The organism is Sunxiuqinia sp. A32 (assembly GCF_052690465.1).
Genome location: NZ_JBQYLI010000009.1, coordinates 57,672 through 173,014, shown reverse-complemented (window position 1 = coordinate 173,014; position 115,343 = coordinate 57,672). Strand labels below are relative to the sequence as shown.

The following is a 115,343-nucleotide window of genomic DNA, read 5'->3' as shown; positions in this document are numbered from 1 at the left end:
AACAAGAACAATGGCTAAAAATTACGATTTCCTAAATCGTAACGACGAGCTAACAGAAGAGTTTATTAACGGACTAACTCCAGAGCAACAGGAAGCTGCAATGGCCATTAATCGTCGAACGGAATTCAGGGTGCTTTCAACTGATTTTCATGAAACATTTGCACCTGAAGCTGAACAATAAAAAAGCGCTAATCTCACAAGTTGATTAACGCCAATTATATTATTCAAGGCCCTTAGCAAATAAGGACTGGATTTTGTTTTAGAATATGTTAATTCTTCTTTTTACGAGTAAAGAAATAAACACCAGCAGCAACTACAACAACACCAGCAATAACCAATATCGTAGTAGTCGATCCACTTCCTTCACTTTGCTCAGCTTCGTAAAAAACCGGGTCCATATCGTCAATAGACAGGGTGTCGTCCATTGCTAAAACATCTTCATCCTGGGCAGCAACAGGAGAAATGCTTCCCATTGCAATAAAACCAAGAACAGCAAAAATCATCAATAACTTTTTCATCTTCTTTATTTTTAATTAGTATCTAATAGTATTCAAATATTCCCTGTATTTATCTACAATTTCAGGGTGCGTTTCCTGGTACGTCTCTGCCAAAGCTTCAATGGCTGGTCTGTACCTCGGATTTATTTTTAAGGCTGATTTTAACAAATCCCTGGCCTTATTCGGGTTCTCCGGGAAATATATTTTTGCAAGCTCAACATATGCGCTAAAGTATTTTTTATTGACTACAATAAGCTTTTCAAAGTAGTCTTTGGCAAATTGAACATTTCCATTCTCAAATTCAATTGTTCCAGCTAATTTAAGGGCTGGTTCATATGTCGGATTTACTTGTAACGCTTGCACAACAACTCGAAGCGCCTCTTCTTTTTCTCTTTGCAAATATAAACATTTTGCCAGTCGATAATACAAATGCCCATCGTTGTGGTAAAAAGTTAAAGCGTCTTTATAATGCTCACTGGCAGAAAGATATTCTTCGTTGATGAAGTCTCTAAAACCAAGATATCCTTCTTTTGATTTTCTTTTAACTACAGCACAAACCGGCACACCATCTACATCAATTTGCTGAATAGTTCCCTCAGGAGGGAATGTTTTATCTTTTAAAAGTTGAGGATTGATATAGCTGTTGGCAAATATGGCATAGTCCCAATTTTTGTCTTGACGCGTTAAATAGGGAACATAGCTATACTGAATATTGGGTTTGTTTTTAAAATAGGCTGATGCTGGAAAGTTTCCGGCAACCTTGATTGGTTTGCGAATTTTATTTTCATCCAGATAATTAACAAGCCATTCTGCTCCACTTCTCATCGTGTGGTAATAATAATCCGTTTCATAGTGTGTGTACGCACCTTTTAAGCCACCCACCAGTTGGTTGTAATACAAGTAATAATAAGGGTGAGATTTTACCATAAAGCTGACTGGATTAATCATCATTAAGGCTAGTAGAATCGAAAAGGCGATCCCTAAAGTTCGCCTTTTTGTTCGTTTAAAAACTTCATTTAATCCGATTGCTGAAAGAATAATTATTCCTGGGTAAATAAACAAAAGGTGCCTCCATCCTCCATACAGATTCGCCTTTAGAGTTATTACATATATTGGAGGAAATAGAACGGAAAATAGCAACAGAGTATATGTAACCCGATGCTCTTTTTTAACGATTTTTTTGATAAATAATATGAAAAAGAGAATACCTAGAAACACGATAAGAGGGATGGTGATTAGCATATACTTTGGTAAGTAATGCCAAGGGTGAAAATCTGACCAAATAAATTCACCTTCAAAAATTTGTCTTAAGGTTGTTGGGAAATGGGTCATTACCTGGTACGAACGCCAGGGATTAATGATGGGATTTTGTAATGCATAAGGCCACAACAGAAGGCCTAACAAATAACCCATGAATGAGATGACCAAAAGACGGGTCAGCAATTTTTGTGCATACCTCCATTCAAAATTTCGTTTTTCGTAGTAATTGAAAAACATGAACAGTAGTCCGGCTAATAAGAGATAAAACACTAATAAGATTCCTCCTGCCCTGATACTAACAGAAAAGGCAATACTCGCAATCAAAATTGAAATCGAAAGAGATGATTGTGGCTTAAACTTGGCATAGGTTAGCTTAAGTGTATAAAACACTCCGGCAATGTAAGCCAGGGCAAAAGGAATATCTTTTAAATTATTTTGCAAATGTCCTAAGAATCGGGGGGAGATCGCAAACAGAACTAAGACCAGTATACCTGCACGAAATCCTTTTAGCCAGCTTGCAAAAAGGGCTGTAACAAAAATAGCAAGCCAGCCGAGGAAACTGCTAAATAGATGACGAAAACCGTAAATGTCTTCAATGCCAAACCAATGTATAAGGATGGTGGCGATGTTATCAGGGGACTGCCCATAATACTGTAAATGTGTTTTGGGCGTGTGGAGTGCATCCTGATCTTTTCCGAGGGTAGCAAAATAATCGAATACTTTTTCAGAATGAATGTAGTGAACTTCTTCATCACCTGAAATACCAGCATCACGACTGATAAACAATAAGCCTATCAGCATGGCAACTGCCAATCCGTAAAACAATATTTTCAGGTTTTTATCACTCATCCAGTTTATTCTTTTTCGTATATTTTTTTGATGAAATAAAGTGGTCTGTTTTGTGATTCTTTATAAATGCGATAAACGTATTCGCCAACTACTCCAAGGAAAATCAATTGGATTGACCCCAGAAAGTAAATGCTCAATACGGTAGATGACCATCCAATAATGGCGAATCCGAATGCTTTTGCTACTAAGACATAGATCCCAGCGATCATAAATACAATTGTACCTATTAGTCCAAGTGTCATACAAATTCGGATGGGTAGTTTTGAAAAGGAAAAGATGGCATCTGTTGCCAAAATAAAAAGTTTTCCAAAACTCATTTTGGGCTCACCCTGCAAACGATCTTCTCTTACATATTCAACATATCCATGATTGAATCCTATAAAGCTTCGCAAGCCTGGCAAATATCGTATTCGTTCTTTTAACGAAATCAGCGCATTCACCGCTTCACGATTCATCATTGAGAAATTTCCGGCATCTTCCAGATCTTTAACATTTGCCATTTTTTTGAAAATAGCATGGAAAATGTTGGTGTATAAATTGCGGGTGGCATTTCCTTTTCTGGCTGTTCTTTTACCGCTGATAATATCGTAACCTTCCTCTGTAAGCTTTTGGTACATGGATGCTAATAGTTCAGGAGGATCTTGTAGGTCACCATCCATCATGGCAACATAATCTCCTTTTGCATATTCAAGTCCGGCAGTAAATGCAGCCTGGTGTCCAAAGTTTTTTGAAAGTGCCAATATTTTTATGCGATTATCCGTTTCCTGATAGCTAATTAGTTTTTGCAAACTTTTATCTGTGCTGCCATCATCAACAAGAATAATTTCAAAACTGCTGGCAAATTTTTCAAGAGCCTTAGTTGCACGAGGAACCAGCTCATCTAGAAGCTGTTCTTCATTGAAAATAGGAATTACCAGTGACACCATTTTATTTCATTTTAGCATATTGAAGCACTTCTAAAAGTGATAAGGAGGGAGGGTTAGACTCCACTCCTTAATCACTTGTAATTAAAAGGCTTAGTTGGTTTAGGTTATGCTTTATGTGCTGTTCCTGGTATTGGAACAGGGAATTCCATATCTACTGGTCCAAATTTGATTTCTTTTGGTCCAAGGTCCATGTCTGATTTAAAAATTTCATCCCAGGTAATTTTTTTACCTGTATAAGCAGCTGTTCTTCCCATTATTGCAGTAAGGGTTGAAATAGCTGTTTGCTCAGCTTGGTTTACATATCCACCTGTCCTAATTGCGTGAACAAGGTGCATGTGCTCTTGCACATATGGCGGGATCTTTATCTTATTCATCGGTTGGCCGTTTTCATCTTTTGGATATTCAAACTTCCATTTGATGGAGCCATCATGATTGAAAATTGTATTTTGACAGTTCGTGTAACCTTCGGTTCCTACAATTAATTCGCCAGTACCGTTTGCACAGTTGTCTATTTGGCGACACATACTATGTGAGCACAAGCCATTGCCAAAGTCAAAATCAATACTGAAAAAGTCGTATTGGTCACCAGTCAGTCTTCGATGGCGACCGCCATAACCAACTGCACTTTCAGGGTGTTTGCCAACAAACCAGTTGACAACATCGATGTTGTGAACATGGGTATCCAGAATATGGTCGCCACAAAGCCAGCTGAAGTTATTCCAGTTACGAATCATGTAGGTCATATCATCCCAACCTTCTTCACGGGTACGAAACCAAACATGGTTTTGATTCCAGAACGCTTTTGCAGAAACAATTTCACCAATAGCTCCATTGGCTACTTGTTTATATGTTTCAATGTAATCTTCCTGGTGACGGCGTTGAGTGCCCGTAACTACATTCAAACCAATTGCTTCTGCTTTTTTTGCAGTCGCAATGACCGACCGAATTCCAACTGGGTCAACTGCCATTGGTTTTTCAAGGAATACATGTTTTTGTTGTTTAACGGCTTCTTTAAAGTGTTCCGGACGGAATTGAGGAGGTGTTGCCAATAAAACCACATCAACATCTTTAAGAGCCATTAGTTTTTTATAGCCATCGAAACCCACAAAGCAGTTTTCTTCTGGAATAGGTCTTTTATAACTTTCAAAACGTTTGCGACAAGCATCAATTTTATCCTGGAAAACGTCAGCTAATGCTACGATCTCAAGATCAGGGCCAGCACTTATAAAATTGATAGCGGCACCGGTTCCTCTGTTTCCAACACCGACTAAACCAGCACGAAGCTTTTTACCAGCAGGTGCTGCATTTAATACCGGAGGTAAACCTAAAGCTGAATTATCTAATTTCTTTTTACATGAAGATAAAACTGCTCCTGCTCCCAAAACTCCTATACCTGCCAATGCTGTAGATTCAAGGAATCTTCTTCTGTTGATATTTTTATCGTTATTAGCCATTTTTAACTTCTCCTATTATTGAGCTATTAAATCATCTGTTTCACAAACAACCCTAAATCCAATTTCTATCACGTCTGAATACCACCAGATTGATTTTGGCATTTGAGGGTCAGTCATTAACCAAGCTTTCTTTTTTGTATAATCGCGAGCGGCACTTCGTACGTCTTTTGCATCACTTTTAAGTGATCCGCCACGCACAACATGCTCGCGACCTTTTGCAGGACCTCCGGGGTTATCTGCAACTTTCCCCTGGTATTCCTGGTATGCATTCGGTGAATAGAAATCAAGACAAAATTCTGCCACATTTCCATGCATGTTTTTTAAACCAAATGGGTTTGCCTTAACTTCAATAGGCTCTTTTGTTTTTCCATCACTATTGAGTTCATAATTCACATATGAATTTATGTTGATGGTATCTGGTCCAAAAATCTTATTCATAAATCCTCTGGAAGAGTAATCTTTTGGACTTCCTTCAAAAGGATATGGAGTATTGGTGCCTCCGCGAGCTGCATATTCCCATTCTGCTTCTGTGGGTAAACGGTATTTTTTGCCAGTTACGCTTGAAAGCCATCTGCAGTATGTATTTGCAGCATGCCAACTCATGGTAATGGCTGGCCTTTCTCCTTTTCCCCATCCCTGGTCAGGTGCTCCCCATGGTGGGGTTGGCCCGGAAATACCATCAACTTCATCGTCTACAGTCGCTTCTTTTCTACCTTGCGAAGAGGTCGCTTTAAAGAATGCCAAGTATGCTTCCCAGGTAACTTCAACCTCTGCCATCCAGAAGTCCGATACTTTTACCTGGTGAACTGGTCCTTCATCTTTGTCGCGAAGTGGCTCGTTCTTTGGACTTCCCATTGCAAATTCACCACCAGGAATTGCAACCATCTTAAACGATACGCTGGTTCCTGGCAATTTCTCAGTGAAATTATTAAAAGAAGTAACTGGGGTGGCTGCTTCATAAATCTCCTCATTGGCAGCTGCCAATTTCCCAAAGTTCATATTGTGTTCATGCTTCGCATCCGGATCATAATGGCCAACATTCAAGTGGCAGTTGATACAGCGTAAATCTTGTTTGCTGGTTAGGTAATATAAATGAGCGTCGTCTCCTTCGGTTGAAAGGGTTGTGGGAAATAAGTTTTGATGACATTTTAAACAGGACTCTTTATATACAAAACCTTTTGCTTGTTCAAGTTTGCTTTTATCTTCCCAGTTAAAATCAGCACTGTCTTTAAATAGTTTTCCGTAAACGTCTTTAAAGCCGTGTTTGGCTTTTGCAGCAATGTGACCATGGCCTTTTGGAGGCAGGTGACATTCAACACAGTTTACAATGACCCCAGCGCTATTATTATAGTGAGTGGATAATTTCCAGCTTTGCTCTGCGTGTGGATGAATATGACATGACATGCAATATTCATTTGAGGAAGTATATTCAATTGCATGATTGCTTAAATTGATAAAAACAAAGCACCCAACGACTCCGACTCCGATAAGCCACAAATAAGCTTTTTTCCCTTTAAAAGGATTTTTAAGTTTAAGTTTCATCTCCGCCTACAACAAATATTAATTGGCAAATTAAGTTCCGTCAAATGTATGTAAAGGCAGTTAGCCAAGCTTTAATTGGCGCTTATGGGCAGGTTAATGAAGGGTTAATATGAGGGTTAATTTGATGAATTTGAAGAAAAATAAATATTTGCAAATTGCTTATATTTAGCAATATGCAAGGTTAAAAAATAATTAATTCAAAGAATGGAGTTTTTTTACGACTTGACTAAGTCATCAAAGGTTAATGCAAGCTTTTCATTGTATAATTCTTCGTATAAAGTGGCAAATTTTTCATAAGTAAACTTTGCGGTATTGATATTGTTTTGCGAAATCAGTACTTTAATCTTGTAAGATATTGCCTGATCATTGACAGGATCAGTAATCAAAATTCGATCGGACAATTTTAAAATAAGTTCGTGGTCTTCTTCGATATCAAGGTTATTGATAAACTTCATAATTACGTCCACAATGTTGTTTCCAATAAAACCTTTATAATCATCTAGCCAGTCGTGAGATTCTCCTTTAAAAACCTCTCCAGCTCTGATTATTTTATAGAAGTCAAGGTAGAAATCCGGATGAGCGTCTTTGTTCTCATTCAGTAACTTTAAACACTCAACATAGTCGCAATAAACATTTTTTGAGAATTGAATAGTCCAGCAATCAACATTGAAGATAATCTCAATGTTTTCAAATGATTCCAAAATAATTCTCAGTTTTCGAATGGTTACACCACGACTGTTTTTTGCATTTTGATATGACAAGTCCGGCCACAGAATATCAGATAATTCCCTGGTTGAAATACCTTTTTTGTTTCTTTGAGAATATACCAGAATTAGTAGAAAAAGTTGTTTCAGTTTCGGGGTGAATTGGTTGGTGATATCTTCACCGTTTTTATCAACGGCCTTAAAATCGCCAAACAACTGGATAAAATTCTTGTTAGGATAATCCGATGCAACGCTATTTTCCAGTTCCTTTAATTTTTCTTGAGAAATGATGCGCTTTTTGGTTCCTAAATTGAGGGGCAGTTTCCAATAAAGAAATAACAGGAAAGCCACGGATAGCGCAATGATTCCTATTCGACTAAATAGTGGATACTTTACAAAGATGTTTTTAGGTGGAATCAACTCAATAACATCACGACTAAGATTCCATATTTCTTCATCACTTAGTGTGCGAGACCAAATGGTGAGATTATCAATCGAACCAATCATTGCTGTTGATGGATTGTAGGCCAGCCCGATAAAAATATTCTCTCTTCCTTTGTAAGTTGGATGTCCCAATGAACGACTATCCAGTTTTCCATCCACAAAAATGGCCTGTTCTCCATTGAGTTTATTATATCTCCAAACAATGTAGTGCCAGCGATTTTCGTCAAGTTTTATTTTTCCTTGCAGATCGTTTGCAAAGAATCCAAAGTAGGGTTTCTGATCCCGTATGTTCAGGTGGATACCTTGTTGGTAACTACTGGAAGAAGTTCCAATAATACAATAGTCAGCTTTATCTTTAATGTACTTGTCGATTTTAACCCAAGCAGAGATGGTAAAGTCGTGGTCGCGAATTTTCAGATCTTCAGCTTTTGGAAGCATGATGTACCCTTTTCCATCAAAAGAAGCAACCATGTTTCTTTCCGGATCTGTATGGTATTGCATGCCAACTTCTTTGCCATTGAAATTATTTATGCTGTTGTCTTTCGCACCATTTTCGAAGTTGTAATAGGCTTCCAGATTTTCAGTTATCTCAAAAGGAGTAGCAATAAAATGCTGTGACTTATTTTGCTCTGGTTCCTCAAATGTAACGGACTCAGGTTTAAATCGGTATCCCGGACTTTGAGGAGCAAGCGTTATACTTTCTCCTGGGCCAACTGGAAAACAAAACTTTCCGCTGGTTAAGCTATTTGTTCCTTCCCAGCTTACATAGTTGAGGGTTTGAGAATTGAATGTCACCGTTCCTTTAATCGTAATAAAACTTCTAAGGGTATACAAAACATTCATTATCCAGTTTTGGTAGGAGTCAAGCATGATGAAATTGGGAGTTTTGCCTGTTTCCATCCAAACATTTTTTACATGCTCTATTAAGTAAGGATTTCTGGTGATGTCAAAAAACGTTTGATCTGGTCGATCTTGCTTGCGGGGAAAGTTATAGTCGTTATAGATTAGTAAACTGTTTTTTGGATCACCCTTTAGGAATTCTCCAATAAAATCAGGGGCTTCCATGATGGAGTAGTAGGGTTCCACCGCATGATCCCAAATATAGTGAAGCCAGTCAGGTGTGTTGCGATGTTCCTGCATGCCAAATATAACCAGCCTTTTGCCGGTGTCTACCATTTCTTTTAAACTTGGCCATCCCACCTTCGGATTGTGTTCGTATAGGTATGGGCTAATTCCGGATTCATCAATAAGTTGCCACAATTCGTTGACATTAACATTGAAATCAAGAAAGAGAGTTAGAATTTTATCTGGTTTATTTTCAAGATTACGCTTGATTTTGTTGAGTTCATCAATAAACGGGGTTGATCCACCATAAGCATTACGCAACATTAGTTTGTTCTGCTGTTTTTCCCATTCCAGGTAAAAACGAAAACCACCAATGTTTAAATCCAGAAGCTGTTGAACTGAGCGTCTCTCTTTTGTTGAAGCATCCGTTCCTGAATAGTTTGATATCACAAAAATACTTTCATCGTAGTGCTTTAACACCACATTTTCTGCAGTTTGAGCATATGATGAAAGGCTTATTAAAAAGCATAATCCCAGAATAATATATGTGTGTAACCGAATTTTCATATAAGGTATAACGGAAATTTTGCAAAAATCTTCCAACAAAGATAAAAAAAGCACGGATTAAGGCTCCTGACATTAATGTTAGAATTTAAAAAGCTGTTGGAGGAACTAAAATTCGCCAAGGGTATTGGACGGAAACAATTTTTTGTATTTTTGCGGCACAGGAATATTCCTTCCCAAATTTATGAGGCATTAGCTCAGTTGGTTTAGTCCGTCAGCTGACGGATGACAGGGTAGAAGTCACTTGATTGATAGTTTGGATCTAGTTGTTTTTTGAAATGAATTAAAATGAGAGGCATTAGCTCAGTTGGTTTAGAGCGCTACCTTGACAGGGTAGAAGTCACTGGTTCGAATCCAGTATGCCTCACGAGCATTTAACCCCTGTCATGTATACAACCTATGTCTTACATTCTAGAAAGCACAACAAGATATATGTTGGGTTTTCATCTGATGTAGAAAATCGGTTGAATTCTCATAATGATTCTCGAAATTCAGGTTGGACAAAGAGATATCAGCCTTGGGAGTTGATTTACCAAGAAAATTTTGAATCAAAAGGAGATGCAATTAAGCGAGAAAGAGAATTGAAAAGTTCTCGTGGTAGAGCTTTCATAAAAGAGAAATTGTTAAAAATATGAGTCATTATTTCTAGTTGGTATAGTCCGTCAGCTGACGGATGACAGGGTAGAAGTCACTGGTTCGAATCCAGTATGCCTCACTTCTTAGCTTCAAGCTTTTAGTTCCTAGCCGCAAGTTTAAAATCCAAAATTCAAATTGTTAAAATATAAGTCATTCTGAACTTGTTTCAGAATCTATGTAAATTCGATAAGGTGTTTAAAATTGTAGGGTATTCAGTTTACTTTTCTTTCACCAACGCCTTAGTTGAAAGCAAACCACATGCAGCATAAATATCTTGTCCGCGCGAAGCCCGAATGGTGGTGGTGATTCCTTTTCTCTCTAATCCTTCTTTAAATTGCACTAAGGTTTCTTCATCAGTACCTTTGAGTGGTGTGTTAGGGATCGGATGAAAACGGATCAGATTGATTCGGCATCTGATGCCATCGAGTAGGCGAGCCATTTCTTTTACATGCGCTGGAGTGTCGTTCAGCCCATGAAATACAATGTATTCAAATGAAACCCTTCGTTGGCGACCAAAATCCCAATTGCGAATCTCTTCCAATACTTCTTCCAGCGGGTAGGCAATTTCAACAGGCATTAGTTGTTGTCGTTCTTCGTGAAATGGAGTGTGGAGACTAATTGCCAGGTGAGCTTCGCTTTCATTTAAAAAGCGCACCAGCCCGGGAACAATTCCAATGGATGAAACGGTAATCCGGCGAGGACTCATTGCAAATCCCCATTCTGAAGTAAGAATTTCGGTGCTTTTCAGCACTTCATCCAGGTTGTCAAAGGGTTCTCCCATTCCCATGTAAACAATGTTGCTGACTTCCTGCCATTCAGGAATGTTGCGAATTTGGTTAACAATTTCACCTGCAGTTAGCTGGCCTTGAAAACCTTGTTTCCCAGTCATGCAAAAAAGGCAACCCATTTTACATCCTACCTGTGACGAAACGCAAACTGTTTTGCGTTCTTTGTCCGGAATCATGGCTGTTTCAATGAATTTATTTTCAGTGGTGGGGAATAAATATTTTTTTGTCCCGTCTTTACTCTCCTGCACATTGGTATGATTTATTAATCCAAAGCTGAACTTTTCAGAAAGGAGTTCACGGGCTTTCTTGGAGAGATTGGTCATTTCTTCAATAGAAGACACTTCTTTTTTATAGAGCCAATCCGTGAGTTGTTTGGCCGTAAATTTTGGTAACCCCATCTCCAAAACCAACTCCTGCAATTCGTTTAAAGTTTTTCCAAAAAGTGCTTCTTTCATGACCTTGTTTCTTTCCCGCAAAATTAGAAATAAATTTCGGCAATAATATTTTCGTATGGAATTCCCTTTTCGATCAACAAGTCGCGGACTTCAACAACCATTAGTGCCTTTCCGCATAAAAAATAATGATGGTTTTGTGAAAGGTCGCTAATTGACTTTAGATAATCGGTAACCCGTCCCGGGAATATATCACAGGATTGTTCTGTAGAACAACATCGTACATAGTTTTCACCCATCGCCCAGTCCAGCTCATCCTCAAAATAGAATTGATTGAGATGTCTTGCTCCATGAATTAGAATTTTATTCTCGGATAGACCGGATTGAAACATACTGTAGAATGGAGCAATACCAGTGCCTGTTGCAATCCAGTATGTTGGCTGATCAGTTCCAATAAAACCACCATAAGGTTTTGAAGCCAGGATTTCATCGCCTGGAATCATTGCAGCTAACAGAGGTGTGAGATAACCATCTTCCTTAATATTGAACAGAATGCGAATGTTTTCTTCATGATTTCCGCTACAGATACTATAAATACGTGGAGGTTGAGTATTATCAATAGCAATTTTCACAACTTGTCCCGGGATAAAATCATAATTTCTCTTAAATGATATGATGAAAACTCCCGGCGAAATTTCTTCATTATCAGTAATTGTTTGCTGGTAAAGTTGAATGTCTTTCTTTTGATATTCTTCAGCCTTGGGCATCTTTTTTGTTCTTTTGTTCACCCAATTAACGCAACCAATCACATTTAGTTTTCATCTGGAAAAGAAAAATCATGAAACAACTGCTTTTTCTAATAGTCGTATTGAGTTTGCTTTTAAATGCCTGTAATTGATAAAGATGAAACATTAGTTGTATTTCCAGATTCACTGGAATTGAAAATAAAAGAATTAAAACAGCAGGGAGATGATTTCTGTGATATTTGCCGTGTTGAAGTCATACAATTTGAAGGAGAAGAATATTACAGTTTATATTGTGACTTGTGGTCTTGTATTTATTGTCATGTGTACGACGAAGAAGGGAACGAAATAAGTTGGGAGCAGGAAACATGGGAAAGTTTTGTTGAGAATCACGAAGTGATTCAAACAGTTCCGATTTGCCAGGATTAATGCGCATTTCTGATTTCTAACAAATTAGATTCCAAGCATTCTTTTCGTTAATTTTGTTCACGATATTAATTGAAAGGCATAATCATGCGGTCTGTGGCAAAAATGATATTGAAAGTTTTAGGATGGATATTACTTCTTCCGGTGTATTTCTATAAATATGCAATTTCTCCGCTCACTCCTGCTTCTTGCCGTCATGTTCCAACATGTTCTCAATATGCAGTTGAAGCTGTAAAAACCCATGGTCCCTTTAAGGGGTTTTGGCTGGCAACCAAACGAATTTCAAAATGTCATCCCTGGGGAACACACGGATATGATCCTGTTCCACCCAAAAATCAAATCAAGGTTAAGAAGCTTAAACTTAAATAAACTTAAAAAGTTAACATTTGAAAATCTTTTTGGGAATGTTATTTGTATAAGTATTTATACTTATTAATCCCAAAAGTAATTTTGATATGGAATGGATAATCAGTGCAGTGGTCGTTTTAATGGCGGCTTTATTAAAAGGAATGACAGGTTTTGGTTTTGCGTTACTTGCTGTTCCGTTGTTATCACTAATTTTTCCGATACAGTCGCTAATTCCGGCAATGACAATCTTTAACCTTATAACGTCAGTTTACATTTTAACCAAGATCAAATTGAAGATCAAAGCGAAATATTTTCTTCCAATGCTGTTGGCAAGCTTAATTGGGATTCCTATTGGTGTTTATGTACTGACATATTTTCCTGAAAAAATGCTGGAACTGGCTGCCGGAATTTCCATTTTTTCTATTTCAATGGTATTCTTGTTGGGAGGAAACCATTTAGCTCCAGAAAAACGAAGAGAAAAACCGATTGTTTTCGCTGGATTTTTAAGTGGATTGTTGACTTCCAGCATGTCAATTGGTGGACCACCAATAGCTTTGGCGATGAACCGGAAAGGCTATTCCAAGGAATCATTTCGTAAAATATTTGCTTTAATAAGTGTAATCAATGCTGCAATAAGTTCAATTTTGTATGTGGTTAAAGGAATTTTTGTAGCCTTTTCTGTGAAATTTGCCATTGTATTACTTCCTGTAATTATAGTTGGCTCGAAAATTGGTAATGTGATGGCCACCAGGATTGATCAGTTATTATTTCGAAAAGTAATCCTATATTTAAATATGAGTTTGGGGTTATTTATCATCATAAGAACGATCGTTGGTCATTGATTTATAACTGGCATTTCAACAAAAAGTCGCTTTGATGGTTACTTCTGAGGTTATATTGAAGTTTAACTATCTTTGAAAAAAGTATCAGAATCGTATATGAGAAAATTATTAGCTATTGTTTTAATCTTCACCTTGGCTTGTACATCTCAAAAAAATGGGAGTAAGCCAATCCTGATGGTGAGTATTCGTCCGCAAAAACACTTTGTAGAAAAAATTGCTGGTGATTCTTTCCATATCGAAGTTATTATTCCCCCTGGAACAAGTCCTGCAACCTATTCATTATTGCCTTCGCAAATGAAGCAGCTGGCTGAAGCTAAAGCCTGGCTTCGGATTGGGCGAATTGGATTTGAAGAAGCCTGGCATGAAAAAATTGAGGATGGGAATCCAAACTTAAAGGTTTTTAATACATCTGAATCTGCGGACTGGATTGCTGCCCTTCGTGAGGAACATGGTGATCATGTTCATTTAGGTGGGATTGATCCGCATTTATGGATGTCTCCGGCGGAGGTTAAAAAAATTGCAGAACACACCGCTGATGCGTTGATCGAATTGCAACCTGAAAACAAAAATGTATTTCTTCAAAATTTAACTCAATTTAAAAAGGATATTGAGCAATTAGATGCTGATTTGAAAAGCAAGTTTGCGGGAGTGGAGAATCGAACGTTTCTTACATTTCATCCTGCATTAACTTATCTTGCACGAGATTATGGATTGGAGCAGATGGCTTTGGAAATTCAGGGGAAGGAACCTTCGCCAAGATATTTGAGTGAATTGGTTAAGCAATCGAGGGAAAAAAATATTCATGTTGTTTTTATACAAAAGGAGTTTGATCGTGAAAATGCCATGCAATTAGCGAGAGACATTGATGGGGAAGTTGTTCAAATAGATCCTTTAAATGAAGAATGGGAAGAGCAATTGTTAACGATCGCAGATAAAATTGTGGAAGCTTCAAAATGATTGATAAACTGGTTGAAATACAAAACTTAACTGTCCGGTTCGACAAAGAACTGGTCCTTGATAAGGCCAATCTGGATATAAATCGTCATGATTTTATGGGAATTATTGGCCCTAATGGAGGAGGAAAAACAACGCTTATAAAGGCACTTCTTGGTTTGGTAGAACCTGAATCGGGAGATATCACTTTCCACATCCCATCGAATAAGATAGGGTACCTGCCTCAAATCAACCAAATAGACAAACGATTTCCTATTAAAGTAATTGATGTTGTTCGTTCGGGGAAATCACACAATTCAAAAGGATGGTGGTTTCAAAAGGATCAGGCAGATAGTAAATTTGCAGAACAGTTACTGGAAGAAATGGGAATCCTGCATATTAGGAATAAAGCGATTGGCGAATTATCTGGTGGACAGATGCAACGGGTTTTTCTTTGTCGATCCTTGATGAATCAGCCAGAGCTTTTAGTTTTAGATGAACCGGATACTTTTGTAGATAACCAGTTTGAAAGCGAGCTTTATGAGAAACTCAGAGAACTAAATAAGCGAATGGCGATTTTACTGGTTTCGCACGATGTTGGAACGATTTCCTATTATGTGAAAACGATAGCATGTGTCAATCAGCAAGTGCATTATCACCCCAGCAATGTGATTAGTACCGAGCAACTGGCTTCTTATAATTGTCCTTTGCAAATAATAACTCACGGAGATATTCCTCATACCGTTTTAAGTACGCACGATCATCATGGGCACAATCATTGAATTATTTACATACGATTTTTTTGTTCACGCACTTTGGGCGTCACTTTTTGCAGCTGTTAGCTGTGGAATTATTGGAACCTATGTGGTAACTCGCCGGATAGTTTTCGTGAGTGGTGGAATTACTCACGCTTCGTTTGGTGGAATTGGAATTGGTTATTTCTTAGGTTTGAATCCGTTGTTGGGAGCGGCTGTTTTTGCAGTTTTATCCGGATGGGGAATTCAGCTTTTCACCCAAAAAGGCAAAGTTCGTGAAGATTCAAGTATTGCCATCTGGTGGTCGTTAGGAATGGCTATTGGTATTATTTTTATTTACCTGGCACCAGGCTATGCTCCAAATTTAATGAGCTACTTGTTCGGAAGTATACTGACTGTTTCTATTACTGAGTTGTGGTTAATGACCTTGCTCTCAGTAATTTTAATGGTTGTATTCCTGTTGTTTTACCGAACGATACTGTATGTTGCTTTTGATGAGGAGTTTGCAAAAACAACCGGACTGCCGGTAAATCTCATAAATTACCTCTTAATAAGCCTTATTGCAGTCACTATTGTTTTGAATATTCGAGTTGTTGGAATAATTCTTATTCTTTCGTTGCTAACCTTACCGCAGGCTACAGCAAACTTGTTTACTAAAGATTTTAAAACGATGATGCTGCTGTCTGTGGCCTTCGCATTTGCGGGTTCTTTTTCAGGCCTTCTTTTCTCGTTTTACATTGATATTCCTTCTGGTGCTTCAATTATTTTTACGCTGGTGGCTTTATTTGGATTGATGAAGATTTTCAAACTTGTAAAAACAAAACTCAATTTACAAGGTGGACGGTGAAAATGAAATATTAGTTTGTAAACATTGTGGAGGGTCCTACGAAAAAGATTTATTGCAACGGGACTGTGGAAATTGCTTTGCATGCACTGGTTGTGAAATTTATATTTGTCCAAATTGCAGAAAAGAGATTGTTGTGAAGCCAATTAAAAAGGTGGAAATTAAGAAGTAGCCTGATTATGGATCTAACATATTTGTATTATTGACAAAAAATTATCAAGTTTGGAAACAATAATATTTTGAATTAACCTTTTAAATCAACCAGATATGATACTTGCTTTTATTGGTGTTTTTGAACTTATCTTTATTCTGCTTTTAGGACTTTTATTACCAGTTTTTGCATTGATTAGTATTCTTCGGAATGATTTTGACGGGAACGATAAAATCGTTTGGGTTTTGATTGTTCTTTTCCTTCCCTTATTAGGATCAATTTTATACTTCTTGATGGGACGTTCTAAGAGAAGACTAAAGAGTTAATCTGATTTTTATTCTTTGCAAACTTAGACTTTCAATACCCCTCGGAATCCCCTTGCGGCATAATATGAATCTGCTCCGTTGTGATAAACAAAGACTGTGTTGTATCGACGATCACAAAAGAGTGCTCCGCCAAGATTTCTAATATCAGGTGGAGTGATTATCCAACTCGATGTTTTTGTGTCGAAGTTTCCAACTTGCTGTAATGCCCGATATTGTTCTTCCGATAAAATCTTAATGCCCATGTCGGCAGCCATATCCAATGCGTTGTTTTCGGGTTTAAATTTCTTTCTTGATTCCAGCGCTTCCCGATCGTAACAGACACTTCTGCGATCTAATGGACTTTCGGCTGAACAGTCAACGAAAATGTATTCACCTGTTTTTTCGTCATAACCAACAACATCAGGTTCACCACCGGTTCTTTCCATTTCAAGTAGTGACCACAATTTTTTCGCTGCATATTCTGGATTCAGTTTTTCTTGAATGCTAGACCATTCAATGCTTTGATGACGATTCATGTTTTTCTCAAAACGATTTTTTAATATCCTAATGAGCTCTTCAATCTGTTCTGGGTTTAACTCTTTATTTTTTGCCATAGCCAAAATTTGTTGTTTGGATGTGAATACAACGTTTTTGAATGGCCACTTGTTTTTACATAGAATGAATTCCAAATGGTTAGAACGAATGCAAGTGTAGCTATCTTTTTTAGGTATTTATTATTCTGAAATTTTCCTAAAATACTGTTCCCCCGGAAATACTTCCATTTCATCGCTTCCGGGTTTCTGGCAATAGAGACGGACGAATTGTCCGTATTTGCTATTGAAATATTTCACAGTAATTGGATAAAACCCCGCTTGAAGTTCAATTTGGGCAGGTTTGTTTTTAGTGTAAAACAGCCCATCATTGTCAATTACCAATTCGTTACCAATGTACAATCCGGAGCCACAGCTACTGCTTAATTCGAACAAGTAAGTTCCATGTTCTTTTATCTGCATGTATCCCTCGAAAATCCATCCTTTCAGGTCTTTCATGGTGTTGTGAGGAACGACCAGCCAATTGGCTTTTTGAGTTAATAGAGGCTCACCTTTTATTTCTTTGAAAGTTTTAAATGGGCCGTCGTAATAAGTTAGATCCAAGCCGGGTTGAGGCCTTTTGAGTGACGTGGTTTTGTAGTTTCGATGTTTTAAGATGGTCGAAACGGTGGCACTTTTAACTCCGTTGGATAAAAAGGTTGCCGCTTTTAGGTTCACATCTGAGTCCAGGAAGACTTGAAATGGCAAATTATATCTCTCTGATTCCAAATTTGGTTCGGTTCCATCCAATGTGTAGCGAATATCTGCAGAAGGAACGGAGTTCTTTAATTTAATAATCGCATAGTTGTCGTTGTAAATTTGAATTGGGAATAATCCTTGAGGAGTTGGAACGCGATAGTTAAAATTGTTTTTAGAAAGCCGTAAATAATGAGCGTCCATTCGACTGAGGAAATCCTTGTAATTCTTGACTTCCGGATTGGTCCATTGAACCTCTGAGAGTGCACATAGTCGTGGGAAAAGCATGTATTCCACTTTGTCTTCAGTAGCAATATACTCCGTCCATAAATTTGCTTGTGTGCCTAAAATATATTTTTGTTTTTCCGGTACAAGATCTTTTGGAATTGGATTATACCCATAAACTTTTTCAAGATCGGTTAGTCCTGCAATTGCTAACGGTTCGGTGGTTTCAGACGATTGATAAAAGTCAAAATAGCACCATCCTGTTGGTGTCATAACGACTTCGTGTCTCATATTGGCTGCTTCGATTCCGCCTTTTTCGCCTCTCCAAGACATGACTGCAGCTCCTTCAGCCAATCCTCCTTCCAAAATTTCGTCCCATCCAATCAGCTTTTTATCTTTCGAACTAAGAAAATGTTCGATACGTTGAATAAAATAGCTTTGCAATTCATGCTCGTTTTTAAGCCCTTCATCTGCTATTCTTTTTTGGCAAACTTGACAAGATTCCCAACTTTTTTTTGGGCATTCATCACCTCCAATATGGATATATTTTCCTGGGAATAATTCAATTACCTCGGATAATACATCTTCCATAAACCCGAATGTTGATTCTTTTCCGGCACAAAAAACATTATTGGATACGCCCCAAACTTTCATTACATCCAGATTCTGGTTAAAACATCCCAATTCCGGGTAGGCAGCAATAGCGGCTTGTGCATGCCCCGGCATTTCAATCTCAGGAACGATGGTTATATGCCTGGATTGTGCATAGGCAACAACCTCTTTAATTTGTTCCTGCGTGTAAAAACCACCATGTTTAACACCATCAAACTGATCGGGGAAATCGGCCATGTGTCCAACTTTGGTTTCATTTCGCCATGCTCCAATTTCAGTCAGGCGCGGATATTTTTTGATTTCGATCCTCCAACCTTGATCGTCTGTTAAATGCCAGTGGAAAACATTTATTTTGTGCATCGCTGCCATGTCGATTACTTTTTTCACATAATCAACCGGATAAAAATGACGACAAACATCTAAATGCAGGCCTCTCCATGGAAATCGGGGCTCATCTTTTATTTCCACAATTGGAATGGGGATATCATCTTGAATATTGACCGGAATTAGCTGAAGGAATGATTGAATGGCATAAAAAAGACCATCTCGAGTAGCAGCTTCCAGTTCAAATTTGTCATTTGAAGAATGAATTTGATAGCCTTCCAGTAATTGAATCCCCGTGTTTAGCTTTAGTAATATTGTGTTTCCAGATTGCATTTGTTTGGAAACAGGTATTTCCAATCCGGTTTGTTGTTTGATGCTTTTTGCCAGGTAATTAGCTTCAGAAGCGACTTCGGGTCTGGTTGCGATAATGCTTACCTGGTTATTTAATTTGAACTTGCCGGACTTAACTACCAATGATTGTGGTTTTGGAACAATGCTAACAGTTTTTGGTTCTTGTTTTGCGGCACATGAAGTAAATAATCCGATTGAAAGTGCAAGTAAAAGTAGTCTGTATTTTTTCATGCTATGTGAGGTTTTCCAATATAGTTAGCGATGCTAAGGTAGGTTTTATTCACAATAAATTAAATTGATAATCATCAAATAATTCAAATAGAAGTATTTAATTTGTAGTACCGTAACCACAAACCACTATTCATGATTAAAAAATTACTTTCAGCTTTAATTCTTCTTTTTGTAGTTCAGTTGGGAGTATTTTCCCAAAACCGACAGGAAATTAGTATTCCGGATATTCCTGGTTTTTTCACGATGAAATGTGATTTTCATATGCATACTGTTTTTTCTGACGGTAATGTTTGGCCAACCTTTCGGGTGCAGGAAGCATGGCAACATGGCTTGGATGCAATTTCCATCACCGATCATATTGAATATCTTCCACACTCACAAGATATTGATGCCGATCATAATCGTTCATTTGAGATTGCAAAGCCGTTGGCGGATCAATTAGGAATAATTCTTATTCAAGGTTCTGAGATAACCAGAAAAATGCCACCTGGACATTTAAATGCCTTATTTATTAAAAATGCCAATTTATTGGAGCGGGAAGATTGGTGGGAAGCTTGCTTGGAAGCGAAAGAGCAGGGAGCATTTGTTTTTTGGAACCATCCTGGCTGGAAAGCCCAGCAACCAGATACCACTCTTTGGTGGAAAGAACACACCCGTTTGTTAGAAGCTGGAATTATGAATGGCATTGAAGTTTTTAATCACCATGATTTTTATCCTGAAGCTTTGACTTGGGCAAAGGAGAGAAATTTGACAGTGATGGCTAACTCCGATGTGCATGGGACAATAGATATGAATTTCGAAAGTTTCAGACCAGTAACCTTGGTATTTACAAATGAGCGATCGGCGAAGGGAATTCGTCAGGCATTGGAAGAAAGAAGGACTGTTGCCTATTTTGATGGTCAGTTAGCGGGAGATAGGAAGTTTTTGTCGCCAATATTCTTCAACTCTATTAAGATTGCGAATAAGGCTATAGGGTTGAAAAATCATGAGGTAAAAAGGATATGGGTGCATAATAATTCTGATATTTCCTATAAATTAAAGCAAAGGCAGCCATCAATTGGGTTCTCTTGTCCATCTGATATTACATTAGGTGCTCACCAAACTGTACTGCTCGAGCTTACGGGCACATCAGATCAGGTTATAAATATGGGGGTTCTGAAAATGTATTACGAAGTTGAGAATTTGCAATTGCTTTCAGGAGAAAATCTTCCAATTGTATTAGAGGTGGCAAATAAATAAAAAAAGAAGCGGTGGTCTCTCCACCGCTCCACTCTAAACAAACAACTAAAATTACCTTGAGAACTTTGCATCCATTCAACCAATCAACCCTACTAAGTCCTAAAACAAATTTGAATGCAAAGTGTATGTTAAATACGTTTGAGGGGCTTAAATTGTTTCAATATTTAATAAGTTTTAACAGTTTTTGTGCTAGATAAATTTAGTACAATGGGTTAGCATGTTGTTATTTGTGCATTCTTTTGGTCTTGTCTGCTGGCTGTTTTTTAGGCCTTATGCTGTATTTATTGTCAAGTTGATTGTGTAGTTGTATTTTTCTAATGATTGAATAATCATATAATCATGAGATCTTGTTAGTGTGTCCAAAACGGAATATTAATTGACTTTCATATGACAATAAGCTATCTTTTTTAGATAAATATAAATTCAGATCATATGGAAAACTATCAAAATCTAATTGACAAAGCTTATGAGCTTATACTGGTTTATGGGCCCAAAGTGGTACTGGCCATTCTTGTTCTAATTATTGGTCTTTGGATCATCAATCGATTTACCCGGGTGTTGCGAAAAATGATGCAAGGCCGGAATGTAACTGTTTCATTGATTGGTTTCGTAACCAGCTTAGCAAATATTGGTTTTAAAACTCTACTCCTTATTAGCGTGGCTGGAATGATTGGCATTCAAACAACCTCCTTTATTGCCATACTTGGTGCTGCTGGTTTGGCTATTGGTCTGGCGTTACAAGGAACATTGGCAAATTTTGCAGGGGGAGTTATGATTTTAGCCTTTAAGCCGTATAAAGTAGGAGATGTTATTCAGGCACAAGGCCATCTTGGTGTCGTGAAGGAGATTCATATTTTCGTAACCGTCCTTTTGTCGCCCGAAAGTAAAACGATTATTATTCCGAATGGCGCAATTTCCAATGGAGATATTACCAATTTTACAACTGAAGGAAAAATACGAGTTGATCTGACATTCGGTATTTCTTACGATTCAAGCATTAAAGAGGCAAAAAATGTTTTGATGAAAGTCTTGAAAGATCATCCTAAAGTTTTAGAAGAACCGGCCCCTTTTATCGGGGTAAGCGGACTGGGTGATAGTTCGGTAAATCTGGCTGTTCGCCCATATGCTGTTCCAACTGATTACTGGGCAGTTTACTTTGATATATACGAAAATGGAAAAATTGCTTTAGATGAAGCTGGCATTACCATTCCATTCCCACAAGTGGATGTTCACATGGATAAATAGAAGGTTAATAAAATAACTTTTTTCCAGTATTGGTAAATTTATATTTGGTCATTCAAATAAAATTTCATTTTTTTACAGTTCGAAGTTCAAACGATAATGAAATAAATACAATATGGCTTCCGTGGTGGGGTCTTCTTTTACGAGAAGTTAATAGCCATATTGGTATTTTTAAAATATTGACAGATGAATAGAATTATGAATACATCTTGGTGGTGGCGCAAAAACTTTTCACAATACCGTGGAGAGGCGTAGCTTTCATTGCATTTGTAATTCAAAAAAGCGGCTTATCGGACACGGTAAGCCGCTTTTTTTATAGAAACTTAAAATAAAAAAACATATATGGAACCTATTCACTTTAAAACAACGGTCAGGAAGCTTTTAGCCGACATGGTGACCCCGGTAAGCGTATACCTGCGCGTTCGGTCAATGTATCAAAAGTCAATCTTGCTGGAAAGCTCTGATTACAGAGGAGAGGAAAATGCCCTTTCCATTATTTGCTTTAATCCAATTGCACATTTTGAGGTGATGGATGATACAGTATCCATCAAAATGCCGGAAAGTAAGAAAGAGGAAATACCGGTTACGAAAGAAAATAATGTAGAGAACCAATTAAACTCTTTTCTTAATTCATTTAAAACAGATGAAAATAAAGAGCTTCCGGTTAATGGAATCTTTGGTTACATTAGTTATGATGCGGTAAAGTATTTCGAGAAAATCGAGATAACTGCTGAAAAGAAAGATGGGTACAAAATTCCTGAAATTCAATATGCTTTTTATAAATACACTATTGCTATTGATCATCATACGAACGAAATGTTTTTGATTGAGAATTTGTTGGATGGTGAAAGTTCTCAATTGGATCACATAGAGCATTTGTTGGTCAATCTAAATTTCATGACTTCGAAGTTTGAGCTGGAAGGCGATGAAACTTCGAATATTACCAATGAGCAGTACATGGAGATGGTGACTCGCGGCAAGGAGCATTGCTATCGAGGAGATGTCTTCCAGATTGTGTTGAGCCGTCAGTTTTCGCAATCATACAAAGGCGATGATTTTAATGTCTACAGAGCGTTGAGGCAGATAAATCCATCGCCTTACTTATTTTATTTTGACTATGGCGATTTCCGTATCATGGGTTCCAGTCCCGAAGCAGAGTTGCGTATAAAAGAAGGACGGGCAATTATTCACCCTATTGCCGGAACCTTTAAGCGCACTGGGAATGATGAAGAGGATCGTAAATTAGCCGAAAAACTTTGCGAAGATCCAAAGGAGAATGCGGAACACGTGATGCTGGTTGATCTGGCAAGAAATGACCTTAGCAGAAATGCGGATGATGTGAAAGTTGACATTTACCGTGAGGTGCAATATTATTCTCACGTAATTCACCTGGTGTCCGAAGTGTCTGGACGATTGCCGGAAAATACAAATGTGGTCAGTGTATTGGGGGATTCTTTTCCTGCCGGAACTTTATCCGGAGCTCCGAAACACCGAGCCATGCAGTTGATTGATCATTACGAGAACCAGCGTCGTGGTTATTATGGTGGTTGCATTGGTTATCTTGGATTTGATGGTACATTAAACCATGCCATTATGATTCGCTCTTTCCTCAGTAAAGCTGATTTTTTATATTACCAGGCTGGAGCAGGCGTTGTTGCGGACTCGAAAGAAGCAAGCGAGCTGCAGGAAGTCAATAATAAATTGGGTGCGTTAAAAAAGGCCATCGAAATGGCAAAAGATATTTAATTCAGAAAACATGAAGATAGTAGTTATAGACAATTACGATTCATTCACCTACAATCTGGTGCATGCAATCAAAAAGATTTCGGGCTTGCCGGTTGATGTGATCCGAAATGATGAACTGGAATTAAAGGATTTAGAGAAATACGATAAGATAGTGCTTTCACCTGGACCTGGAATTCCTGAAGAAGCCGGATTACTATTAGACATTATTAAAGAGTATTCTCCAAAGAAAAGCATGTTAGGTGTTTGCCTGGGACATCAGGCAATTGGAGAAGCTTTTGGCGGTACGTTGCACAATATGAACCGTGTGCTGCATGGTATTGCAACGCCAGTGACGCTTACTAAAAACAAATCGGTTTTGTTTGAAAATTTACCAGAAACTTTTGATGTTGGGCGCTACCATTCATGGATTGTTCAAGATGAAAAATTACCGAATTGCTTCGAAGTTACCAGCTATGATAACAATGGGATGATTATGTCGATGAGGCACAAGGAATTTGATGTTCAAGGGGTTCAGTTTCATCCGGAATCGGTGTTAACACCTCTTGGTGAGAAAATGATTGAGAACTGGCTGAAAAGCTAGAATACAGATAATGAAAAGTCTAAAATAAGACCAAATGAAAGAAACGTTAGATTATTTATTTGCTGGAAATAGCTTAACCAAAGAGGAAGCTTGTTCTGTATTAACTAAGATTGGCGAGGGACAATACTCTGAATTAGAGATTGCATCTTTTCTAACTGTCTTCCGAATGCGCCCAATTAAAGCCGAAGAGTTAGCCGGATTTAGACAAGCCTTGCTGGATTTGTGTATTTCCGTTGATTTTTCAGAATACAACGCCATTGATGTTGTAGGTACTGGTGGAGATGGAAAAAATACATTTAATATTTCAACCGCAAGTTGCTTTGTGATTGCCGGTGCTGGTTACAAAGTGACCAAGCATGGTAATTATGGATTGTCTTCTGTAAGTGGAGCTTCAAATATGTTTGAATATTTTGGCTATCAGTTTAGCAACAACATTGAAAAGCTTAGGAAAGAAGTTGAGGAAACTGGAATTTGCTTTTTCCATGCACCCCTTTTTCATCCGGCTATGAGGCATGTAGGGCCTGTTCGTCGGGCACTGAAAGTACGCACGTTATTTAATATGATGGGACCAATTATTAACCCATCTTCACCAAAAAATCAATTGGTTGGGGTGTCAGATCTGACGATTATGGATTTGTATTATCAGGTATTCAAGCAAGGTGACCAGAATTTTATGATTGTGCATAGCCTGGATGGTTATGATGAGGTTTCGCTAACAAACGATACGAAAATAGTCTCAAATTCGGGAGAGAAGCTGATTTCGTCAGCCGACTTTGGATTTAAGAATTTGAAACAAGAAGAACTTTCTGGTGGTAAGTCCGTGGAAGATGCAGCAAGAATCTTCAAAGGTACTTTAGAAGGTACCGGAACCGATGCGCAGAAAAATGTGGTTATTGCGAATGCTGCATTGGGAATCAAATGTATGTTCCCTGAAAGATCACTTAGCGATTGTGTTTCGGAAGCGACTGAGGCTTTGGAAAGTAAAAAAGCTTTTGGGGTTTTCAATAAGTTAATGAATTTGAAATAAGGTAGCGGTTTCAAGTTTTAAAAAAAAAGAAAATGTCTGTCAATGACAATTTACGACTAAAAGTGACAATTTTAAGATGACAATATTAGACGAAATAAATGCAAATAAACGCAGGGAGGTTGCGGATGCGAAAGAAAAGATCAGTATTGATGATTTAAAGAAATCTCCATTTTTCAATCGGGAGTGTAATTCATTAAAGACTGCATTAAAAGCAGATGGCGCAAGCGGGATTATTGCAGAATTTAAAACAAAGTCGCCATCGAAAGGCGTTATCAATGAATTGGCTGAAGTGACAGAAGTGACCTCTGCTTACGTTGCTGCCGGAGTCTGTGGACTTTCTGTTTTAACCGATCACAATTATTTTGGAGGTTCGTTTGAAAATCTGGCCAAAGCGAGACTTACAAATCCTCAAACACCGATTTTACGTAAAGACTTTATGTTGGATCCTTACCAGGTTTATGAGGCAAAAGCACATGGAGCTGACTTGATATTATTGATAGCAGCCAGTCTTAGTAAAGAGGAAATGCAAAAACTAACTGACGTTGCAAAGGAATTGGGCATGGAAGTGTTGGTGGAAGTTCATACTGAAGAAGAAATTGATAAATTGAACCCGCTGGTTGACTTGGTTGGTGTAAATAACCGCAATCTAAAAACGTTTGAAGTTGATGTGGAAACTTCGGTTCGTTTAGGCAAATTATTGTCTGAATCGATGGTGCGGATTTCAGAAAGTGGCTTGTCTTCCATCGAGAACATTCATTATTTGCGAACTGCTGGATTTGAAGGATTTTTGATGGGTGAGAATTTTATGAAGACGGAAAATCCGGGACAAGCATGTGCCGACTTTATAAAAGCTTTGTAAAAACAGAGATGAAAAAGGAACTTAAAATAAAGGTTTGTGGCATGAGAGACCCTGAGAATATTCAGGGGGTTTTAAAAGCTTTACCAGATTTTCTGGGGTATATTTTTTATCCAAAATCAAAGCGATTTATTGGAAATCAGCCAGACGCTGTCATATTTGATACTGTTCCGCGATCAACACAAAAAGTTGGTGTTTTCGTAAACGAAGATATCAAACAGGTTATTTCTCTGTGTCGGGAATATAATCTCCAGGTTGCACAGCTTCATGGTAATGAATCGCCTGAATATTGTCAGGATGTGAGCAATGAAAAAATCACGGTATTCAAGGCATTCTCATTAAATGAGGAATTTGACTTTTCTGTGCTTCCAAGTTATTCGAAATGTGTAGATTATTTTCTTTTTGACACAAAGGGAAAATTGCCCGGAGGTACTGGTTTGAAATTCAACTGGGAGATTTTGGATCAATATCAATTAGAAGTTCCATTTTTTCTAAGTGGCGGAATTGGTCCCGATGATGTTACGGCAATTAAAAAACTAAATCATTCTCAGCTTTTTGGGTTGGATATAAATAGTGGCTTTGAAGTTGAGCCAGCACTCAAAGATGTAGAGGCAGTGCGAAAATTTATTCAGGAAATAAGAAATTAAAAAAGATAATATGAGCTATCAGGTTAATAAAAAAGGCTATTATGGCGAATTTGGAGGAGCATTTATCCCCGAGATGATGCATCCCAATATCGAAGAATTACAACAGGAATATATGAAGATTATCAATTCATATAACTTCAGACAAGATTTTATTGATCTTCTGAAACACTATGTAGGGCGGCCTTCTCCATTGTATTTTGCCAAACGGCTTTCTGAAATTTATCAGACGAATATTTTTCTGAAAAGGGAAGATTTGAATCATACTGGTTCGCATAAAATAAATAATACCATCGGCCAGATCCTGTTGGCAAAGTCATTGGGCAAAAAGCGAATTATTGCAGAAACCGGTGCTGGTCAGCACGGAGTTGCAACGGCTACCGTTTGTGCACTGATGGGGATAAAGTGTATTGTTTATATGGGGGCATTGGATGTTCAGCGTCAGGCTCCAAATGTGAAAAAGATGCGAATGTTGGGTGCAGAGGTTATTCCTGCTGTGTCTGGAAACCAAACACTTAAAGACGCTACAAATGAGGCAATGAGGGATTGGATTAATAATCCGGTAGACACTCATTATATCATTGGGTCGGTTGTTGGTCCGCACCCATATCCGGATATGGTAGCACGGTTTCAGGCAGTGATTAGTGAAGAGATAAAATGGCAGTTGGATGAGCAGCGCGGGAGGGAATTGCCTGATCGGGTGATTGCCTGCGTTGGTGGTGGTAGTAATGCCGCAGGAGCCTTTTATCATTTTCTGGATTCGGAGGATGTGGAGCTGATTGGCGTAGAGGCTGCCGGAAAAGGAGTTGATACCAATGAAAGTGCTGCTACACTTACTCTTGGCAAACCCGGTGTTTTGCATAGTGCAAAGTCGGTGGTGATGCAAACAGAAGACGGTCAGATTATTGAACCGTATTCAATTTCGGCGGGGCTTGATTATCCGGGAATTGGACCGATGCATGCAAATTTGTTTGCAACAAAGCGAGCGAAATACCTGTGGGCAACGGATGATGAGGTATTGGAAGCTGCTCTTCAGCTAACTCAGTTGGAGGGGATTATTCCAGCACTTGAATCAGCACATGCTTTGGCTGCTCTCAAAAAAATAGATATGAAGCCAGAGGAAATTACAATTGTTAATCTTTCAGGTCGGGGAGATAAAGACATGGAAACTTATTTAAATCACTTTGGATATTAAATTCTTCAAATCATGCAAAACAGAATTAATCAGCTTTTCAAGGATAAAAAAGAAAATATACTTTCAGTTTATTTTACAGCCGGATACCCGCAGTTGGAAGACACGGTTTCAATTATTGAAGGATTAGTCGCTAAAGGTGTGGATTTAATTGAAATTGGCATGCCTTTTTCTGATCCGGTAGCAGATGGTCCGGTTATTCAAAATAGCAGCACTGTTGCTCTTGAAAATGGAATGAGCATTAAAAAGCTTTTTCAGCAACTGTCGGAAATCCGTAATAAAGTACGGATTCCACTTATATTGATGGGGTATCTGAACCCGGTCATCCAATTTGGAGTAGAAAACTTTTGTAAAAAATGTCAAGAAGTTGGAATTGATGGTTTGATCTTGCCTGATCTTCCATTGTCTGTCTATCAGGATGATTATCAGTCTATATTTGAACAATATGGACTTCATAATATATTGCTGATAACTCCACAAACTTCAGAAAAACGTGTAAAAGAAATTGATGATGCTTCTCGTGGATTTATCTACATGGTCTCAAGTTCATCGACCACCGGAGCTAAGAGCAGTGTGTCTGATTTTCATGAGGATTATTTTGAGCGAATTAAGCAAATGGAATTGAATAATCCAAGATTAATCGGGTTTGGTATTTCAAATTATGAAACCTTTCAAAATGCCTGTAAATACGCGCAAGGAGCAATTATTGGAAGTGCTTTTGTAAAGGCTCTTGATCAACCAATAACCTTGGACGAACGTATTTCAGGTTTTGTTAATACTGTTGTAAATCCTAGTTAAAATTCAGAGCGTAATATTGTGTGTCATATGGTGATTAACAAATGTTATAAAACAAGTATTTGAAGTGTGTAAATTACGTATTTGATGATCAGGGGGTTAGTGATATATTTGTTTAGACATGCTGTTAAATCATGTTAAGATGTATTTTTCAACATACCAAAAAAGAACACAATGTGTTACTTTAATAGTGTTAAAATAAAACGTTCAGAAATATGTTTGAGTACGCAAAAGTGATTTTACCCAAAGTCAGTTTCAGTCGTGATTTATTTCGCAAAGAACTGACAAAATGTATTAACTGGGTGGAGCCAACAGAGCTCAATGATCTTCGTGAATGGTGTGAAGAAAATTTTGGGGAGATGTACCCTGAAATTTTAACTGATGTTTTTTCAACTATTGCTGCATAATTAGAAAGAGGCCTACAGGGCCTCTTTTTTTTGCTGTTAAGTATTTCAAGTATTAAATTGAATCATCATCAATTGTGGATGAGGAATCAGTTGTTCTATCTTTTATTCCGAAAGAAAAGTTGATTCCAAACGCAGCTGAAATTCGTTGAGCTTTTTTATAATTGAATGCCTGAATCAGGTTGTCTGTCACGAAGTACAAATCCATCCCCGGGAAAAAACGTAATCGAAACCCAAGACCTAAATTATTGAATTTGTATCCGGCAGTGTAGCTGACTGATGTTGAAAGTGCTTTGCCGACTGCTCCATTTAAAGACAATGTACCGGAAGCCATTGATCCAGAATTGAAAAAAGTATTGTGAAAGAGTAATCCATAATTCCATTTTTGCGAAAATTGATTTTTAGCTCCCAAGTATATTTCAGCAGGAATTGAGAGACTGATTTTATCCAGTTCCTTAACCGTAATAACATCTTCATTCCCGTTTAACTGGTAGCCATTAACTTTCCAGCTCGAGGCTCCAATATTCAGGATGCTGGCAGAAAAGTTCCATTGGTTGTAATTATAAGTAGCACCAATGTCTAACGAGAGACTTTTGTTTTTAAATAAGTCTGAAAGCTTCATATCATCTTCCCATGAATTGGGTAACAAACCTTCATCCAAGTCGAGTTCATTTCCGGTAATAGCATCCGGGTTAATTTCGGTAGGTAATCCTAAAATGGCTTCACCATCAATTGTTTCATCAAAGGTAACGTTGGTAAATCCAAACTCATCCGTTTCTTCAGTTGCAGTAACGATATAACTGATATTGTTGGTTTTCACACCCATTAGATTGCAATTCAGTTTTGGGCTGATTCCCAGAGTCAAGTGTTCGTTAATTTTTCGGGAATAAGAAAAGCCAATAGACATGTAGCTGTTGGTGAGTAGATCAACATCGTCAACTACAAGCGGAAAATGATCTAGTGAAATGTCATTGTAGTCTGCGACCAAGTAAGCAATATCAGATGCAGCTTTCAAAGTCGTTGAATTGTGTACATCAATTAAAAACGAGAAGTATCCATTATCTTTTAGCTTGAAGCCAAGGTTGAATATGGAGGCTTTGATATCTGTTGTAAGTCGGTTAAAATCGCCTATCGAATTTACAAACTCGTCGGGATTGTAACCAGCAACATCAAGATTATCAATAAAATCATCTAGTTCACTGTAGTTAAACCCAGAATTGTATGCTTGTGCCGAAGCTCCTCCCATACCCGGTAATTCAAGATGGAATTTTACGTCGGGAACCGAAGCTGGGTTGTAGGCGATGTTTTGGGGTAAACGATCCATGAAATACATGGTGTTTTGAGCGAAAACTGAAAAAGGTAATAATGCAAGGATTAGGAGGGTAATTTTATTCATGTTGTAAACATTTGTTTGTTTTTATCAAATATACAACAATGATAAAAAATTAAATAGATGGTGGATTTGTTTATACTGATTCTATGTATCCGTCCTGCTTTTGAGCAATCATTTCGTTGTAATTGGTATGCTGAATCTTTGGTGGAGAGAGATGCAATCAAAAAAGGCCTTCATAAATATGAAAGCCTTTTCTTAATATTCGAATTGATTGATTATCCACATTTGGATGAACCGCAGTCGGGGCATGTCAAGCAGCCTTCCTGATAAATTACATTCTCAGAGCCACATTCTCCACATGTTGTTCCTTCTGCAAGGGTTCCATTCGGAATATATTTTTTCAACGCACGAGCAACACCAGCTTTCCAGCTATTAATCGTGTCGTTATCCAGTTGTAAACTTGTTACGGTGTCAACTACCTTATGGATTGGCATTCCGTGACGAAGAACTCCTGAAATTAATTTTGCGTAATTCCAGAATACAGGATTAAATTTGTATGAAAGACCTTCGATGGTTGTTTTATAACCACGTTTGTTTGTGTATTGGAAGTCGTAACGTGAAACGCCGTCTTCGTCTCGGTTCTTGATAATTTTACCTTTGGTTACTGAACGAGGAAGCAATATACCATCCTCATCATCCTGAAGACCAGTAAAAATTTCGTATGGTTGATCACCAACAACTCCAATGAAGGCAACCCATTTATCTTTGTTGTTTTGGAAACGAACCACATCTGCTTCCAATTCCTCAGGACGTTTTGTTGGGAACGAAGATGAAGATTTCTTTTTGTCTTCTTTTTTGTTTGAAATAAGCACACCAGAACGAGAGCCGTCGCGATAAACGGTCACTCCTTTACAGCCGCTTTTCCATGCTTCAAAATAAAGTTTTCCAACCAACTCTTCTTCAACGTCAGCTGGAAGGTTGATGGTGACGCTAATTGAGTGGTCTACCCATTTTTGGATGCGTCCTTGCATGCGAACCTTGTTCATCCAGTCCACATCATTTGAGGTAGCCTTATAATACGGTGACTTTTTAATTAATTCATCCACCTCTTCCTGACTGTAATTTTTAGTTGAGTCGATACCATTTGCTTTCATCCATGTTACAAATTTATGGTGGAAAACAATGTATTCTTCCCAGCTATCACCTAACTCATCAACAAAGTCAATTCGTACATTTTTGTCATTCGGATTTACTTTACGTCGACGTTTGTAAACAGGCATAAATACAGGTTCGATTCCTGAAGTAGTCTGAGTCATCAAGCTGGTTGTTCCGGTAGGAGCAATGGTCAATAGAGCAATGTTACGTCGACCATATTTCACCATTTCTTCGTACAACTTTTCATCTTCGTTTTTGATGCGGTTGATCAGCGGATTGTCTTTTTCTCTCTCTGCATCGTAAATTGTAAATGCGCCTCTTTCTTTAGCCATATTTACTGAAGATCGGTATGCTTCAACAGACAATGTTTTATGAATTTCTTCACTGAAATCAATGGCATCGTCACTTCCGTAACGTAATCCCAATGCAGCTAACATGTCTCCTTCTGCTGTGATACCTACACCTGTGCGTCGTCCATCACGAGCTTTGCCTTGTATTTTTTCCCAAAGTCTGCGCTCATTATATTTGATTTCTTCACTTTCAGGGTCTGCATCAATTTTTTCAATAATGGCATCGATCTTTTCCAATTCCAAGTCAATGATGTCATCCATGATGCGTTGTGCGTATCCGACGTGTTCCTTGAATTTGGCAAAATTGAATTTGGCTTTATCAGTAAATGGTTTTTCTACGTACGAGAACAAGTTTATCGCCAATAGACGGCAGCTGTCATATGGGCAAAGAGGAATTTCTCCACATGGATTGGTTGATACTGTTTTGTATCCAAGATCTGCATAACAATCAGGAACTGACTCTTTAATGATGGTATCCCAAAATAAAATACCTGGCTCGGCAGATTTCCATGCGTTGTGAACTATTTTTTTCCAAAGCTGGTCCGCATTGGTTTCCCGCACGAAAGTTGGCTTTTCTGCTTCTACCGGATACTGTTGAGAATATAATTCTCCACTCTCTACAGCTTGCATAAAATCATCGTGGATTTTTACCGAAACATTTGCTCCGGTAACTTTTCCTTGCTCAAGCTTTGCGTCGATGAATTTTTCTGAATCGGGGTGTTTAATCGAAACTGAGAGCATTAACGCTCCACGACGACCATCTTGTGCAACTTCTCTTGTTGAGTTGGAATATCGCTCCATAAATGGTACAATTCCAGTTGAAGTCAATGCTGAATTCTTTACCGGAGATCCTTTTGGACGGATGTGTGAAAGATCGTGTCCTACGCCTCCGCGACGTTTCATTAATTGTACCTGTTCCTGATCGATTTTCATAATACCCCCGTACGAATCAGAATCACCTTCGTTTCCAACTACAAAACAATTGGAAAGGGAGGCGATTTGAAAATAATTGCCAATACCAGTCATTGGTCCGCCTTGAGGTACGATGTATTTAAAATCTTTCAGTAGCTGGTAGATTTCATCCGCGGTTTTTGGATTCTCGTACTTTTCTTCAATTCGAGCGATCTCTTCAGCCAAACGTTTATGCATGTCGTCAGGTGTTAGCTCGAAGATGTTCCCGAAAGAATCCTTCAACGCATATTTATTCACCCAGACCCGTGCTGCCAGATCGTCTCCTTTGAAATATTCAAGAGAAGCGTTGTAAGCTTCATCTTGAGAAAAAATTTTCTTGCCCGTCTTGGGCTCAACTGCCACATTTTTGAAAGCCATATGCCAAAAATTAAAAAAGTGTTTGTGTTAACTGATTGTAAACTTGTGCCTAAATCGGTTCCTCTTTCTACGAATTTGCTCTATGCAATATAGCATCTGAATGAAAAAAAAGGAACACTATTTTTTGATTGACAGGTAAAAGTTATCAACTAAAAAGTGTTAGTTTGCAATGAGTCAGTGAAATAGGTTTTTGATAATTAAGAAAAGTTTACCAAAATTGAAAATTATTGTTATCGAAAAGTTGAAAAGTTTACAGAATATGAATTTGTCATGTGCTAAAAGTCAGCACAATACGAATTCATTCTAAAATGGTTTCAGATTTCATTTAATTGTTATAAACTTTTCGGAAAATAATATCAGTAGCACCAATATTTTCGTTCATAAATTGAATGCATTTCCTGGAAATCGCTTCGCGTTTCTCATCATTTTTTAACAACTCAGTAAGAATCGAATTTAGTTCGTTCTGTCTGGAGATTGAAAAACCAACTTCCCTTTCAACTAAACTTACTGCCTCTTGAAATTTTTGATAGTTTGGTCCAAAAATTACTGGGATGTTATAAATAGCAGCTTCGAGGGTATTATGTATGCCGACTCCAAATCCACCACCAATATATGCAACATCTGCATATCGATAGATGCTTGAAAGTAACCCAATGGAATCTATGATGAGTATTTGTGCTTCTTTTAGATTATTTGAATTCGCTGATGAATAACGAGTCGACTTGCCGCTTAAAAGTGATTCAATTCGTTTAAGGTTGGATTCCTTTATTTCGTGGGGTGCAAAAATGATTTTAACTGCTGGGTGATTATTGATGAAGTTGATTAATAGTCTTTCGTCCTGTTCCCATGTGCTACCTGCTACAATTAGTTTTTGCCCATTTCTAAATTGGTCAATTAGCGGAAGGTCTTTTCTGTTTTTTGCGATCTCAGCTACCCTGTCAAATCGGGTGTCGCCAGTAACGGTTGAACAATTGATTCCTATTTGTTTTAAAAGGTTCGCCGATTCCTGGTTTTGCACAAAGAAGTGAGAAACAAAATGAAGGGTTTTTTGATACCATTTACTTCTTAATCCGTGTTTGAAGAAGAGTTGATTGGGACGAAATATTGCAGAGACAAGGTAGATTGGTGTATTGTTATCTTTTAGTGTCGAGAAATAATTGTACCAGAATTCGTACTTGATGAAAAATGCAATTTGCGGTTGTGCCATCTGAATGAATTTGCGAGCATTTTTTTTAGAGTCTGCAGGCAGGTAACAAATATAGTCTGCACCAGTATAGTTCTTCCTGAATTCATAGCCTGAAGGTGAAAAGAATGTCAACAGCACCTTGTGTTCAGGATGATTTTGTTTGATTTGTTCAATTAGCGGCCGACCTTGCTCAAATTCACCCAGCGAAGCAGCATGAACCCAAATTACGTGATCGCCTTGTTTCAGATTTTGTTTCAGGTACGAGAATGTCTTATTCTGCCCGTTTCTTAAAAGCTTTGCTTTCTCGTTAAAGAGTGCCGCAAGTTGAATTGCAAGTTTGAAGAAAAAAATACCTACTTGATAGATGATGTTCATGAATGCACTGTTAATATGCCCGAGTAAAAGTAATGAATTGTTAGTTGCTTTATAGAAATATAAATAACAAATCAGGTCTGGCTTTGAAGGTAACCTTCATCTCTTTTTAGCATTGGTTCGTGAGAAGCTTCCACCGCCAATTGGTCGCATCGTTCATTCCCGGGAATATTTGCATGCCCTTTCACCCAAACAAACCGAACCTGATGCTTTTCATATACCTTCAGAAACCGTTTCCAAAGATCTGCATTTTTTTTTCCTTTAAAGCGTTTTTTCACCCAGTCCCAAACCCATTTCTTTTCAACGGCATCAACAACATATTTTGAGTCGGAGTATATTGTCACCCGGCTGCCTGGAACTTTTAATGCCTCCAGTCCAACAATGACCGCCAGAAGTTCCATGCGGTTGTTGGTTGTTAATTCAAAACCATCGGACAATTCTTTTTTATGTTGTCCTGATAGCAGAACTACGCCGTAACCTCCGGGCCCGGGGTTGCCACGGGCGGCTCCATCGGTGTAAATGGTTATTTGTGGGATACTGGTCATGTTTTTAATTTTCGCCAAAGATACAAAATCAAAGAGGGTGTCCCAGAATTTTGGAGCACCCTCTTGTAAAAAGTTTTGTTTGTATTACTTGACAATCGTCATTTCATCAATTAAGTGACTGGCGCCGGCAAACTTATCAATCGTCCACAGCACAAATCGAATATCAACATTAATACATTTTTGCAATTCTGTTTCAAAGGCCAAATCTCCGCTCATCGCCTCCCAGTTTCCGTCGAAGGCAATACCAACCAATTCACCTTTTCCATTAATAACAGGACTTCCCGAGTTTCCTCCGGTAATGTCGTTATCTGAGATAAAGCAGGTATGCAGCGTTCCATCTTCATCGGCATATTGGCCATAGTCGCCTGCATAATACAATTCTTTCAATTTTGCTGGAACATCAAATTCATCATCTCCAGGGATTTCTTTCTCGATATACCCTTTTAATGTTGTGAAGTAGTTGTAATGCACACCATCACGTGGATTGTAGTCACCTACCTTACCGTAAGTTAGTCGCATGGTTGAGTTAGCATCCGGATAGAAATTTTTGTCTTTGTACATCTCCATCAAGCCTTCAACAAATAGTCTGCGACCTTCCAGTAGGTCGTCAGTTGTTTCATTCATCTTCTTTCCTACAATCTCCATCATATTGAAAATACTTACAGCTGTAACCAGCGCAGGGTCTCTCTTTAATATTTTCGCTTTTGGATTTTCAAGGAACTTTTGCATCGACTCTTTGCTTGCAAAAATTGTATTCTTGAACATATCCTCTGTGTAGGCATCAAAGTCACCTTTGTAACGTTTTTTCACATCCGCAAAAAAGCTGGGGTGGTAAATTGGATGCACCTCTTTTTCGTAGATTTTCAATAGGGCTGCTGCTATTTTTTGATCTGTTTTGGCATCATAATCCTCAAAGAATTCATTCATTTCTTCTTTTAGATGCCTGATGTTACTTTCAACACGCTCTGGATTTTCTCCAATTTCAAGTGCTGCCAACAATCCTTTGGCTCCATATGAATAATAGAAAATCTCAGGTCCGCGTATCATTGATTCCAGAATGAATTCATAGGCTTTTTCATCTTCAACATTTTCGTAAGATGATGAAATTAATTCCAGCGCTTTCCCATATTTTTCCTGATGTTCTTCGTCCTGCGAAAGCCAATTGGTGAACTCATCTTCAATTTCTTTCTTCTTTTCTATTACTTCCAACGCTTTCAATCCTTTATTTTGACCGATACTGTATTTGTAATAGTTTGAACTTCTGGCATACTTCGATGCATATTGAATTCTTGAGCGTTGACTGGTGCTCATGTATTCCTTTAATATTTCAAGTTTTTTCGCACGAACATCTACACGTACTGGGTTAGTAACTTTCATTGTGTAGTCAACCCCGTAGGATGATTTGTAGCGATTGGTGCTTCCCGGATATCCCATCACCATTGTGAAGTCGCCTAATTCATAGCCTTTCAGTGAAATTGGCAAGTGGTATTTGGATTGATAAGGAATATTGTCTTCCGAGTAATCAGCAGGTTCCCCGTCAGGACTGCAGTATACCCTGAAAATACTAAAATCACCCGTGTGTCTTGGCCACATCCAGTTATCAGTATCCCCGCCGAATTTGCCAATAGACGCTGGTGGAGCGCCTACTAAGCGAACGTCTCTGAATGTTTCATACACAAACAAGTAATATCTGTTGCCTTTAAAAAGCGATTGCACTTTGGCATCATAATGAGTGTCTTCGGTTGCTTCTTTTTGAATCTCAAAGGAAGCTTTTTGAATTTTAGCTTTACGTTCATCAAAGCTTAGTTCGTCATTCACTCCATCAAGAACTTTCTCAGTAACATCTTCAACAAGAATTAAAAAAGAAACAGTTTTTCCTGGATTTGGCAACTCTTCTTCTTTTGACTGTGCCCAGAATCCATCTTTTAGATAGTCGTGTTCAACAGAACTATGGGCTTGGATTTCACCAAAACCACAATGATGATTGGTTAGCAATAGTCCTTCAGAGGAAATTAGCTCACCCGTACATGATCCATGGTCTAGTGCAACCACGGCATCTTTTAAACTTGAGTTGTTGATGTCGTAAATCTCATCGGCGCTTAACTCACAACCCATCTCCTTCATTTCGCTGATGTTTAGTTTGTAAACCAGCGACGGCAACCACATGCCTTCATCTGCCCTTGCCGAAAATATTACGCTAAGGGTAAAAATAACCACAAAAATCCTCTTCATTCCGATCTATATTATTTAAGATTAGTCGTATAAAAACCACAAAGATATGTATATCTTCCTTTCTTCAAATTGGTTTTATAACATTATGAACAAATTCATAATTTCCCCATAGGTTGCTAAAGTTCATCATTCATTACAAAAAGACCTAAAAATATTTTTGTCTGATCGATTTCATTAATATTCTCAATCATGTAAATTGCTTTAAGGTGAGCTTTTCCCAGGAGTAAATTTCCCTATCTTTGCTGAAAATTTTAAAATACTATCATGAATAACGGTAAGGTCAGAGTGAGATTTGCTCCAAGTCCAACAGGCCCTTTACATATGGGTGGTGTTAGAACAGCATTGTTTAATTACTTGTTTGCAAAGAAAAATGGTGGCGATTTTCTTTTAAGAATTGAGGATACTGATCAAACAAGATATGTTCCAGGTGCTGAAGATTATATTATTGAGTCTTTAAAGTGGTGTGGTTTGACTCCCGATGAAGGTGCTGGAATTGGTGGTGAATTTGGTCCCTACCGTCAAAGTGAACGTAAAGAGATATATAAACAATTTGCAGATCAGTTAATTGAATCTGGCAATGCTTATTATGCGTTTGATACACCTGAGGAACTTGATGCGTTGAGAGCTGCTGCTGAGGCAAATAAAGAGGTTTTTTCCTATGATATGCATACGCGTGGAGAGCTTAAAAATTCATTGGTATTGTCAGAGGAGGAGATTCAGAGGAGAATTGCCGCAGGTGAGCCATGTATCATTCGATTTAAAATGCCGGAGAATACCGATGTTGTGGAAGAAGATTTAATTCGTGGTGAAGTGAAATTTAATACCGCGCAACTAGATGATAAAGTGCTTTACAAAGCGGATGGCATGCCAACATACCACCTTGCTAATGTGGTGGACGATCATATGATGAAAATCACCCATGTTATTCGAGGTGAAGAATGGTTGCCTTCGATGCCATTGCATATATTATTATATAAGGCATTGGGGTGGGGCGATACAAAACCACGTTTTGCGCACTTGCCATTAATTTTAAAACCAACCGGGAAAGGAAAATTGAGCAAGCGTGATGGAGATAAAATGGGATTTCCTGTTTTCCCTTTGCAATGGACCGATCCAAAATCAGGAGATGTTTCAAGAGGCTATCGAGAAGATGGCTATTTTCCTCAGGCGTTTGTTAATCTATTGGCTTTGCTGGGATGGAATGCGGGTACTGAGCAGGAGTTTTTCAGCATGGACGAATTGATAGATCAATTTAGTTTGGAGCGAGTGGTTAAATCGGGAGCGCGTTTTGATCCTGAGAAAGCAAAGTGGTTTAACCGTCATTACATGCAGGAAAAAACGGATCTCGAACTGGCGGGTGAATTTAAGCCATTATTGGAAGCCAGAAATGTCAGTATCTCCGAAGAAAAACTTGTTCGTATCATTGCTATGATCAAAGAGCGATGTGAATTTATTCATGAGCTTTGGGACCAGGGTCAATACTTTTTTGAAGCGCCGGAAAGCTACGATGAGAAAACGGTGAAGAAAAAATGGAAAGAAGGCACTTCTGAGAAATTGAATGCAATTCTTGAGGTATTTAAAGCCGTTGATGATTGGAAAGCTGAATTAGTAAAAGAGTCTTTTTCCAATTTTATGAATGAGAAAGAATGGGGATTTGGAGTGGTAATGGTTCCTATTCGTTTGGCCTTGGTTGGAAGCAGTCAAGGGGTTGACTTATTCGATATTTGCGAATTAGTAGGCAAAGAGGAAACCATTTCAAGAATTGAGAAGGCAATTACTATTTTAGGTTAAAGACAGCTTCAGTTTATTCAATTAGTTTTTCGTTGTGACTGTTTACGAAAAGCATGGCATCAATCTCGCTGAATCCTTCAAAGAGGCTGACTCCTTCATGCTTTAAATGATCACCACGAAAGCCAAGAAGTACTAATCCTGCATTGCCCGAATGCCGGTTGATCATTTCACGAATTCCTATTTCAGGACTTTCTTCCAGTATTTCTATGTTCTTCATGGTGATTGGGAGACGCCCTTTGGTGATGAGGTCCTGTAAGTGGTTTTTTGTTTGTTCGTGTTCTTCTTTTGAGGTGATATTGAAAATTTTGATTTTTGCTTTTTTCCAGTCGGGATGAGCAATGATGATAAAAGAAAGCAAGATCATCAGGTTGGAGTTAAACTCATCTGTTTTCTTTAACCAAAGGTGGATGTCTCTTGTTGGGTCAATTTCTTTAGCAGCTGTTCGTAAAATCAGCACATCAAAATCGCCCGCATTTACCAATTTATAATTGTCAATAATTCTACTTAATTCTTCCGGTTTGTGTTTGTTATTGTCAAAAATGATCATGTTATTCTCGAGCCCTGCAATTCCCGGTAATTGAACCGCTTGCGCGATAGCTGAGGTGTAGGACGGCGAAATAATTGTGTCTACATAAACGTGACTTTCCGTTTTTCCAAACAAATCAATCAGCTTATTCTGAATTTCGGCGGATTCATTTTTCATAGCTTTGGAGAAGTACCCGGGGAGTAGGTGTATGTAGGTGCCAAATCCATATTTGTAAGAAAGCCAATTGAGTATTTTAAAAGCTTGCTGACGTTCGAATGTTTTATCTGAAATGCAGATGCAACTTGGGCGCCATTCACTGTATGTTTTTCTTTTTCTTACATTCTGAAGATATACCTGCAAGTTCCTGTTTAGCTGAAATATTGCATTGGTGAAAATGCTTTCCAGTCCTTTTCGTTCTCTATGGACGTGGTTAATGAACAGGTAAATGAGCGTCATCGCGAGGAGTGAGACGAATGCATAGATCGCATCGATTTTGAACATGACAAAAATTGCGGTGACGAATCCGATCAATGAAAAATACCAACGAGACCGAAAAGAAGGACGATAAGATGGTGACGATCCAAAGTGGTTTAAAAATGAAATCAGACAGAGTGATCCATAAGTGACCATAAAGAACATGGATATGATGCCAGCAACAGCATTTACATTTCCAATAGCAACAAAAATGAATGCAATGGCAATGGTGACGATGGTGGCGTTCTGGGGTTCTCCCGATTTCTGATCGTTTAGTCTAAGAAATGCATTAATTCGAAGTCCGGGAAATGAACGGTCTGTCGCAAGAGCCTGCAGGGTTCGGGGTGCAACTAAAATAGAGCCAATGGCCGATGAAAGTGTTGAAGCAGCTAGTCCCAGTGGAATAATAATTGAACCTCCAATTGCAATTTTGCCCATGATGAGTTGATGTTCCAATAAATCTGTTTCACTAGCAAAGGATGCCAGTTTCCAGGAAATTGCCAGGTAAATAAGCATTCCTGAAATAGTCGCTAGTGTTGTTCCAAGCGGTATCGACTTGGACGGATCTCTTAAATCACCAGATAATCCAACACCTGCAGTCATGCCAGTGAATGCAGGGAAAATAATCGCAAATACCCAAAAGAATTGATTCATATTCCGCATCTCTGCTGAAAAGATGGAGAACGTTCCTGGTTCCGCATATTCCGTGGTTCCGGCAAAAAACATGATCAGCGAAACTGCGAGAATTCCAACAATCAAATACAGCGTTTTTACCCCCATGGAAGCGCCCTTTTTCAAAATCAAAAATGATAATCCGGCCATGGCTGGGATGCTAATGGCCTGACGTGGAAGTATGAAATCATATTTTGCCTGTATGAATTGGAAAAGGAATTCGAAGGATTCGGTGAATGCTATTACATAAAAAGCTACGCTAATGGCTTGCGATAAGTACAAGGCAAAACCAATAGTGGCTCCAATGTTCAATCCGAAAGATCGTGAAATAATGAAGTATTCGCCACCTCCTTCAACACGTTTGTTAGTTGCAATTTCTGAAATGGCCAAAGCCGTTGGTATTGTTACCATGTGTCCGACCAATATGATCAGCACCACTCCCCAGAAGCCCAGTACACCAACGCCATAACCAAAACGTAAAAATAGAATTGCTCCAAGAATAGTGGATATTGCTGTGAAAAACACGGGTAATGTGCCAAATTCTTTTTTAGATGTAGCCATAGATATTGTGTTTAACTGCTTTAACAACAAAAGCCAAACTAAGTTAAGCAAAAAGCTATGAATTTCTAATTTGACTGAAATATCAAAGCTAAAAAATGCGGTTCTTTTTAGAAATCGCATTGGAAAAGAGGATAATTTTTCAGAGGTAGGTATTGAAATTGTTTTGCAATTTGAGCTTGATTGTTGATCTGTGAGATGATAGGATTTACGGGATGTTTTTTGATTCCTAATTTTTCTGAGTAACAATAATATTTGAAATAAATATAATTTAGAAACAAGATAAATAAACAAAAAAATAAAATTAATATATTTTGTATTAATCAAAAAATAATTAATGGAACGATTGATTTTATTATGGGTTCAGCGGAATTTACATGCAGCCTAAATCAATCAAATGTCCAGAAATAACGTCATGCTAATTAATTAATTTTGGTTTGTAGATATCCATTTTCTATTTTTGAAATTAGAATAACAGCATTTAATATCCTTTCGAGCAGCTATTTATTGTTGAGTGATTCGTTTCGTATTTTAAATGCATAAAACAAACTCATGTTTCAGTCGCCCCTAATCGATAACATACAAGTAAGTTTTAAGACTGTCCGTGATTGTCTTTTTACTGTGGTTAAAAAGAACATAAAAAAATATAGATAATTAACTCAGTTAATCAAAATATGTACTTAAAATATTGAATATGGAAAGAATAAATTTCCTTCAACGAATTTTTCTATTACTATTTCTCATTGTTAATCTCAATTCTTTTTGTCAAGATTTAACTAATGGTTTAGTTTCTGTTTGGGAGTTTGATGAAACTAGTGGTGAAACCTTATTTGACTTATTTGGAGATAATGATGGTGTTATTGGAAGTGCTGTTAATGTAGATCAGGATGGGATTGTTGGGAAGTCTTTTAATTTTCCAAGCGGCTCGGGTTCTTCTGTAGAGATGGGCGACGATTCATATTTGTCTTTCCCTAACAATATTTTTTCGGCAAGTTTCTGGGTGAAACCGGATTTATCCCAGACTTGCTATTTGTTTTGTAAAAGAAGTGAATCCGGTCTTTATGAATACTATGCTCATATTTATCAAGATGGGAGGATTGCACTTCGGATACATCATGATGGAGGAAGTACATATCGTGGAAATTTAACAGAGACAAGTGTTGCTAACCTGACAGATGTGCATATTGCATTTGTATGCAAAGGTAATTATTGGGGCTCTATTGATATTTATATAAATGGAGTAAAAGCTTCAGTAATTAATCAGGGTGAAAACGGTTCTGGGATGATTGATACAGATGCAACTTTTAAAATAGGAGCGGTTAATTTAGCAGGATGGGGCAAGTTTAATATGTCTCAATTTGCCTTGTGGAACAGGGAAATAACAGAACAAGAAATTGCACAACTTTACAACTCAGGGAATGGCCTTGCCTATTCAGAATGGTCAGGTGGATCAACACCGCTTACCGGAGGCTCAATTTCACCCATCGATTTGACCATGGATTCAGGTGGTGATCCCGTAACAATTTCAAGTAATGAAGAAGCCAGCGGCGGAGTTGATACAATAACCTATAGCTGGATTAAATCTATTGATGACGGTGCTACCTGGAGTGAAATAACTGGTGAAACCGGAAATGAATACAATGCCCCAAGTTTGACACAAACTACCTGGTATATGCGGATTGCAACCAGTGGTGTAGAAGCCGACAGCTCCAATATTTCAAAAATTACGGTTAATGAGTCGCCGGCTGGAGGTGGTGATTTAACCTCCGGATTAGTTTCTGTTTGGGAGTTTGATGAAACAACAGGAACGACTGCTAGTGATTCATATGGAAGCAATGATGGAGTAATTAGTGGTGTGACAATAGGTCAGGCTGGAAAGATTGGAAAAGCATACTCGTATGATGGTGTGGATGATTATGTTGAAGTCAATTACGATCCGAGTTTAGTATCTGATAATTTCACTGTATCTATGTGGATAAATCCTACTTCCTTTGATGGAGAAACGCATGGAGTATACAGAAGTGCAGATGGGAATGGATATAGTGCCGGATATAGATTTACTGTATATGCTTCTATTAATTTGTCATGGGGTGATGGTGCCAGTCCAAGTGGCAATCTCGAAGTAGGTCCCAAAAATCCTGGAGTTTGGACACATGTCGCAGCTACCTATGATGGCACAACTATGAAAGTTTATTATAATGGTGCGTTTGTTGATTCAAGTACAGATAGTTATGGCACCAATCCATATCATTTAAGATTTGGATATGGTAACGGACTTTCATATTATAACAGTCTAATTGATCAGACAGCTTTATGGGATCGTCCTTTAACAGAGCAAGAAATCGCACAACTTTATAATTCCGGCAGCGGCCTTGCTTATTCAGAATGGTCTGGAGGATCAACACCACTTTCAGCAGGGATCATTTCGCCTGCGGACTCAACGATCACCTCAGGCGATGATCCAGGGGTGATTTCAAGCACAGAAGAAGCTAGCGGTGGAAGTGATACAATAACCTATAGTTGGATCGAGTCTATTGATAATGGTGCGACCTGGAGTGAAATAACTGGTGAAACCGGAACTGGATACAATGCCCCAAGTTTAACACAAACTACTTGGTATATCCGTATTGCATCAAGCGGTGCAGAAGCCGATAGTTCCAATATTTCAAAAATTACGGTCGAAGAAACACTAACTGGCGGAACGATATCACCAACAGCTTTAACAATTACTTCAGGGCAAAACCCGGGACTAATCGCAAGCTCGGAAGATGCCAGCGGTGGTAGCGGTACGATTTCGTATAAATGGGAACAGTCTGTAGACAACGGTAGTTCCTGGTTGGATGCTGACTCATTAGGAACAGGTGTTTCGTATGATCCCCCGGAATTAACACAAACCACTTGGTACAGGCGCATGGCCTACACGGCTGCGGATACCGCCTGGTCAAACGAGACCAGGATAACTGTGGGTGCCGTTTCATCGGAAACCATAACCAGCCCGCGGATCAATACGGTGGATGTTAGTACAGACCAATTGGAAGTAAACTGGGATAACAGCTTCCTCAACGAGGACTATTTCCTTTATGTCCGTGCCTGGACAGAAGAAACCTTGCCTGATGGTAAAAATGTCCAGATACAAAATGGCATTTACGATTTCACCAAAACGGCTTCCGGTTTCTCCATGTCGTTTAAAAATGCGAATGGCTACCTTAGTTTTTTAGCACTCGATACCACTTCGCTTGATCCGGAAGAGATAGTCATGTGGGAGGATACTCTTACGCTGGTGGGGACCAAAGCCGATTTGAATAACTATTGGTCAAAAATAGAGATTACAGAGGCTGACACAGCCCGCTGGGGAGCAACTACCCCGGATTTGGTCAGTTCGGTGAACGGGCAAACGGGAGATGTAGTGCTTTCTGCAGATGATATTGATGATAGCTCGTCAATCAACAAATTTACAACCCAGGCCGATGTTGACCGGCTTGCCTTTACAAGCGGAACCAACACCGGTGATCAGGATACTACCAGTATTCCTGGTTTGCAGGAGTTTGTGCAAAACCACTCTGCTGTAACATTAGTCTCAGGCAATGAACCGGCATTTGATGGCTGGGATAAAAATGCCAGTGATGATTTTGATGGTGATTATAACAGCTTAACTAATATACCAGCAATACCAGTTGATACAGATGATCAAACTGCCAGCGAAGTCCCAATTAGCGATGCAGGAGCTCATTTTACTGGCACCGATGTTGAAACAGCATTGCAGGAAGTTGGTGATAGTATTTCATCATTACGGGTTGACATTGCTGCAATTGGTGGTAATAATTGGAATCATTCCGTTCAATCCCTTTCAGGTACTTCCCCAATATGGGATGCGAGCAATGGCGTAAATGCAACCCTGACTCTTAGTGGCAATACAACCATCAATTTCTTCAACCTAACGGCCGGGCAAACGGGGAACTTAACAGTAACCAATGCTGCTACTGCATATACTTTGGCTTTTTCGGGTTACACGGTTGTAGTTTCCCCTTTTATTCATAGTTCCGGTGATGAAGTTACTACATCCGGCGATTCACTTATTGATTGTTTTAGCTGGTATTACGATGGGACTCGGATAATTATTAACGGAACTTTAGGATATCAGTAAAATGAAAAAGTTTTTGTTAATATACTTATCTATATTATTAGCCCTTAGTGGGTTTGCGCAGAATTTTTTTGGTTCGCATACTGGTACCCAATTAGAACCACCATCCGTGCTAATTAGTTCTGTTGAAATAATTAGCCCCGATGCTTGGTGTGGGTTTAGAGCAATTGGAAATGTTACTAGTGAAGGAGATTATACAGTATCCGAAAGAGGAATATGCTGGAGTGAATCTATTAATCCTACAATTGATGATTATAAATATAGTAATAGCAGTGGTGGCGGAACATTTTCTATCGATTATTTTGGGTTAGATGGATCTAAAACCTTTTATTTCAGGGCTTATGCTGTTTTTTCGGACGGAGTAGTATATAGTCCAGCAGAGCAAAGCCTTTCAACTAATCCAGAAGCGGTTGTGGAATATTCAAGTTCGAACATTACCTCAACTTCTATAAATATTACTTTTGACATAACCGCAAATGGTAATACAATTACTCAACGATATGTTTGGTATGGAACTTCAGGCATTTATGAGAATTACCATCCAATTTCTCCAGGGAATAATGATACAACCATAGTATTGGATAATCTACAGCCTGATACTAAGTACTATTATGCCTGCTATATTAAGGCAGGTAACTGTATTGATTGGTATGGTGTAAGGTCATTTACAACGCTGCCACCATCAATACCGATTGTTCAAACAGCTTTGATGCCGACTGATGTTGGTGAGACAACAGCACAAATAGGTGGAGTTGTAACTGATGATGGAGGTACTTCAGTAACACAGATTGGTGCCTGTTGCAATACTACAGGGAACCCAACCATTTCAGATAACCAATCTTTTGCATTTGTTGGTAATGAGTCTGGATGGGTGACAGAACTTTCAGGGCTTTCACCAGGCACTCACTATTTTGTAAGGTCGTTTGCTACAAATAGCGTGGGAACTGGATATGGAAACCAAATCGAAATTACAACTTTATCAATTTCACCTCCAACCATATCAACAGCATCTGTCTCAAATATATCTACAACTACTGCAACCTGTGGGGGAAATGTAACGGATGAAGGTGGAGCTTCTATTATTGAACGTGGTATTTGTTGGAATACAACCGGAAATCCAAACATGATAGATGATAATTCAATGTCAACATCTGGAACTATTGGATCATTCTCTGTTAATTTAACTGATCTTCCTTCTAGTACAATTATATATGTTAAAGCTTACGCAATATCACAATACAATGCTGGCGACTCAACAATAACACAAACTGGTTATGGCAATGAAGTTAACTTTACGACTCAAACATTGGGAATAGGACCAACCTATACTGCGGTCAATGGTATTGACTATAGGCTTAATGGAGCAATCCCTCCCCTGGCTACTTCCATCTCAAAATTGTATGATTTAGGTGATGTATTTTATAATTATGTGGGAGATGCTTATAAGTATTTAGTTATAGAGAATGTAAATCTTGATTATGATGGAGATGGCAATAGTATTGTTGCGATAAAAGATAATGGATCCATTATTTCATCGTTTCCTTACTATATTGATATTGAGGGTTTAGCTGAATATGAATATATTGGATTGTCGATAGAATACTATGATGCTACTTCTCAGTTAATGTGTGGTGGAGAATCACAGCAAGTGGCTTTTACATGGCATGTTGAAGATGTAAATTCACTTAGCGGGATCACTCATGACTACCTTGGGATGTATAATTTTGCCACAGGTATCGATATAAGTATTACGAACATAACATCCACAACAGCTAAAGCAAGTGTTACAGCGTATGGCACTAGCTTAAATAGTGTAGAAGTTTATTACAGCACTTTGCCATTTACTTTTAATTTGTCAGGAATTCCTTTTTTTTCCAAAATGATATCTACATGTGGAACATACAGTGTTGATATGTCTTCATTGTCTCCTAATACTCAATATTATTATAGAATGGTTGTAAGAAATAATGAATTCTCAGCGTGGAAAAGTCTTCAATATACATTCACAACAGCACCCTAGCATAAAATATACTTAAAATTTCAATATGAAAAACCTACTATTACTAACGATAATGCTCCTTACCCTTTCTGTATTTGGGCAAGATGGAGGAGTTGATCATTTTAAGATCAAAACGAATTACCTGCAAATTGACAGTATTCAGGAGCTCAGCCCGGTTGAGCTAAAAGTACTTATTGTCGATGAGAATGGGAATGTGGGCTACACTACCAACGATTTTGGAATAGTTACTTCTGTTAACGGGCAAACCGGTGCAGTGGTGTTAACGGCTGACGATATTGATGATTTGTCAACGGTCAATAAATTTACCAACCAGGCTGACATTGACCGGCTGGTAAACACCTCGGGAACCAATACCGGGGACCAGACCATTATGCTATCGGGAGATGCAACTGGCAGCGGAACAGGCTTAATAACTGTGGATGTGGTCGATGACAGTCATAACCATATCATCGATAATGTTGACGGCCTGCAAACAGAACTTGACAGTAAAGCCAATCTGAGTGACCTTGGTGATTACTGGTCAAGGTTTGATTTTACTGAAGCAGATACTACCCGGTGGGGGACTTCAAGCGGTGGATCAGTATTTTCAGTAAACGGCCAAACCGGGGATGTAGTGCTAAATGTGACCGACCTTGTGAGTGATGGAGCAAGCCTGGAGCAATTGCCATTTGCTGATGGGAATGGTGGCGTTTATTGGGATGATCTTGATTTAAATATTACAACGGATGGTATCTGGACAAAGAATAATGAAGGAGAGACCGATGAGTACATTTCTTACGCTAATCACGTGACAATAGGATCATCAGGGGAGGGAGCTGAAGAAAAAAACTTGTTTGTGTACGGAACAGTCAATGCAAAGGAAGTTGTTGTTCGCTTAAGCCCCGGTACTCCCGTCCCAGACTATGTCTTCGAAAAAGATTACCAACTCACGGAATTGGACGAGCTTGAAAACTACCTGAAAGAAAATAAGCACTTACCGGAAATCCCTTCTGCAAAAGAAGTTGGAGAAAGTGGATTGAACCTTTCCAAGATGAACCTGCTCCTGCTTAAAAAAGTGGAAGAGCTGACCCTCTATATCCTTGATCAGGAAAAACGTATTAGGGAACTTGAAAAGAAAGGGAAATAACAAAGGTGAGCATAATGAAATTGAGGCATATTATATGTTTATTTTTGCTTTGTTCCTTTGGTATCCTGGCTCTTGCTCAAATAGATTTGGATAAATTAAAACCCGAAATACCGGCCAACGATTCGACGGAGGTTTTTACAATAGAAACCATCTCGGAAGAAACCATGGAGACCCAGGTTGAGATGATGGAAGCGGAGGGTGTAGCCAGTTTTGTTAATCAAATAATTTCCCCATCTCCCAATGCCTCATCTCTAGGGCAGTATGGCGATGTTCCTGTTGGAAATTATACAGGGGTTCCCAACATTTCAATACCACTATACTCTATAAAATCTGGAGATATTGAACTGCCAATAACTTTGTCTTATCATGCGTCTGGGATCAAAGTGACGCAAGAGGCCAGTTGGGTGGGGCTTGGGTGGGCTTTAAATGCAGGAGGTGTAATTACAAGAGCTGTTCGAGGACAAGATGATCTTAAACATAAAGGGTATCTGGAAGTAAGTGAACTACCTTCCACGAGTAGTAATATTCCTGACTTCTCAGATCCTGATTTTGATTTTTTTGATCAGAAACCAATTTATGATGAAATTAATGCGGGAAACAGAGATGGAGAGCCTGATTTGTTCTTTTATAATTTTCTTGGGCAATCCGGTAAAATGATTTTTGAACGAAATAATGGATCTGTCATAAAAGGAATTCCTTTGAATCAGTCTGGAATAACATTTTCATATGATAATGAAAATTCAGTTTGGACTGTCATCGATGAAAAAGGATGGAAATACTCCTTTGGGACAAAAGAAATTACATATAACTATTCTACCTCAGGAAGAGAAACGTTTAGATATACAAGGTTGGATACGATCGGAGATATTAATTATTTAGATCATGCTACTACATCTGCTTGGTATATAGATCGAATAGATAGTCCAAAAGGAGATTATATTAATTTTAGCTATGATGAACAAGATAGGGCAACTATCAGCCAGCTTACTTATAACGAGACACAGCATCAGGCATATTCTAACCTGAGCACTCCAGTTTTTCCGGGAAATGTATGGTATGGAACGCAAGAGCAACAATATTATTACAATGTTGCAGCCAGTATGCAAAGAACTAGTGATGTCTATCTTAGTCGTATCGACTTTAACAATGGGTATGTCGAATTTATTACTTCAGATAAAGAAGATATGAGGCAGGAGTATCATGCGACAGGAAGTGCTGAAAAGCCACAAAGATTAGACGAGATCAAAGTGTTCAATTCGAATGACGTGGTATTCAAAAAGATTTCATTTAGCTATTCTTATTTTAACGGGCAAATCAATACTTACAATAAAGAAAATTACTGGAGATTAAAACTTAATAGCGTGCAAGAATCTTTCTATAATCAGGAGAACAGTACATATTCAACTAAGCCACCTTATGTTTTCAGCTATAATTCGGTTAACCTACCTGCTAAAAATTCTGCTGCGATTGATCATTGGGGATATTATAATGGACAACTGGGTAATGATAAAGTGCCATACTATTTAAATAGAATTAGTGGGTCATGGAATAATTTTAGCGCAGGTACTACATTGGTTATTTCAGACGAGTCACCAGATATTTTTCAGAAGTACTTTGTTCCTCATGCAGTTTTTAAGAATCCAAATGAATTGCTGCCGTCTGGCTCACACCTTTTTCAGGAAGGAGCATTTCGCGAAGTTAATATTGATAAAATGAAGGCTTCTATTTTAACAAAGATTGAATACCCAACAGGAGGTGCTACAAAGCTTACATTTGAGCCTAACAACTACAATGCGGCAAATGATAATAGTCCTATTGGTCCTTTTGAAGATAAATTAAACGAAATAAATATACTCAGCGATGATGGGGATGAGCCTGATGTAGAATCTTTCTCTTTAACACATTGTGCCAGAGTATGGATTGATTGTAAAATGGAAAGCTATTATCATGCATTAAATACAACCAACATTAAGGCTATAGTTGAAAAAGCGACAGGAGAGGATATAGTTTGTATCCAACCAATAAATGAAAGTTCGAATGCTTTTTCAACCCGGGTTGAAATATTTTTACCGCCTGGAGATTATAGATTGGTTGCAGATAGAGACAATGATTGGGATAATAATCGTTCAATAGAACTCAAAGCGAAATATATATCCCGAGAATTTAATGATACCAAAGTTGGTGGAGGTTTGAGAATTGCAAAAATCGAAACACTCGACTTGTCCGGGCAGGTGGTTAAAACAAAACAATACAGCTATGAAGATGAATACTATTTAGGAACAACTGGTATAGCTATGACTCCTATAACACATTTTTATTTTAATGGTCAATATGAACGTGATGCGACCTCTACAAGTGATGGGCCCTTTAATTCAACTCTTAATATTTTAATCCGGTCTTCAAACAATGAAATCCCGTTGGGAAGCTCAGCCCAAGGCAATTTTGTAGGGTATAGTTTGGTAAAAGTATTTGATGTGGATCAATCAAATAATTCGTTGGGAGAATCTGTATATCATTACACAAATGAACCTGAAGAGTTAACACCATATCATCTTCCCGGCATTTACGGAAAAGCAAATCATGCAAATGGAGAATTAAGAAAAGAAGAACATTTTAATGAAAGCGGAGATCCCATTAAAATTAAGGAATTTAAATACAGGGAAAACGAATCGGAAACGTTTATTGCCAAGGCTACGGTCACACCATTTACTATGGAGTATTCAGCAGGAGCGCCAAACTACACTTTGTATACTTACTATATGAGATTTTATGACGTGGTTTCCAATTGGAGATATCCATATCAAACAATTGATACAAGCTATGATGAAAATGGGGGAAATCCTGTTGTCATTACAACAGATTTGGAATACAACAACGCAGATCATAAACAATTAACTAAACAAACTCAAACAGATATAAATAATAAAACCATTATTACGGACTATGTTTTCCCATCTGATCCGGGCTCAAATGCTCCTTCCGAAATGTGGGATGAATCCAATGTCAACTATAAACATATGCTTAGTCCGGTAATTGACAAAACGGTAACCGTGGGAGGAGTTATAACTTCAAAAACTCACACGGAGTATGATTATAGTCAGGATATGGTTTTGCCAGTTTATCAGGATATTTATCCAACGGGAACTGGTGAAGTGTTTAAAATTAATTATAAGCATGACGATAAGGGCAATATCATCCAACAAACGAAAGAAGATGATATATCAACTTACTACCTCTGGGCCTACAACAACCAATACCCTATTGCAAAAATTGAAAGCCCGAATGAATCCATCTCAATTGAGACAATTCAGACAGCAATCGAAGACTTACTGTTATCAGGAAGCGATGATAAAACAGCAATAGATACTGATATTGGGCTGATAGAAGGTGAAATTTCGTCCAATCTAGGTGAACTAGATATGTTAACAATCTACACCTACGAACCCTTAATCGGCATGACCTCCCAAACCGACCCATCCGGTCGGACTACTTACTACGAATACGATGATTTTGGACGACTGGAATATGTACGGGACACCGAAGGCAACATTGTAAATAAATACCGTTACCACTATGCAACACAGGAATAAGAAATATAATCTTAAAGGGAACCGTCATCCCGAGCTTGTTTCGGGCTCTCTAACCATAGAGACACGAATGCTGAAAAGGATTCGACAGAAAACGTTTGTAAAGCATTAGCTAACTAGAAATCATGAGTATGAGTAAACGAATAAAAAAAATCAAAGGAGAAGTCTTTTATTGCTATTTGCGTATTGCATTGGCAGATATGCCTCAGTGCCTGGAAAAACTTGGAATCGTTGAGAAGTAACCAAAGTCATGAATATGTTGAAGCAACAAATAAGCCTGCTAATAATCCTTTTAATATCATTTGTGCTGTCGGCGCAAGCTCAAAAAGGCACGGATAAAGTAAAACCTGAAAAACCGGACAAGGATTCGACAGAGGTTTTTACTGTAGAAACCATCTCTGAAGAAACGTTGGAGACGCAGGTTGAATCAGCTGTTATGGAAACTATGAATTCCAGCTTTTCTTCTCAAGTAGTAATTCCTTCTCCTGAAGTCGAAATGATAACAAAGTTTAATGATTACCCTGTAGATATGCAAACGGGACTTCCTGAAATAAACATCCCGCTTTATGAGGTTGTTTGTGGTGAACTCAAGCTTCCGATTACGTTAAGTTATCATGCCTCAGGCAGGAAAACCTATGATAGGAATGGCCCCATTGGATTACATTGGGTGCTGAATACCGGAGGACTGATAAGCAGGACTGTCTATGGAATTCGTGATGATGATATTTGGCAATTTCCATCTCCATTTCCTATTATTGAGAATCTTTCTATCGAAAATGATTATGATTTTCTGGCAGGGGTCATTAATAAATCACCTGGAATTATTACCTATTATGATACCGAATATGATGTTTTTTCATATTCATATAATGGCAGCTCCGGTAACTTTATTCTGAAAGATATAAATAATGTCAAAGTGCCGGAAGTTATACCTAATAAGAAAATTCAGGTTAATGTTCATAAGACCTCATCCCCTAATGATCATTTTGATTACATTGAAATTTTGGATGAGTTTGGAGTTTACTATCGCTTTGGGAAATCATTAGTATCAGGAGATGACAATAGGGAAACTACTGAGACTGCCACTACTGCATGGTTTATCTCAGAAATAATTTCAGCGAGTAAGCAGGATACGATTCATTTTAAGTATATAACTACAGGCAAGGTTAGGAGAACATTCCCGCAACGAATTAAATTAAGGGACAATCACCATTTTGAAGGTTATTATGATGTTGCAAGTATTGCAGATCCTAGTGATTCCGAAGAAACATTTTCAACAAGTTATGGTTCTGCACGTATTAGTGAGATCGTCTTTAGAAAGGGGAAAATACATTTCACATTTAACGGAAGTACCGATATAATTGACAAGATGGATGTTTATTATGATACTGAATTGCTTAGAACAATTGAATTTCCCAAAACCTTACTGGATGCTCCATCGGGACTAAGCACGTTTGATGCATCCCAGGCGTTAATTTATAAACTTGATAATGTATATTTTAAGGATAAAAATGGAACATTGGTAAACAAATATGGGTTTGACTATTTTCCATCAGCAAATTTCAATGTCAGGCAGTCCGATTGGTGGGGTTATTATAACGGGGAAAGCTCGATATATTACAGGATTCCGGTATTTGACAATATTCCGTGGGTAGGAACAGGTGGGGAAACTTCAACAATAAGTATAGGGAGTGCGACTGCTTACCGAACACCTAATTTGCAGGCTATGGAGTCGGGGATGTTAAAAAGTGTTACATATCCAACCGGAGGTAAGATGGAATTTACTTATGAAAACAATTACTACAAAGAGGCCTTAACCCCAAATGTCAAAGAATGCGGAGGACTTCGCATCGCACAAAAAAAAATAACAGACAGTACGGGTAAAACGATAACCAAAACCTATAAATACGGGAAAGATGAATGTGGTTATGGCTTTATCAACTATGAACCGGGAATTGGAATGATTGGTTATGAGAATACTTTGGTCACTTTTTATGAATGGGATGGTAATTGTTTCCCATATGATAACATGAATTTGGAGTATTTAAGAGAGAGATATTATTTTTCAGACATTCTTCCCCAATATAGCATATACTTTGACAGGCCGGTGATGTATCCTGAAGTTACGGAATATATAGGCGAAAGTGTGAACAACGAAGGGAAAACGAAATATAAGTATGAATATTCCGGACAAAGATTTGCCGAGATGGAATATAATTCCAGTGATTGGTCCATTCACAGAAAATATGTGAGATTGTTTGACTACTGGAGGAATAATCAATTATTGGAAAAAATTATATTTGATAGCAACGGTAATAAAATTGAGAAAGAAGTGTATTCTTATGTTTTGAAACCCAAAGAAGAAATAAAAGGGATGCATTTGGAACAATTAAATTTTTATCAAGATTATCAGGCTCAAGAATGCGCCTCTACTTTTCCTCACCAAATTTTTAGTTGGGAAGAATACACGGTTTCCTCCGGGATAAAATTGTTGAGTTCGCAAGTAAATACGATGTATTACGGATCGAGTGATTCCGTGGAAACAAAAATCAACTATACGTATAATGACAATCAGTTGTTGAGTAAAACAGAGACTATTGATGACAAGGGCAACTTAGTAACAAATTATTATTATCCGGATGATTACAATGCTGTGCAAAACTTTTCAGTATTGCGGGACCCAGCGAAAAATATTGTTGGGAAGCCTGTCGATAAGCGCACCTATAAGGGCTCCCAGCTTGTTTCAGGCACTCAAACTATATATAACGACTATGGTCAGCCCACAGACATCTTCGCCGTTGAAATAGGTGAAGGCTTAACTGACATTCAATTCGATGCAGCAGATCCCTATAAATTTACACATAAGGGGACATATTTGTACAACACTGATCAAAGGATTAAGCAGGAAGTTCCCGAGGATAATATAAATACCTATTACCTCTGGGCCTACAACAACCAGTACCCAATTGCAAAAATTGAAAGTCCAGAAGACTTAATTGATATTGAACCCATTCAATTAGCAATCAATGGACTTTCTTTATCCGGGAACGATGATAAAGCAGCAATAGATACTGATATCGGGCAGATAAGAGTTGAAATTTCATCTAGTCTCGGAGAGTTGGACATGCTTACGATATATACCTACAAACCCCTAGTAGGCATGACCTCCCAAACCGACCCGTCCGGTCGCACCACTTATTACGAATACGATGATTTCGGACGTTTGCAATATGTCCGGGACACAGAAGGCAACATTGTAAATAAATACCGTTACCACTATGCAACACAGGATTAAGAGATATAATTCTGCATGGAGCTGTCATCCCGAACTTGTTTCGGGATCTCCATCCATAAATCGCTCTAAACTTTTCCATCAACCGGCAGAAAGCCCAAAGTCCCCTTCAGGGGATTTAGGGGTGAATAGCCAGATTTCAGGGGCGGCTACTCACGCCCCCTCGTTTGCAACGAGGGGAAGGCACTTCAGCGTCTGTGACTCCACTCTGGTGCGGATTTGTAATCCGTGTTCTGTTCGCAGTCACGTCCGCCAACGCCGCAACTGGCGCGGATTTGCAATCCGTGCCCTATTTGCCTTGTTCGTAATCCGTACAATGTTACAGAAAAGCCTTGCAGCATTTATCATTTTATTTTTCAGTTTAACCGTCACTGCCCAGCAAGCCTTCCAGTGGGGCATCCAGGCGGGCAGTACGGTTGACGACCGTGTGGCTGGGATCATCTCTGTTAAGAACGGGGTGGTTGTTGCGGGGAGCTTTGCCTATAGCATTGAATGCAAAAAAAAGATAGCTGAAGGGATGGGCAAGTACGACATCTTTGTAATGAAGGTGGATAAAGACGGAAGGCCTGACTGGATCCGTTCGCTGGGTGGTGAAGCTGTTGACGAGGGTACCTGCATGGCTGCTGATCAGGATCAGGTACTTGTTGGCGGGAAAATAGAAGGAAACATCTCTTTTGAAAAGGAACAGTTTGAAGGGGAGGGATCCGCCCTGGTGTTATCAAGCTGGGACATGACTGGGAAACTAAACTGGCTTACCCGCTTGCCCTATACTGGTGGTGCTACCATGGATGTCATTCAGCTAATGCCTGACGGGTCGATCATGATCGGGGGAATGCTTCAGGGAACCATTGATACAGGTTCCGACCTGCTGGAAACTCCGAGGCGCAAGCTGGCCTGGCAGGTGAATTTAACACCCGGGGGAAAGCCTAAGTCAGGTATTCTTAGCTCGGGAAGCGGGATCCACCGTTTGGTGGGTTCGGTTATAGACCGCGAGAACTGCCAGTACCTGGCGTACAGCACATCTGGGGGAATGAGCTTTGGCAATAGCAATACTGTTGGTGTAAAACGCGGGACTAAGGAAGCCGTGATAGTAAAGAAACAGGACAGCCAAGGCAACTTTCTGTGGGGGAAAGCTTTTAGCGGGAGTGAATACTGCGAATTCGCCGGCATGGACATCGGGAATGACAATGAGCTGCAGCTGGCAGTCAACTATAGTGAAGAACTTCATACAACCGATACGCTCCTTAATTGCAGTTCGTTGTACCACATGGCTGTTTTCAGTCTCGATGATCAGGGCGAGACAAACTGGCTGAAGACCATTTCCAGTCCGTTAAGCTGTAAAGGCATGGACTTGATGGTAGACAAGGCTGGGGGGACACTGATCGGCGGACTGTTCAGGACCGCGTTTGTTGTGGACGATTTGAATTATGACAGGGCAAACGGGGCCAGCTCCCTTTTCCTTCTTCAGTTTGACCGGCAGGGGGAGTTAAACTGGTACAGTGCTCCGGCCAGTGGCGCAACCAACTACTGCAGTGATTTCACCCTTGATGAAGAAGGGAACATCTTGTTGACGGGTGTCTTCCTGGATGAGCTCACCATTGATGGGGAAGTGTTAAAGACCTATGGGAAACGCGATGTTTTTATTGCTAGGTATTTTAATTGCGGACAGCTGGAAATGGGTATTAAAGGCGACGGGCCTCTTTGTGAAAATGAACCTCGCACATTATCTGCCAGCCCCGGCTTTGAAAGCTATATCTGGAACGATACTGAATGGGGCAGCAACAGTTATGAAATCACGACCCCGGGCACTTACTGGGTAACCGCCTACACCAAACAGGGCTGTGCAGCCCACGATACGGTAACCGTTGAACTGGCCTCGGAAATGGAGCTGGGACTGGATTCACTGGTTATCCTTACCCCGGGCAATACACACACTCTGTCGGCTAATGGTGGCTTTGCTTATTACAAATGGGACGATGGTGTAATTGACAGTCAACGGGATATTAAATACCAGGAAAATACCGATAGCCAGTACATGTACTTAACGGCTCAAACCGAGTTTGGGTGTGAAGTGGCTGATTCAGTGTTTGTGCAATACGAAGCTGCCCAAAAGCGGAGTTCGTTAAATGGTCTTTATGGGTTAACAGTTTATCCCAACCCGGTCAAGGATTTCCTTTACTGGAAATCTGCAATGAGCGATGACGGGGAATTAGAAGTTATTCTGTACGATGGGAAAAGTACTCAGCTATACCGGGAAGAAATAACGGATCATTACAGGTGGCAGGAACATTCGGTGGATATGACTGCTTACCCTCCCGGACAGTATACATTCACCTTAAAAACTAAAGTGGCAAGCTATGCAGAGAAAATCATCAAAGTTGATTAAGCACATTTTCAATGTTAAGGCTAAAAAATCAAAATAGAAGAAGATTAGGGTTGGCGAGGATTTGTAATCCGTGCCATGAGCAAACATACAATTTAAAAAACTAACAACCTCATCGTATGCAGCAAATAAAAACCACGATATTATTGATCCTGATGCTTTTCCTTTCCTGTTGGTCGGGGGCACAGGAAGCGGATTACCTTGAAGACAGTGATGTATATACGGGAAAGGCCGATATCTTTCATAATAAGGAAGTGAAGCTGCTGCCAGGCTTTAGGGCTTATAAAGGTTGCGATGTGCATGTGTATATTGACTCGTTGGCATCGTATGACCCCATTGTCCACACCCCGGACCCGGGAGATTTAATCCCTGCAACAACTGGCCCTGCGGGCTATAATTGGGTGCACACCACTACGATGCGCAACCCGGTAGATAGCCCGGACAATATCAATTCGAATGCACGTACCGAAACCTACGACTATTATGACGGGCTGGGGCGCTTTGCCCAAAAGGTGGTTGTGCAAGGTTCCCCTGACAATAAAGACATTGTGCAAGCCGTAACTTACGATGATTATGGCAGAAAAGAATACGAATACCTGCCTTATGAAGCTTCCACAAACACCGGTACATACGCCAGTGATGCGGTTTCTCAGTGTATTAATATTTATACTTCCGGATTTGATGGCCGGGTTGGGGATGCTGAGCCTGTGACCCAAACTGTCTATGAGCCCTCACCATTGAACAGGGTGGAAAAAACAATCATGCCCGGGGCAAACTGGCGGGCAGAAAATATTGAAGAAGCCAAAGGAAATACGGTTGCATATTCAACCAATACGGTTGCGGTAGACCATTATTCGGTTACCGGGCAAAAACAGGTCGGTCATTTTGCTGCAAACCAGCTTTATGTTATCGAGTTTACCGATGAAGACGGGAATGTTAGCCGCGAGTTTAAGGACAAGTTGGGGCAGGTGGTGCGCAAGGAAGCCGATGATATTCGAATGGTGGATGGCGAGCAAAAAACCATTGTCCATGCTACTTCTTACGTTTATGACGATTTTGGGCTGTTGCGTTGTGTTGTGCCCCCAAAAGCGCAGGGGGCCGAAGGGATTAACATACCAACAGACATCAATGACCTTTGCTATTTTTATACATACGACGATCGTAAGCGGATGATCGAGAAAGACCTGCCCGGTGCAGGGGTGGTCTACATGGTTTATGATAAGCGCGACCGCCTGGTAATGACACAGGATGCAAATATGCGTGCGGAAGATCCCGAAAAATGGCTGGCAACCTTATACGATGCCTTTAACCGCCCGGTAATGACTGCTTTTGTTACCACACAAGAAACAGACCCCGGCATTATCAGGGATGGTTTTATGGCCGACACAGGTGATCTATACGAAAGTTTCGATACCTCAAACCCCAACTTTGGCTATACGTTTAACAGTTTCCCGGATGGTTATACGTTGGAAAAGGCTGATATCCTCACAGTAAATTGGTACGACAGCTATGATTTTACTGCGCTTTCGGATTTTTCAGAGGATGATTACAATTATTCCTCATACAACCTCACGGGCTTTGGAACCCCCGATGTAAGCAAGTTGAAAGGACTGGTAACCGGTAGCCTTGAACGGGTGATTAAAGTTGAAACTGCCAATAACCTGGAGGATGAAGAGCTGGTTACAGTTCCATATTACGATGTACTGGGAAGGGTAATCCGCAGTATAGCGGATAACCACCTAGGTGGGAAAGATGCAAGCTATACCCGGTACAACTTTGCCGGGCAGCCCGAAAAAACCGTTTTAAAGCACAATGTGAATAGCCAGCAGGAAATAACAATGGCCACCTGTTATGAGTACGACCACCAGGGACGGTTGCTGAACGAAAAGCTACAAATGGACGACAGCGAAACGGTTACCACGCTGGCCACTTACCAGTACAACGATATTGGGGAGCTGCTGAGCAAATACCTGCACGATCCGGGCAGCGGGGGAAACTACAACCAGAAAATAGACTATGCTTACAACATTCGTGGGTGGCTGCTTGGAATGAACGACTACTCAGACATGGACAACGACTTGTTTGCCCTGGGCCTAAAATATGAAGCACCAACAGGGGACGAGTTGACCGCCAATGCAAATTATAATGGCAACATCAGCCAGATGCGGTGGCATACTGTGCAGGCCCCTTTAAATGAGGGGGAAGTGGAAGAACCCGATAACCCGCAAAAGGGCTATGGCTTTAAGTATGACATGCTGAACCGCTTAAAAGAGGCCACCTATGCCGAGGGGACATCGTATGTCGATAATAAAAATGCGTATAATGCCAGTTACGATTATGACCTGAACGGCAACCTTGAGGTGCTGAACCGTGATGAGGATGCAACACAGATTGACCAGCTTACTTACGAGTACATTAATGATGGCAACAAATTGCAGGGGGTTGCCGATGGCACTTTCAATACAAAGGGTTATTCGGCGGCAGCGAACCAAACATACGGTTACGATACCAACGGGAACATGACCAATGATCCCTCAAAGGGCATAACCGTTGAATACAATTACCTGAACCTGCCCCGTCTGGTAACGGGCAGCCCAACAAGTATTAATTATTATTACACGGCATCGGGGGTAAAGCTTAGGAAACAAACAGATGGCAACATGGATGATCAAAGCTTGCTGGATTATTCGGGGCCATTTATTTATGAAGATGGCAAATTAAAAAGTATCTTTACCAGTGAAGGTCGGATTGCTGTTTTTGAAGAGGAAACAGGCAGTGGGGAGAAGGACGTTCTTTACAAGTTTGAGTATAACCTGAAAGACCACCTGGGCAACACGCGCATGGTATTTGGGGGGCACACCACCGGAAGGCCTGAGTGGGTGCAACGTACCGATTATTACCCTTTTGGCATGGTACTGGCACAGCACAACTACACCACTTTTGATGAAGTTAAGACCGACCAGTTACCACTGGAAAACAAGTTCCTCTACAACGGCAAAGAGTGGCAAAGTGATAATATGGGCTCTGGTGGTTTGGATTGGTACGATTACGGGGCAAGGTTTTATGACCCGCAACTGGGAAGGTTCCACTCTGTTGATCCGAAAGCTACAGATTATTATTTCCAATCCCCATTTGTTTATGCTGCGAACAATCCAATAATATATATTGATATAAATGGTGAAGGACCAGGTGGTGGGATGATGTTTAAATTGCGTCAAGCAAATAATATAGTCAATGGTTTAGGAAATGTGACATTTGGTGTCGTTGGTGCTGTTGGTTCTGCCATATATATAGGAGGAACTGGAACACTGGGAGCTGCATTAGGTGGAACGGCTGCTTTTGGTTTATCTGTATCTGAAGTTGGTCTTGGAGTTTCTCAAATTATTGATGCTGTAAGTGCTTTGTCTGGCAATGGTGAAACTACTGTATTGCAGGAATCAAATTCATTGCCAGGATTGATTGCGAATGGAATTGGATCTGAAAATGCAGAGCTTATTGATGCGGTTGGACAGTTTCTTCCGGGAACGTTGTCTGGTGGTAATTTAAAAACTATTCTGGAAACCCCACAAACGTTGAAGGAATCGAAAAATGCCGCAGATGCAACATTTAATGTTTTGAATAGTACAGATGCTGTTTTGGATACATATGGTGTAGGGGAAAAGATTATTGAATCTAAAGCTGACAATAACAATGCCCAAACAACACAATCGCAAGTAGCGACTTTTAATAAAGCTGATATTACAAATGCTATTTCAAAAGCCCATGAATTATTAAGAAAACATGAAGAAGAATCAAAGTAGAGGTATATTTACATACAGACCCAAGAAGTTGGGTTTGTATGTAAATATATTAATATTGGTATGCTTTCTTTTTCTTGTCTTATTCGCTTTTAAGGCTGTTTCTATATATGCTGCCTCATTTGTATTTATAATTGTTCTGATTTATTTGTTAAATGTCTTTCTAAGTAGAAGCGTCACCCAAATGGTAATCAATGACGATGAGAGGATATTATTTATTGACGTAAAAAAAATGTTTTTAAAATCAGATCGAATTGCAATAAATTACGACAAGCTTTCTCAATCTTTTTCAAAAGAAATAAGGTCAAGAGGACATCAAATATCTGTTCTTAGAATTTATGAATCTAATCAAGAAGTAATAAAAATTATCCCCAGTTATTCAAACTGGAATACGACCCAGTTAAAAGAAATTTCTTCAATACTCACTTCCTTAGGTGTTCCATTTAAAAATTAAGTACTTGTAAAAGACTGTATGCTCCCCAAAAGAATAAGCCAATCCCTCCAATCTTAAAGAAAGTCCCGTATTGATTGTGAATGTAGTCCTTCTTCTCTTTTCTAAATGGACTATAAACTCTTAGTCCAATTAACAGAAAAAAAAATCCAAGAATGATGTTGAAAATGGGAAATAAAAAATTCATAATATTTATCATTAATGACTATACGCCTGCTTAGCCCCCACTGCCCCTCGTTTGCAACGAGGGGTTTGCAGTTTCGCGTCTGTGACGCAAATAAGCGTTTGGCAATATACACAATTTAATAATTGCAAATGGCCTGTATGCAATGAGAGAAGTTCAATATTTTTGTTTTAGGTATATTGAATTACCCCTCGCTAGCGCCGATCTGTGATCGGTGTCTTTGTTTGTTAAAACAAAAAATAGACTTATAGTTTAAAATTGCCATGCAATTTGGCACAAATTATAAATTTGCGCCAGCAATGGGCTAGTAAGTATGTTTCGAATTCTCCTTATTCATACACATACAATAATCCTATCTTGCATATTGATCGTGATGGAAATGAAGGTTTACCATTCTGGACTCCCCCGCTAGCGCGGATTTATAATCCGTGCTTTGTTTGGTCTACTTTGTTACGTTTGCCGTTCAGGGCTGGGTGGATGTTTTCACTCGTAACCAATACAAAAATATATTGGTTGAGAATCTTGCATATTGCCGGGAAAACAATGGATTGGAATTATTTGCATGGTGTATTATGACAAATCATGTACATTTGATAGTTCGGGCAAAAGAAGGTTATACTCTTTCCAGTATTTTACGTGATTTTAAGAAGTATACGAGCAAGAAAGTCATTCAGGCAATAAAAGAAAACCCACAGGAAAGTCGTAAAGAATGGCTTCTGGATCAGTTTAGGACATCAGAAGGGTTCACTCCCCCGCTAGCGCGGATTTGCAATCCGTGCTTTGTTTTGTCAAAAACAAAAAACAAGCATGCAGTTTCAAATTAAAATTGCCTTGCAAATTGGCACAGATTACAAATCTGCGCCAGCAATAAGTTTGCAACGAGGGGTTCACATTTCAGCTTCTGCGACGCAAATAAGCGTTTACACAATGCACCTAATTTAATAATTGCAAATGGCCTGTTAGCATAAAAAGAGTTCAATGTTCTTGTTTTCAGATATATTGAATTAAAAAATCTGCACAAAGGACACTTCGTTACAAACGAAGGGTAGGGTCTGGGTGAATTTCTAATTCTCTGGAATCTTCAGAGCATAAAAAATGCGGTTCTTTTTAGAAACCGCATTGGAAAAAAAGAGATATTTGATTATTCCACGTTAAGCGAGTAATTGTAGTTTTCACTTTCGGTTGACAATACAACCTGGTATTCTCCACTTTTAAGTTTTGAAAGGTTTAATCCTTCGTTTACAGAAAAAGTATTTTCCAATGCTTTGTTGTAAAGAAGGTCACCTTCGCTGTAAACAGATAATTTAAGGTCTTCGTCTGCAAAGTTAAGATAGGCTACTCGTAAGATCTCATTCTTGTATGTGAAAAATGGTTTAACGATGTTTTTAGTAGCACCAACATTGATTTTGCTTCTTTCAATTGTGAAAGCCCTTTCGCTAACTTCACCGTCAATATTAACAACCAATTTGTAATCGCCAGTCTCTAATCTTGAAAAATCATACACTTTATTGTATTCATTGCTTTGTCCTTTGGTTTGATTGTAATAAAGGATTTCGCCATAGGCATCTTTTACTTCAATCTCAAATTGACTGTCAGCACTGTTAGAGATAGCGATAACTGCGCGCTCTGCTGTTAACGGAAGAATGTTAACTTTTAAGTTTCCTGTTGCCAGGGCGATGTTTGCAATAACTGTTAAAGCAACCATCATGGTAATTGTTTTAATTGTTTTCATAGCTTTGAATTTTAATTGTAATAATTAACTTCAACACAAAGAAACATGTTGCACAGCATATTTACAAAAACTAATAGTTAACTGTGTGTTAAATTTATGCTATGCAACATATAGGCAAAATCGAAGGCGTATAAATATATGTAATGCAGATAGATACAGATCGTGAAGAGTTGAGTTTTACTCATTAACAATAATTATGCCCGAGGATGAGTATTGATATTAAATAAAATTGAAATAGATGCAGATAAAAATTTTACAATTGCTGGATGGAGCGAAATCGGCTGAGGGATTGACAGTTATAATAGATGTGTTTCGGGCTTTCTCAGTTGCTTGTTATGCTTTTGATAGCGGTGTTTCCAGGATTTATCCGGTGGGGGATATTGATTTGGCTTATCGATTAAAGAAGGAAAATCCTGAATATATTTTGGTAGGGGAGCGAAATGAGCAAAAACCTGAAGGATTTAACTTTGGAAATTCTCCATCACAAGTATTGGCTGGCGATGTTGATGGTAACGTTATGGTGCACACAACCAGTTCGGGAACCCAGGGAATTGCAAATGCTGCAAATGCAGATGAAATAATTACCGGAAGTTTTGTAAATGCAGGCGCTATTATTAATTATATACGGAGGAAGAACCCCGAGAAATTGTCATTGGTTTGTATGGGCTATGCATGTCAACACCCTACTGATGAAGATACATTCCTTGCGGAGTATATCAAGGGGGAATTGGAGAATGATCCTGTTGATTTCAATGATATGGTTGAAAAGCTGAGAAATGGTGCCGGAGCCCGCTTTTTTGTACCTGAAAAGCAAAGTTGGGCTCCATCCGAAGATTTTGATCTTTGTTTGGATCTGAATCGTTTCTCGTTTGTATTAAAAGTGGAAAATGAGAATGGAATGAATTATTTAAAAAAGATTGAACTTTAATTTCGTAAAAAACTTATTGCCTTATAGAAAATATGTAAAAGACAATCTGCTTCAGCCCGGAAGGGAACTTTTTAAGCAAAAGCAAATTGTTAGGATTGAGGCTAATTATTAAAATGTAGAATGAGTATGCCGTATAATTTTGATGAATTGGTAGATCGCAAAAACACAAACTGTGTGAAATACGATGCGAGTGAGCGATTTTTTGGGAAAGCGGATGTTTTACCGCTTTGGGTGGCAGATATGGATTTTAAAACTCCCGATTTTGTAGTTGATACGTTAAAGGAGCGACTGGAACATGATGTTTTGGGTTATACTTTTCGTCCGGATAGTTGTACCAGTGCAATTGTCAATTGGCTTAAGAATCGTCATCGATGGTCGATAAAGGGCGAGTGGTTGCATTATAGCCCGGGAGTTGTTCCAGCTTTGGCTTTTGCGGTTCAGGTTTATACTCAGCCGGGAGATGAAGTAATTGTTCAGACTCCAGTGTATTTCCCGTTCTTTTCAGCGATTAAAAATAACAATCGGGAGATGGTTGAAAATCCATTGGTATTAAAAGGAGATAGATATTATTTTGATATAGATGATTTAAAGAAGAAGATATCACCCAAAACCAAGCTGCTCTTGCTATGCAATCCGCAAAACCCCGGAGGTATGTCATGGACCGAATCTGAATTGAAAGAGTTGGGCGATATTTGTTTGGAAAATAACGTGGTGGTGGTATCCGATGAGATTCATTCAGATTTAACTTTCCCTGGAAAGAGACATATTCCTTTAGCAACTGTGAGTGATGAAATTGCGCAAAATACCATAACCTTAATGGCTCCGAGCAAAACATTTAATTTGGCCGGATTATCAACTTCGTTTTTGGTTATTCCTAACAAGGGCTTATTTGATAAGTACGACGAGTTGATGAAAGCGACCCACGTATATCAGGGGAATTTGTTTGGGAATATTGCAATGGAAGCAGCTTACTCAAAGGGAGAAAGCTGGTTGAATGAGCTTATGTTGTATATTGAAGCAAACTACGATTTTATGGCTTCCTTTTTTAAAGACAATTTGCCTGGAATAAAACCTATGAAGCCAGATGCAACTTACCTGGTTTGGCTCGATTTTTCATCGTATGGTTTGAAAGATAAGGAACTTAATGAGAAGATTGTAAATGCGGGAGTCGGGTTGAATCGGGGTGTTCAATTTGGTAAACAAGGGAAAGGCTTTATGAGAATCAATATTGCATGCCCACGAAAAACTCTTGAGCAAGCATTACTGCAATTGAAATCTGCTTTCGCCACTTAGAAATTGCGAATAATCCAGTTGGTAATTTCGCTGCTGTTTTGTTCGTGCATGCAGCGGAAGTGCTTCTTGGGGCATTGGTGACGTCCAATCTTTGAGCAGGGTTGACAATTTAATCCATCTACTTTTTGCATCTTGGATTTTGCATCGGGGAGATATGGAAACATACCTAGTGCAGGAGTCGTACTTCCCCAAACAGAAAGAATCTTTTTCTTAAAGGCAGCCGCAATATGCATCAGTCCGGTGTCATTTGCAATTACCAAATTTGCTTGTTTTACAATCGATGCAGATTGGTTGATGCTTAGTTTCGTGCATAAATTAAGAACTTTGGATGTTGCTGATTTGCTAATTTCATCTGCAAGTTTCTTTTCGCTTTTTCCTCCCAACAGAATGAAAGGAAGTTTCGATTTATTTATGATCTCGATCTGTTTTTCTGCAGGCAGGCGTTTGGTGAAATAAGTTCCAGCCAAGACAATTGCAACATACCCATTTTGAAACTCAGCAGGTAGGTCCGAAAGAGAATATTCTTGTTCTTCGGGAATAAAATGATCCAAGCCAGCCAAATCATTCTTAACGCCAAGTGAAGAGACTGTCGACATCATTCGATCCACAATATGCACATTTGGCATTACGTCAATTTTAAATTGTACCAACAGCCATTTTCGAAAGTTGATTTTATTTAAAGTATAACTTTTTGCGCGTATGCTTTGCTTCACAACCTGACTTCGAATATTGTTGTGCAAGTCAATGATTAAATCGAATTTTTGTTCCTGTAAAACCGGAATAATATCGGAAAGGTTTTCTTGCAGCAAGTGAATATGATCTATGAATGGATTTGCAATTAATAAGTCCTGATGCTTTGCTTTGGTGAGGAAATGAATTTCCACATCATCCAATTGTTGCTTAATGCACCTGACTATCGGGCTGGTTAGCACAATATCTCCAATGGAGCTAAATCGTATGATCAGGATTTTGGTTTTCACTTGCAAATAAAAACCCTGAAGATAAAGAATTCTTCAGGGCATATATTAAAAAGTCATTCTTTTTTAAGCGGATTCTGCCAATACAATGATTTTATTGGCTTTCGTTTCAACCACCCCTTCATTTACTTCATAAAACGAGGTTTGATCATTCTGATCAACTACCTTAATGGTTCCTTTGCTTAACGTTGAAATGATAGGAGCGTGGTTGGTTAAAACTTCAAATGCACCCTTGCTACCGGGAAGTTGAACTAATTTCACTTCTCCGGAAAATACTTTTTTATCAGGTGTGATTATTTCTAGAAACATGCGCGTATTTTTAGTTTAAACAGCAGCTTCTGCCAACATTTTTTCACCTTTCTCAATAGCTTGCTCAATGGTTCCAACCAGGTTGAATGCTGCCTCAGGATATTGATCAACTTCACCATCCATAATCATATTAAATCCTTTAATCGTATCTTCTATTGAAACAAGCACTCCTTTTAGGCCTGTAAATTGTTCGGCTACAAAGAATGGTTGAGATAAGAAACGCTGTACACGGCGTGCACGATGGACTACCAGTTTATCTTCTTCTGAAAGTTCATCCATACCAAGGATAGCAATAATATCTTGTAATTCTTTATATCGTTGAAGAATTTCTTTTACACGCTGAGCGCAGTTGTAATGCTCATCACCCACAACTTCTGCAGATAAAATTCTCGAGCTTGAATCCAATGGATCAACAGCAGGGTAAATACCTAACTCAGAAATTTTACGACTCAATACAGTAGTTGCATCGAGGTGGGCAAAAGTTGTTGCCGGCGCTGGGTCAGTCAAGTCATCAGCAGGTACATAAACTGCCTGAACTGATGTGATCGATCCATTCTTGGTAGAAGTAATTCGCTCCTGCATGATTCCCATTTCAGTCGCCAAGGTTGGTTGGTAACCTACTGCTGAAGGCATCCGACCCAGTAGTGCTGAAGTTTCGGCTCCTGCTTGCGTAAAACGGAATACATTATCAACAAAGAAAAGAATGTCACGTCCTGCACCGGTCGACCCATCACCATCACGTAAACTTTCGGCAATTGTTAATCCGGAAAGGGCAACACGTGCACGAGCACCTGGTGGTTCGTTCATTTGTCCGAATACCAGCGCCAGTTTTGATTTTTTAATACTTTCAGGATCTACTTTCGATAAGTCCCAACCACCTTCTTCCATTGATTTTTTAAACTCCTTGCCATAATCAACAATATCAGCTTCGATCATTTCCCTCAAAAGGTCATTCCCTTCACGGGTACGTTCACCAACACCAGCAAATACAGAAAGTCCACTATGAGCAAGAGCGATGTTATTAATCAGCTCCTGAATCAATACGGTTTTACCAACACCAGCACCTCCGAATAAACCAATTTTACCACCTTTCGCATACGGCTCAATCAGGTCAATTACTTTGATACCGGTATAAAGAACTTCTGTTTCAGTAGTCAGGTCTTCGTATTTTGGTGGTTCATTGTGAATATTTAAACCATCTTTTGGAATATTTTCCATGCCGTCAACAGCGTCACCTGTTACATTAAGAAGACGTCCCAGAGCGCTAATGCCATTAGGCATCGTAATCTGTCTTCCGGTAGCGATTACATCCATTCCTCGCCTCAGTCCATCTGTCGAATCCATGGATACTGTTCTTACCGTATTTTCACCGATATGTTGCTGGCACTCGACAACCAAATTACTTTGTCCTTCGCGGACAATCTCAAGTGCATCGTAAATTCTAGGGAGTTCGCTTCCTTCTTTATCGAAGCTAATGTCAACTACAGGGCCGATTACCTGTACAATTTTACCGATATTTTGAGTCATGCTAAAAAGTTTAACCTGTGGAGCTGGAAATTACAAAAACCAGCTTAATTGAACAAATTTACAAACTTAAATGTGATTGAATATTTTTCATCCAAGCTAACGCTGTTGAAACCCTAATGTTCACGCTTCATGATCATCTTTGCCAAATCAATGAAAATTTCTTTTTTTTCGCTGGCGATTTTAATTGTAGAAAGTTCCTCAAGTGCTGATTGGTAGTAGTCTTCCATTAATTTTTTACTGATTTCCGGAAGTCCTAGTTCTGTATATAGATTTTTAACAACAGCTATTTTTTCTGCAATATCAAATTCTTTTTTCTCAATCCAGTTTATCAGAGTTTCTTTTTGTGCGGGTGATGACAATTCAAGCGCTTTCAAAAGAAGAAAAGTTTTCTTGTTTGAAGTGATGTCTCCTCCAATTTTTTTTCCAAACTTTTCCTCATCCGCAAAAACATCCAACAAATCATCCTGAAGTTGAAATGCAAGCCCCAGGTTTATACCAAAATTATAGAGATGGTTTGCATCTTTAGTGTCAGCACCTGCATTTATTGCACCTAATTTGAGACTACAGGCTATTAAAACAGCTGTTTTCAGCCGGATCATGTTTAGGTAGTCATCAATACTTACTGAAAGTGTGTCCTCGAAATTCATGTCGTATTGCTGTCCTTCGCACACTTCCATGGCAGTTTTTGAAAATAACTGAACCATTTTCTGTATCTCTGGCGATTCAGTTTGAACCAAATACTGATAGGCCATAATGGACATGGCATCACCTGACAGGATCGCAACATTATCGTTGTACTTTTTATGAACCGATGGATGGTTGCGTCTCATGTCGGCATTATCCATCATGTCATCGTGCAATAAGGTAAAGTTGTGAAAGATCTCGATAGCCAGAGCAGCTGGCATGGCCTTTTCAATATTTCCTCCAAAAAGATTATTTGCCATTAAAACCATCACTGGTCGTAATCTTTTTCCTCCCATTTTTAGTGTGTAGGAAATTGGCTCGTATAAGTTTTTAGGTTCCGTATTTTCAATGTTTGCTGCTTCTTTCTCTAATTTCTCAGCAAACAGTTTTTGAAACTCAGAAATGGTTTGGGTGTTGCTCATCTGCTCATTAATAGTTTCGCCAGTTTTGTATTGGCTGGTTTATTCTTTCTTCGGGGAAGAAATTTCTTCGATTTCTAAATCATCGAGTTCAATATCTTCTTCTTCATCATAAATATGTAAAAGCGGCTCTCTGAAAGATTTTGTCGTTGTAATTTTTTGAAGTCCGGTCAATAATGATGGTAGCAAAATCAAATTTGATGTAATTGCAACCAATAGAGTTAGTGATACCAATACACCAAGCGCTGCAGTTCCACCAAATTTAGATACGCTGTACACTCCAAATCCAAAGAAAAGGACTACGAAAGTGTACATCATACTCACTCCCGTTTCCTGAAGAGCCAACTTAACAGAGCGTTGAATATCCCAGCCTGTAGTGCTTAATTCCTGGCGGTATTTTGCAAGAAAATGGATGGTATTATCTACCGAAATACCAAAGGCAATACTAAATACCAAAATCGTTGATGCCTTGATGGGAATTCCTGTGAAACCCATAATCGCTGCTGTGAATATAAGTGGTAAAATGTTTGGTATTAGAGACATAATTACCATCCGCCATGAATAGAACATGATTGCCATGAACGTTGAAATCAGGAAAACAGCAAGTGCCAGACTGGAGAATAGGTTTCGCACCAAATATTGTGTTCCTTTAAAAAAAGTGACACTGGATCCGGTTACTGTGACGTCAAATTTATCCGGAGGGAAAATAGAGTCAACTTCTTGTTTGAAGTCCGTGTAAAGCTCCTCCATGCGTTTAGTCCCAACATCCTTCATGCGAATACTCACGCGTGTGATTTGTTGCGTGCTGTCCATAAATGAATGAAGCGCATTTACCCCGGCAGATTCATCTTCTTCATTCTTAGTTGCATATGCTAAGATGAAGTTTTTTTCCTGATTGTTCGGAAGGCTGTAATATTTTTCTTTCCCGTTATAGTATGCTTGTTTTGAAAATTTTAAAATATTCAATAGTGAAAGTGAAGAGGAGAGTTCATCATAATTGGTCAATCTCTTTTCAAGCTTTTCAATTCTCTTGAAATTACTTAGATTCATTGCACCTTTTGGTCTTTCAGTGTCAATAATAATTTCTAGTGGCATTAAACCATCAACGTGATTTTCAAAAAATTTCAAATCTTTGTATATAACATCACTTTCGGGAATGTCATCTACCATGAATCCAGAGCTTTTAATTAGTGTAATGCCGTAGATTCCAATAAGTAAGACAAGTACTGCCGATGCATAAACTAATTTTATATGCTTCTCGCAGATGTGGACTAGCCTCTCAATAATGGCATTGATATTTTTATTTTCAAGGTGCTGGATATGTCTTTGTTGAGGTGGTCTGTAGAAACTGAAAATAGTAGGGATCATTAAGATCGAAAGCACAAAAAGAGTAATAATGTTGAGTGCTGCAATAACCCCAAATTGACGAAGAATCTCACTGTTTGTTATTACAAAAGTCGCAAAGCCCGATGCCGTCGTAAGGTTGGTTAGGAATGTGGCGTTACCAATTTTTATAATTACCCGTTGGAGAGCTTTTATTTTATTTCCGTGATTTCGAAACTCATGATGGTACTTATTGAGCATATAAATGCTATTGGGAATGCCAATAACAATTAAGAGCGATGGGATCATTCCTGTTAATAAGGTGATTTTGTACCCGAATAATGACATTGTTCCCAATGCCCAAACCACACCTGTTATTACGATTAATACAGGGAATATAACTGCTTTGAATGACCGGAAAAATATGAAAAGTGTGATGATACATAGTAATAATGCCAAAGCACTAAACAAGTATATCTCTTTTTTTATTCGGATTGAGTTTATTACCCGAATATATGGCAGGCCCGAATAATGAAGTTCCAAACCAGTTGATTCCGAAAATTGATCACATTCCTCTTTGATGGAGAGTATCAATTTTTCGCGTTGTTTGGAAGCCATTTTATCCTTGTTGACGGTAATTCCCAACAAGTAAACGTTGTTCTCAAGGTTATAAAGAAGTCCTTCATAAAAAGGTAACGAATGAAAAACAGATGCGAGGCTGTCCAGTGTTTCCTGATCATTGATATTCTCGTCAAAAACAGGGGCAATTTCAAATTTTTTCTCGTCAGTATTTTTATGAAGATTATAGGCATTCGATGCGGAAAGCAAATTTTCTACACCATCAATATCTTCAAGTTTGGAGCATAACTTCTGCCAGTTTTTAAAGTGTTTAAGATTAAAAAAGTCCTCATCTTCCAAACCGACAGCAATTAAGTTGCCTTCTTCTCCAAATATTTGCTTAAATCGCTCATAGTCAATATAAGCACTGTCCTTTTTCGGTAAAAGTTGCGCATATTCATATGACATCTCCACTTTTTGAGCCTGATAAGCCATAAAAAGAGTGATGATTCCTAAAAGAGAGAGCAGGAGCACACGGTTCCTGAGGATAATTCGAGAGAGCCTAACCCACATATTCAAAAGTCTTCAAAAATATTAGGCGAAAATAGTGATTATATCGGGATTAAGAAAGAAAGCTTGTTTCAGATTGTCATTTGGACAGGATAACATTTGTTAACGATCCCTTTATGAAAAATGCGACTCGTCTTTTATAAAAACATTGCTTCATAATATTTAACTTTTATTGTTTGTTTTTCGTAATCATAAATAGAGTATGAAACAAAAACCAAAAGCCATGAAAAAGTTTTTTTATCTCGTAGCAACACCTGAATCAATTATTGTTTCCCACCTTCGGCCACTCGACTTTGGAAACTATTTGGCAGTGGGAACAAAGAAACAAATCCATGGACAGGTTATTTTCTTCGAGTTTGATCCTGATAAAACCAAACTTCCACAGGATTATATAAACATGAAGTTGAAACCTTACGATGATGGTGAGCCCAAACGTTCCGTCTATTTGTCCATTTATCGTTCTTTTGAAAGCATCCCATTAAATGCCTTGCGAAACCTTTACCTGGTAACTGATGATGGAAAAGTGTTGGAATTAGAACCACATGACTTTGTTCCAAATGGGAAAGATGAAATTCATTTGTATCAACAATTAATTCCTATTACAACACGGGTAGCCAGTAAATTGCCTCCTGTCGATTTTATTAGGCATTTGACGGATATAAAAAAGCCAGTATCGGCTCCTAAAATGTTTATTGTGGATTTGAAGTTGAATGAATTGGTGACTAATCCGGATGCTCCATTGAGTAATTTACCGTATCCAAACCCGGATCATTTGCGTGATTGTATTAAAAAACTGAAAGAATCTCAAGGGAGGCAAACCAAAACTGTTTTGCGATTCTTAAGAGATGACATTTCATATCGTACCATTAAAACTGGTTTTTTTGTGGGTGATAAGGACCATTATCTATTCTATCCTTTCCCTGGTATAAAAGATTTGGAGACTAAATATTATCCATGGTGGAGGTCGGCATTGGTTAGGCATTTCTAGTGTTTGATCTTGATAATCAATCAGTATTGCAAGGCATTTCCTGGCTTGAGCAAATCAAATGAAAATTGAGTCAGGTTTTGTCTTTGATTTTCATGCGTAATTTTTTTCATTTTTGTTTTTTCTTTTCAGAAAAGCTATTATTTTTGCAACGCTTTTGAAAAGCAACCGTTCTAGAAACAGGCAGTGATGCCGAAAATAAATTCCCTAGTAGCTCAGTTGGTTAGAGCGGCGGACTGTTAATCCGTAGGTCGTAGGTTCAAGTCCTACCTGGGGAGCCACACAGGACAAGAGGTTAAAGTTTAACCTCTTTTTTTATGTCCGATTTTTTATGGAGAATTACTTTCTGAGCTAACAAATTACTGATTTACATGGTTGCAATTGATAATTTAATTGTAAATTTATTCATCAAATCAGGATAATTTAATGCTACTCTTCTTATCATTATTCGGGATTTTTCTGTCAGTTATTCTGTTACTTTTTAACGCACGAAAGTTTAGGGTATCGGTTTATCTGAGTTTATTTTTTTTGTTTACCAGTCTTTATGGCTTTTACCAGTATATTTTGCTGTATTCCAAATCGGTTACATTAATAAGTCTTTTCCTTTTTAATGTGTCGATAATTGCTTCTCCCGTGTATTTAATTGGGCCGATGCTTTATTGGTATGTAAGAAGTGTGCTAACCGACCATTCAAAACTGAAAAGAAGCGATTTCTGGCATTTTCTGCCAATGATAATCTTTTTTATTTCGGCGTTTCCGAATACGTTTGTTCCATGGAGAGATAAAGTTGAAGCAGCTATGATGGCGGTGGAAAACCAGGAATACCTAATGGTTTATAAAGCATCACTTTTGAATAGAATTATTCCTACCGTTGCAATTTATTTATTCCGTTTAGTCCTGGTTTTGGGATATACCATTGGGGCCGGAGTGCTTTTTATCAAGTACCTTAAAAAGAAACAATCGTATGCAGTATTTTCAAAACAGCATTTCATGAAAAAATGGCTTTGTTGTTTGCTGGGCTTTTTATTTATTCTTGCTGTTAGCCAGGTGTTTATGGTGATCAAGAGTTTTGAAATGCACTTTTCCGAATTGTTTTTTACATTTAATATTTTGCGCGTAATTTCTGTGGCTGGGCTTATCGGATTATTGATCTCACCCTTCTTTTTTCCCACCATTTTATATGGATTACCTAGAATGCCTGAAACAAATGAACAGGAAAATGATGACAGCCAGATAAAGGAGAGAAAACAGCGTTACAATTCTTTTGAATCAGATTACCTTAAGTCAATTAGTCAAAAGACAGATTCTTTTATGCAAGAGCATCAGCTTTACCTGGAACCAGACTGCAACCTTGCCTATTTTTCAAAACAAATCAATATTCCAACTCATCATCTTGCATACTATTTCAGGGAAGTTAAAAAACAACACTTCAATGATTTTCGAAATGAATGGCGAATTAACCATGCAAAAGCCCTCATTAAGGAAGGAAAGGCAAATGAGATAACCCTGGAAGCGATCGGATCGCTCTCTGGATTTTCGTCGCGTAACACCTTTATAACCGACTTTAAAAAACTGGAAGGAGAGTCTCCTGGCACTTACGCAGCTCGTTTCTATTAATAAGATTTCCTAAAAACTCCCTTCCTTGCACCATTTTTCAAAAACAGTACAAAGGCAGCCTCCAAAAATTTCCGACTTTGTACTCACTTCCCGAACTTTGAATAAGGTTATATCCTACAGCTGAATTCACGAGATGGTCATGCAAGACTGGAATATCCGGCCGTCCATGGCCGTCTCTGATCAGCAGTAAAAAATAACCTTAATTCAACAGAGTTATAACCTTTAAAAATTAAAAATTATGAAAAAGAAAATTATGTGGAAAAGGATTGTCCGAGTAACGGTCGCTTTTGTATTTGTAAGCTTTTTATTTGCTCCTTTCTTTCAATCCTGCCAGAAGGAAGAAATAATTGAACCTGAAAATGTAATGCTAAAAAGCATTACAGTAAGTGGACCGCTTACATTTTTTACAACTCCTGAAGAACTTCCTTGCACCGGACTTCCAACAGAAGATTTTGAGGAAGCAACGAATGCTACTCCTGAAGGCGTTTATAATCCCTTAGATGCTAATACAAGTACCTGGTTTCTCCCAGCGGGGAGTATTCTTCCAGGTATCTCATTTTCACTTACGCGAGATGGTTATTTTTCCCCTTATACCTCCCCGGACCTTAATATTTGGGCAGGTTCGAATGATATAGTTGGTCATGCAGTCATAGCAAACCATCAGGACGAAACATTAATTATTGAATTTACGGATGACAATGTTACTGTTGTTGGGATGACACTGTTAACAATTTTCTGGAACCAAGCAACCTTTGATATAAATATATATGGCAATTCTGATGCACTGTTGGGAACTACATCAATCATTGGTGGAACGCCAGCAGGAACCTATTTCGGGGTACAATCTGAGGTTCCGATAAAAAAGATTACCATATGGGGATTTGACTATGTTAATTGGGGAGTAGAACCTCCAGGAGTTGATGATGTGATGTTTGGAACATGCATCGTTGACAGTGATGGTGATGGCTGTCTTGATTCGGATGATGCTGTAATCAATTCAAACATGGAAGAATTTGTTGAAATTGATGGTTGCTCTAATGGTGTGCTGAATGAAATGACATCAGAATGCGGAGTCATGATGTCTGATGCAATCGATGCTCTGGAAGCAGGAGATTATAAAAATTCTGGCCAGTTTGTTAAGGCAGTTGCGAGTCTTGCCAAAACGTGGATGGACGAAGGATTAATTACTCAAGATGAGCAAACTCTCCTGCTGGCATGTGCAGGACAATCTTCAATTGGTTCAAAAAAATAATACCTGATAATAATAAGGCCCGGTGCACTAAGAAATAAACATTTCCCGGGTTAATATAAGAGGCGGCAGATTTTACCTTATTTAGCAAGCAGGCTGTAAAGTATTTAGGCAGCCTGCTTTTGCGTTATGCAAAATTTGTTTAATCTGAATATAAATGTTAACTTCAGGTAAATTCAAATTAAAATAAATTGACTTAGTATGTTACTAATTCACCCCAAACTTTCACAATTCAGGTTGCAGCTTCCAAATGTTAGGGAGCAAAAAAAGGTCAATCGATTTCGGTTGACCTTTTTTTAGGCCTAATTTTTTGAAACGATTGTGTGCCTGGAAAGTCTTACAAGAATAAGTAATCAGCCCCATATACTCACCTAAAAAGCATTTCAAAATTAATAAATTGAAGACGAGGTATTTAATCAAATCCAGTTTTTGAGTAGATTTGTGGTTGTTAAAGGCAGAATTGCATTTTACTAATCAAAAAAAGACATACTATGAACAAACTAAAAACTTACATTTTACTTATTGCATTTACGTTAGTGGGTTTTGTTTCGGCTCAGGCACAACGTGTTGAAAGTGACTCTCCATTAATTGGCAAGTGGGACCTTACTATAAATATGACTGCTGCTCAGATCGAGAATCTCGGACTTTTCAGACACGGATTAATGGCTTCAGACGGTTTTCCGGGATGGCTTATGGTTAAATTATCAGGTTTCTCTACGCTAACCGGATACTATGTTGGATACGAGGGCAGTGCCAGGCCAATTGCTGAAGTAATTTATGATGAAGCCACAGATAAATTCCATTTCACAATTCCTCCACAATGGATGGACATTGATGATTTGTATTTTGAGTTTTCACTAAAAGACGATAAGTTAAGCGGTTATCAAATGCTCGACGGTCAGAAGCTGGAATGGACAGGCGTTCGGGCTCCTTCGCTTGAAAGAACAGAACCACCAATTTGGGGAAATCCTATCAACTTGATTACCGAAACCATGGACAAATGGATTATTCCGCAGAACTGCAAATTTCAGATGATTGATGGTGTAATGGTTAACACCGAATCGGGAGGGAACTTGGTAAGTATTCAGAAATTTGAAGATTTTAAACTTCATGTTGAATTCCGCTATCCGGCAGGAAGTAACAGTGGAATTTATCTTCGCGGTCGTCATGAACTTCAGATCGAAGATTCAAAAGGAAGAACCGATGATGTAAGTATCGGTGGTATTTACGGTTTTATTGCTCCTGCAGTTTATGCAGCAAATGCCCCGGGCGAATGGCAAACTTATGACGTGACACTTGTTGGGCGTCATGTTACAGTTTTGCTTAATGGAATCGAAGTTATTTCGAACCGTCCTATTCCTGGAATTACAGGTGGCTCGCTTGATAGTAAAGAAGGTGAACCTGGCCCATTTCAGATTCAGGGTGATCACGGACCGGTGGAATTCCGCAAATTTGTTGTCACACCAGCGGTTAATTGAACTGTGACATAAATACGCATGCGTAAAGAGTGATAAAATATTAAGGTATTTGAAATTTCGATCGCAACTCCCAACTGATGGGGGAACAAGTCATTTAATAGCGTACTGTTTCAGTGCGCTATTTTTGTTTTAAATGGGTTGCAATCGTGGATTGAGAATGATTAGATCAATGCCTATTAATGTAGGTCTGAGAAATTTAAAGAGAGAATTTGGCAAGCTGACTCATAAATACAAAGATTAAAGAATCCCAAAAATAACCAGAGCATACAGAAAAAAACGCATATAGCGGAAAAGCGCCCACATCAAGTAGTTTCCAAAATTATATCTAATCAGTCCGGAAGCTAAACTAACCAGAGAGTGTGGAATCGGTGATATCGCGCCAATAAAAACAAAAATACCACCCCATTTACGCAAATTGATAATGTGCTTTTGTATTTTAGTTTCAATATGGCTCCTAACTGAAGGAATCAGGGATAAGCGAGTACCTATAAAATACGCAATTACTCCTCCTGCATAAGATAATGATGCCAAAAAGAACAATGCAATCCAGGGTGCTTCTAGTTTTGACGCCCAGGCAATAAACATTTCCGGAGGAATGAGGCCTAAAAAGGTTTCAGATATTAGAAAGAGCGAATAAATTATTTTGGGCGGATAGAGAGCCACCAAGTTATTGAGGAGTGTGTTAAAGTCTAAAAAGAATATCTCCAGGCAAACTAACAACAGCAAGAATACAACGGTAGCAATGCCTCCTCGCCATGCTGTTGTTCTTAGAAAAGAATAAAATTGAGTGATTCTGTAATATCGATTCAATATTGATAGTCGTTTGGGAGAGAAATTGTAGAGCAAAGTTTTTATCATCGTTTTGTTTTAATCGTCATCGAAAAAGAGCTTATATATAACAAGATTCGGTTTTGAAATGTTGCGCTATACAAGCAAAAAATGTCAGAACCGGTATGGGTATCTATGATAGCTGAAAAAATAAAAGAGACCATTTCCGACCTCTTTTATTTTCACTTTCTTAATATTTTGTTGTTATTGGGAAGGAGTTGTATCGGTTTATTTATTAATACCGCTAATTGAAGCCCAATCGTGCAGGTTCAAATTAAGATGCTTTTCGAATTTTTTTCCTTCATTTCATCTACCTACGGCCTGATCTTCCATTGGACGATGATCTTGATTGGCTGCTTTTGCTTGTAGCTTTCGAACTTCTGCTGTTTGAACTACTGCTTTTGGATGATACCTTTGGTTGTCGTGATGAACTTCTTGAACTAGATGATCTTGAAGACACTTTCGGGCTGGAGGCTGACTTTTTTGAATAAGTAGATGTTGACCGTTTGGGCTGACTACTTTTCTGGCTCACTGAAGACGACCTTGAAGTTCTGTTATTTCGTACAGTTGTCGATTTTGGTTGGATCTCTCTTTTCTTATTTGTTGAAGAAACGCTTCCAGATCTGTATGGACTGCTGCTTCTGGTTTCTGTTCTTTGAGATACCGCTTTTCTACTTGTTTGAGAAGGTTTTGTTGTTGTACTTGCCGAGCGCACTGTTGATGACTTTCTGGTATCTCCAGTCCTGTTGTTTATTGTCGAATTTACTCTTGTCTGTGTTGATTTATTGGAAACGATTCGTCTGCCAGAACTTGAATTTATATCATTATTTGTTCGGTTTCTAAGAGTCTGGTTACTTGAAGTTCTGGTTCCTGATTTAATAATTCCAGTTTCTGTGCTTCGTCGGGCAGATCTGTTATAAAGTTCGTCACCTCTTTTTCTCAAATCCGGTCGGGAGTATGTTGTTTTGTAATTTCCTTCTCTGATTCTGGAACTTATTTTTGGCGAGTATGTTCGTACGTGTCCGTAATAGAAATCATGGTATCTATTGTATCTATAGTGATTCCAGTGGCGGTAATGCGCATAATAATGATTGTGAAAGTGGCTATGATAACCATAATAGGTATGCCAGTAATAAGGACGCCATGGATTCCAGTAAGATGGATAATAGCCCCATGTCCATGAAGAACGCCAGCAAATATAACTCGGGCGATAAATAAACCGGATTATTGGCCAGGCTGCTACTTCATAGGTTGTTACTGCAATAACCTTCGGGGATGTAACAACTCTTGTATTTCCAATATAGCCGGGATTCGGAGTTTCCCTGCTGTCGCTGTATATAGGTTCCACAATGTAGTTTTTACCATAAAGTGCTTCATCTCCAATCAGCTGTAATCGAGCTGACCCGTCATCAAATTGCTGAACAGCGAAAACTGCGATGTCCTGTGTTTCATTTCTGTTTAGCGCTGTTCTTAAAACTATGGTGTGTACACTTCCATCTACATAATCCATCACAGAGATGTAATCAATCAGATTGTCTCCGTTCAAATCAAGATTATTGATGTTTGAGTTTCGATCATTTAGGCTTCTTTCAAAACCTTCAAGGGTTTCAGACTCCTGAAATAGTTCCATTGTAGCGTACAAGTTCAGATTATCACCTGGCAAACCCAGATATTCGTCCGGATAGTTTTCCGCAGTAGCATTATTTACAAGTGAAGTAAATAGTGCAATGATTGATATGATGATTAATTTTTTCATGACATTGAGTTTTAAATAGACTGTTTCTGATATCACAAGTTGCAAAACTCGTACCATTATTTCAGGGTGACGTTTAATGTTCAGATATACAGTAGTTTATTTAGGATGATTGACAGTTGTTTGAATCGGTAAATTTTAAGCGGCACCGATAGAATCTTAGGTTATTAAGACTAATATTCAATGGAATTCGGTGCCCCTTGCAGAAAGCCGATTGACGACAGAAATTGATCCATTTTATAGGAAGTGTCAGCGAAAGGAGCATTTTTCTTTTTTCCATAGTTGAAAAAACCATGAGACTCGCCTTCATATGCGACTAAAATGCATTTATCACCTTGCTCCTTAACTTTTTCGGCGAACATTTTTGCTGTACTAAAAGGAACTGTATTGTCATCAATGCCATGAAAAATGATTGTTGGTGGAGTCCCTTTTTTTAGATTATGGTACGGTGAGATGTCAGTTGCTTCAGCGCTGAATCTCTGATTCATATTTTTGAATCTATCTTTTAGCGAAGGATCGCCTAGTCCATTTGATGCCAAAACTAATGCAGGATTGAACAGAACTAAAGCATCGGGGACAGAACTAACTGCGGAGTCTTCATTTGCTTCATCAAATTTTGGAAGAACTGCCGTTGCTGCTGCAAGTTGACCTCCGGCAGAACCACCTCCCGCTGCAATTTTTCCGGGATCAATTCCCAATTCTTTTGCATTTTTACGAACCCACCGTATTGCTGATTTCGCATCAGATATGCATTTATATGCCGGTACATTGTTTCTTGAAAATACCCGATAATCTGCGACCATGGCTACCATGCCTCTTTCAGCTAAATACTGGCATTGGGGAACAAACTGTTCGGGGCTTCCGGCTCTCCATCCTCCTCCAAAGAAAAAGACGATGGCCGGAGTTTTGTCGGAGTTGGTATGATTTAGCGGATTAAAAACCCATAATTTCAAATCAACACCATCAATATTTTTGAAAGTTTTTATTGCAGAACACTCAATTTTAGGCGGATATTCTTTTTGAGCAGAAACTTGTGAATAAAATCCTGAAAGCAGGATCATTAATGTCAATATTAAACTAAATCTCATAATTACTTTTTTAATCTCGGTGTTTTAATATCATTCACCTTGTTATTTTTTTCTGGCATCCAGGTAGGAATTTCCTTTTTTTGAGCATGCTAAAGTTAATGGAATAGTCGAAAATATGAACTGAATAGCTGGCACTTTTAAAACGAATAGTATTGTATATTCACAATATTTTCTTCTCAAAAAGAATATCCCAGAGCAATCATTGGGACAACAATTTCAGTTGATAATACTGGCGCGATTTTAAACAGAAACCCACTTTTTGCCTGGTAGCGATAACCAATTCGTAAAGTTGGCGCAGAAACATCTGCCAAATCCCAAACTACACCCAAACCTGCTTCAAAGAAATTTTTTGGTCCTCCGGTAATGATGGCAACTTCTTCTACCAAGATGATTGGATCAAAAATGATAAAGCCGGTTTTTAATGCCAGGCCAGTTTTTTCATTCAATGGGCTTAAATATTCATAGTGAAAAGTAGGGTAGATTACGACCAGATCAATATAAACCGAATTGCGAGGTAAATCATACACGGAAGTTATTTCTGTCATCGCCTTTCTTTTAGAAATAATCTTAGAAGTTTGTGGATCGATAACATAGGTTTTCGGATTAATACTCGATTTTTCATATCTTAAGGCTTGCACTTTTGTTAGCTGAGTATTTCTCCATTCGCCATTGTATTTTACTTTCAAATAGAAGTGAGAATTAGAAATACTATCGATTTTGCATGCAATGGAGTCTCCTTTTGCAAGGACTATTAAGTCGAGGTTTTGACTGTAGGCTGAAACAAGCAAGGAGAACATAAAGCCAATTAGAATCAATCGTTTCATCGGTTTTGATTTTTGGTTATTTAAACAGAATTGGTTTTATAATGACTTAAATTCAATTTTTTGAGAGCTCCCCAGAATATCTTTTTTGATATTTGACAAATAACCAAAGACATTCTAAATCGATCAATTCATCTTTCTCCTCTTTAAAATTATTTTTACGCTGTATAAAATACAATGTTTCTAAGAATAGGCAGGCTCGTATAAAAAGAAGCTCACAGAAATGTGAGCTTCAAAATCGATTTTAAAATTCAATTCGGTAATTCAGAATCGGAATCATTCCATTCATGTAACTTTTGTAAATACGGTTAGTTTCCCGGCTATAGTATTCGTCCCAAACATTGAGTCTATTTGTTACATTTTGGAAATCCAACGATATCACCCATGACCAAGTTGGTTTGTTTCTTCGGTAGTTTATACCAAAGTCAACCCTAAAGTAGTCAGGAGCTTTGGTTTCAAACGCTCTGCCATAATCGCGAACTTCCTTGTTTTGTGCTATTGAAGAATCAATGTCAAGAGGAATGGTTCTGTATCCGCCCCTCAACATTGTTCTGACGTTCAAGCCAAAAATATTTTGTTTGTTTTTGCCGACTTCAAATTCTTTTCCTGCTACGAAATTGTAAATGTATTTACTGTTAAAAAGTGTGTTTCGTTCGATCCCGTCCGGCATGGTATACTTTGATTCAAATAATGAAGCAGTGCCAAGCATATACCAATTCTTTGAGAAGAATTTTTCCAATGTAAATTCAACGCCATAATTTCTTCCCGTTCCCTCACTTACAAGTTTTTCATTGGTGAATCCACTACTGAAATTCAATGAGCTAACTGTATTGGTTGAATCTTCCGGATCAACGGGTACGTCAAACAGGTATTGATAGTACACTTCAGTTTTTAATCTAAAATCCTTGGCAAAATTCCAGTTGTACCCTAAAACAACATGTGCTGCTTTGGTTATTTCTAGATCTTTGTTTGGATTGGTGGTTGTTCCTTCATTCAATTCTTTTTCAGCAAGGTAAATAGACACAGGTTCAATTTTACTATGTAGTCCAGCTCCAAAATTCAATCGATGCACTTTGTTTAAATTCCATCTGATTCCCAATCGAGGTTCAATACTATAATCTTTGTTGAGTGCGAGATAAGTATAGTGAACCCCAGAATTAATATCGATTTGGTTGTTTATTCGATGCTTCCAATGGACAAACGATTCAAAGATATTTGTGCTTCCATTATTTGAGATTTGTTCTTCCATTTGGCCAGTATCGTAATTAATGCTTGATACACCAAGTTTGTAACTTTTGTTGTGGAAAATGATTCCGGCACGAAGCACATTTTTTGCATTGAATTTGTGATTGATGTAGGAGCTAATACTAAAAGTATTGTACTTGAAATCTTCATTTTCAGTGACAGATGATTGGAGGTTGTAATCCAGTGAATCCTCAATAGCTTGATCAGTTGTGTGGGAGTACGCAGCAACTGTTTTGACATAGGTTTTCAGATTGGGGAAAAGGTAATTGTGCGCGATGCCAAACACCCCAATTTTATGATCTTCAGTATCCCCATAACGATCGGAACGATAAACCCAGGTTGAAGTATCACGGATGGCATTTGATCCTGCAGAGCTGATTCCCCCAAGACCCCAAATTGAAAAATAGCCTGTCTTTTTTGTAGGGATATAAAATTTGAAGGACAAATCTTGCCATTCGGGTGTGATGTCTCCACCGCTGATGTCAACACCTATCTTATTCAGAAATTTAAGTGTTGAATAGCGATAGTTGATAAGATATGAAGCTTCTGCTCCCTTTTTCAATGGTCCCTCCAATGCAGCCTGCGCTCCCAGTACTCCCAGTTGAAAAGCATATTCGTTCTTCTCGTAGTTACCTCTTCGAAGTTTTAAATCAAAAACTCCTGATAATGCGTTTCCATACTCAGCAGGAAATGCTCCTGTGAAAAAGTCGGAGTTGGCTAAAACTTGCGTACTGAGTGCTGAAACACCACCGCCAGATCCACCCTCACCGTTAGTGAAGTGGTTGGGGTTTGGAATCTCAATACCTTCCATTCGCCAAAGCATTCCACGTGGAGAATTTCCCCGAATAACGAGCTCATTGTTTTCGTCATCAGCAGATGAAACCCCTGCAAAAGACTGGGCTGTTCGCCCCGGATCGTTTATCCCCGCTGCAATTCGGGAAGTGGACTCCACCGTAATTTGAGTTGCACTAATGGTTGCCATTTGGTTCAGAGGTTCGCTTTTGTCCCTGTATGCATAAACCGTTACTTCGTCCAAATCTTCAACGGATTCTTTCATCTCAATATTCAGAACTACTTCACGACCTGATCCAATCAGGACCTGATTCAACGTGACCTCTTCATAACCCAAGTAGGAAACTTTGAAACTTTGTCTTCCAACAGGTACTTTCTCAATTTTGAAATTCCCGTCAAAATCAGAAGAAGTTCCCATGATTACGTTGTTCGTCACTTTAATATTGGCTCCTGGAAGTGGCGCTTTTGTATCTGAATCTATAATTTTCCCCTTTACCGTTTGAGTGAATTCCTGGGCATTGACAAGAACTGGAAGAAGAAAAAATAGAAATATAATAAGTTTCATTTTCATGACTTTACACGTTTTTCAGATTCCGGTTTTCTAGTTAGCATCAATGATTTCGGATGCATCAGATAGATTTTGACTTTCAATAACACTATTTCCCTTGTAATAAACTTTGGAAGCACCGCTCGCTATAATGTTCAACTTTTGATTTACGGATAAAGAGATGTCTGAGCCACCCATTAAGTCTGCATTTAGAGAATTGGTTTCAAAGTCAAAACCTGTCATTTTCGAGGCACCTTCAGCATCAATGTCAAACGAGTTTGATGTACCTGACAATTCCAGAATTGAAGCTCCATACAATTTGGCATGTAAACTTTCCACATCAATTACCCCAGTTAATTTACTGGCTCCTGTAATTTGAATATCAAGCGTATTGGTTACCAATGGATTTTCAAAATCCACAGTGCATGCACCGGAGACGACAACTTTATCAATTGTGGATGTTGTAACATAAATATTTAAAACAGGATCACCACTGATCTGAACATTTTCATCTAATCCAACTACTAATGTTTCACCACGTTGTTCGACTTCGATAACACTGTGCAGATTCTTACTTGCTTCTACGACCACAGACTCTTCTGTTTCGGAAAAGCTGACATATACCTGAAATACATCTTCAACCTCAAGTTTTGAAATGCTTGAAACGGGAACTTGCTCAAAGGTCACTTCTGTTGATGGTGATACGAAAAGATCTTCTTTTTCACATGAAGTGAAAATTGATCCTAAAACTAAAATTGCGATTAAAACTACATTTGTTTTCATGACTTAAATTTTTAATTGTTTATAACTATTTCTGTTTCTGTGATTTTGCATATTTGTAGCTTGTCCTTTTCCAGACAAACTCAATTGGTCCCTGACTGAAATGTCTAAACCAATAATTTGTGATTGTCGATTGAATAAGAAAGAAGCCGATTGCTATCATCCACGATTGCAGATGGTCTAATTTTCCGAACCACTGGAAAAAGGGAAGTACATGATAAAAGGCAACTATATAAAGTAATGATTGTAATAGGTAGTTTGACAGCGCTGCCCTTCCAACAGGGTTGAAGAATTTCAACGCTTTTCTGGATCCGTTGATTTGATACAATTTTAAAAATGCAACTATATAAAAGAAGCTTTGTGTCACCATTCCAATTATGACAACAAAAGGAACCCAGACCATCGATAGATTCTGATTAATATCACCAATGGATATTTTGTAATAAATATAACTTGAAGCTAATCCAAAAGAGACTCCAAGTGTGAGCAGCCAGGTAAACAGACCATTCAGCTTTTCAGGAAGCTTAAAAAAATTGGTTTTCCCTAAAATAAATCCAATCAGTATATTTCCTAAGGTGAACGTTAGAGTGATTGGCATGTCGACGAAAAAGTTCGTCCACGGATCCATAATTGCATTGATTTCGATGTATCGGAAAAATGACGTTGCAATTGGTAGCTCGGCTGCGATAGAAGTATCATAATTGTATTCTCCCCAACCTAAGGTGGATCTCCCAATATAGAAAATACCCGTAAATACAACGATTAACAAGATTGCCAGAATGAATATTCGTCTAACTGACCAATTTCGAATGAATAACAAAATGATTCCACCAAATGCATACGCTCGCAGAATATCACCATTCCAAAGTGCAAAAGCGTGGATTGTTCCGATCGCATACAAAAGGAGCATCCGGACAGCAAAGTATCGTTGAAAATTGATTTGCTTCTCTTCTGCTCTCTTCATCTGGATGTAAAAACCAAAACCAAAAAGGAGAGAGAAAATGGTGATGAATTTTTTATCAATTAAAAAATAAAATAGGAAATTCACAATTGAATCCATTGTTTCGGAAGAGGCAGAATTTATTTGATAGGGAATATTGGCGATGATTATTCCCAGAAGAGCAAATCCTCGAAGTGCATCGATCTGTTCAATTCTGTTTTGCTTATTTGAAGGTTTGAATTCCATAATCTTTGACTTTGCAAACATTGTTTAATCGTTCTCGGCTTCACGAAATGTTTATACAAAGATTATGGGAATCAGGCTTCTAAAAAAGTGATTGTTGTAGTGGATACAGGATTCGGGACATCAACAGGATGAAACTGCAGGATTCAGGACAATGGATTTTACAAATTGCAGGATTCAGGACATTAGTTTCGAAAATTGCCAGGGGTTTTGCCCGTCTTTTTTTTAAAAGCTATGTACATTGCCGAGCGTGATTTGAATCCAGATTCGCTGCCTATTCCCTCAATTGAAAGTTGATTGTTGCTATCTTTTTTCAGAATTTCGAGAGCCTCTTCGACCCGGTAGTTATTCACCCATTCATTAAAATTAAATCCAAAGTTTTTATTAATACAGGTGGAAATAGTACGCGCAGAAACATTAATTTCTTTTGCAAAGTCATGAATCGACAATTCCTGGTTTAGGTAATATTTCCCCTCATCCATTGAATTTTTAATGGTTCTGCAAACGGATATTTTGGGTTCCTCTTTTATCGTGTTGTGTTGAATATTTTTTACTGGTTTATTTTCTTTGGTTGTTCTGGAAGAATGAAATAAATCCTGGTGGGTGAAAGCTTTAAAGCTTACTAGATAAATACAGATTGCCACAAATCCCCAGAGGACAACAACAATATCCGACTGACCGACTCCGCCTGTGAGAATCCGAATTAATTCAACTCCCCATAAAACTATTACAGGTGCAAAAATCAGGATGAATAACCAGAGCCAATTGATTGCAAGTAGCGTTAAATCAGAATATTCATTTTTTACAATATTTTGATATCGCATTGTTTCAAAAATTGCCAATACAAAAACCAATACAGTTAATAAGTAAGCGTAATATTGATGAACCATAAAGAATTTATCCACTGACTCGAAACTGAAATAGTCGTAGATGGATTGACCTGAAAATAGGAAAAGAAGGATATTCAGAAAAGTAATTCCGATAATTGTAAATGCTAGTAGATATTGAGCTGCTAAAAATTTCCTGTATTTTGAAGATTTTCCAATTTTTTCCAGAATGTAGTGGAAAAAGAGTACTGGGAACAAAAGTTTTACTTCGGGAAGTGTGAAGTACTTCATGATCGAATAATTTCCAATACTATCAAAAGGAAGTAGATCGGAAGCAGCTCCTAAAATGAAAGTGATCAGAAACAATCCGAGTAATTTGTTTGAGAAGCTTTTGTGTTTTTTGGAAAAAATGAAAATCAATCCCAACAAAACCCCTTGTAGTACAGCTGCCCAGATTAAAGTGGTGAAAACGATTTCCATTCAATAAGCTTCTAAATTTCTTTTTCAGTAAGACCACAATTTATTACTAATTGTTCAAACTAACAATCTTTGGTTTTGTATGTAACGAAGGACTATTCGCGGTCAAATCCCAAATGAACTTTTTTTTCAATCAATTTGACCAAAATACATTTACCGATATTATTCCACCTTTCACGGATTATCTGAATTCAAATTCATCACTTCTACCCAAATTTGCAGCGCAGAAAACAAAAACTAGTTGCATAATAAGCAACCTTTTCAAAAATGACTTGTCAATGAAAAGAGACAAGTTGAAACAAAAGCATGAAACAATTAAACAATGTTCTGATGAAACTATTGAACGCTATTCTTATGTTCTTTTTTGCCACATTGGTGGCAAGTGCACAAATGTCTGTTCCTATTGGGACGCCACTGGTGACATTAAGTGGGCACATTAAAGATAAAGCCAGTGGAGAAGCTCTTATTGGAGCGACCTGTTACATTCCCGAGAAAGTTACCGGAGTTATCTCGAACTCATATGGTTTTTACTCAATTTCGGTTCCTAAAGGTACTTACAAAGTCAGTTTTTCATTTATTGGTTGCGAAGAACAGGAGCACTTAATCGACTTGACTGAAAACAAGGAACTGACGGTTTATCTTGCTGAGGACACTAAGCAAATTGAGGAGATTATTGTAACCGGAGAACAAAAAGATCGAAACGTGGAAAGCGTTGAGATGAGCATGGAAAAGGTGCCGGTTAAAATGCTTAAAAAGCTACCCACTTTTATGGGTGAAGTAGATGTACTAAAAAGCATTACCCTGCTTCCTGGCATTCAAAGCGGAGGAGAAGGCAATTCGGGATTGTATGTTCGCGGGGGAGGACCAGATGAAAACTTGCTGATTTTAGATGAAGCACCTGTTTATAATGCTTCTCACTTAATGGGTTTCTTCTCAGTTTTTAATTCGGATGCTATCAAGGATATTCAGGTTTATAAAGGTGGAATCCCCGCTGAGTATGGAGGGAAAGCCTCTTCTGTAATCGATATTCGAATGAAGGATGGAAACTCAAGGGATTTTAATGTGGATGCAGGTATTGGAAATATCTCAAGCCGATTAACATTGGAAGGTCCTATCATTAAAGATAAATGGAGTTACATTATCTCTGGACGGCGAACTTATGCAGATGTTCTTGGACGTTTGGTAGGAATTGAAGAAGTGAAAGAAAATAAGCTTTACTTCTATGATCTTAATCTGAAAACAAATATTCAGTTGGGAGACAAGGATCGGATTTATATTTCTGGTTATGGTGGCGATGATCAATTTGAATTGGGTGAATCCATTTATATGCGTTGGGGAAATCTGACAGGAACGGCGAGATGGAACCATATTTTTAATGGGAAACTATTTTCAAATACCTCGGTTATCTATTCAAAATACGATTACAATTTAGGTGTGCCAGGGACAGGTGCTGAGCAGTTTGATTGGAGTTCAGAGATAAACGATATCAATTTAAAGGAAGATATTACCTGGTTTTTGAATTCAAAAAACACGATCAATTTTGGGTTGAATGTCATTTATCATCACTTCGAGCCTGGTAATATCAGCGCCAATGAAAACTCATTTTACTCTGATTTAAACTTGACCAACTATAATGCAATGGAAAATGCATTTTACGCATCGAACGAGCAAAGTATTGGTTCACGTTTGATTTTGAAATATGGTTTCCGTCTTTCTTATTTTCAGCAGATTGGGGTTGGAAAAGTTCGTGAATATTTAAATCCGGAAGCACCTGATAAAGATGAAGTGGTTGGGGAACAATCATATGAAAAAGGTGAAAAAATTGGTGATCCTTATGTGAATTTTGAACCACGAATATCGATGAAATATACCTTGGATGATGCAAGTTCATTAAAAGCATCGTATAACCGGATGGTGCAGAATCTGCATTTAATTTCAAATACCAGTTCACCGACTCCGCTCGACGTTTGGCTGCCTACCAGCAAATACATTAAGCCATTAATTGCAGACCAGGTTGCATTGGGATATTTCAGGAATTTCAAGAATAATGCTTTCGAAACATCTGCAGAAATTTATTACAAAGACATGAAAAATGTGCTTGACTATAAGGATGGTGCAGAACTATTCCTGAACGAAGATATTGAGACAGAACTGTTGCATGGAGATGGTTATTCTTATGGATTGGAATTAATGGCAAAGAAACTTGAAGGAAGAGTTACCGGATGGGCAAGTTATACGCTTGCACGGACTATGCGTAAAATTCCTGGAATTAATGACGGGAAAGCATATCCTTCTACTTACGATCGGACGCACGACATTTCGCTGGTAGTGAACTATGAGTTGAATAAACGAATAACTCTTTCATCAAATTGGGTGTATGCTACTGGAAACCCAGCTACTTACCCGGTTGCAAAATATGATGTTCAGGGAAATACGGTTTTCTTTTATTCTGACCGTAATAGCTATCGTATTCCAGACTATCATCGATTGGATTTTTCATTGACATATAATTCGAAAAAGAATGAGACCCGAAAGGTGAAAAGAACACTTAATATCTCTTTGTATAATGTTTATGCACGAAGAAATGCTTATTCAGTTAGTTTCAAACAGAATGAAGATAATTCAATGATTACAGAGGCAACCCGGTTGTCAATTATTGGATCGATCATTCCATCCATTACCTACAACTTCAATTTTTAAAAAATGAAAAAAATGAAACAATATATTTTACCAGTAGTTGCTTTATTTCTGCTAGCCCTGACTTCGTGTGAGGATGTTATTGAAGTAAAGTTAAGTGACGAGGTGGTCGATTTGTACGCTGTTGAGGCTAAGATAACCACAGAAAGCAATCCATACGTTTTTTTATATAAAAGCTTAAAAGTTAATGAGGCCGTGTCTTATCCGGGAGCGAGTGGAGCAACCGTCATTATTTCTGATAATAGCGAACCACAAAATAGTGTCCAATTAGAAGAAAGTTCAGAAACCAATGGACTCTATCTTGTACCTGAAGGTGTTGATTTTTTAGGAGAGGTGAATACAGAATATTCAATTTCCATTGAGCATGAAGGAGTGACTATCATTGGTTCCGATTATTTGTCGGAAGTGGAGCCGATTGATTCAATTCAAGTTCGACCATCTTTAAGAGGGGACAAACGTTTTCTTGGTGTTTTTACTTATGGTGATGAACCAGCGGGAATCGGAGACTATTACAAATGGGATTTGTATATAAGTGGTGAATTATTATATGAAGCGGAGTATATGTTTGTGGCTAGCGATGAGCTGGTTGACGGAAACTATGTGTCAAGTCTGGAGGTATTTACGGATTTTCACGATCCGGATAAACCAGAGGATCGATTGATAAAACTTGGAGATTCGATACAAGTGAAGCAAACTTCAATTTCTGAATTTGCCTACAATTACTATTATCAAATGGTGAATCAAAATTTTTCCGGTGGGCTTTTTAGTGTGCCACCAGCTAATATAAAAGGTAATCTCACTGCGAGTGACGGAAGGCCTGTACTTGGACTATTTACAGCACATGATGTTTCGGTTTCAAATGTTGTGATGGTAGATGAAGATATTGAAAGCCAACTTCGGGATTAAAGAAAATTCATTTTGACAGATGATGCAGACCAGTCTCAAGTATTTTTTTGAGGCTGGTTTTTTCGTGGCTTAAACTTCTTATGATTTTTGGTTAAACGGATCATTTGAACTTAGCTTTTTTCATTATTTTTGTCGGCAATGAAAAAAGACAACAATCAACAAGCGATAATAGGAGCGGGAAGTGCATTAGTAGATGTATTAATCCGTCTTAAAGATGATTCTTTATTAGAGAAATTTGGTCTCCCAAAAGGTAGTATGACATTAGTAGATGCTGATTTATCTGCTCAGATGAAATTGGCGGCGGCTGCGTTAAATAGTTCAATTGAAACCGGTGGTTCCGCAGCAAACACAGCTCGTGCTATCGCTGAAGCTGGTGGACAGTGTGGTTATCTGGGGAAAATTTCTGATGATGAATATGGACGCTTTTTCAAAGAGCAATTTGAAAAAATAGGAATTAGTAATCACCTATATTATAGTTGCACTCCCACCGGAAATGCAACTGCGTTAATTAGCCCAGATGCTGAACGTACTTTTGGCACATTTCTGGGCGCTGCAAGTGAGCTTACCGCGGATGAGATCTCAGATGAAATATTTGAGAACTATCGTATTCTTCATATTGAAGGCTACCTGGTTTTCAATGAAGATTTGATAGAAGGAATCCTGAAAAAGGCAAAATCAAAAGGTTTGTTGGTTTCAATTGATATGGCAAGTTTTAACGTGGTTGAAGCGAAACTGGATTTTTTGAAAAGGATTGTTAAAGAGTATGTTGATATTGTTTTTGCCAACGAGGAAGAGGCCAAATCATTTACAGGTTTGGAGCCGATGCAAGCAGTTGCAGAAATTGCAAAGCAATGTCGGATTGCAGTCGTGAAAATTGGCAAGGAAGGTTCGCTGATTCAATCAGCGGAACAGTTTCTAAAAGTAAAAACACCTCAGGTAAAAAGCGTTGATACTACCGGAGCTGGAGACGTTTATGCCGCAGGATTTTTACTTGGCTTGACCAAAGGATTTTCCCTTGAAAGTTGTGGTGTATTGGGATCGTTAATGGCAAGCAAAGTAATCCAGGTTTTTGGAGCTAAAATTCCAGATTCAGAATGGCCAGCAATTTTATCGAAAATGGATAAGATGAGTTAAAATAACCCGTGTATTTGGGCGTCTATTTTATCAATCACGTTACTTAAATCTTCCGGGCTGTTGGTGATATCCACTTTATCAACATTGATGATTAGTAATTTGCCTTCGCTATATTTACTAATCCATGCTTCGTAGCGCTCATTCAATTGTTTGAGGTAATCCAGACGAATAGAATTTTCATATTCCCGTCCACGTTGTTGTATTTGATTTACCAAAGTTGGAACACTTGCTCTTAAATAGATCAAAAGGTCTGGAGCTTTCACCAGCTTAATCATCAATTTGAATAAGGTAGAGTAATTATTAAAATCACGCGTACTCATTAACCCCATAGAATGTAGGTTTGGCGCAAAAATTTCAGCATCCTCATAAATTGTACGATCTTGAATTACCGTATCTCCTGATTTTTGAATATCTAAAACCTGGCTAAGACGGGAGTTCAAAAAGAAAATCTGAAGATTAAAAGACCAACGCTGCATATCCTCATAAAAATCATTTAAGTAGGGATTGTCATCAACATCTTCGTAATGAGCAGTCCAACCGTAATGTTTTGATAAAAGCTCGGTCAGGGTTGTTTTGCCTGCACCAATATTTCCAGCAAGAGCAATATGCATGATTGTTCGTTTATTTTGTTTCAGATTACAAATTTAATGATTGAAGCTTTCTAAACCGTCAAAAATCTACATTCTTTTTTGAAGTTCTATGAGTTCATCCAGATACTTTCGGTCATTTGCTAAACGTGGAATTTTATTTTGACCGCCAACTTTTCCTCGTTGCTTCATCCATTCATAAAAAAGTCCTTTTTGAGCTTTTATTAAATGAGGCCGTTCAAGAGTTAAGTTTTTATGTCGTTTCGCCTCGTAATCGGAGTTTAATGTTTTTAATGAATGATCAAGAACGGATATAAATAAATCCATGTCGTCCGGTTCCTTTTCAAATTCGATGATCCATTGGTGCGCTCCTTTTTGATCATCTCCCATAAAAACAGGTCCAGCTGAATATTCCTTGATTTGAGAATTTGTTCGGCTTGTTGCCAGCTTCAATGCTTCCTCCGCATTGTCAACTATTAATTCTTCTCCAAAAGCATTGATGAACTGCTTGGTGCGCCCGGTAATTTTAATTTTGTACGGTTTATGATTCGTGAATTTCACAGTGTCCCCAATTAGGTATCTCCACAGACCACCATTTGTACTTATGACCATAGCGTAATTCTTGCCCAACTCAATTTCATCCAAGGTGAGGGCAGGTGGATTATCATCGTAAAAATTCTCCATGGGGATAAATTCGTAATAAATCCCATAGTCAAGCATCAACAATAAATCATCATTCTCCGGATCGTCCTGTATGGCAAAAAATCCCTCAGATGCATTATACGTTTCCATATAGTTCATTTCCTCTGAAGGAATGAGTTTCTTGTATTGTTCCCGATAAGGGTCAAATTGAACACCTCCATGGATGAACACCTCCAACTCCGGCCAAACTTCGAGAATGTTTGTTTTGCCAGTGTGTGCCAATACTTTTTTCAGGAGCACGAGGTACCAGGAAGGAACGCCAGCAAGAGAAGTCACGTTTTCATTGAGTGATTCTTCAATGATCTTTTCTACTTTCTCTTCAAACTCTTCAATCAGGGCAACATCAGCCGAAGGAGTTCGGTAGAAGTCAGACCAAAAAGGAGTGTTTTCAATCAAGATTGCAGATAAATCGCCAAAATAGGAATTGTTACTGAAGTTATTAACCCGGTGGCTTCCCCCAAGGGTAAGGCTTTTTCCTGATAAAACTCCCGAACCTGGGTTGTTTTTCAAGTAAAGTGCAAAAACATCTCTAATGCCGCGAAAATGAATATCTTCCAGTGATTGTTTGCTTACTGGAATGAACTTGCTTTTATCATTGGTGGTACCGGATGATTTGGCAAACCACTTGATATCACCCGGCCAAAGTAGGTTTTTCTCTCCTTGGCGAAGTCTGTCTATGTAAGGCGCAAAATCTTCATAGTTTCTAATTTCCAGACGTTTCTTAAATTCGCTTTCAGATTGAATAGATCTGAAATCATATTTTTTACCCCATTCGGTATCACGTGCCTCTTTTAATAAATCAAACAGAACTTCGCGTTGAACATCGTGTGGATGCTTTCGGAACAAGTCAATTTGATAAATACGTTTAAAATTGACCCAGTTTATGATCGAGTTTAGAAATGGCATACGTAGTCTTTTAGTCTAAAACAAATGTAATAATTTCCATGTAAGCTCCCGAGCAGAATAATAATGCGAACATAAATAGTTGTTTTATGAACATGAAATAAGATTCTGAATCAGAGCTAAAATATTTTTCTAATTTTACTTAAACTTTTTCGTTTAAAAAAGAAAGGATGAATTACATTGACTTAATTCTTGGTGTTTTATTGTTTATCGCCGCTATTAGAGGTTTCGGAAGAGGTTTTGTTTCGGAAGTTGCTTCATTAGTAGCGCTGGTTCTGGGTATTTGGGGAGCATTGCGGTTTTCACACCTTACAGGTCAGTTTCTGGTTGAAACTTTTGATTTCCAATCAAAATACATGGGACTGATTTCATTTTTTGTCACTTTTGTTTTAATTGTTGTTGTAGTTCAGTTGATTAGCCATGCCGTTGAAAAAATAATTGATTCTATTGCCTTGGGTTTTTTGAATCGTTTGGCAGGATTGTTATTTGGAATTATTAAAACTGCATTGATCTTGAGCGTAGTGCTGATTGTTTTTGATGAAGTTGATGAAAACGTGGGGATTCTTCCGGAAGGCAAAAAGGATGAGTCTCATATATATGGACCATTAAAAAATTTAGTTCCAACCATTTTCCCATTTGTCAAGTTCTGGGACGAATTTGATTATTTTGAAAAGGATGGGAATAATCAAAAACACAATAATGAGAAAGTGGCTTAAGAAGGAAAAAGTTCCTGTTTCAGAATTAGAAAAGCATGCATGTCTTAATTGTGAATATATTTTTAAAGGGCATTTTTGTCCTAATTGTGGGCAATCTGTAAACGAATTTGATCGTCCTTTTGGTTTTATCTTTTATGATTTTTTGGGGAATGTGGTTGCCTTTGATTCAAGGCTATGGAAAACATTTCTCAACCTGATCTGTCGTCCGGGATTTTTAACGAAAGAGTTTTTTAAAGGGAAAAGAGAAACTTATGCTCCTCCATTCAGGGTATATATTTTCTTAAGTTTCATCTTGTTTTTGTTCTTACAAATAGCAACTAGCAGAAGCTTAACTACAGCGTTGGATTATTCGTTCAATGACCCTTCGAAAGCTGCTGATTCGGAATTGCTTAGTGGAACTGATTCACTTGCTGTTGATTTAAAAGTAGTCGATCAGCCGGATAACTCAAAAACTGTCAGCTTCGATATTGATTGGTCAAAAGTGCTTCACCAAGAAAATTTGAAAGCTTCTTTGTCATCCATTGCCAGTCAGTTGGAAGAACGCCTGAAAGTTACTGATGACGAGGATAGTCGAAGAACTTTAGTTGTGCTTATTGATATTTGTCGATCTCCTGACCAGTTGATGACCAGGATTCTGAAATATCTGTCATGGGCCTTCTTTATTTTACTACCTGTATTCGCCTTGTTGTTTAAGTTGTTTTACATCCGGAGGAAGGTGAATTATATCCGGCATCTGGTGTTTTCAGTTCATTTTCACTCGTTTCTTTTTCTTGTCTTTGCTTTAATTATTGGTGTAAATCTAAGCTTTAGCGGTTCTTGGACATGGTATCTGCTGTTTTTATTGATGCTATTACCTGTCTATTTGTTCATTGCCATGAAATCGTTTTATGGGCAAGGGGTTTTTAAGGTATTTTTGAAAGGTACTTTAATTAGTATATTATATAACCTGATCGTTCTAATGGCATTTAGTTATGTGGTAATGAACGCTATTTCGAACCTTTAAATTTTGACCTCATTTGAGTTCAATTAAATTAATGTGAGTTATTCCTCTGATGACTTGGGATCATTTTATATCTTTGCCGAAAATTTTTTGAAATGAACTTTGTTGAAGAATTACGCTGGCGAGGCATGCTGCATGATATGATGCCCGGAACCGAAGAACAACTTAAAAAAGAAATGACAACTGCATACGTTGGTTTTGATCCAACGGCTGATTCACTGCATATTGGTAGTTTAGCTCCTATTATGTTGCTGAAAAGGTTTCAAATGGCAGGTCATAAACCAATCGCCTTAGTTGGTGGTGCAACTGGAATGATCGGTGATCCATCGGGTAAATCTCAGGAACGTAATTTGTTAAATGAAGAAACCCTTGAAAAAAACCTGGCAGGAATTCGCAAGCAACTTTCTAAATTTCTTGATTTTGAAAGCGGTTCAGAGAATCAGGCGTTGATGGTGAATAATTACGACTGGATGAAAGACTTCAGTTTCCTGGAGTTTATTCGTGATATTGGCAAGCACATTACTGTTAATTACATGATGGCTAAAGAGTCGGTGAAAAAACGATTGAACCCGGATGCAAAAACAGGCATGTCATTTACTGAATTCACCTACCAACTGGTTCAGGGATATGATTTTTTGTGGTTGAATCAAAATATGGATTGCAAACTGCAAATGGGTGGATCTGATCAGTGGGGAAATATTACCACTGGAACGGAATTAATTCGCCGTAAATCAGGAGGTGATGCCTTTGCTTTGACTATCCCATTAATTAAAAAAGCTGATGGAAGTAAATTTGGAAAAACTGAAAGTGGAAATGTTTGGTTGGATCCAAAATTGACTTCACCCTATAAATTTTACCAGTTTTGGCTAAACACCTCTGATGAGGATGCTGAGTCTTACATCAAGATTTTTACGCTTTTGCAAAAGGATGAAATTGATGAGTTGGTAAAAAAACATCTGGAAGCTCCTCATGCAAGGGAATTGCAAAAAAGATTGGCTGAAGAAGTTACCGTGATGGTACATTCTCGTGAAGATTTTGAAATGGCCGTTGAAGCATCCCAGATTTTGTTTGGACGCGGTACGGCTGAAAACTTGAAAAAGCTGGATGAAGATACTTTCTTATCTGTTTTTGAAGGTGTGCCTCAGTTTACAATTTCAAAAGACAAATTGTCCGCTGGAATTAATGTTGTTGATCTGTTGGCTGACGAAGCAACCGTATTCCCTTCGAAAGGTGAGTTGAGAAGAACCATTAAAGGGAATGGACTTAGTATTAATAAGGAAAAAATCAATGATCAGGAGCTTGTTGTAACACCTGATTTCCTGATTGGTGAAAAATATATTTTGGTTCAAAAAGGTAAGAAGAATTACTACTTGCTTATCGTTGAATAATTAAATATAAAATTACTTTAGCTTTCATACTAAACAAAGAGGAATCACGTTGAAAGATTACGGTCAAACATCTATACTCTTATGAAAAATATATTTGATAATCAGAACCTTTTTGTTCTTATTTGGAAGTGGAAAATTCATTTTATAATTGTTGGTATTGTAACAATTATTGTTTCCGCAATTTTTTCATCGCCGTATTTCATCACGCCACTTTATAAATCTGAAGCAAGAATTTATCCGGTAAATACTACTTCATACTCAGAAGAGTCGGAAAGCGAACAGATGGTGGAGATTTTCAATTCTACGGATATTAAGCGAGAGGTAATCGAAAAGTTCAATTTGCCAGAGAGGTACGAGATTGAAATAGATGATCCGTATTTTCAGACCAAGATATTGAAAGAGTACAACGATAAGGTTACTTGTAAAAAGACAGAGTACGAGTCCATTGAGTTGGAAGCATTGGATCAAGATCCACAGGTTGCCAGTAGTATTGTTGATTCAATAATTGTTTTTTACAATCGAAAAGTACAATCCATTCGCAAGCAAAAATACGAAGAAAGAGCTCAGTCTTATTCGAATGATTTGGTAAGGAAAACCAAGGAAATTAGTTCGATCGCAGAAAAGATGGGCGAGCTAAGGCAAAAGTATGGTTTGTTGGATTATGAAATTCAAACAGAGCAAATAACGCAGGGTTACATGACCGCACTTGCCGAAGGAGCTTCCGATAGGGCTGTTACAAACATAAAAAGTATAATCAGCAATCTTGAAGAAAAAGGTGGAGAGTATTTTCTTCTTCAACGCGAAATGGAGGCGCTCGAGATACAGCGTGACACAATTAACCGACGGCTGGATAAAGCTTTAAGTCAAGTGAATAAAAAGGAAACGTACACAATGGTTGTAGAAGAACCATTTCCTGCAGATAAGAAATCATATCCAACACGCTGGCTGATTGTTTTGGTGAGTCTCATTGCTACTGAATTTTTAGCACTTCTGTCTATTTATATTATTGAAGGCTTGAAAAATCAAAAATCATAATTTCGTTGAGTAATCGAACGAAAATAATTCTCTTTTACAGTGTTTCAGCAATCTTCTTAATTCTGAACCTGTACTTTATTATTTCCAGGGATACTTTGCTTGTTAGTTTGTTGCCTGTTGCATTGGCATTAATTTTTGTAGCGATATTCCAATTGGATGTTCTGTTGCTGAGTATTGCATTCTTTACACCACTATCACTTCCTCTTCATGATATTGTTGAAGGTCTTGATTTTGATATGTATCTGCCAACAGAGCCGCTGCTTGTTGGTATTTTGGTGCTTTTTATTTTTAAGCTGATTGAGAATAAAGGATATGATAAAAAGGTACTTAGCCATCCAATCACTCTGGCGCTTTATTTCTATCTAGGCTGGATGTTGATAACCGCACTGACAAGTACAATGCCAATAGTTTCCTTGAAATTCTGGTTGTCAAAGCTCTGGTTTCTGGCTGCTTTTTATTTTCTGGGAATTCAACTTTTTAAGAATACGAAGAATATTTATCGTTTTGTCTGGCTTTATTGTATCGCATTTATTATCGTTATATTTTATGCATGGTCAAGGCATTTTGGCTACGGCTTTCACAACGATCAAGCCGCCCATTTTGTAATGAATCCTTTTTATAAAGATCATACCTCGTATGGGGCAATGCTTGCTTTTTTCATTCCTTTTCTATCAGGATTAACATTTTATAAGCAATTTAAGCCGGCTATGCGATTTTGGGGAGCAGTTATTCTTTTGTTGTTTCTGGTGGCGTTGATTTTATCATATAGCCGTGCGGCGTGGTTAAGCTTACTTGTGGCCGCTATGGTTTGGGGAATTATGAAACTGAAAATAAGATTTCGACCTTTATTTATCACCGGATTGTCAATTTTGGCAGTCGTTCTCGTTTTTCAAACTCAAATTTTGATGATGCTGGAGCGAAATGATCAGGAGTCGTCAGCAAACTTGGGGACGCATATTTCATCAATGACAAATGTAACCACCGACGCGTCAAATTTGGAAAGGATCAATCGATGGAGTTGCGCCTACCGAATGTGGGAGGAAAAGCCTGTTTTTGGGTGGGGACCAGGAACATATATGTTTCAATACGCGCCATTCCAACTTACCAAACATCGGACAATAATCAGTACCAATTCTGCAGATCGAGGCAATGCGCATAGTGAATATTTAGGTCCGCTTGCTGAATCCGGGGTGATTGGAATGCTCAGTTTTATATTCCTTGCAATCATGATTTTATACGTGGGAATTCACACGTATACCCGTGCCGAAGAGCGGGAGGTGAGAATGATTATTCTTTCAGCCATAACGGGAATTATAACTTATCTGATACATGGGTTCCTGAATAATTTTCTTGATACAGATAAGGCCTCTATTCCTTTTTGGGCATTTGTTGCGATTATCGTTGTATTTGATCTTTATACCCGAAATCAACTAAAAAATGCTGACAGTAAATTGTCATCCAATAAATAGATCGGTAATGTTGTAACCGAAAAAAGCCCGGTTTCCCGAGCTTTTTCTATCTTCTTCAGAAAATATTATTTCTTAACACGTTCACTATATGAACGATCGCGAGTGTCGACCTTGATGATGTCTCCTTCGTTAATAAAAAGCGGGACCATAATTTCCGAGCCAGTTTCCAAGGTAGCTGGTTTCAGTGCAGTTGAACTTGCAGTGTTTCCTTTTTCTCCAGGAATGGTAGCTGAAATTTCAAGTTCCACAAATGGAGGAAGTTCAGCAGTCAGAGGAGTTTCTGTTTCAGTGTGAAAGTTAATTTCGATCATCTGACCGTCTTTCATTAAATCAACGTTTTCAATTAATTCAGGATCTATAGAGATTTGTTCGAATGTTTCAGTATGCATGAAATTACATCCCATATCATCTTTATATAAAAATTGATAAGGTCTTCTTTCAATACGAACGGTTTCCACTTTTACTCCAGCGTTGAACGTATTCTCGATAACTTTACCGGTTTTTACATTTTTCAACTTTGTGCGGACAAAAGCTGCTCCTTTGCCTGGTTTTACGTGCTGAAACTGCACGATGGTGTACAGCTGTCCATTGTAGTCAATAGTCAGTCCATTTCTAAAATCTGATGTCGTAGCCATATGTCAAATATAAATTAGTTTCAAATTTGGCTGCAAAAGTACACATTTATGACGTATTTAGCCAAAACTGAAATATTTAAAATGTGTGGGAGATAGATATTTAGCGGAAAATCAATTGCATGCCATCTCTTTTTAACGATCTCAATTCACATTTCAGTGAGCCTACACGCAAGTCGAATTCCAGCAATAATGGTACTTTATTAGAATCTTTGGAGATGTATAATTTTAAACCATCAGAACGTTTTAAAACTTTTCCTTTTTTTACTCTTGGTGATACCACATGGCAGTTAATCTCACCAATATCGGTATAAACCTTATCCGTTCCCAGGTATTTTACGGTCATCATAAAATCATCGCCTGCATGATATACCGGGACTTCAAATTCTTCCCCTTTATCCAACTTATCGAGTAGGTTGTTTTGTCGCATGTAAAAAAATACACTCAGGATGTCGACTAAGCCTTCACGCACTTTTCGACCACCAGACTTTTGACTGTATATGGAATCATTTTCGTGGAAGAAATAAGTTTCGTTATACGATTTGTAGCTTTGTTCCTTAACATTTCGGATTGCCATGTACGGCAGGTAATTTTCAGGATTCACAAAACTTTCATAAATGTCATAAACTGGGAAAAGCTTCTCTGTCAACCCAACCGTTTTTGCCTCCATGTAATAATGAATACTCTGCTTATCTTGAAATATGGTATCATTTGCTTTTAGGATAGCCTCTCCTCCCCGAATGAAGCCAAATCGGATATTGTATTCCAGTTCCTCTACGATTTGAGCATTAGATTGAAAAGTTGTAAAAAGCAGAAATATGAAGATTATCTGTTTCATCTGTTTAATATGTTCTTTTTGGGAATTCCTGCTATGAAGTCTTTTAGATAAAAAGGTTCAAAATAAGCAAGATCCTCAAAATCATTGTTTTCAAAAGCTTTGTGCGAGAGTGTAAACATAAACTGTGCCGAAGTTTGGATGCCAGGTACGAAAATGGCATTTTCATGATTGATGTGTTTCTTGCATTTTTCCGACCCATTACCAAAAAATATCAGTTTGTTTTTTGTAAGTAATTCGCGAAATGAGTTTTCGTCAATTATTTCTGCCGACACATTTTTGTGTTCATCTCCATCCTTATCGTAAATGGCATTGTAAACTTCCATTCTTCTTGCATCAATCATCGGACAAAATAGTAATGACTCAGATTTATCTAACCCATATTTTTCAAGATTATTGCTTATGTGATCACTCATTGCAGCAAGCGAGCTAATAGCAATTAGAGGAATATTGTTAGCGTAGCATAACCCTTTTGCAAGAGATACTCCAATTCTTAATCCTGTATATGATCCGGGGCCTTTACTGATTGCTATTGCATTGAGCTGATTGAAATTCAGTTTATTTCTATCCATGATGTCTTTTGCAAAAACACTTAACAACCGAGCATGAGTTTGCCCATCAAAATTTTCAATCAGATCGATCAAACTACCATCATCACTTAACGATACACTACAAACTTCTGTTGATGATTCCAGATTTAGGATTAATGCCATTGTGTGAAATTTTTCCGCAAAATTAAAATATTAACACGAAATATAATAAATATGTTTCACGGCTTAATTAATTGTAACATTGTTAGGAAATATTCAAGTCTTAATGGAGGATGAGATACATTTTTTATTAGTTTTATCAATCGCAAATAGCACTCCTATGTATCGAACAGTTATTATAGATGACGATCAGTTAGCTATTCGGGTATTGACTCGGATATTAAATCAAAATTTCCCGGAAGTAAATATTCTTGGGGTAGCTGATTCTGTCGAGGCAGGTGTTCAGTTGATTAATAAAGAGAAGCCAGACCTTGTTTTTTTAGATATTGAATTGCCTGATGGTACTGGTTTCGGCTTAATTGAGCAACTTGAGGAAGTTAATTTCAAATTGGTCTTCACCACCTCTTACAGTGATTATGCGATAACTGCTTTTAAATATTCTGCATTCGATTATATTGTGAAACCGGTTCTTTTGGAGAATGTTAATTCTACCTTGAATCGTATTAATGAAATTCCGGTTTTGCATGAAAAACAGCAAGTAGAACTTTTGAAGAATAGCCTTGGAAAGAAAGAGCCTAAGGGTGATGCAACAATTGCTCTTCCAGAAATGAATGGATTTGCAATTATTAAAGTTGATGATATTTTGCGGTGTGAAGGCGAACGTAATTATTCAAGAGTTTTTTATAAGAATGGAACTTCTGTTTTAATTAGTCGCACTTTATTAGAGTTTGATCAACTATTAGTGCCTCATGGATTTTGCAGAATACATCGATCACATTTAATTAATTTAGACTGCGTAAGTCGATACTTGAAAACTGATGGTGGAATAATAGAAATGTTGGATAAATCACAGCTTCGGGTATCTCCCAAATACAAAGAAGACTTGCTGGATAAGCTGCTTCACAATCGTTTATAAGCTAATGTCGGATTCTTTTGTATCCTTACTACCATTGTTTGATAAGCCTAAGTCGTGGTTTGATCATTGGCGTATTTGAAAATGAACTAAAGTCCTATATTTACCGATTGTTTTTAAAAAGGGACTTTAATTTATTAGAAGTTGCAGGACTTAAAAACAGAAGTGTACCAAATTCGGGGTAGACCTGCAAATTGTTAGTTGATGAATAGGCTTTTGCTTTTTTTCGTTTGCTTGATTGGGATTGTATCTAATGCATACTCTGCGAATATTCAATCTGTGGCTGATGGTGATTGGACCAATCCTGCAGTATGGGATTCTAACCCCAATTTGCCAACCATAAATGATAATGTTGCCATTGATGATGTGGTGACAATTCCTGACGGGACTACCGTTGATGTTTCCAGTTTATATATAGCCAGCAATGGCAAGTTGATTGTTGAGGGAACCCTGATTATTCATGGTAATTTTGATATGGCCAATAACTATCCAGAGATTATTACTGGTTCAAATGCGATGGTAATAATTTACGGAACTGCAACTTTATCTAATAAAGTTGTAATTAATCTTTCAAGCTACTTCGTTGTGTTTGGTGATTTTACAAGAAACGGTTCAGACAACCAGGGAGAAATTGATGTCTCGGAAGCCCATATATATGTGATGGGAGAGGTCGATTCATCGTGGGATAATTTTACAGGTTGTAATGGTGATTATGATGGAACAACCACTACTGAGGGAGACGTTTGTGATGCCGGTGGTTTTCAGGACTTGCTGGATCATGTGACCACCGATGATTTGCCCTCGGGAGTTTACGATGATTTGGTTGAGGCGAATATTACTGAGGTTAACACTCTCTCGGCCTCATCCTTGGAACTATGTTCGGGAAGTGGTACGGTTGACTTAATTATTTCAGATGCTGCTGCTTCCGTGATTCGTTGGTATAAAGATGGAGATGTAACTGATGGGAATGGTACATCACCCTTTACGATTTCAGAAACTGGAGTTTATTATGCAATCTATAAAAGTTCAGGAGCATGGTATAAGACAAATGAACTTGAAATTACAGTAGATTTGACCGATCCTGAAATTAGTTGTCCGGATGATATCAACGCCAATGTTACTCCTGGCACTTGTGGAGCCGTAGTTACTTATACTGCACCAGTAGGAACTGATAACTGTTCGGCAACAACAACGTTGATTTCTGGTTTAGGTTCTGGAGCAACTTTCCCAGGTGGAGTAACAACTGAAGTTTATGAAGTAATGGATGGTGCAGGTAATACAGCCCAATGTAGCTTCAATATTACAGTTACAGGAAATGAAGCACCTCGCTTGGATTGCCCTGCAGAAACAGTTTCCTTACAAGCAGATCTTAATTTGTGCACCACTACCTACGATTGGGAAACTGCCTTAAATATTGATGGCTGTAATGGTTACACCCTGAGTTGGTCAAGAGACGATGGAGTGATTCAAGACTCCGAAAAATTTAATTTTGCGGTTGGAACTACAGTGGTTGATGTAACAGTAACCGATAGTGGCAATGGCTTGCAAACTGTTTGTGAGATTACAGTTTTTGTTGATGAAAACCCGGATAATCCACCAGCGATAACAGCTCCGGACGATGTAACAGTTTACTGCGAAGATGCTGTTCCTGCCCAACTTGGTCTATCTTACTTTGAAACCAATGGTTTGGTTGATGATAACTGCGGTTACGAAAACAGTAGTTTCAGTGTGAACGATGTTTCCGTTAATAATCCCGACGGCTCACGAACAATCACCCGAACGTATTCAATTTCGGATTATGCCGGAAATCCTGTCAGTGATAATCAGATTATTACAGTTACCAATGATTTAGAAGTTAATACAGCTATAACAATTCTTCCGGGGTGTGTGGGCGAGCTATTGCAAATTACAGCAACAATTAACGGGTTTGGTTCCCCTGGCTATCAATGGCAGAAAAATGATGGTGGAGGATGGATTAATTTTGATGGTGAATCAACTGGTGATGCATTGGTCTTTGAAACCAGTTCTCACAATGAAAATGATCAATTCAGATTGGAAGTTAGCGAAGGAGCATGTACAGCATATTCTTCTCCATTAACCCTTGTTTATGACGATCAGGTTGCTCCGTTTTTTGATGCATCACTTGATTTCAACCAATCAATATGCATTCCAAACGGACAAGCATCAACTTCTGTAAGCGGCATTGGTTTGACAAATATCACTCAAGTTTCAGATAATTGTACGGCTTTCGAAGACCTCGTAATCACCTACGAAGTTAGAGGTGGCACAGAAGTATCTAGCTCGTTAACAGGGCAGAATGATGCCAGTGCTGTGGCATTCAATGTTGGAACTTCAACAGTTGTTTATACTGTAACAGACGAATCAAGTAATTCAGAGACCTATAGTTTTGACGTGGTAGTCAACAATGAACCATCATTGGGTTCAATATCTACTGATGGGAATTCTGGGGATGACGGTTCTGGGCATCGTCCGTTTCAGGGAACTCAGCATTCATACAGTATTGCAGATGAAGCGGGCTTCGATTACTCGTGGAGAGTTGAAAACAGCTTATCAACAGATATTACCAGTAGTCTTTCAGTAACAGGACAGGGAACAGCTGATTTCAGTGTTAACTGGGGAGCGAATTCGATGCCCGGCAGCTACAAAGTTTATGTTGTCAAGCAATCACAAACATCAGGATGTAACGATGAAACATATATTGATATAACAGTTATAAACAGTTTTAATCCAAAAGTTCAGGATTTTGGAGATGCCTGTCATGAAGTTACAGGAGTAACCATTATGGACTTTAAAGTTTATTTGGAGCCGGGGACAAGAGTGGCGACAGAATGGTTATTTGATTGGTCATTATACCTGGATGGAGGGGGAACGCCCGTTCAAACGGGGAGTGTTAATGTTGACGATACTGATCAATCTACGGTGAGCATTACAGTGGATGTTGGTGATGGAAGTGAGAAGAACTATCGTTTTGAAATTACCAATGGAGAAGATTCACTAGGCAATACAGATAATAATAGCACAGACAATCAAGATTTAGTCAAGATATTTTCAAAACCGGATATCGGTTTTTAATCAAGAAAAATTGAAATAAAAAATAGTAACATGTTAAACTTTAATTTTTACAAAATGAAAACAAAACTTTTACCCCTTATGATGATGGTGGTCGCGATGCTTGCGGCTACTGCTGTGTTCGCACAACCAAGTTCTCCTCAAGGAACGGCTGCAACAAAGACTGCACTTGATGGTTCGACAGAAACCTATTCAGTAAACTTAGTTTCTGCGACAGATGGAGTTCAATATGTATGGGCTTTATCTGGAGGATCAACTACAAACACTGTTGGTACAAGAACTTATGCAACTGGATCACTGGAAAATCCAAATGAAGTAAGTATTACATGGGATGATGCGACCGCTGGTCAGACTTATACATTGACAGTATATGTGGTGGATGAGAATGCTTGTTATTCCGAAATGAAAAGTTTAGAAATAACAATTGAGAAAGCAACGATTGATATTGATGCTTCTCAAGTTGCAACAACATGTGCATGGCTCGGCGGTGAAGGTATTAGTGGTAATACTGTAGCAAGTGATGAGTTTGTGGTTGATGTGACTTCTGATGGAGGTATTACACCTGCGGCAATTCAATATCAAATTCTAGATGCCAGTGATAATGTATTAGATACCAGAAGTGCATCTGTTACATTGTTGACAGGTTCATTTACAGTCTCATTAGATGGAACTTTCATTAATACAACTACTTCAGATAGAGTTCTTACGATCAAGCTTTTGAGTGCTACTGATAGTGATTCAAATTCAATGGATATTGGAACTACTGAAGCAACAGTAACAATTCATCCAATCTCTGTGATTACATTCAATTAGTAGTTAAGATTTTTTGAAAGGCTGGCTACGGTCGGCCTTTCTTTAAAAAATTTGCGATTCAGGGTTAATTGGGAGAGGTGTACCTCTTGGTGCGCTGGTTCTGTATGAATAAACTTAAACGGAATATATTAGTTCTCTTGCTAAGTGCAACATTTGGCATATGGTCGAATATTGCTTTTAGTCAGGCAGCCGATGAAACGGTAGTGCTAAATTCCGTTCATTCCTATTCATCAACTGGTGGCTCCGGATGGACATATAATTGGCAGTTAACAGATCCTGAAAATAATCAAGTAGTATTAAGTTCTACTGAAACTTTTGAAATCAGTCAGACTGAAGATATTACATTCACCGAATTGGGAACTTACATTTTAAGCGTTCAGGCCATTAATGATTTGGGATGTTTGAGTGAATTGTACGTAAAAAATATTGAGGTCATTCCAATACCAAACGAGTCTCCGGTTGCAGTAGATGACACATATTCTGCAAACGAGAATACGGGTATTTCAGGAAATTTCCTGGCTAATGATACTGACCCAGATGATGATCCATTAACCGTGACTAGCGTCAACTTGTTAGAAGGACCAAATGGTACATTTAATTGGAATTCTGATGGATCTTTCACTTTCACCCCACCAACCGATTTCTTTGGCACGATAATTTACGAATATGAGGTTTGCGACGATTATGAAACTCCTTATTGTGATCAGGCTACAATTACTTTTAACTACACTGGTAATACCAGACCAATTGCTGCAGATGATATTTTTGAAACCGATCAGGACACTCCATTAAATGCAAATATTATCAATAATGATTCTGATCCGAATGGTGATGATCTGCAAACAACAATCGAAAATAAACTTACCGATCATGGTTCGGTCGCAATTAATTCAGATGGTACGTTTACTTACACACCCACCCCAGGATATTTTGGGCCGGATGAATTTTTATATGAATTATGCGACAATGGCACGCCTGGGAAATGCGACCTTGGCATGGTCACTATAACTGTTCTGGAGGTTGTTGTATTTGATCGGGTGGCTGTAAATGATATTGCAGTTGTTTTCGAAAATGCATCATTGAGCGGGAATGTTCTGGAGAACGATATTAATTTTGGTGGAAGTGGAATTTCAGTTTCAGTTCCTGCGGGAAGTGAGACTGTGAACGGTGTGCTGACGATGAATCCGGATGGATCTTACAGTTATACGCCAAATCCAGGATTTATCGGAACTGATAACTTTTACTATGAGGTTTGTTCAACCGAGGTGCCTGCTGGATGCGATGACGCGAATGTTACTATTCGGGTAATTCCGCAAGAAATTACAACCGTTAGTATTGTCACTAATGATGATGAGGCTGAAACGATTGTCAATGTCCCGGTTTCAGGCAATGTATTGTCAAATGATTTTTCACCGGTTGGTGATGAATTATTTGCCAATCAAACGCCAGTTCAAAACCCAAGTTACGGTCAGGTTTCTATTAATTCTGATGGAAGTTTTGAATATACACCAGACGATGGTTTTGTTGGAGAGGATTATTTTATATACCGGGCTTGTGGAATAGTTACTGGTGATTGCCAAACTGCAAGAGTGACGATATTGATTAAAGATGAAACTGATGCCCCGATATTTGCAGTTGACGATGTTTACCAGATTTTTTCAAATGAAATTGCATTCGGAAACTTGACAGATAATGACATTATTCCGAACGGAAAAACACTTACTGTAAATTCAACTCCCCTTCGTCAACCAGTAAGTGGAATAGTTAATATAAATAATACTGGTGAGTTTACTTATACACTAACATCTACGATCTATCCGTTTGTTGATCATTTTGTATATGAGGCATGCGATTCCGATGGTAATTGCACACAGGCAAACGTATATATTGTAGTTGCGGAACAACCAGAAGAGTATGCTGATTTAGCTGTGGTTAAAACCGGGCCGGAGGAAGCAAATCCCGGAACTGTGATAAATTACCAAATTACTGTTAGCAATAGTGGAAATCTAACTGCACAAAATGTAATTCTGGATGACTTTTTACCTGCGTATATTTTAAATCCGCAGTATACTGTAAATGAAATAGAACCAGCTTCAGCATGGACGGGGCAACTTAATTTGGGTGAATTAGGTAATGGAGAGACCGCCAACATTACAATAAGTGGGATGATCGCGGATAATGCTCCAAATGTTTTAAAAAATTATGCTAGCGTAATCAGTGATCAATATGATCCGAATTTGGGAAATAATTCATCCACTGTAGAAACGAACACCAATCGTTCACCAATTATTGTTGTTGAAAATGGTCTTATTCAGAATATTGGCTGTTGTTATGACTCGGGCTTGCAACTGGATGCGAGTCAGTCAATTGGTGCCGGCCAACTTTCATATCTATGGGAGCCTTCAACGGGGTTGAATGATCCCAATTCTGTAGCTCCTGTTTTCAGCGGAACCTCTTCAACCGAATATACTTTAACTGTTACTTCTGAAGATGGAGCAAGTTCTGTTGAAACAGTGTCGATAGTAATTGCTCCTTGTCCCGAAATTATCTTGGATGAGCAGGTATTTGTTGCTGCGTCCAATGAGTCAGTGATGCTGGATGCTTCTGAGAGTATTGGGAATGGTCTTACCTATTCATGGTGGACAGCTGGAAATGAGTTAATCATTAGCGGGCAAACCACTCCAACTCCAATTGTGAGTGGGCTTGGTAAGTATTATCTGCAAATTACGGATGAATATGGTTGTACTGATTTGGATTCAATAAGCGTTGGCTTGCTGGTGCAAATTCAGGCAGTTGATGATTCACTGAATATGCTGGTAAATACTTCGGTCGATATTAATGTGTTGAGAAATGATATACCTCAGGATGGAATCAATCCGGCCACCGTGGCAATTATTTCTCTTCCAGAACATGGTGTTGCTACTGTTACCTCTGACTCGATTATTACTTATACACCAGATCAATATTTTGCAGGAAGTGATGACTTTATGTACACGGTTTGTGATTTTCTGAATAATTGTGATGATGCAACCGTACTGGTGATTGTAAACGACGAATCATTATTTGTTCCCAACGCATTTTCGCCAAATGGTGATGGATACAATGATTTGTTTGTAATAAAAGGAATTAGTCAGTACCAAAGAGTTTCCCTGAAAGTATTTAACAGGTGGGGTAATTTGGTGTATGAAACCGGGAATTATGGAGAAGGAGCAGGTCGAGTTGGTTTCTGGGATGGTATTGCGAATAACGGAGGCGATGTTCCAACGGGAACCTACTATTATATTCTTGACTTAGGAAATGGAAATGAAAAATTGAGTGGATTCATATATATAGATCGATAATTAAAATGAATTTTAACTTTTTGATATTGAGTGAACTTATATCTTTGCATACTTTGTAAATGGGGAATGAATTAAAAAATATATTTCTGTTTATTGGACTAAACATTCTGTTGTTTGTCAATCATAAAGATCTGAGAGCCCAGCAAGATCCGATGTTTACTCAATACATGAACAATATCCTGTCTGTTAATCCGGCTTATGCTGGCTCACGCGATATGTTGAGTATGCAGGTTATTTCCCGAAACCAATGGGTTGCTTTTGATGGAGCTCCGGTAACTCAAGCATTATCTTTACACACTCCTTTCACAAAATATCACATGGGAGTTGGGCTTTCATTGTTGAAAGATCAATTAGGGCCGGTATCTCAAACCGGAGCTTATGTAGATTATTCGTATAGCCTGGATTTTACAGAGGGAAGGTATTTGTCGTTTGGCTTGAAAGGTGGAATTAATTTTTATGAAGCTGCACTTACTGATTTAAGTACTGTTGATCCGAACGACCCTATATTTGTCAATGATATTAATCGTAAATTTCTGCCAAACTTCGGGTTGGGACTGTTTTACTATACTGATCGCTTTTTTGCTGGCTTATCTGTCCCTAAAATATTACAGAATGTAATCAACGAACACGACTTCTCTTCTGAATTTTTAAACAAGGAACGGATACATTATTTTTTAATGACGGGTTACGTTTTCGATATAAACAGAATAATTAAATTTAAGCCTTATTTTTTGGCGAAGTACGTTCAAAATGCACCGGTTTCAATAGACCTAACTGCTCAGTTGTTGTTTTATGAGCGACTTTGGCTTGGTGCAATGTGGCGAGTTGGCGATGCTGTTGGTTTAATGATGCAACTGCAATTAACAAGTCAGTTGCGAGTTGGGTATTCTTACGATGTAAGTGCGAATGCGCTGAGTACATTTAATAATGGGACGCACGAAATTCTAATTGGCTGGGATTTCAATTTTGGAAGAGGAAGAGTTCGTTCGCCAAGGTATTTTTAAATTTGATCAGGAATATGCATAGAGCATTCAAAATAATTCAATTATCACTTCTATTCATTTTTATGGCTGGCTTTGTTGCCAATGCTCAAAAAATGACCATTAAAATGGCCGACAAAAGTTATAATGATTTTGCGTTTGTTGAAGCGATTGAATTGTACGAATATGCATATGATAAGGATCCTGAAAATGCATATGTAATTCGAAGACTGGCTGATTCGAACCGAAATATTGGAAATACGGAAGAAGTGGAGAAGTGGCTGAAAATATTGATTGATAGCCGAAATGATGAGCCGGAAGATTTATTTAATTATTCGCAAGCATTAAAGAGTAATGGCAGGTATTTGGAGGCCGAACAATGGCTGAAAGAATATTCAGAAATAAGGCCGGAAGACGGCAGGATCAATATTCAGGCATCTTTGCTGGAGTATATCCAGTTTCTGCATAGAGACTCCAGTCGCTATGTAGTTCGCCATTTGTCTATAAATACAGAAGGTTCTGAAATGGGGCCAGCTTATTATCGCGACCAGGTGGTTTTTGCATCAACGAATTTTAGGAGCGATGTAATTGAGCGTAAGTATAAATGGAATGATTTACCCTATCTTGACTTATATCTTGGTGATGCAGCTGAAAGCGGAGATTTGATCAATGTAAAACCTTTCGCTCCTAAATTGAAAACTACTTACCATGACGGACCAGTTTCTTTTGATCAGAAAGAAGATAAAATGTATCTGACCCGAAATAATGTGGGTAAAACTGGCGCAACAAAAGGAAAAGAAGGTGCCGTGAATTTGAAAATTCTCTTTGCGGGTGTTGAAGATGAAAAGTGGGAATATCGCGGCGAGTTTCCGTTTAATAGTAATGATTATTCCGTTGGACACCCAGCGATCGATAAAAGTGGAAAAGTATTGTATTTTGCTTCAGACATGCCAGGAGGATATGGAGGATCAGACATTTATTTTTCAACTTTCTCAAATGGCTTTTGGAGTGAGCCATTCAACTTAGGACCTAAAGTCAATACGGAAGGGAATGAGTTCTTTCCTTTTATTAGTAATGATGGAGTCTTGTATTTTTCATCGAATGGCCATGGAGGAATTGGAGGATTGGATGTTTTCTTTTCAGTTCCGGAGCGTGGAGTATTCAACACCGTGGAAAATATGGGGTATCCAATTAATAGTCCCAAAGATGATTTCGGTTTTGTCTTAAATAGTATTTCAACCGAAGGTTATTTTGCATCTGATCGAAAGGGAGGAAGAGGGAGTGACGACCTTTATTATTTCCTGATTAAGTATGTCCCTGTTATCATTCGAGGTGTTGCTAAGGAACGTGAATCACGGGAAATTCTTCCTGACACAAAAATTTCAATCATTAATGAATATGCCGATACCATCTTTACCAGTACAACTGGGAGGGATGGGCAATTCGAGTTTGAAGTTAATAAAGGCATGGAATATATTGTTCGGGGGACAAAAGAGTTCTATTTCCCAAGTGAAACGGTTGTCGAAACGAATGATTTAAGACCCAATGACGAAGCATTTGTTGAGTTGTTCCTTGAGGTTGAACCCGAAGATGATTCTCCCGAGCCAATAAAAATGGAGGAAGAAGATGGTGAGCCATTGCAGATTATTGAAATGGAGTTTGTGGAGTATGAAGAGGGTAGTGCCATTCTAACGGAAAAAACCATTAATATGCTTGATCGCCTAATCGCAATCATGAAAAAGTATCCAGAAATGGAAGTGCGTCTGGAGTCGCATACCGATTCGCGGGGTGATGACGAAGAAAATATGCTCCTGTCTAAAAGACGTGCAAGAGCTGCTTTTGAGTATATCAGCGAGCGGGGAATTGACCCGGATCGGGTGGAATATGAAGGTTACGGTGAAACAAGACTATTGAATAAGTGTGACGATGGAGCGGATTGCACAGAAGCCGAACATGCAGCCAATAACCGCACCATCGTTAAAGTGGTTAAAAAAGGTGAATATAAGGGCAAACGCAATAAGCGTAGTATCTTCTATTTCTAATAATATTTGGTTGCCTGGTTTTAGTCGAATCCTAATTATCTGTCAAATTCAATCCTTTTACCTCGAATATCCGGATTAATAATTCCACGGTCAAAAGCCAATTGACCATTCACAAATGTATGTGTAACCAGATGATTAAAAGTGGTGCCTTCAAATGGAGACCATCCACATTTATAAAAAATATTTTCTGGTTTAACGATCCAGTTTTTATCCGGGCTTACCAGAACGATGTCAGCATAATATCCCTCCCTAATAAAACCGCGTCGGTTAATTTGGAACAACTTTGCAGGAGCATGGCACATTTTTTCAACTACTTGTTCCACCGTGATTTTGTCTTGCTTGGTGAATTCAAGCATAGCAGCCAATGAATGCTGAACCAATGGTCCTCCAGAAGGAGCCTGAAAATATGGATGAGATTTTTCATCGAGAGTATGAGGGGCATGGTCTGTTGCAATTACATCAATTTTATCAGAAAGCAAAGCTTCCCAAAGTGCATCTCTGTCGGCAGCTGTTTTTACAGCCGGATTCCATTTTATGCGCGTCCCATATTCAATATAATCTCGCTCTTCAAACCAAAGGTGATGCACACAAACTTCTGCTGTAATCTTCTTTTCTGTAACTGGTCCCGCATTGAAAAGCTTCATTTCTTCTGCCGATGTGAGGTGCAATACATGTAGGCGAGTTCCAAATTTACTGGCAAGTTCCACTGCTTTCGATGATGATTTGAAACAAGC

At 38.4% G+C, this 115,343-nt stretch carries 87 protein-coding genes and 3 tRNA genes (2 of these 90 cut by a window edge); 53 read left to right on the top strand and 37 right to left on the bottom strand.

Going from position 1 to position 115,343, the window contains the following annotated elements; genetic code table 11:
• On the top strand, window positions 1-181 hold the final stretch of the coding sequence (porE, locus tag ACUNWD_RS11385) for a PorE family type IX secretion system protein (RefSeq protein ID WP_445587929.1). The gene continues 1,820 nt to the left of window position 1, outside the view; the window shows 181 of its 2,001 coding nt (coding positions 1,821-2,001); its start codon lies beyond the left edge, outside the window; the stop codon is at window positions 179-181.
• A gap of 88 nt (window positions 182-269) precedes the next feature.
• Here the strand turns inward: porE and ACUNWD_RS11380 are convergent, their stop codons facing one another.
• From ACUNWD_RS11380 to ACUNWD_RS11355, 6 genes are all read right to left on the bottom strand, one after another.
• Complete coding sequence (locus ACUNWD_RS11380; protein ID WP_445587928.1) at window positions 270-518, bottom strand: LPXTG cell wall anchor domain-containing protein; 249 nt, start codon at window positions 516-518, stop codon at window positions 270-272.
• A gap of 15 nt (window positions 519-533) precedes the next feature.
• Window positions 534-2,606, bottom strand: a complete 2,073-nt coding sequence (locus ACUNWD_RS11375; RefSeq protein ID WP_445587927.1) for a hypothetical protein — start codon at window positions 2,604-2,606, stop codon at window positions 534-536.
• A gap of 5 nt (window positions 2,607-2,611) precedes the next feature.
• On the bottom strand, window positions 2,612-3,532 hold the full coding sequence (locus tag ACUNWD_RS11370) for a glycosyltransferase family 2 protein (protein ID WP_445587926.1): 921 nt from the start codon (window positions 3,530-3,532) through the stop codon (window positions 2,612-2,614).
• Window positions 3,533-3,636: 104 nt separating this feature from the next.
• Complete coding sequence (locus ACUNWD_RS11365; protein ID WP_445587925.1) at window positions 3,637-4,986, bottom strand: Gfo/Idh/MocA family protein; 1,350 nt, start codon at window positions 4,984-4,986, stop codon at window positions 3,637-3,639.
• Window positions 4,987-5,001: 15 nt separating this feature from the next.
• Window positions 5,002-6,528 (bottom strand): SUMF1/EgtB/PvdO family nonheme iron enzyme, encoded by a 1,527-nt coding sequence (locus tag ACUNWD_RS11360; RefSeq protein WP_445587924.1) that lies wholly within the window; start codon window positions 6,526-6,528, stop codon window positions 5,002-5,004.
• 215 nt (window positions 6,529-6,743) lie between these two features.
• A complete protein-coding gene (locus tag ACUNWD_RS11355) occupies window positions 6,744-9,308 on the bottom strand; it encodes a LamG-like jellyroll fold domain-containing protein (RefSeq protein WP_445587923.1) in 2,565 nt (854 codons plus the stop codon).
• A 289-nt stretch (window positions 9,309-9,597) separates the two neighbouring features.
• Here ACUNWD_RS11355 and ACUNWD_RS11350 point away from each other — a divergent pair.
• The 3 genes from ACUNWD_RS11350 to ACUNWD_RS11340 all read left to right on the top strand — a co-directional run bounded on the left by ACUNWD_RS11350 (window position 9,598) and on the right by ACUNWD_RS11340 (window position 10,020).
• Window positions 9,598-9,672: transfer RNA gene (locus ACUNWD_RS11350), tRNA-Val, on the top strand.
• Window positions 9,665-9,940 carry a GIY-YIG nuclease family protein gene (locus ACUNWD_RS11345; RefSeq protein ID WP_445587922.1) on the top strand — a complete coding sequence of 92 codons (276 nt, stop codon included), beginning with the start codon at window positions 9,665-9,667 and terminating at the stop codon, window positions 9,938-9,940. The genes ACUNWD_RS11350 and ACUNWD_RS11345 overlap by 8 nt, the downstream gene beginning before the upstream one ends.
• Window positions 9,939-10,020, top strand: a tRNA-Ser gene (locus tag ACUNWD_RS11340). Before ACUNWD_RS11345 ends, ACUNWD_RS11340 begins: the two co-directional genes overlap by 2 nt.
• A 138-nt stretch (window positions 10,021-10,158) precedes the next feature.
• Here the strand turns inward: ACUNWD_RS11340 and rlmN are convergent.
• Window positions 10,159-11,184, bottom strand: a complete 1,026-nt coding sequence (gene rlmN / locus ACUNWD_RS11335) for a 23S rRNA (adenine(2503)-C(2))-methyltransferase RlmN (protein WP_445587921.1) — start codon at window positions 11,182-11,184, stop codon at window positions 10,159-10,161.
• A 23-nt stretch (window positions 11,185-11,207) separates the two neighbouring features.
• Complete coding sequence (locus tag ACUNWD_RS11330; RefSeq protein WP_445587920.1) at window positions 11,208-11,888, bottom strand: ferredoxin--NADP reductase; 681 nt, start codon at window positions 11,886-11,888, stop codon at window positions 11,208-11,210.
• Between the two features lie 117 nt (window positions 11,889-12,005).
• Between ACUNWD_RS11330 and ACUNWD_RS11325 the strand changes: the two genes are divergently transcribed.
• The 7 genes from ACUNWD_RS11325 to ACUNWD_RS11295 all read left to right on the top strand — a co-directional run bounded on the left by ACUNWD_RS11325 (window position 12,006) and on the right by ACUNWD_RS11295 (window position 16,489).
• On the top strand, window positions 12,006-12,293 hold the full coding sequence (locus ACUNWD_RS11325; protein WP_445587919.1) for a hypothetical protein: 288 nt from the start codon (window positions 12,006-12,008) through the stop codon (window positions 12,291-12,293).
• 102 nt (window positions 12,294-12,395) lie between these two features.
• Window positions 12,396-12,659: a membrane protein insertion efficiency factor YidD gene (gene yidD / locus ACUNWD_RS11320; protein WP_445587953.1), complete on the top strand. Its 264-nt coding sequence runs from the start codon at window positions 12,396-12,398 to the stop codon at window positions 12,657-12,659.
• Between the two features lie 86 nt (window positions 12,660-12,745).
• Window positions 12,746-13,480: a sulfite exporter TauE/SafE family protein gene (locus ACUNWD_RS11315; protein WP_445587918.1), complete on the top strand. Its 735-nt coding sequence runs from the start codon at window positions 12,746-12,748 to the stop codon at window positions 13,478-13,480.
• A 96-nt stretch (window positions 13,481-13,576) separates the two neighbouring features.
• Window positions 13,577-14,437 carry a metal ABC transporter solute-binding protein, Zn/Mn family gene (locus tag ACUNWD_RS11310; protein ID WP_445587917.1) on the top strand — a complete coding sequence of 287 codons (861 nt, stop codon included), beginning with the start codon at window positions 13,577-13,579 and terminating at the stop codon, window positions 14,435-14,437.
• Window positions 14,434-15,195: a metal ABC transporter ATP-binding protein gene (locus tag ACUNWD_RS11305; RefSeq protein WP_445587916.1), complete on the top strand. Its 762-nt coding sequence runs from the start codon at window positions 14,434-14,436 to the stop codon at window positions 15,193-15,195. Before ACUNWD_RS11310 ends, ACUNWD_RS11305 begins: the two co-directional genes overlap by 4 nt.
• Complete coding sequence (locus tag ACUNWD_RS11300; RefSeq protein ID WP_445587915.1) at window positions 15,179-16,015, top strand: metal ABC transporter permease; 837 nt, start codon at window positions 15,179-15,181, stop codon at window positions 16,013-16,015. The genes ACUNWD_RS11305 and ACUNWD_RS11300 overlap by 17 nt, the downstream gene beginning before the upstream one ends.
• 264 nt (window positions 16,016-16,279) lie before the next feature.
• Entirely contained in the window at window positions 16,280-16,489 is a 210-nt protein-coding gene (locus ACUNWD_RS11295; protein WP_445587914.1) for a PLD nuclease N-terminal domain-containing protein, read from the top strand.
• Between the two features lie 23 nt (window positions 16,490-16,512).
• On the opposite strand, the gene ACUNWD_RS11290 is transcribed toward ACUNWD_RS11295, so the two are convergent.
• Together ACUNWD_RS11290 and ACUNWD_RS11285 are read right to left on the bottom strand one after the other, a co-directional pair.
• Window positions 16,513-17,082, bottom strand: a complete 570-nt coding sequence (locus ACUNWD_RS11290; RefSeq protein ID WP_445587913.1) for a DUF4256 domain-containing protein — start codon at window positions 17,080-17,082, stop codon at window positions 16,513-16,515.
• A gap of 120 nt (window positions 17,083-17,202) precedes the next feature.
• Window positions 17,203-19,497, bottom strand: coding sequence for a family 20 glycosylhydrolase (locus ACUNWD_RS11285; protein ID WP_445587912.1), 2,295 nt, complete (start codon window positions 19,495-19,497; stop codon window positions 17,203-17,205).
• 132 nt (window positions 19,498-19,629) lie between these two features.
• On the opposite strand from ACUNWD_RS11285, the gene ACUNWD_RS11280 reads away from it, so the two are divergent.
• From ACUNWD_RS11280 to ACUNWD_RS11235, 10 genes are all read left to right on the top strand, one after another.
• Entirely contained in the window at window positions 19,630-20,736 is a 1,107-nt protein-coding gene (locus tag ACUNWD_RS11280; RefSeq protein WP_445587911.1) for an Sb-PDE family phosphodiesterase, read from the top strand.
• A 432-nt stretch (window positions 20,737-21,168) separates the two neighbouring features.
• Window positions 21,169-21,981 carry a mechanosensitive ion channel family protein gene (locus ACUNWD_RS11275; RefSeq protein WP_445587910.1) on the top strand — a complete coding sequence of 271 codons (813 nt, stop codon included), beginning with the start codon at window positions 21,169-21,171 and terminating at the stop codon, window positions 21,979-21,981.
• Window positions 21,982-22,320: 339 nt separating this feature from the next.
• Window positions 22,321-23,724: an anthranilate synthase component I family protein gene (locus ACUNWD_RS11270; protein WP_445587909.1), complete on the top strand. Its 1,404-nt coding sequence runs from the start codon at window positions 22,321-22,323 to the stop codon at window positions 23,722-23,724.
• Between the two features lie 10 nt (window positions 23,725-23,734).
• A complete protein-coding gene (locus tag ACUNWD_RS11265; RefSeq protein ID WP_445587908.1) occupies window positions 23,735-24,304 on the top strand; it encodes an anthranilate synthase component II in 570 nt (189 codons plus the stop codon).
• Window positions 24,305-24,338: 34 nt separating this feature from the next.
• The gene (gene trpD, locus ACUNWD_RS11260) at window positions 24,339-25,331 is read left to right on the top strand and encodes an anthranilate phosphoribosyltransferase (RefSeq protein ID WP_445587907.1); all 993 of its coding nucleotides are present in this window, start codon (window positions 24,339-24,341) and stop codon (window positions 25,329-25,331) included.
• A gap of 76 nt (window positions 25,332-25,407) precedes the next feature.
• Window positions 25,408-26,190, top strand: a complete 783-nt coding sequence (trpC, locus tag ACUNWD_RS11255; protein ID WP_445587906.1) for an indole-3-glycerol phosphate synthase TrpC — start codon at window positions 25,408-25,410, stop codon at window positions 26,188-26,190.
• A gap of 8 nt (window positions 26,191-26,198) precedes the next feature.
• Window positions 26,199-26,834: a phosphoribosylanthranilate isomerase gene (locus ACUNWD_RS11250; RefSeq protein WP_445587905.1), complete on the top strand. Its 636-nt coding sequence runs from the start codon at window positions 26,199-26,201 to the stop codon at window positions 26,832-26,834.
• A gap of 10 nt (window positions 26,835-26,844) precedes the next feature.
• Window positions 26,845-28,026: a tryptophan synthase subunit beta gene (gene trpB / locus ACUNWD_RS11245; protein ID WP_445587904.1), complete on the top strand. Its 1,182-nt coding sequence runs from the start codon at window positions 26,845-26,847 to the stop codon at window positions 28,024-28,026.
• A gap of 12 nt (window positions 28,027-28,038) precedes the next feature.
• Window positions 28,039-28,821, top strand: a complete 783-nt coding sequence (gene trpA / locus ACUNWD_RS11240) for a tryptophan synthase subunit alpha (RefSeq protein ID WP_445587903.1) — start codon at window positions 28,039-28,041, stop codon at window positions 28,819-28,821.
• Between the two features lie 212 nt (window positions 28,822-29,033).
• On the top strand, window positions 29,034-29,225 hold the full coding sequence (locus ACUNWD_RS11235; protein ID WP_445587902.1) for a hypothetical protein: 192 nt from the start codon (window positions 29,034-29,036) through the stop codon (window positions 29,223-29,225).
• Between the two features lie 52 nt (window positions 29,226-29,277).
• Here the strand turns inward: ACUNWD_RS11235 and ACUNWD_RS11230 are convergent, their stop codons facing one another.
• The 5 genes from ACUNWD_RS11230 to ACUNWD_RS11210 all read right to left on the bottom strand — a co-directional run bounded on the left by ACUNWD_RS11230 (window position 29,278) and on the right by ACUNWD_RS11210 (window position 37,724).
• The gene (locus ACUNWD_RS11230; protein ID WP_445587901.1) at window positions 29,278-30,618 is read right to left on the bottom strand and encodes a DUF5723 family protein; all 1,341 of its coding nucleotides are present in this window, start codon (window positions 30,616-30,618) and stop codon (window positions 29,278-29,280) included.
• A gap of 212 nt (window positions 30,619-30,830) precedes the next feature.
• Window positions 30,831-33,389: an adenosylcobalamin-dependent ribonucleoside-diphosphate reductase gene (locus tag ACUNWD_RS11225; protein WP_445587900.1), complete on the bottom strand. Its 2,559-nt coding sequence runs from the start codon at window positions 33,387-33,389 to the stop codon at window positions 30,831-30,833.
• A gap of 325 nt (window positions 33,390-33,714) precedes the next feature.
• Window positions 33,715-34,950: a 3-deoxy-D-manno-octulosonic acid transferase gene (locus tag ACUNWD_RS11220; RefSeq protein ID WP_445587899.1), complete on the bottom strand. Its 1,236-nt coding sequence runs from the start codon at window positions 34,948-34,950 to the stop codon at window positions 33,715-33,717.
• A 71-nt stretch (window positions 34,951-35,021) separates the two neighbouring features.
• A complete protein-coding gene (rnhA, locus tag ACUNWD_RS11215; RefSeq protein WP_445587898.1) occupies window positions 35,022-35,492 on the bottom strand; it encodes a ribonuclease HI in 471 nt (156 codons plus the stop codon).
• An 84-nt stretch (window positions 35,493-35,576) separates the two neighbouring features.
• Entirely contained in the window at window positions 35,577-37,724 is a 2,148-nt protein-coding gene (locus tag ACUNWD_RS11210; protein ID WP_445587897.1) for a S46 family peptidase, read from the bottom strand.
• A 264-nt stretch (window positions 37,725-37,988) separates the two neighbouring features.
• Between ACUNWD_RS11210 and gltX the strand changes: the two genes are divergently transcribed.
• Window positions 37,989-39,515, top strand: a complete 1,527-nt coding sequence (gene gltX / locus ACUNWD_RS11205) for a glutamate--tRNA ligase (RefSeq protein ID WP_445587896.1) — start codon at window positions 37,989-37,991, stop codon at window positions 39,513-39,515.
• Between the two features lie 13 nt (window positions 39,516-39,528).
• On the opposite strand, the gene ACUNWD_RS11200 is transcribed toward gltX, so the two are convergent.
• On the bottom strand, window positions 39,529-41,748 hold the full coding sequence (locus tag ACUNWD_RS11200; RefSeq protein WP_445587895.1) for an amino acid permease: 2,220 nt from the start codon (window positions 41,746-41,748) through the stop codon (window positions 39,529-39,531).
• A gap of 691 nt (window positions 41,749-42,439) precedes the next feature.
• Between ACUNWD_RS11200 and ACUNWD_RS11195 the strand changes: the two genes are divergently transcribed.
• The 8 genes from ACUNWD_RS11195 (at window position 42,440) to ACUNWD_RS11160 (ending at window position 62,545) form a co-directional block, all read left to right on the top strand.
• Window positions 42,440-45,889 (top strand): LamG-like jellyroll fold domain-containing protein, encoded by a 3,450-nt coding sequence (locus tag ACUNWD_RS11195; RefSeq protein WP_445587894.1) that lies wholly within the window; start codon window positions 42,440-42,442, stop codon window positions 45,887-45,889.
• Window position 45,890: 1 nt separating this feature from the next.
• Window positions 45,891-47,906, top strand: coding sequence for a hypothetical protein (locus ACUNWD_RS11190; RefSeq protein ID WP_445587893.1), 2,016 nt, complete (start codon window positions 45,891-45,893; stop codon window positions 47,904-47,906).
• 25 nt (window positions 47,907-47,931) lie between these two features.
• Window positions 47,932-49,032 (top strand): hypothetical protein, encoded by a 1,101-nt coding sequence (locus ACUNWD_RS11185; RefSeq protein WP_445587892.1) that lies wholly within the window; start codon window positions 47,932-47,934, stop codon window positions 49,030-49,032.
• An 86-nt stretch (window positions 49,033-49,118) separates the two neighbouring features.
• Window positions 49,119-52,622 carry an RHS repeat domain-containing protein gene (locus ACUNWD_RS11180; RefSeq protein WP_445587891.1) on the top strand — a complete coding sequence of 1,168 codons (3,504 nt, stop codon included), beginning with the start codon at window positions 49,119-49,121 and terminating at the stop codon, window positions 52,620-52,622.
• A gap of 253 nt (window positions 52,623-52,875) precedes the next feature.
• Window positions 52,876-55,914 (top strand): RHS repeat domain-containing protein, encoded by a 3,039-nt coding sequence (locus ACUNWD_RS11175; protein WP_445587890.1) that lies wholly within the window; start codon window positions 52,876-52,878, stop codon window positions 55,912-55,914.
• Between the two features lie 313 nt (window positions 55,915-56,227).
• Entirely contained in the window at window positions 56,228-58,297 is a 2,070-nt protein-coding gene (locus ACUNWD_RS11170; protein ID WP_445587889.1) for a hypothetical protein, read from the top strand.
• A 116-nt stretch (window positions 58,298-58,413) separates the two neighbouring features.
• The gene (locus tag ACUNWD_RS11165; RefSeq protein WP_445587888.1) at window positions 58,414-62,094 is read left to right on the top strand and encodes a DUF6443 domain-containing protein; all 3,681 of its coding nucleotides are present in this window, start codon (window positions 58,414-58,416) and stop codon (window positions 62,092-62,094) included.
• A complete protein-coding gene (locus ACUNWD_RS11160; RefSeq protein WP_445587887.1) occupies window positions 62,075-62,545 on the top strand; it encodes a hypothetical protein in 471 nt (156 codons plus the stop codon). Before ACUNWD_RS11165 ends, ACUNWD_RS11160 begins: the two co-directional genes overlap by 20 nt.
• On the opposite strand, the gene ACUNWD_RS11155 is transcribed toward ACUNWD_RS11160, so the two are convergent.
• A complete protein-coding gene (locus tag ACUNWD_RS11155) occupies window positions 62,535-62,729 on the bottom strand; it encodes a hypothetical protein (RefSeq protein ID WP_445587886.1) in 195 nt (64 codons plus the stop codon). The two genes, ACUNWD_RS11160 and ACUNWD_RS11155, sit on opposite strands and share 11 nt — an antisense overlap.
• A gap of 267 nt (window positions 62,730-62,996) precedes the next feature.
• Between ACUNWD_RS11155 and ACUNWD_RS11150 the strand changes: the two genes are divergently transcribed.
• Together ACUNWD_RS11150 and ACUNWD_RS11145 are read left to right on the top strand one after the other, a co-directional pair.
• A complete protein-coding gene (locus ACUNWD_RS11150) occupies window positions 62,997-63,302 on the top strand; it encodes a hypothetical protein (protein WP_445587954.1) in 306 nt (101 codons plus the stop codon).
• Window positions 63,200-63,550 (top strand): transposase, encoded by a 351-nt coding sequence (locus ACUNWD_RS11145; protein WP_445587952.1) that lies wholly within the window; start codon window positions 63,200-63,202, stop codon window positions 63,548-63,550. The genes ACUNWD_RS11150 and ACUNWD_RS11145 overlap by 103 nt, the downstream gene beginning before the upstream one ends.
• 317 nt (window positions 63,551-63,867) lie before the next feature.
• Here ACUNWD_RS11145 and ACUNWD_RS11140 read toward each other — a convergent pair whose 3' ends face one another.
• The gene (locus ACUNWD_RS11140) at window positions 63,868-64,458 is read right to left on the bottom strand and encodes a hypothetical protein (RefSeq protein WP_445587885.1); all 591 of its coding nucleotides are present in this window, start codon (window positions 64,456-64,458) and stop codon (window positions 63,868-63,870) included.
• A gap of 238 nt (window positions 64,459-64,696) precedes the next feature.
• Between ACUNWD_RS11140 and ACUNWD_RS11135 the strand changes: the two genes are divergently transcribed.
• Together ACUNWD_RS11135 and ACUNWD_RS11130 are read left to right on the top strand one after the other, a co-directional pair.
• A complete protein-coding gene (locus ACUNWD_RS11135) occupies window positions 64,697-65,386 on the top strand; it encodes a 2-phosphosulfolactate phosphatase (protein ID WP_445587884.1) in 690 nt (229 codons plus the stop codon).
• Window positions 65,387-65,506: 120 nt separating this feature from the next.
• Window positions 65,507-66,679, top strand: coding sequence for a MalY/PatB family protein (locus tag ACUNWD_RS11130; RefSeq protein ID WP_445587883.1), 1,173 nt, complete (start codon window positions 65,507-65,509; stop codon window positions 66,677-66,679).
• On the opposite strand, the gene ACUNWD_RS11125 is transcribed toward ACUNWD_RS11130, so the two are convergent.
• From ACUNWD_RS11125 to ACUNWD_RS11105, 5 genes are all read right to left on the bottom strand, one after another.
• The gene (locus tag ACUNWD_RS11125; RefSeq protein WP_445587882.1) at window positions 66,676-67,659 is read right to left on the bottom strand and encodes a glycosyltransferase family 9 protein; all 984 of its coding nucleotides are present in this window, start codon (window positions 67,657-67,659) and stop codon (window positions 66,676-66,678) included. The two genes, ACUNWD_RS11130 and ACUNWD_RS11125, sit on opposite strands and share 4 nt — an antisense overlap.
• Before the next feature lie 63 nt (window positions 67,660-67,722).
• A complete protein-coding gene (gene atpC, locus ACUNWD_RS11120) occupies window positions 67,723-67,965 on the bottom strand; it encodes an ATP synthase F1 subunit epsilon (protein ID WP_445587881.1) in 243 nt (80 codons plus the stop codon).
• 15 nt (window positions 67,966-67,980) lie between these two features.
• Window positions 67,981-69,492: a F0F1 ATP synthase subunit beta gene (gene atpD / locus ACUNWD_RS11115; RefSeq protein ID WP_445587880.1), complete on the bottom strand. Its 1,512-nt coding sequence runs from the start codon at window positions 69,490-69,492 to the stop codon at window positions 67,981-67,983.
• Window positions 69,493-69,605: 113 nt separating this feature from the next.
• Window positions 69,606-70,598: a polyprenyl synthetase family protein gene (locus ACUNWD_RS11110; protein WP_445587879.1), complete on the bottom strand. Its 993-nt coding sequence runs from the start codon at window positions 70,596-70,598 to the stop codon at window positions 69,606-69,608.
• Between the two features lie 39 nt (window positions 70,599-70,637).
• A complete protein-coding gene (locus ACUNWD_RS11105) occupies window positions 70,638-73,049 on the bottom strand; it encodes an efflux RND transporter permease subunit (RefSeq protein WP_445587878.1) in 2,412 nt (803 codons plus the stop codon).
• Between the two features lie 220 nt (window positions 73,050-73,269).
• On the opposite strand from ACUNWD_RS11105, the gene ACUNWD_RS11100 reads away from it, so the two are divergent.
• From ACUNWD_RS11100 to ACUNWD_RS11080, 5 genes are all read left to right on the top strand, one after another.
• Window positions 73,270-74,034 (top strand): hypothetical protein, encoded by a 765-nt coding sequence (locus ACUNWD_RS11100; RefSeq protein WP_445587877.1) that lies wholly within the window; start codon window positions 73,270-73,272, stop codon window positions 74,032-74,034.
• Between the two features lie 201 nt (window positions 74,035-74,235).
• Window positions 74,236-74,312, top strand: a tRNA-Asn gene (locus ACUNWD_RS11095).
• 370 nt (window positions 74,313-74,682) lie between these two features.
• Window positions 74,683-75,648, top strand: coding sequence for a helix-turn-helix domain-containing protein (locus ACUNWD_RS11090; protein ID WP_445587876.1), 966 nt, complete (start codon window positions 74,683-74,685; stop codon window positions 75,646-75,648).
• A 238-nt stretch (window positions 75,649-75,886) separates the two neighbouring features.
• Window positions 75,887-76,900 carry a hypothetical protein gene (locus ACUNWD_RS11085; protein ID WP_445587875.1) on the top strand — a complete coding sequence of 338 codons (1,014 nt, stop codon included), beginning with the start codon at window positions 75,887-75,889 and terminating at the stop codon, window positions 76,898-76,900.
• Window positions 76,901-77,388: 488 nt separating this feature from the next.
• On the top strand, window positions 77,389-78,375 hold the full coding sequence (locus ACUNWD_RS11080) for a 3-keto-disaccharide hydrolase (protein ID WP_445587874.1): 987 nt from the start codon (window positions 77,389-77,391) through the stop codon (window positions 78,373-78,375).
• A gap of 237 nt (window positions 78,376-78,612) precedes the next feature.
• On the opposite strand, the gene ACUNWD_RS11075 is transcribed toward ACUNWD_RS11080, so the two are convergent.
• The 8 genes from ACUNWD_RS11075 to ACUNWD_RS11040 all read right to left on the bottom strand — a co-directional run bounded on the left by ACUNWD_RS11075 (window position 78,613) and on the right by ACUNWD_RS11040 (window position 88,719).
• Window positions 78,613-79,233, bottom strand: coding sequence for a YqaA family protein (locus ACUNWD_RS11075; RefSeq protein WP_445587873.1), 621 nt, complete (start codon window positions 79,231-79,233; stop codon window positions 78,613-78,615).
• Between the two features lie 280 nt (window positions 79,234-79,513).
• The gene (locus ACUNWD_RS11070; protein ID WP_445587872.1) at window positions 79,514-80,959 is read right to left on the bottom strand and encodes a hypothetical protein; all 1,446 of its coding nucleotides are present in this window, start codon (window positions 80,957-80,959) and stop codon (window positions 79,514-79,516) included.
• Window positions 80,960-81,129: 170 nt separating this feature from the next.
• Window positions 81,130-82,044, bottom strand: a complete 915-nt coding sequence (locus ACUNWD_RS11065; protein ID WP_445587871.1) for an alpha/beta hydrolase — start codon at window positions 82,042-82,044, stop codon at window positions 81,130-81,132.
• Between the two features lie 176 nt (window positions 82,045-82,220).
• Entirely contained in the window at window positions 82,221-82,868 is a 648-nt protein-coding gene (locus ACUNWD_RS11060) for a hypothetical protein (protein WP_445587870.1), read from the bottom strand.
• Between the two features lie 241 nt (window positions 82,869-83,109).
• The gene (locus ACUNWD_RS11055; RefSeq protein ID WP_445587869.1) at window positions 83,110-85,467 is read right to left on the bottom strand and encodes a TonB-dependent receptor; all 2,358 of its coding nucleotides are present in this window, start codon (window positions 85,465-85,467) and stop codon (window positions 83,110-83,112) included.
• A gap of 36 nt (window positions 85,468-85,503) precedes the next feature.
• Complete coding sequence (locus ACUNWD_RS11050) at window positions 85,504-86,232, bottom strand: head GIN domain-containing protein (RefSeq protein WP_445587868.1); 729 nt, start codon at window positions 86,230-86,232, stop codon at window positions 85,504-85,506.
• 25 nt (window positions 86,233-86,257) lie between these two features.
• A complete protein-coding gene (locus tag ACUNWD_RS11045) occupies window positions 86,258-87,415 on the bottom strand; it encodes a DUF418 domain-containing protein (RefSeq protein WP_445587867.1) in 1,158 nt (385 codons plus the stop codon).
• A gap of 182 nt (window positions 87,416-87,597) precedes the next feature.
• Window positions 87,598-88,719: a helix-turn-helix domain-containing protein gene (locus ACUNWD_RS11040; RefSeq protein WP_445587866.1), complete on the bottom strand. Its 1,122-nt coding sequence runs from the start codon at window positions 88,717-88,719 to the stop codon at window positions 87,598-87,600.
• Between the two features lie 327 nt (window positions 88,720-89,046).
• Here ACUNWD_RS11040 and ACUNWD_RS11035 point away from each other — a divergent pair, with 327 nt between their 5' ends.
• The 3 genes from ACUNWD_RS11035 (at window position 89,047) to ACUNWD_RS11025 (ending at window position 93,453) form a co-directional block, all read left to right on the top strand.
• On the top strand, window positions 89,047-91,416 hold the full coding sequence (locus tag ACUNWD_RS11035) for a TonB-dependent receptor (protein ID WP_445587865.1): 2,370 nt from the start codon (window positions 89,047-89,049) through the stop codon (window positions 91,414-91,416).
• Window positions 91,417-91,428: 12 nt separating this feature from the next.
• Window positions 91,429-92,319 carry a DUF4249 family protein gene (locus tag ACUNWD_RS11030; RefSeq protein ID WP_445587864.1) on the top strand — a complete coding sequence of 297 codons (891 nt, stop codon included), beginning with the start codon at window positions 91,429-91,431 and terminating at the stop codon, window positions 92,317-92,319.
• Window positions 92,320-92,457: 138 nt separating this feature from the next.
• Window positions 92,458-93,453 (top strand): adenosine kinase, encoded by a 996-nt coding sequence (locus tag ACUNWD_RS11025; RefSeq protein ID WP_445587863.1) that lies wholly within the window; start codon window positions 92,458-92,460, stop codon window positions 93,451-93,453.
• Here ACUNWD_RS11025 and ACUNWD_RS11020 read toward each other — a convergent pair.
• Entirely contained in the window at window positions 93,450-94,064 is a 615-nt protein-coding gene (locus ACUNWD_RS11020; RefSeq protein ID WP_445587862.1) for a deoxynucleoside kinase, read from the bottom strand. The two genes, ACUNWD_RS11025 and ACUNWD_RS11020, sit on opposite strands and share 4 nt — an antisense overlap.
• Before the next feature lie 66 nt (window positions 94,065-94,130).
• Entirely contained in the window at window positions 94,131-95,648 is a 1,518-nt protein-coding gene (locus ACUNWD_RS11015) for a GH3 auxin-responsive promoter family protein (protein WP_445587861.1), read from the bottom strand.
• A gap of 167 nt (window positions 95,649-95,815) precedes the next feature.
• Between ACUNWD_RS11015 and ACUNWD_RS11010 the strand changes: the two genes are divergently transcribed.
• From ACUNWD_RS11010 to ACUNWD_RS10990, 5 genes are all read left to right on the top strand, one after another.
• A complete protein-coding gene (locus ACUNWD_RS11010; RefSeq protein WP_445587860.1) occupies window positions 95,816-96,361 on the top strand; it encodes a CvpA family protein in 546 nt (181 codons plus the stop codon).
• The gene (locus ACUNWD_RS11005; RefSeq protein ID WP_445587859.1) at window positions 96,345-97,364 is read left to right on the top strand and encodes a DUF3667 domain-containing protein; all 1,020 of its coding nucleotides are present in this window, start codon (window positions 96,345-96,347) and stop codon (window positions 97,362-97,364) included. Before ACUNWD_RS11010 ends, ACUNWD_RS11005 begins: the two co-directional genes overlap by 17 nt.
• 92 nt (window positions 97,365-97,456) lie before the next feature.
• Window positions 97,457-98,749 (top strand): tyrosine--tRNA ligase, encoded by a 1,293-nt coding sequence (tyrS, locus tag ACUNWD_RS11000; RefSeq protein ID WP_445587858.1) that lies wholly within the window; start codon window positions 97,457-97,459, stop codon window positions 98,747-98,749.
• 81 nt (window positions 98,750-98,830) lie between these two features.
• The gene (locus ACUNWD_RS10995; RefSeq protein ID WP_445587857.1) at window positions 98,831-99,784 is read left to right on the top strand and encodes a Wzz/FepE/Etk N-terminal domain-containing protein; all 954 of its coding nucleotides are present in this window, start codon (window positions 98,831-98,833) and stop codon (window positions 99,782-99,784) included.
• Window positions 99,785-99,789: 5 nt separating this feature from the next.
• Entirely contained in the window at window positions 99,790-101,253 is a 1,464-nt protein-coding gene (locus tag ACUNWD_RS10990; protein WP_445587856.1) for an O-antigen ligase family protein, read from the top strand.
• A gap of 65 nt (window positions 101,254-101,318) precedes the next feature.
• On the opposite strand, the gene efp is transcribed toward ACUNWD_RS10990, so the two are convergent.
• The 3 genes from efp to tsaB form a co-directional block, all read right to left on the bottom strand.
• On the bottom strand, window positions 101,319-101,888 hold the full coding sequence (gene efp, locus ACUNWD_RS10985) for an elongation factor P (protein WP_445587855.1): 570 nt from the start codon (window positions 101,886-101,888) through the stop codon (window positions 101,319-101,321).
• A 100-nt stretch (window positions 101,889-101,988) separates the two neighbouring features.
• Complete coding sequence (locus ACUNWD_RS10980; protein ID WP_445587854.1) at window positions 101,989-102,723, bottom strand: DUF3108 domain-containing protein; 735 nt, start codon at window positions 102,721-102,723, stop codon at window positions 101,989-101,991.
• Window positions 102,720-103,433, bottom strand: a complete 714-nt coding sequence (gene tsaB / locus ACUNWD_RS10975; RefSeq protein WP_445587853.1) for a tRNA (adenosine(37)-N6)-threonylcarbamoyltransferase complex dimerization subunit type 1 TsaB — start codon at window positions 103,431-103,433, stop codon at window positions 102,720-102,722. The genes ACUNWD_RS10980 and tsaB overlap by 4 nt, the downstream gene beginning before the upstream one ends.
• Before the next feature lie 157 nt (window positions 103,434-103,590).
• Here tsaB and ACUNWD_RS10970 point away from each other — a divergent pair, with 157 nt between their 5' ends.
• The 6 genes from ACUNWD_RS10970 (at window position 103,591) to ACUNWD_RS10945 (ending at window position 114,609) form a co-directional block, all read left to right on the top strand.
• Window positions 103,591-104,346, top strand: coding sequence for a LytR/AlgR family response regulator transcription factor (locus ACUNWD_RS10970; protein WP_445587852.1), 756 nt, complete (start codon window positions 103,591-103,593; stop codon window positions 104,344-104,346).
• Window positions 104,347-104,547: 201 nt separating this feature from the next.
• Window positions 104,548-107,436 (top strand): HYR domain-containing protein, encoded by a 2,889-nt coding sequence (locus ACUNWD_RS10965; protein ID WP_445587851.1) that lies wholly within the window; start codon window positions 104,548-104,550, stop codon window positions 107,434-107,436.
• Window positions 107,437-107,490: 54 nt separating this feature from the next.
• Complete coding sequence (locus ACUNWD_RS10960) at window positions 107,491-108,246, top strand: hypothetical protein (RefSeq protein WP_445587850.1); 756 nt, start codon at window positions 107,491-107,493, stop codon at window positions 108,244-108,246.
• A 104-nt stretch (window positions 108,247-108,350) separates the two neighbouring features.
• Window positions 108,351-111,587 (top strand): Ig-like domain-containing protein, encoded by a 3,237-nt coding sequence (locus tag ACUNWD_RS10955; RefSeq protein WP_445587849.1) that lies wholly within the window; start codon window positions 108,351-108,353, stop codon window positions 111,585-111,587.
• A 59-nt stretch (window positions 111,588-111,646) separates the two neighbouring features.
• The gene (locus tag ACUNWD_RS10950; RefSeq protein ID WP_445587848.1) at window positions 111,647-112,591 is read left to right on the top strand and encodes a PorP/SprF family type IX secretion system membrane protein; all 945 of its coding nucleotides are present in this window, start codon (window positions 111,647-111,649) and stop codon (window positions 112,589-112,591) included.
• Between the two features lie 14 nt (window positions 112,592-112,605).
• A complete protein-coding gene (locus ACUNWD_RS10945) occupies window positions 112,606-114,609 on the top strand; it encodes an OmpA family protein (protein WP_445587847.1) in 2,004 nt (667 codons plus the stop codon).
• Between the two features lie 35 nt (window positions 114,610-114,644).
• Here the strand turns inward: ACUNWD_RS10945 and ACUNWD_RS10940 are convergent, their stop codons facing one another.
• A protein-coding gene (locus ACUNWD_RS10940) for a dihydroorotase (RefSeq protein WP_445587846.1) crosses the window boundary here: on the bottom strand, window positions 114,645-115,343 show its 3' portion. 645 nt of this gene lie beyond the right edge of the window; the window shows 699 of its 1,344 coding nt (coding positions 646-1,344); its start codon lies off the right edge, out of view — the gene reads right to left on this strand; its stop codon occupies window positions 114,645-114,647.

Excerpts from the sequence above, each read along its gene's own strand:
- ACUNWD_RS11380 (WP_445587928.1), bottom strand. The coding sequence starts at position 518 with ATGAAAAAGTTATTGATGATTTTTGCTGTTCTTGGTTTTATTGCAATG.
- ACUNWD_RS11375 (WP_445587927.1), bottom strand. The coding sequence starts at position 2,606 with ATGAGTGATAAAAACCTGAAAATATTGTTTTACGGATTGGCAGTTGCC.
- ACUNWD_RS11370 (WP_445587926.1), bottom strand. The coding sequence starts at position 3,532 with ATGGTGTCACTGGTAATTCCTATTTTCAATGAAGAACAGCTTCTAGAT.
- ACUNWD_RS11365 (WP_445587925.1), bottom strand. The coding sequence starts at position 4,986 with ATGGCTAATAACGATAAAAATATCAACAGAAGAAGATTCCTTGAATCT.
- ACUNWD_RS11360 (WP_445587924.1), bottom strand. The coding sequence starts at position 6,528 with ATGAAACTTAAACTTAAAAATCCTTTTAAAGGGAAAAAAGCTTATTTG.
- ACUNWD_RS11355 (WP_445587923.1), bottom strand. The coding sequence starts at position 9,308 with ATGAAAATTCGGTTACACACATATATTATTCTGGGATTATGCTTTTTA.
- ACUNWD_RS11345 (WP_445587922.1), top strand. The coding sequence starts at position 9,665 with ATGCCTCACGAGCATTTAACCCCTGTCATGTATACAACCTATGTCTTA.
- rlmN (WP_445587921.1), bottom strand. The coding sequence starts at position 11,184 with ATGAAAGAAGCACTTTTTGGAAAAACTTTAAACGAATTGCAGGAGTTG.
- ACUNWD_RS11330 (WP_445587920.1), bottom strand. The coding sequence starts at position 11,888 with ATGCCCAAGGCTGAAGAATATCAAAAGAAAGACATTCAACTTTACCAG.
- ACUNWD_RS11325 (WP_445587919.1), top strand. The coding sequence starts at position 12,006 with ATGCCTGTAATTGATAAAGATGAAACATTAGTTGTATTTCCAGATTCA.
- yidD (WP_445587953.1), top strand. The coding sequence starts at position 12,396 with ATGATATTGAAAGTTTTAGGATGGATATTACTTCTTCCGGTGTATTTC.
- ACUNWD_RS11315 (WP_445587918.1), top strand. The coding sequence starts at position 12,746 with ATGGAATGGATAATCAGTGCAGTGGTCGTTTTAATGGCGGCTTTATTA.
- ACUNWD_RS11310 (WP_445587917.1), top strand. The coding sequence starts at position 13,577 with ATGAGAAAATTATTAGCTATTGTTTTAATCTTCACCTTGGCTTGTACA.
- ACUNWD_RS11305 (WP_445587916.1), top strand. The coding sequence starts at position 14,434 with ATGATTGATAAACTGGTTGAAATACAAAACTTAACTGTCCGGTTCGAC.
- ACUNWD_RS11300 (WP_445587915.1), top strand. The coding sequence starts at position 15,179 with ATGGGCACAATCATTGAATTATTTACATACGATTTTTTTGTTCACGCA.
- ACUNWD_RS11295 (WP_445587914.1), top strand. The coding sequence starts at position 16,280 with ATGATACTTGCTTTTATTGGTGTTTTTGAACTTATCTTTATTCTGCTT.
- ACUNWD_RS11290 (WP_445587913.1), bottom strand. The coding sequence starts at position 17,082 with ATGGCAAAAAATAAAGAGTTAAACCCAGAACAGATTGAAGAGCTCATT.
- ACUNWD_RS11285 (WP_445587912.1), bottom strand. The coding sequence starts at position 19,497 with ATGAAAAAATACAGACTACTTTTACTTGCACTTTCAATCGGATTATTT.
- ACUNWD_RS11280 (WP_445587911.1), top strand. The coding sequence starts at position 19,630 with ATGATTAAAAAATTACTTTCAGCTTTAATTCTTCTTTTTGTAGTTCAG.
- ACUNWD_RS11275 (WP_445587910.1), top strand. The coding sequence starts at position 21,169 with ATGGAAAACTATCAAAATCTAATTGACAAAGCTTATGAGCTTATACTG.
- ACUNWD_RS11270 (WP_445587909.1), top strand. The coding sequence starts at position 22,321 with ATGGAACCTATTCACTTTAAAACAACGGTCAGGAAGCTTTTAGCCGAC.
- ACUNWD_RS11265 (WP_445587908.1), top strand. The coding sequence starts at position 23,735 with ATGAAGATAGTAGTTATAGACAATTACGATTCATTCACCTACAATCTG.
- trpD (WP_445587907.1), top strand. The coding sequence starts at position 24,339 with ATGAAAGAAACGTTAGATTATTTATTTGCTGGAAATAGCTTAACCAAA.
- trpC (WP_445587906.1), top strand. The coding sequence starts at position 25,408 with ATGACAATATTAGACGAAATAAATGCAAATAAACGCAGGGAGGTTGCG.
- ACUNWD_RS11250 (WP_445587905.1), top strand. The coding sequence starts at position 26,199 with ATGAAAAAGGAACTTAAAATAAAGGTTTGTGGCATGAGAGACCCTGAG.
- trpB (WP_445587904.1), top strand. The coding sequence starts at position 26,845 with ATGAGCTATCAGGTTAATAAAAAAGGCTATTATGGCGAATTTGGAGGA.
- trpA (WP_445587903.1), top strand. The coding sequence starts at position 28,039 with ATGCAAAACAGAATTAATCAGCTTTTCAAGGATAAAAAAGAAAATATA.
- ACUNWD_RS11235 (WP_445587902.1), top strand. The coding sequence starts at position 29,034 with ATGTTTGAGTACGCAAAAGTGATTTTACCCAAAGTCAGTTTCAGTCGT.
- ACUNWD_RS11230 (WP_445587901.1), bottom strand. The coding sequence starts at position 30,618 with ATGAATAAAATTACCCTCCTAATCCTTGCATTATTACCTTTTTCAGTT.
- ACUNWD_RS11225 (WP_445587900.1), bottom strand. The coding sequence starts at position 33,389 with ATGGCTTTCAAAAATGTGGCAGTTGAGCCCAAGACGGGCAAGAAAATT.
- ACUNWD_RS11220 (WP_445587899.1), bottom strand. The coding sequence starts at position 34,950 with ATGAACATCATCTATCAAGTAGGTATTTTTTTCTTCAAACTTGCAATT.
- rnhA (WP_445587898.1), bottom strand. The coding sequence starts at position 35,492 with ATGACCAGTATCCCACAAATAACCATTTACACCGATGGAGCCGCCCGT.
- ACUNWD_RS11210 (WP_445587897.1), bottom strand. The coding sequence starts at position 37,724 with ATGAAGAGGATTTTTGTGGTTATTTTTACCCTTAGCGTAATATTTTCG.
- gltX (WP_445587896.1), top strand. The coding sequence starts at position 37,989 with ATGAATAACGGTAAGGTCAGAGTGAGATTTGCTCCAAGTCCAACAGGC.
- ACUNWD_RS11200 (WP_445587895.1), bottom strand. The coding sequence starts at position 41,748 with ATGGCTACATCTAAAAAAGAATTTGGCACATTACCCGTGTTTTTCACA.
- ACUNWD_RS11195 (WP_445587894.1), top strand. The coding sequence starts at position 42,440 with ATGGAAAGAATAAATTTCCTTCAACGAATTTTTCTATTACTATTTCTC.
- ACUNWD_RS11190 (WP_445587893.1), top strand. The coding sequence starts at position 45,891 with ATGAAAAAGTTTTTGTTAATATACTTATCTATATTATTAGCCCTTAGT.
- ACUNWD_RS11185 (WP_445587892.1), top strand. The coding sequence starts at position 47,932 with ATGAAAAACCTACTATTACTAACGATAATGCTCCTTACCCTTTCTGTA.
- ACUNWD_RS11175 (WP_445587890.1), top strand. The coding sequence starts at position 52,876 with ATGTTGAAGCAACAAATAAGCCTGCTAATAATCCTTTTAATATCATTT.
- ACUNWD_RS11170 (WP_445587889.1), top strand. The coding sequence starts at position 56,228 with ATGTTACAGAAAAGCCTTGCAGCATTTATCATTTTATTTTTCAGTTTA.
- ACUNWD_RS11165 (WP_445587888.1), top strand. The coding sequence starts at position 58,414 with ATGCAGCAAATAAAAACCACGATATTATTGATCCTGATGCTTTTCCTT.
- ACUNWD_RS11160 (WP_445587887.1), top strand. The coding sequence starts at position 62,075 with ATGAAGAAGAATCAAAGTAGAGGTATATTTACATACAGACCCAAGAAG.
- ACUNWD_RS11155 (WP_445587886.1), bottom strand. The coding sequence starts at position 62,729 with ATGAATTTTTTATTTCCCATTTTCAACATCATTCTTGGATTTTTTTTT.
- ACUNWD_RS11140 (WP_445587885.1), bottom strand. The coding sequence starts at position 64,458 with ATGAAAACAATTAAAACAATTACCATGATGGTTGCTTTAACAGTTATT.
- ACUNWD_RS11135 (WP_445587884.1), top strand. The coding sequence starts at position 64,697 with ATGCAGATAAAAATTTTACAATTGCTGGATGGAGCGAAATCGGCTGAG.
- ACUNWD_RS11130 (WP_445587883.1), top strand. The coding sequence starts at position 65,507 with ATGAGTATGCCGTATAATTTTGATGAATTGGTAGATCGCAAAAACACA.
- atpC (WP_445587881.1), bottom strand. The coding sequence starts at position 67,965 with ATGTTTCTAGAAATAATCACACCTGATAAAAAAGTATTTTCCGGAGAA.
- atpD (WP_445587880.1), bottom strand. The coding sequence starts at position 69,492 with ATGACTCAAAATATCGGTAAAATTGTACAGGTAATCGGCCCTGTAGTT.
- ACUNWD_RS11110 (WP_445587879.1), bottom strand. The coding sequence starts at position 70,598 with ATGAGCAACACCCAAACCATTTCTGAGTTTCAAAAACTGTTTGCTGAG.
- ACUNWD_RS11105 (WP_445587878.1), bottom strand. The coding sequence starts at position 73,049 with ATGTGGGTTAGGCTCTCTCGAATTATCCTCAGGAACCGTGTGCTCCTG.
- ACUNWD_RS11100 (WP_445587877.1), top strand. The coding sequence starts at position 73,270 with ATGAAAAAGTTTTTTTATCTCGTAGCAACACCTGAATCAATTATTGTT.
- ACUNWD_RS11090 (WP_445587876.1), top strand. The coding sequence starts at position 74,683 with ATGCTTTATTGGTATGTAAGAAGTGTGCTAACCGACCATTCAAAACTG.
- ACUNWD_RS11085 (WP_445587875.1), top strand. The coding sequence starts at position 75,887 with ATGAAAAAGAAAATTATGTGGAAAAGGATTGTCCGAGTAACGGTCGCT.
- ACUNWD_RS11080 (WP_445587874.1), top strand. The coding sequence starts at position 77,389 with ATGAACAAACTAAAAACTTACATTTTACTTATTGCATTTACGTTAGTG.
- ACUNWD_RS11075 (WP_445587873.1), bottom strand. The coding sequence starts at position 79,233 with ATGATAAAAACTTTGCTCTACAATTTCTCTCCCAAACGACTATCAATA.
- ACUNWD_RS11070 (WP_445587872.1), bottom strand. The coding sequence starts at position 80,959 with ATGAAAAAATTAATCATCATATCAATCATTGCACTATTTACTTCACTT.
- ACUNWD_RS11065 (WP_445587871.1), bottom strand. The coding sequence starts at position 82,044 with ATGAGATTTAGTTTAATATTGACATTAATGATCCTGCTTTCAGGATTT.
- ACUNWD_RS11060 (WP_445587870.1), bottom strand. The coding sequence starts at position 82,868 with ATGAAACGATTGATTCTAATTGGCTTTATGTTCTCCTTGCTTGTTTCA.
- ACUNWD_RS11055 (WP_445587869.1), bottom strand. The coding sequence starts at position 85,467 with ATGAAACTTATTATATTTCTATTTTTTCTTCTTCCAGTTCTTGTCAAT.
- ACUNWD_RS11050 (WP_445587868.1), bottom strand. The coding sequence starts at position 86,232 with ATGAAAACAAATGTAGTTTTAATCGCAATTTTAGTTTTAGGATCAATT.
- ACUNWD_RS11045 (WP_445587867.1), bottom strand. The coding sequence starts at position 87,415 with ATGGAATTCAAACCTTCAAATAAGCAAAACAGAATTGAACAGATCGAT.
- ACUNWD_RS11040 (WP_445587866.1), bottom strand. The coding sequence starts at position 88,719 with ATGGAAATCGTTTTCACCACTTTAATCTGGGCAGCTGTACTACAAGGG.
- ACUNWD_RS11035 (WP_445587865.1), top strand. The coding sequence starts at position 89,047 with ATGAAACTATTGAACGCTATTCTTATGTTCTTTTTTGCCACATTGGTG.
- ACUNWD_RS11030 (WP_445587864.1), top strand. The coding sequence starts at position 91,429 with ATGAAACAATATATTTTACCAGTAGTTGCTTTATTTCTGCTAGCCCTG.
- ACUNWD_RS11025 (WP_445587863.1), top strand. The coding sequence starts at position 92,458 with ATGAAAAAAGACAACAATCAACAAGCGATAATAGGAGCGGGAAGTGCA.
- ACUNWD_RS11020 (WP_445587862.1), bottom strand. The coding sequence starts at position 94,064 with ATGCATATTGCTCTTGCTGGAAATATTGGTGCAGGCAAAACAACCCTG.
- ACUNWD_RS11015 (WP_445587861.1), bottom strand. The coding sequence starts at position 95,648 with ATGCCATTTCTAAACTCGATCATAAACTGGGTCAATTTTAAACGTATT.
- ACUNWD_RS11010 (WP_445587860.1), top strand. The coding sequence starts at position 95,816 with ATGAATTACATTGACTTAATTCTTGGTGTTTTATTGTTTATCGCCGCT.
- ACUNWD_RS11005 (WP_445587859.1), top strand. The coding sequence starts at position 96,345 with ATGAGAAAGTGGCTTAAGAAGGAAAAAGTTCCTGTTTCAGAATTAGAA.
- tyrS (WP_445587858.1), top strand. The coding sequence starts at position 97,457 with ATGAACTTTGTTGAAGAATTACGCTGGCGAGGCATGCTGCATGATATG.
- ACUNWD_RS10995 (WP_445587857.1), top strand. The coding sequence starts at position 98,831 with ATGAAAAATATATTTGATAATCAGAACCTTTTTGTTCTTATTTGGAAG.
- efp (WP_445587855.1), bottom strand. The coding sequence starts at position 101,888 with ATGGCTACGACATCAGATTTTAGAAATGGACTGACTATTGACTACAAT.
- ACUNWD_RS10980 (WP_445587854.1), bottom strand. The coding sequence starts at position 102,723 with ATGAAACAGATAATCTTCATATTTCTGCTTTTTACAACTTTTCAATCT.
- tsaB (WP_445587853.1), bottom strand. The coding sequence starts at position 103,433 with ATGGCATTAATCCTAAATCTGGAATCATCAACAGAAGTTTGTAGTGTA.
- ACUNWD_RS10970 (WP_445587852.1), top strand. The coding sequence starts at position 103,591 with ATGTATCGAACAGTTATTATAGATGACGATCAGTTAGCTATTCGGGTA.
- ACUNWD_RS10965 (WP_445587851.1), top strand. The coding sequence starts at position 104,548 with ATGAATAGGCTTTTGCTTTTTTTCGTTTGCTTGATTGGGATTGTATCT.
- ACUNWD_RS10960 (WP_445587850.1), top strand. The coding sequence starts at position 107,491 with ATGAAAACAAAACTTTTACCCCTTATGATGATGGTGGTCGCGATGCTT.
- ACUNWD_RS10955 (WP_445587849.1), top strand. The coding sequence starts at position 108,351 with ATGAATAAACTTAAACGGAATATATTAGTTCTCTTGCTAAGTGCAACA.
- ACUNWD_RS10950 (WP_445587848.1), top strand. The coding sequence starts at position 111,647 with ATGGGGAATGAATTAAAAAATATATTTCTGTTTATTGGACTAAACATT.
- ACUNWD_RS10945 (WP_445587847.1), top strand. The coding sequence starts at position 112,606 with ATGCATAGAGCATTCAAAATAATTCAATTATCACTTCTATTCATTTTT.